Source organism: Bacillus benzoevorans, from assembly GCF_014207535.1.
Taxonomy (GTDB): Bacteria; Bacillota; Bacilli; order Bacillales; family Cytobacillaceae; genus Bacillus_BD; species Bacillus_BD benzoevorans.
This window is the reverse complement of the sequence record NZ_JACHGK010000009.1, coordinates 57,672-173,014: the sequence shown is the minus strand read 5'-3', so window position 1 is coordinate 173,014 and position 115,343 is coordinate 57,672. Positions and strand designations below refer to the sequence as shown.

The following is a 115,343-nucleotide window of genomic DNA, read 5'->3' as shown; positions in this document are numbered from 1 at the left end:
TGAGGCGGAACGTGCTGGAGTGGAGACCGCGAATCATCTGCTGAAAGATCATCCATTAGAAGAACTGGAAACAAAGTATCAGCAGTTAAAAAAAGATGAAGCATGGAGTTGTGCCGGTCTTCATAAGGCTATTTTGCGTGAAGGCGGCGAACCCAGTATGAAAGTGGGGGCATTTGTTAATAAAGTAAGGGCACTGGAAACACTGAAGGAAAAACTAGTGCTCCTCAACAAAGGGCAGGCATGGGTCGCCCGCAAAATTGACGAAGCCATCGCATACGGTACCCAACCTGAGACCGAAAATTTCTTAAAAGAAATGAAAGACAAACACCACACGAATATCGGTGAAATGGATAAATATTTATTGCAACATTGAGTAATTTTGAAAGACAGGGGATAACCTGAGTAGGCAAAAAAACAGTGCCTGATTAGGTGTGGCATATCCCCTGGACTTCATACTATTTTCGCGGACATGTTTTACACCGTTTATTCGAGCCTTCCAGTGCATAGGAAAAACAACAGGTTGTTCTAACGCGGACATTCTGTTCGTTCCGCCCGTTATGATAGAATAGATGAATTGGATTCTCTTGCTCGTATCCAAAAATATTTCCTGGCACCTCGGAAATAAGATAAGCAAAATCTTCCTTCGCCCGTTTTCGAATACATTCGTCCTCTAGTTCTGGCAGTACAGTTTCATATAACCAGAACACATAAATGGCGATATTTTCCCACAGAACAGATTTCGGCACCTTTGCTGCTGATACATGCTCAATTAATCCGAAAGCACTCTCAGCAAAAAACTCCTTCAGTGCTTTTTCCCTCCATTTCTTTCTGTTTTCCGAAGCCATTTCAAATTTCAGAGAATGAAATAGAAATTTTGGCAGCCACAGGTCTTCAGTATCATTTGTTTGGATACTTATGTTATTGAAGGAAACAGGTAATTTTTTATTCCATACTGTCATTCCATATAAATAGATGACGGTCAAAAAAGCATATCTTTTAAAGAAAATGGATGCTGTTACCTTTAAACCAGGAGACCCGATTCGGGAGCCGGCATTCTCCAAATACCTCAGAAAAATCTCCTCATCTAATAACCTGTCTAATCGAATGGAAAGCGCAGATGACGTTTCCTCTGTTGTGAAGCGGAATGCTTTTAATTGCTCTATTTCGGCGCTGTTCAGAATATCAGCCATGGAGCAAACCTGCCTGTTTCATAATTCGCCTGCCCTTTCCATAAGGAATACACAAGGGGGTCCCGAAAAGGGGATCGAAAGTAATTTCGCATTCCATGTCAAAAACCTTTTTAACCAAATTAGAGTTGATTTCATATTCAGGCTTCCCTTGGGCAAAAATTTTCCCATCCTTAATCGCGACGATATGATGCGCATAGCGGCAGGCTAAGTTCAAGTCATGCAGCACCATGACAATCGTTCTGCTTTCCTTTTCATTCAGTTCAAAAAGGAGATCGAGAATCTCAATTTGATGGGTCATATCGAGATAGGTCGTTGGTTCATCAAGCAGAATAATCTCTGTATCTTGAGCTAAGGTCATGGCAATCCAGGCGCGCTGCCGCTGTCCGCCGGATAAGGAATCGACAGGACGATCCTTTAAATTTTCAATCCCTGTCGCGGCTAAAGCTTGGTCCACTTTTCTCTCATCCTCTTCAGACCACTGTTTGAGCCAAGTTTGGTAAGGATAACGCCCCTGCTTCACGAGCTGCAATACTGTAAGACCTTCGGGGGCTGTGGGGGATTGAGGCAGAATCGCCATTTGTCTCGCCACCTCTTTGGTTTGCATTTTCGCAATCGCTTTTCCTTCCAATAAAACAGCCCCGGTTTTCGGCTTTAATAACCGGGCAATGGAGCGGAGCAGGGTGGACTTTCCACAGCCATTGCCTCCGATAAAAACAGTTATTTCACCTTTTGGAATACTGAGATCCAGCTCATCAATAATGATGGCATCTCCATAGGCAAGGGTTAATTTCTCCGTTTCAATTGCTTGCACCATACTGCTTTCACTCCCTTTGGAAAAATTTACATAAAAAAGCCGCTCAAACGAACTTGCCCGTCCTACAGGTTTTCTATGAATTTCTTGTTTTAAACAGCAAGTAGATAAAATAAGGGGCTCCTATTCCTGCTGTGAATACACCAGCCGGGATTTCTAATGGAGAAAATAAGGTTCTGCCAATCAAATCGGCGATCATCACAAGGATTCCGCCAATAAGGGCAGAAACCGGCAGCAGTGCCCCAAAAGAAGAACCGACCAATCTTCTCGCCATATGCGGGGCCATTAAGCCGACGAATCCAATTCCCCCGGCAAAGGCTGTCGCGCTGCCGATTAACGCTGTACTGATCATCAACAAGGTAAAACGCTGGCGCTGAACTTGACCTCCAACTCCGGTCGCGATCTCATCACCGAGTTCCTGCGCATTCATTTTTCGAGCCATGACGAATGATGCTGCCACGAGAATGGCTGTCCAAGGGAGCAAAATACTCACATTAGCCCACGTAGAGCCGTGTACAGTTCCAGTAATCCAAATATTTGCCTGGCTGGCACGGTAAATCGGGCCTAAAATCATCATCAGCGTCGTGAGTGCCTGCATGAGGGCGGATATTCCAATCCCGATTAAGACAAGCCGAATCGGAGACACACCATTTTTCCATGCTAAAAAGTAAACGAGCATCGCGATAACCCCGGCTCCGGCAAATGCCGCTAGAGGCATCCATTCAATACTGACCGTTAAAGCGTTATTTTCATCGCTGAAAAAGGCTAAAAATCCAACAACAGCCACCGCTGCTCCACCTGTAATGCCAAGAATATCAGGTGATGCCAGCGGATTGCGGATCATTCCCTGCAGAATTCCGCCCGCGACGGCGAGCGAGATCCCGGTCATCAGCGCCGTGATAATTCGCGGCAAACGAAAGGACGTAACCACGAGCTGCTCCATCTCTGTTCCGCCGCCGAAAAATACCTGTAGAACAGAAAGAGGGCTTATTTTCATATCACCCATTCCGGTGCTTAGAATAAAAACAACAGCAGCAGCCAGTGTCATCATGAGCAAAACCTTTGCTGCGCGGGTATCTATTAGAAAGGAAACTTTCCCTTTGAACCAGCGAATGCTTTTGTATGGACTCATTTTGCATGAAACCCCCTTCTTGCGATGTAAATAAAGAATGGAGTTCCAATGATGGCGGTCATCACGCCGACCGGAACCTCCTGCGGCATAATCACATACCGGGCCAAAATATCTGCTGCCAGCAGCAGAATACCGCCAAGCAGACCAGAGAAAGGAATCACCCAGCGATGATCAATCCCGACAATCGAACGTGTCACGTGCGGGATGACAATGCCGATAAACCCAATCGGTCCGGCAATGGCCACCGAAGCTCCTGATAAAAGAATAATCACGATCGCTGCTCCGATTTTTAAGAAACCGGTATGAAGTCCTAATCCTTTCGCTACATCTTCTCCCATTGACAGAACATTCAATTTAGAAGCGAGGAACAATGCGCCCATCCAGCCAATCAACAAATAGGGGAGCGCAGACGTTAAGATTTCAAGCTTTCGTCCCTGAACAGATCCCGCCAACCAGAACAAAACCTGTTCCAAAGCTGCTTCGTCGATCACAAGAAACCCTTGCGTAAAGGAAGAAAACATTGCCGCTATCGCCGCACCGGCTAACGTAAGCTTAATCGGCGTCAAGCCTTCTCTGCCAAATGAGCCAATCCCGTAGACTCCAAAAGCCGCAGCAGCAGCCCCTAAAAAAGCCACCCATGCAATCGCTTGCAGGTTCCCCATTGAGAAAAAGGTCACGGCGATCACAACGGCAAAGCCGGCGCCAGCATTAACGCCAAAAATGTCCGGTGAAGCAAGAGCATTCTTCGTCAACGTTTGCATGATGACACCGGCAATGGCCAAACTGCTTCCAACAGACGCAGCAATCAATGCCCTGGGCAGCCGGACGGTTTCGATCACCAGATGTTCATTTGACCCATTATTGTTTTGAAAAGCATCCCAAACCATTGCCCAGCTTGTATCTGTATAACCGTAGACAATGCTGGCGCACATTAAGATTAATAATATGAAAATTGTGACAATAAGTCCGATAAACCTCTGAGCGTTTTTCTTAAAAAGCATATGTAATAACCTTCCTAAATTTTTATAAAGGCATTGTTAAAGACAAGCCGTTAACAACGCCTTAGGAAAAAAATAACATGGCAAGAATAGTGTAGTGAAAGACTAGTATTCTGTCAATGACTTTGATAATCATTTTCAATTAAATTTTTCTTTATATTCTAAATAAGGGAGGAGGAGCGACCTCATTATTTATCATATACATTGGCTTTAAAATAAGGCGGGGACTGACTTTAAGTCATTCTCCCGGCGTAAAATTGAAACAAAGGGAACGGTTAATGTAAACGAGTTAATTGAAAATAAATATCAATTAGTCGTTGACAATCTATGAATCTGCCTTTACGATAGAGCACAAGTGAAAATGATTATCAATAATAATTGCTGGAGGAACACAATGAAAGCCTTACGATCTTTTCTATCTATTTTTTCAATCATGCTGATCTTTATTTTAGCTGCATGCGGTGGAAACAGTGAGCAGACCGCCGATGCTGATAAGAAAGAGGACAGCCCAAAAACGGAAGACACCAGTTATACCGTTGAACATGCAATGGGTTCAACAACATTAGAAAAGACTCCTGAAAGAGTCGTGATTTTAACAAATGAAGGGACGGAAGCCCTGTTAGCCCTTGGTGTAAAGCCCGTTGGAGCGGTTCAATCATGGACTGGAGACCCTTGGTATGAACACATTGCGAAAGACATGAAAGATGCTCAAGTTGTTGGGCTAGAAAGTGAAGTCAATGTCGAAGCGGTCGCTGCGCTGCATCCAGACTTAATTATCGGGAATAAAATGCGACAGGAAGCGATTTATGAGCAGTTAAGCGCGATTGCTCCAACTGTTTTTGCTGAAGACCTGCGCGGAAACTGGAAAACTAACTTTGAACTATATGCAAAATCAGTGAACAAAGAGGAAAAAGGGAAAGAAGTCATAGCAGCATATGATGCCCGGATTGCTGAGCTTAAGGAAAAGCTTGGGGACAAGCTGAATATGAAGGTTTCTATGGTTCGCTTTATGGCGGGAGATGTTCGTATTTATCAAAAGGACTCTTTCAGCGGTGTGATTTTAGACCAGCTGGGCTTTGCCAGACCGGAAAGTCAGAATGTTGACGAGTTTGCCATTAAAGGAGCAACAAAAGAACAAATGCCTTTAATGGATGGAGACATCCTCTTCTACTTTACATATGAAACAGGGGATGGAGCGGCTTCTGAACTGGAAAAAGAATGGCTCGAGGATCCATTATTTAAGAATCTAGAAGTGGCGAAAAAAGGAGAAGTACACAAAGTTGATGACGTCATTTGGAATACAGCCGGCGGCGTTAAAGCGGCGAATTTAATGTTAGATGATATTGAAAATACATTTCTAAAATAGGGAATAAAATAGTTGCGATTTCATCTGGTATCCTGGATAGAGAGAGTCGATTCCATAGCAGGGAATTGACTCTTTTGTCACTTCTCGACAGAAGAATTGTTCCCCTCAAGGGAGGAACAGGTCCAAGAAATGGACGAATGTTGAGTGATTAATAATTGGCATGTTCTTCACTCAGCATAAATAATATGTAAGGTAAATTATATCCAGCGACGAATCATCACCTAACTTTTGCCTGACAAGCAAGGCGAAATCCACTTTGAATTAAGTGATGCAGCTTCTTCTCCTCAAGGTGATTGGCTGGTTGGAGATAACTGATCCCATTTACTAGTACCACTTTACATTTACCACATGTGCCTTTTTTACACTTATAATCTAGAGATAAATTTTTCTCAATGGCTGCATTTAAAATAGATTGTCCTGTTTTTACTTCTATTTGAAAGTAACGTTGATTTTGTTTCATTTCAATAATTTTGCCTGGTTCGTTGACAGTCGAACTTCCTATATTAACTGTTTGCTCGATGGAATCAGCGTGCTTCATATGGTCATATTTCAAGGAACCTATGGTTAATTTTTTGCCCAATTGTGCATCTCTCCTAAAGAAATTTAAATTTTTAAAATATTTATCCAAGTAACCTATTGACCTATCTATAGAGTGCCTAATATAATGATAGTAATGATAATCATTATCATTATAAATGTATCCTTCAAACTAAAAAGGAGCTGACAACATGGTTTATCAAATCAACGGTTTAAAGGATATTCATAAATTACTGGTGAATGAAAGAAAAATCGGTGGTGTGATTGAAGTAAATACTTTGCGCCTTCGGACCGGGGAAATCTATCCAAACGCAGTTATTACTCATATCGATTCACTCGGATCTTCCATCTATTCCATTGGATTTATGACAGAAAACCATCAGAACATCATTATTCATATTGATGAGCTGAGTTTCCTCCAAGAAGCCAAATATAAAAAAATCTGCGAATTAAATAATCAAGCCTATAAAACCAGTAAAACAAAGGCAAAAATAAAATACTTAAAGAGATTATTTGATTTAAATAAAGACAGTATGAATCCCATTTTCCTTGAAGAAGCAAGCATGATTATTGAAGATATCGGACTGCCTGCTGCCCAAAAGGAAATAAACATGAGCATCATTGATTCGGAAAATCCAATCTATTCCATTGCGTAGATCAAAACAGCAGAAAGAGGACATTCTGCTGTTTTAATCTGGCAACGAATTACTCAGAGAAATCTTCTAATGTGCATATAGCTGTTGGCCGCTTAATTCTCGGAACAATAGCTTCGTATACGCGGAAATAATAATTCATATTATCTTGATCTAAAAACACTGTGTCAAAGTCGCTTGCTATCGCCAGGTCAATGTTTTGTTTTCCTGCATCTAAGACAACTCCTGTGCCGCTTTTTATCATTGGAGATTGAAAAACTCCCGCTGTCATCAATTCCCGAATATGTTCAATCTCCAGTACATGAGTTCCTTGATGAACACGGTGTACGAGTGCATACAATTCAGGAGATAAAACAAGAGCATACGGACCGGTATGACCCATTCTTAGCAGCTTATTTCTTGCCTCAACGACATCACTAAAAGCGTTTCCAGATTCCATCCAATCACTGCGGATGTGGGATAATTTCCCTTTTACATTCATAATTCCTTGGATGTTGAATTCCTTTGAACCATTAAAAATCAAGTCATCCTCCAACAGTGCGCACTGCTGTGCCGCGTTTGCTGAAGCAGAGAAATCTATCGGACTGCCAAGCGTTTTTGCCTGCTGAATATCCCGCCAATATAAAATAAAATCCTTATATAACATGGGAATCGTAAGCGTGACTCTGCTTGAAGGAACAGACAGCTTCGTATCCTCGCCATGAAAGCTGACGGCTCCTCGTTCAGTCGTCTCATAGATATCATTGGTTACCGCTTGAACACCTTCCCCAAGAGGACCATAAATGTCAATAAATCTTCGTCCGACAAGCTGCTTTTTTATACTCTCAAATACGGTTTGATCGAGTTCCTGCCATTCCTCTTTTGTTAAAGATGACTCCAGAAATTGAGCGGATTTATCCATCATATTACATCCCCCTTTAACTTTGTTTCAAACTGCCAACTGTTAATGTTTTTTTCTTACTTGGTATTGCTTGAGGTGTTCCGGATATATTCCCATTTGCATAGGCTTCAATTTTTACATCAGAATCATTTCCTTCCTTTTCATCGGTCGGAATAGACGTATTAAATTGAGAACCACCTTGAAATTCTAGATTTAATTTTTCCAAGATGACTTTCATTTGTTGATAATCATTATAAGTAAACTGTCTTAAAGGATGGATTTTTCCTTCCAATTCCGTTTCTTTGAATTGGAAGAGAAATAAATCTAGGTGTTCTAAAAAATTATGTAAACCAAACTTCTCCAAACTTATATCTTGTAAGAGGTGTACCAACTCAGGCTGATTGCCGGAGAGATTTAGTCCATTCTTAAGCATCGCTTGAATCTTTGGCATTAAAATACTTAAACGATCCGAACGGTGTTCTTCTTCTTCATAAATATGATGCCAAAATAGACGCTCGTGGTCATCTTTCGCGTTTTCAATAATTGGTGTAAGGATTGCCATAAACTCCACTAATGCACTTTTCGTTCGGTTAAAGATAGAATCCATTTCTGTAAAAGTTGACTCCATTCCAATCCCTCCCCCTTAATGATTCGACTACACAATTTTACCCATTTATTGGGGTTCTAAACCTATTTTAGCATTAAAAGATTTGACTTAACAGAAGAACGTCTTGAATATTTAGACTATTCCGTCAAATTTTATCAGAAGAATAATCTTAAGGTTTCTTTATAGAAAAAGTCGTCTGCATGCGTTGATAGTGGACTCACATGGCTTTTTGCACTCACAGCAAAACCAGGGAGCAAGCCCCCTGGTTTTGCTTATCGGATGGATTTTTCATCAGGATCCGTTTTTCAAATTTTTCAGTACCAGCGGCATTTCCTTATCCTTCTTGCCTTTCTTTTGTTCCTTCGGTTTGACAGTGCCGCCTCTAAATCGGGCATTGTCCATCCCATCGATTATGTTCGTCATTGCTGGGACACCTCCTTATTATAATCCCGCCCAAGAAGATTCAGAATCATTTCCCTTTTGCGCTGTCGTCGTGCTGTCTGTTTCCTGAGAAGATTCAACGGACTCAAGTCCATAGCCGGTTGAACTGATTTCCAGTGTTTCCTGTTCCGTCTTTTTTCCAAGTTTGCGTACACCCTGCTCATTGTTCATTCGATTATTTTCCTCCATTCGTGCAGTCTGCTTGCTCTTATAGGATGTTCCTTTTTTATAAATGAAATTCCTTTAACTTTATTAATTAGACTATGATTGTGTTGGGACAACTTTGAGCGGATATATTTCTTATATGGCTGGAAGGCAGCTGCCGGATTTGGAACTGGTAGGTCGATTGGTGAAGGATTTCACTATTCCTGTCATTGCTGAAGGCGGTATTTCGACTCCGGAAGAACTGAAAAGTGACTTTTAAAGTATAATATCTCTTGCAGGAGTTCTTGGGGCTGCATCTCTTCATTGACGAGAAGATAATTTTGTCAAATGATTTCAGCAGAAGTATGTCTTTTATATGACTATGGTAAGGAGTACAGCCAGGATGGAACAAGCTACTGTTTTAATTAATGGAAATATATATGAAGAAGGCGGGATGATTCCTAATGGCTTTATTCAAATTGGGGATATGACAATCCTAAAAATAGGAAGTATGGCCGACTATCATCAGCATCCCTATGATCATGTGATTGATTTGCAGGGAAAAACAGTTATCCCCGGGTTTATTGATGTTCACATTCATGGGGCAGCAGGTGCGGATGCAATGGATGGAGAAATCTCTGCGCTGCAAACGATGGTTGAAGTTCTGCCGCAAGAAGGGACAACGAGTTTCTTAGCAACGACCATGACGCAATCGGATGAAAAAATATCAAAGGCTTTAACAAATGCAGCTCAATTTATCGGACATCACCAAAGATTAGGGCAAGCTGAGATTCTGGGGATTCACCTTGAGGGGCCGTTTCTGAATCCAAAGATGGCCGGTGCGCAGCCGCTTGAATATATTATTCCTCCTGACCGGGAATTATTTTTAAAATGGCAGAGTTTGGCACAGGGAATGATCAAGCAGGTGACGATTGCTCCGGAGCAGGAGGGTGGACTAGCGTTTGCTCGTTTTCTAAAAGAACAGGGAATTGTTGTATCCATTGGGCATTCTGCTGCAACATTTACTGAAGTGAAACAGGCGGTAAAAGCCGGTGCTACGCAGGTGACGCATTTGTTTAATCAGATGAAAGGGCTGCATCATCGCCAGCCGGGGGTGGTCGGCGCTGCATTGCTCCTTGATGAACTTTATGCAGAATTAATTGTTGATGGCATTCATGTTTGCCCGGAAATGGTACAGTTGGCCTATCAGAATAAAAAAGAGAAATTGATTTTGATGACGGACTCGATGCGGGCAAAATGCCTGCAAAACGGCGAATATGATTTAGGCGGACAAAAGGTATTTGTCCAGGATGGGACAGCTGTCCTGGAGAATGGGGCGTTAGCCGGCAGTGTTTTAAAGCTGAGTGATGCGGTAAAAAATGTTCTGGATTACTGTAACGGAAGCAGTCTTGCAGATATCATCAGGATGGCTGCCGCGAACCCGGCAAAGCAGTTAAATCTCTATGAGCGCAAGGGAAGTATACGTCCAGGCAAGGATGCTGATTTAGTCGTTTTGGATGAAAATTATGATGTCTCCATGACATTTTGCCGAGGAGAATTAGCTTATCATAAAGAAGGTGCAGTTTGAAATGGGAATCATCAGTGCAAGTAATTATGATGAAATGAGCGATGCGATGAAGGTAATGAAGGTCAAAAACTATGAGGAACTAAGTAAAACGGCAGCAGAAATCATGATTAATAAAATCAACCTATCCTCTTCTCTTACTCTAGGGCTCGCAACAGGAAGTACACCGGAAGGATTATATCGTTATTTAGTTCAGGACCATAAAAGCCGTCATACAAGCTACGAGCATGTGACAACCTTTAATCTTGATGAATATGCCGGTCTGAATCGTGACAATGAAAACAGCTATTATTATTATATGAATCATCATTTATTTAACCATATTAATATCAGTCCGGAAAATGTTCATCTTCCTAATGGAAATACAGTGAACCTAGAGGAAGAGTGCAGCCGCTATGAATCATTCATTGAACAAAATGGCGGTATTGATTTACAAGTATTAGGAATCGGCAGTAATGGTCATATTGGCTTTAATGAACCCGGTACGCCCTTTCAAGCAAAAACTCATATCGTGGAGCTTGATGATACAACAAGAAAAGCGAACTCCCGATTTTTTCATACAATCAACGAAGTACCTACTCATGCTGTTACGATGGGGATCGCTACCATTATGAAAAGCAGAGAAATCCTTTTATTAATATCCGGGAAAAGTAAAGCAGAAGCTTTTAAACGGTTAATCGAAGGCGGTATAAGTGAACAATTTCCAGCTTCGATTTTAAAACAACATCCGCAGGTTACGATCATTGTTGATCGTGACGCCTATGACTGTTGAAGTAGTTTAGCCAGGGCGCGATTAGAATATGGCGAAGCTGCAGCGGAATAGGGGATTCATTTCACTACAAAGAACAGGGAGTTGTACAATATGGCAGAACTGAAACTCGAGCATATTTACAAAATTTATGATAATAAAGTAACAGCCGTTGAAGACTTCAACCTTGAAATTAAAGATAAAGAATTTATTGTTTTTGTCGGTCCTTCCGGATGTGGAAAATCAACAACATTGCGGATGATTGCCGGACTGGAGGAGATTTCTAAAGGGGACTTAATTATTGATGGAAAAAGGGTCAATGATATGTCTCCAAAAGACCGTGATATCGCAATGGTTTTCCAAAACTATGCGCTTTATCCGCACATGTCTGTTTACGACAATATGGCGTTTGGTTTGAAAATCAGAAAAATTTCAAAAGATGGAATTGACCAGCGAGTTCGAGAAGCAGCCAAGATCCTTGACCTGGAAAAGTATTTAGATCGGAAGCCAAAGGCTCTTTCCGGCGGTCAGCGCCAGCGTGTCGCCTTAGGACGGGCAATTGTCCGTGATGCCAAAGTGTTTTTAATGGACGAGCCCCTTTCCAACCTCGATGCGAAACTTCGCGTGCAAATGCGTTCAGAAATTATTAAACTGCATCAGCGGCTGGATACAACAACGATTTATGTAACGCATGATCAGACAGAAGCGATGACGATGGCCACCCGTCTCGTCGTTATGAAGGACGGGGTGATCCAGCAGGTAGGGGCGCCTAAAGAGGTCTATGGAAACCCGGAAAATGTATTTGTTGGTGGTTTTATTGGTTCGCCGGCGATGAATTTTATCCATGGAACCTTGGCGGACGGTCAATTTAAAGTAGGAAATGTAACACTTGCTATTGCAAAAGAAAAAATGGATGTGCTTCGGAATCAAGGTTATGTCGGGAAAACGGTCATTCTTGGTATTCGTCCTGAAGATATTATTGCCGATCCAGCCTTCATTGAAAATGCCAAAGGTGCATCATTCCATACAACGATTGATGTCTCCGAATTAACCGGTGCAGAAATGATGCTTTATTCCTCTGTAGAAGGCTTTAATTTTGTCGCAAGAGTTGAATCTAGTATCGATATTCAAAATGGCCAATCGATTCAGCTTGCTTTTAATATGAATAAAGCTCATTTCTTCGATGCAGAAACTGAAAAAAGAATTCGTTAACAGAAGCAAGGGGTCTTGCTTCTTTTTTTGCCCGGAAATTTTCACATGAATAAGCGTAATCCCTTTCGTCCTAAACATCTGCCGGCTCCTTCATGTATAATGAGAGGGACTGAGGAAACAGAGGGACGGTTCTCCTGTTTCGTTTTCGAAAACAATCGGCAAAATTCAGGCCAATCCTGTGACTTGTCGAGGGGAGGATGGTTTGATGGTGTGGAAGAGGTTAATGGTGTTTGCTGTGGTATTGGTTGCCGCGCTTTTCGTCGTACAGTTTATGATGAGTGGCGAGGATTCAGAGGAAACCAGACCATCGCCGATGAAACCGGCAGTGGATGATGAGCAGCCAGTGAATCCAAAGGAGCAGACGACAGAGGTGGATGCCGTTGCAAAAACTCTGGCTGAAATGAGTCTTGAGGAAAAGATTGGGCAGATGCTGTTTGCGGGCATTTCCGGCACCGAGATGTCGGACAGTACGAACCGCTTAATTAACAGCTATCACGTTGGCGGGCTTATTTTTTATAAAAATAACATTGCTTCAACTTCCCAGATTGTCACTCTGCAAAATGAGATTCGCGCAGCCAATGCTGGCGGCAGATTGCCGCTCTTGCTCGGTGTTGACCAGGAAGGCGGCCGTATTTCCAGGCTGCCGAATGAGGTGACGAACCTGCCAACGAGTCTAGCGATAGGCAATGTGAATAATCCTGCCTATGCTTTTGAAATTGGCACGCTGCTTGGAAAAGAAGTAAAGGCATTCGGCTTCAATCTTGATTTCGCTCCGGTGCTCGATGTGAACAGCAACCCGAATAATCCGGTCATTGGCGACCGTTCCTTTGGCAAACATCCCGAAATGGTCAGTACTCTTGGGGTGGAAACGATGAAAGGGATTGAGTCCGAGAATGTGATTCCAGTTGTGAAGCATTTTCCAGGTCATGGTGATACTTCAGTCGATTCGCATTTGGAGCTTCCGACTGTGAATAAGTCGCTGGCTGAGCTGGAGGAGCTTGAATTAATCCCATTTGCCGCTGCTGTGGAGAACGGGGCCGATGTCGTGATGGCGGCACATATCCTGCTGCCAAAGATTGATCCAACCTACCCGTCCTCGATGTCAAAGGTGATTTTGACGGATATGCTGAGAGAGCAGCTTGGTTTCAATGGGGTGATCATCACAGATGATATGACAATGGGGGCCATTGCCGACAACTACAGCATTGCCCAGGCGGCAGTACAATCGGTCAAAGCAGGCAGTGATATTATTTTAGTGGCACACGGCGAAAACAATATCCAAGCAGCGGCAGCGGCTATAAAAGCAGCGATAGAAAACGGTGAAATGAAAGAAGAGCGAATCGATGAGAGCGTCGCAAGAATCATCCGTTTGAAGCAAAAATACAACCTGGACGATGCAAAGGTGTCGAACGTCAACACTGCACAGCTGAACGAAGAAATATCCGAAGTGCTCAATCAATACAACTGACAAAAGCAAAAAAAGCTATCGCGCCCCCAAATGGGGCATGATAGCTTTTTTTTCATCCTAAAGCGGTACAAATGCGATAAAACCCGTGGCGTCACTGTGACTTTTCGAGCTCCCGGGATTTGCCGTTTTGCTGTGTCTTCTCGTTTTGCGCTGATTTATCTTCGTTTTGACTGCCGCTGTCCCAAGCGTTAAAGGTGTACGGAATTCCGGTCATTTTAGCGGTGAGTTCATCGTAGGAAACGAGATCCTGTTTGGACAGCTCCTTTAAGGAGCGTTTTCCCATTGCCCGCAAACCCAGTTTCATTTCTTCGACGCTTGCCGTTAAGAACTTTTCTGCCGATTGGGCACCGTCTTCCATGTTAAACAGGTCCTTAAGCTTCCCGTTATACCAAACCGTTTGCGTCGGCGGTTCAAATGGGACGGCTTTTAACGACTGCGTATGAGTCAGGGCAAACAGCATCGCGGAGCCGATATTCACCGCGTCAGCTCCCAGTGCCAGCACCTTTAAAAAATGCCCCGGAACCAACAGCCCGCCAGAGACAATCAGACTGATTTGTTCCCTAAGCTTTCTTTTTTCCAAATGATTAACGGTGCGAACGACGGCATGCAAGGTCGGGATGCCAAAGTCGTCCGCTAAAATAGGCGGCGCCTCCTTCATTGCCGCCTGTCCGCCGTCAATAGAGATAAAATCAACTCCGAGTTCAATTAAGCGGTCGATGTCCTCCTCAATTTTCCCTCCAGCTCCCATTTTGGCGCCAATCGGTACCCCGCCGGTAATTTTGCGCAGCTCAATAACCAGCTCTTTTAAATCTTCAAATGTCTGATTCTCAAAAAACTGCTCATAGATGACAGCATTCTCGTTTTCCTCCAGACCCATCAGCTCACGGGCCCGTCCTTGCAAGTCCTTTGGCGGGATTACTTTGCCCATCCCGCACACCGCACCCTGCCCCAATTTGATTTCAATCATGTCCGCACGTTTAATTTCCTGCTCCTGCTTGGACCATTCCGTTCGGGAAAACTGTAAAATATACTTTCCGGCTGCTTTTAATTCCTCCGGTAAAATGCCGCCTTCCCCGGAATTTATTGCTGTCCCGACATTTTTCGTTGCCTGCGCCAAAGACATCCGCGCCTGCTCGCTAAGTCCGACACCATAGCCCATTCCGCTGACAATCAAGGGAATATCAATCTGCATCGGCTTCTTCGCTTTCGGACCGATTGTGACCGCCATATCGACAGGTTCATCGCCTGCCACGGGAAAAGGAGATGTCTGTGCCGGAATAAACGTAATCGGGTCTAAATGGGGCCACTTTTTCGAGGAGCCAAGCGGACGGTACAGAACGGTTCCGATTTGCGCCCGCAGACTGTTTTCCAGCATATTTTGTATCCCCACATGACGGAGCCCCGGCATTAACTCCATAATATTTTCCTGATAGTTATCTGTTAAAATAATTTTTCCAAACTTCATCACGATCTTTTTCATGATCGAACGCCAACCGATTACGATGGACAGGGCCATGACAACGATGATTAAAAGCATGGCTAAATTCAAAAAGAGTAAAATGGTCTGCATATTTTGCTTCCTCCGCCAATAGGCTGCGGGAGACGACCCGCTTTTATAAAAGTATAAATTATTCATAGTATTTCCTTACTTATCTTGTTCCATTTTCAGCGAAAGCATTCACTCTGCAATCGGTCATCTTAAAGAAATCAGGGAAAAAAGCGTCACTAAGCGATGATGCGGCCAGAGCCGAGAGACCTGCCTGAAAATGGGATGTTGATTGGGACAGGGTGGCAGGGAAACGCGAGAAGGTTGTCCGAATAAGGGTGCTTGTATGTCGATAGCACTTTTCACAAATGGAAGCTACTGGATCCGTACAAAGGCTCATAGTAACTTCCGTTTTTTTGTGTAATTGCTGCGAAGATTATGAAAATTTTCTATAAAGTATCGAAGGGGATCGTTATGTTAAAATAGCATTGTGAATAGACGTAGCTGCATTTTTCAGAATGAGTCACGACAAAAGCACCGCTATCATGAACACGAGCAGCTCAAGGATAATAGAAAGAAAGGGTTGAAGGTCATGGCGAAAATTTTTATTTCGGGTGAAATCCCGGAAATCGGTTATGAACTTCTTTCCGGACATCAATTCGATGTATACAGGGGAGAAACGCTTATCACAGAAGAGGAACTGATTGCAGGTGTCAGGGATGTAGATGCCTTACTTTGCCCGCTTTCCACAAAGGTGACAAGAAAAGTCATCGAGTCGGCACCGAATCTGCAGATCATTGCCAACTTTGGCGCGGGTTTTGATAATATCGATATTGCCGCAGCAAAGGAAAAGGGGATTCCGGTAACCAATACACCAGGGGTTTCCACGGAAGCCACTGCAGAGCTGGCACTAGGTTTGATGTTAGCGATCATGAGACGAATTCCAGAAGGAGACCTTCTCTGCCGCACGAAAGGATTTAACGGCTGGGCACCGCTTTTCTTTTTAGGGAGGGAATTAACAAATAAGAAACTTGGCATCGTCGGCTTTGGCCATATTGGACAGGCTGTTGCCAAACGAGCTAAGGCATTCGGGATGGACATTTACTATACAGGCCGCGGTAAAAAATCAGCTGCTATCGAAGCGCAATATGATGCACAGTATTTAGAATTTGCTGAACTCATCCGCACTTGCGATGTGATCTCGGTTCATTCTGCTTTCAACAAAGACACACATCATCTTTTTACAAAAGAAACCTTCGCAGCAATGAAAGAAGATGCCTTCTTCCTTAACTTATCAAGAGGACCTGTGGTGAAAGAGGCTGATTTGGCATTGGCACTGCAGGCTGGGGACATTGCCGGTGCTGCGATTGATGTTTACGAATTTGAACCGAAAATCACAGAAGAACTGAAAGTGCTGGATAATGTGGTGATCACGCCGCATATCGGCAACGCCACAGTAGAGGCTAGAAATGAAATGGCCAAGCTTTCCGTGCAAAATATTTTACGTGTGCTTGAGCATGAAAGAGCGTTAACGCCAGTTTATTAATGATGAGATATAAGTCTGTGAAAAAAGAAAGCTGATGATCAGACGAAACAAAGGGGACAGTACTGTCCCCTTTGTTTTGCATGCATATATGAGCGGTTCCGGTCAGAGTTGCCGATATCTAGTCGGAAGTCGCCGATAAAAATAAAAGTCGCCGATATTTCTTTCGCATAGTCTAAATCAGCTTGTATGAAACTAACGCAGGACGCCCGCCGTTATAGTAAACGACTTCGACCTTTTTGCCTGAGAGATCGGCATAATTTTGCCCGGTGCCATAGGCTACCTGCAGGATGAGGGCTCCTTTTTCTGTCTCAAATTCTACGGTGAAATTATCTGCTGCCCCGACAACCGTAGCGGTGGTTTTGACTAAGCTGTTTGATTTAATCACCAATTTCTGTCCGATATAAACCATGTCGCTGGTCATATTATTATACAGTTTGATATCCGAAGTAGAGAGATTAAATCGCTGCGATATTCCCCATAAGGTGTCTCCAGCAGCAACTGTATAAACCGATGCGGCTGCACTGCCGGTACCAGTTGCAGGCGCTTCTTTCACCGGAGCCGGCGCTTTTGTCCCCGAGATGACCAACTTCTGCCCAACGCGAATCAAGTCGGAAGAAAGACCGTTCTCCTGTTTGATTTGCTCGACCGAAGAGCCGTACTTATTCGCCAGCAGGGATAAGCTGTCACCAGGCTGAACAATATATGCTCCGGTTTGGTCCGCTCCGGTCTTAGGAGCTTCTTTCACTGGAGCCGGAGCCGGCGCTTTTGCCCCCGAGATGACCAACTTCTGCCCAACGCGAATCAAATCGGAAGAAAGACCGTTCTCCTGTTTGATTTGCTCGACCGAAGAGCCGTACTTATTCGCCAGCAGGGATAAGCTGTCACCAGGCTGAACAATATATGCGGCGGTTTGGTCCGCTCCGGACTTAGGAGCTTCTTTCACTGGAGCCGGCGCCGGCGCTTTTGTCCCCGAGATGACCAACTTCTGTCCAACGCGAATCAAGTCGGAAGAAAGACCGTTCTCCTGTTTGATTTGCTCGACCGAAGAGCCGTACTTATTCGCCAGCAGGGATAAACTGTCACCAGGCTGAACAATATGTGTAGCGGTTTGGCTTGCTCCGGACTGCGCTGGAGCTTTAGGCTGCTGTACTTGGTTCGGCGGAGTTTTTGCCGGAAACGGTACTTCCAGCCGCTGACCAGCATAAATCATGTCAGACGTCATTCCATTCGCGTTTTGCATTTGCTCAACGCTCACGTTGTACTTTTTCGCTAACGCATACAACGTGTCTCCTTTTTGAACCGTGTAAACGTCATTACAATCGCAAGCCAAGCTCTTGCTTGTATGAGCACTCAGCATGATTCCTGCAGCTGCCGTACCGGCAACCGCATATTTTTGAATCTTTCTTTTTCGCGCGGTTAATTTTTTCTCTTTTTCCAACCAAATTCTTTCACTGCGTGTAAGCATAATATTTTCCACTTTTAATCCCCTTCTCTCTTTTTGGTCCCGCCTTAACGGGCAGTAAGTCCCGTATCTAAATATTCTGAAAAAAAGGAAAGTTAGGTAGGGGATCAACTGCCCGTAAAGGTCCGAAATAAGGAATCACAGACTAAGAGCGCCACATCCTGTGGCAACGTCTGTGTGACCCGCATCCTGCGGGCCGCAACTAACCATCAGTGAAACCCACACTGATGGAAGTTTCACCTTATACGATCGAGGACGAAATAAGTGCGGCATGAAGACTAGGCCTGCAAAAGATCGGATCCTGACCCTCTCTTTTTGACAGACGGTTCCACTGTTGTTCTACATATTTCCCCAATATAGTAATAACTTTACAGAAATACCAATTTAATAGTAATAAACTATTGCCTATGAAACATGGTCATAAGGAATGAATAATTATGGAAAAATTAGCAGGAAATTAGTTGTGCGGAAGCGTGATAATAGTCCTACTTCTGTTGAAAAAGGGGTGCTGCAGCACTGAATAGTATTCGGAGGATAGAAATACGGAGGAAGATATATTTTTAAAAAAATCAAAAGATTTTGATAATTATACATGATATAATAAAATTAAGCGATACTGATGACCAAAGAGCGCAAAAAAAGGAATGAAGGGGCTTACAAAAGCTGATTGACTTCCTTTCCAGAACGTAAATCGATCGCATACGTTCTCTAACAGTGCCTTTCTAAAATAGGATCGTCTAAAATATTGAGAGGAAGGAGATTGACAATGGTAAAGGAATTAAAGGCAATTCAAGATGTATATCCGGAGGATGTCGCCTGGTGTTATGGCTGCGGCCGTTTAAATGACAGCGGCCACCATTTTCGCACAAGCTGGGACGGTGAGCGCACAGTCACCCTATTTAACCCAAAACCGGAGCATACCGCTGTACCCGGATTTGTATACGGAGGATTAATCGCATCGTTAGTCGACTGTCATGGAACGGGATCTGCATCGTTGTATCTGCACAAGAAGAACGGACACGAAATCGGAGATGGATCCGAGCCGCAGCGCTTCGTCACGGCTACTTTAAAGGTTGATTTTCTCAAACCAACCCCACAGGGAGCCGAGTTAAGGGCCATAGGAACCGTGCATGAAATCCACCCAAAACGATTCAGAGTGGAAACGGCCGTGTACGCGGGTGACACACAGGTTGCAAGCGGAGAAGTCATTGCGGTTGTCATGCCGGATTCGTTTGGCAGTAAATAATTCTATGATTCAACACCATAATAAAAATAGAATTGTCTTAAAAATGCATTTATTATAGTAGAATTGTATGATAAAATACCTATAGTTTGCTTGTGTTATAGGTAAAAAGAATTATACGGAATGAGGACCGGGAGCATTTTCATGAGAATAGGGGTAACTGATTAGTCAGATGAGAGGAGTGGAATGAAAGCGCTGTCTAAATATCTGTACGGGAAAGCAACAAGAGACCTATTTGAATGTAGGTGGTAGTTAGATGAATAATCATTTTCATATTGTGATTTTTCCGGAAACACGAGGAAAAAAGGGGTACCCCAAAATATGTATGTTTGTCAGGCGTGGATTCAACGGTTATATTGTCAGAGGTTTTTGCGAGGACTATAGCTGCTGGGAATTCCATGCTGAAAGGGATACGGCCATAAACCGCATACTGTTGAAAATTTATAAAAATCTCCGGGAAAAGAAGTGAAAGCAAAAGAAAGAGCAAAGCTGTAGAAGTCTAAAAAAACAAAATGTATGTACCTTAAAATGGCGAATGAGAGGCGTTAGGACTATCCCATCCTTACCGTAGTTCTAACGCCAGGGATGGGGAAGAGCCCTGCCACAAAGGTCAGCTTTATAAAGGAAAGCCTGGATGACACAGATGCCACCCGCCTTATTTTGCCACATAAGAGGCTAAAGCTTTTTGCACGTCGAAAATACTATTATCCTTTTTAAATTGCTTGACGAATGGGTCAGGCGCACCGGAAATCCAAATATTCAACTCGGCATCCAGATCAAATGTACCGGCAGTTTCCACACTAAAATGGGTGATACTCTTGTACGGAATGGAATGATATTCCATCTTTTTACCAGAAACCCCTTGTTTGTCTATTAAAATTAATCTGGTATTGGTAAATACCATTAAATCCCTAATTAACTTATAGGCCTTTTCCACTTTTTCATTTTCGGTAATAATCTTCTCTAAATCCTTTTCAACAGAACTGATTTCCACTTCCGAAACATTTCCCATCAAACCATCAAATAATCCCATCCTGTCGACCTCCTCTACATAATGATTATGGTATATATTTTATCATGAAACTGCGCAATTATGTGAATGGACAACGCTGTAGAGGAGCTTTCTTATGATTTCGACTGCAGCTTTTTAAATTTGTTGATGATCTATAGAAAAAGAGACCTGTCTTTCGGCTAAAGTTAACCGACATTCATCTCCAACCTACTAACTAGACTATCCCCTGCTCGTTGATTGAGGATGAAGTCTTCTGTCGGGAAATGATAAAAAACACTTAATTTTTTATGGGAATTGACGATTAATTAAGTATCACTTGCATACATATATTTATTTTTCAAAAGTAAAAGAAAGGGAACGGTTATAAGAAAGAATGTAATAGGGGGCTTTTAAGTGAGAAAAAAATTATTATTGTTGCTAAGTATGCTTCTAGTTTTAAGTATGGTTTTAATGGCATGCAGCGGAAGTAGAGGTGAAGTTGGCAAAGATGCTGATAGTAAAAATTCTGAGCCAAAGCAAGAGCTTAATATTAACATTAACACTGAACCGCCTAGCTTACATCCAGGGCTGGCGGAGGATTCTACTTCTGGAACAGTGCTTCGCCAGGTTTTTGAAGGCTTATCAAGGATTAACTTAAAGGGTAAACCAGAACTGGCTGCAGCAGAAAATGTCATAATTTCCGAAGATCAAAAAACCTATACATTTACACTTCGTGATGCGAAATGGACAAATGGTGATCCTGTAACGGCAATGGATTTTGAATATGCCTGGAAATGGGCATTAGATCCTGCGAATCATTCTGCCTATGCCTACCAGCTTTATTATTTAGAAGGTGGACAAGCGTTTAACGAAGGTACCGGCACTGCTGATGCAGTAGGAGTTAAAGCCATTGATGATAAAACATTAGAAGTGAAGCTTGCGAAGCCAACCCCATTTTTCCTAGAGTTAACGGCTTTCTATACCTACCTGCCAGTTAATAGCAAAATTGCTAAGGCAAATCCAGATTGGGCTAATGAAGCAGGTGGCCATTATACAACGAATGGTCCTTTCAAAATGACAGAATGGTCTCACAGCGATAAAATCGTCTTGGAAAAGAATGCGGATTATTGGGATGCGGAAGAAGTCAAATTAGAAAAAATAACGATGATCATGGTAAATGATGCAAACACTGAACTTTCAATGTTTGAAAATGGTGAATTAGACTGGGCAGGAATGCCAACTGGCAGTCTGCCGCTTGATGCTATTCCAGCTCTTAAGGATGCAGGTACTCTGAATACCAAAGCGATTGCAGCAATTTATCATTACGATTTTAATACTACGGCAGAGCCATTCAATAATGCGAATATACGGAAAGCTTTTGCTTTAGCCATTAACCGTCAGGAAATCATTGATAATATTACACAAGGCGGGGAAGTACCAGCGATGGCACTTGTACCTCCAACGATGTTCCCTGAAAATGAAAAAGGTCATTTCAAAGATAATGATGTGAAAAAAGCGAAAGAATATTTACAAAAAGGTTTAGAGGAACTGGGATATAAAGATGTTTCAGAGCTCCCTGCTATCAATTTATCATTCAATACACATGAAGGTCATCAAAAAATTGCACAGGCCTTGCAGGATATGTGGAAGAAAAACCTGGGTGTTGATGTAACACTGGATAATCAGGAATGGCAGGTTTTCTTAGATAATGTCCAGCAAAGAAATTTCAATATAGCTCGTACGGGCTGGCAGGGCGATTTTAATGATGCGATCAACTTTCTTGAAGTATATTATTCAGCAAATGCAGGCAACAACGCTTCCGGTTGGGAAAGCAAAGAATTCCAGGATCTTCTCGATCAATCGGAAAAAGAACAGGATTCTAAAAAACGTCAGCAAATCTTAATGCAGGCTGAAGCAGTGATTGTGAACGAAATGCCGTTTATTCCACTTTATTTCTATACAAATAATTGGGTACAGGATGAAAACCTGCGGAATGTTGCTGTATCAGGCCTTGGTGATGTCCAATTTAAATGGGCATATTTTGAGTGATTTTTTCTACCTCGAAAAAGCTAATAAATTTTTAAATGAAAGGTATATGGGGTTTGTCCCGTATACCTTTTTTCTGAAAGGATCATAATTGGGGGTGTTATTGGGTGATTAGATATATTGGAAAGCGGCTGCTGTATATGCTTCTTTCCTTATGGCTAATTATGACAGCTACTTTTTTCCTAATGCGTTTGGCTCCGGGCAACCCTTTCACATCGGAGAAAAAACTGCCTCCAGAAATTGAAGCCAATCTGAATGCTTTTTATGGATTGGATCAGCCTTGGTATGTTCAATATTGGGATTTTATAGTGAGAATGGCAACTTGGGATTTCGGCCCGTCTTTTAAATATAAAAGCCAAACCGTTAACGATTTAATCAATACTGGATTCCCTGTTTCATTCGTGTTAGGAGTTGAAGCCATTCTAATTGCATTGGCTGTCGGGGTGTTATTGGGCGTTATTGCAGCTTTAAATCATCATAAGTGGCCGGATTTCAGTGCTATGATTGCCGCAGTATTTGGAATTTCGATGCCGTCATTTATTTTAGCTGCGTTATTGCAATATTTCTTTGCAATAAAAATGGGGATATTTCCTGTCGCTTTGTGGGAATCCCCTATGCATACCGTATTACCGGCACTGGCACTTGCAGCTTTTCCAATGGCCAACATTGCCCGTCTTACCCGCTCTTCCATGCTGGAGGTAATGTCAAATGATTATATTAAGACAGCAAAGTCAAAGGGGCTAAGCAGAGGGTTTATTATCATAAAACACGCTATTCGCAATGCAATGCTTCCTGTCATTTCCTTTTTGGGACCGCTGTCAGCAGGAATCATAACCGGAAGCTTTGTCATTGAACAGATTTTTGGCATTCCTGGTTTAGGCTCACATTTCGTTACAAGTATTCAAAACCGCGATTATACCGTAATTATGGGGATTACCGCGTTTTACAGTATGATCCTGTTATTATGTATTCTCCTTGTCGATATTGCGTATGGACTGATAGATCCCCGCATTAAAATGTCTGGCGGTAAGAAAGGAGAGTAGATCATGGAAACAAAGGATTTGTTTAAAGTTGTCGGAACGAAAAGTCCCGAAGTTGAAAAAATTGCAAATCCAAGTCTTTCTTTTCGGAAGAATGTTTTGCACCAATTTCGAAAGAATAAGCTGGCAATGGCCGGTGTCGGGATCCTTGTATTATTAATTTTCATGGCGATTTTTGGGTCATGTATGACTGGATATGATTATAGAACAAATGACCTGGCGAATAAAAATCAAGAGCCATCTGCTGAACACTGGTTTGGAACGGATGACCTCGGACGTGATGTGTTTACCCGTACATGGGAAGGTGCACGGATCTCCATCTTTATCGGTGTGGCAGCTGCAGTGATTGATTTAACAATCGGGGTTTTATGGGGCGGTCTTGCTGGTTACAAAGGGGGTCGTGTTGATGAACTTTTAATGCGTACAGCCGATATTTTGTATGGAATCCCGTATCTATTGCTGGTGATCCTCTTGATGGTTGTTCTTGGTCAAAGTGTTGGGGCTATGATTTTGGCCATGACGTTAACAGGATGGGTTAATATGGCACGGATTGTTCGTGGACAGACTCTGTTATTAAAGAATCAGGAATACGTGCTTGCTGCCCGGACATTAGGTGCTTCCACTGCCAGGATTATGAGCAGGCATGTAATACCTAATGCAATGGACCCTATATTGGTTACCATGACCTTGACAATACCATCAGCGATTTTTACTGAAGCATTCTTAAGCTTTCTTGGGCTTGGTTTAACCCCTCCTTTAGCAAGCTGGGGTACTATGGCATCAGAAGGACTGCCTGCATTAAAATATTATCCCTGGCGCTTATTTTTCCCAGCTGCATTCATTTGTCTAACCATTTTTTCGTTTAACGTTATTGGTGATGGATTAAGGGATGCACTGGATCCTAAGCTGCGTAAATAGGAGCAAAAAATGAAAAAATTACTAGAAGTCAAAGATTTACATGTCTCATTCCAAACATATGGGGGAGATGTGCAAGCTGTGCGTGGTGTTTCCTTTGACCTGTATACGGGGGAAACATTGGCAATTGTCGGTGAATCAGGATCAGGCAAAAGTGTTACAGCCCAATCATTATTAAAATTAATTTCAATACCTCCCGGAAGAATTACAAAGGGGCAAATCCTGTTTGGTGGAAATGATATTGTGGCGAAAACAGAGAAACAAATGGAAAGCATTCGCGGCAAAGAGATCAGTATGATATTCCAAGACCCGATGACTTCATTGAATCCCACCATGAAGGTTGGTAAACAAATAACAGAAGTATTAATCAAGCATCAAAATTTCTCTAAAACAGCCGCAAAGGAACGGGCAGTTGAACTATTGATGCAGGTAGGGATTTCTATGCCGGAAAAAAGGATCAATCAATATCCTCATGAGTTTTCCGGGGGGATGAGACAGAGGGTGATGATTGCGATAGCATTAGCAGCAAATCCAAAATTATTGATTGCTGATGAACCGACCACAGCATTAGATGTGACGATTCAGGCACAGATTTTAGAGCTTTTGAAGGTACTGCAGGCTAAAATGAATACCTCGATCATTTTTATTACCCATGATTTTGGGGTGGTTGCTAAAATAGCTGATCGTGTAGCGGTTATGTATGCAGGACAAATCATCGAAACTGGAACCGTGGATGAAATTTTCTATGACCCACGCCACCCATATACATGGGGACTGCTTGCATCAACACCTCGCTTAGATATTGATGAAAAGGCAGATTTAGCAGCTATTCCAGGTGCTCCCCCGGATTTAATCAATCCGCCAAAAGGGGATGTATTTGCAGCGAGAAATGAATATGCATTAGCAATCGATTTTGAAGAAGAGCCGCCGATCTATCAGCTATCTGAAACCCATTTTGTCAGAACATGGCTTCTCCATCCGAATGCACCCAAGGTAGACCCGCCTGAGTCTGTTAAAAAAAGAATGCGTTCATTATCCTCTACATTTGAAGAACCTGTCTTAGTAGAAAGATGAAGGGAAAATGGCTGAGAAATTACTTGAAATAAAGAATTTAAAGCAATATTTTAATGCAGGCAGATCAAACATGGTGAAAGCTGTCGACGGCGTTTCATTTGATATTTATAGAGGCGAAACCTTGGGACTTGTAGGTGAATCTGGCTGTGGAAAATCTACGATTGCCCGTACCCTTATCCGCCTGTACAAAGCCACTGACGGACAGGTGCTGTTTAATGGGGAAGATGTTCATGGCAAAAAAACAAAGGCAGATTTAAAGAAGTTTAATCGCAAAATGCAAATGATTTTCCAGGATCCATATGCTTCTTTAAATCCTCGTATGACGATAGCAGATAGTATAGCTGAGGGCATCGATATCCACGGTTTAGCGGGAAGCAAACAGGAACGGATGGAACAGGTATGTGAACTGCTTGAAACAGTTGGATTAAATAAGGAGTATGCAAACCGTTATCCGCATGAATTTTCAGGCGGTCAAAGGCAGCGGATCGGGATTGCTCGTGCCCTTGCAGTAAAACCTGATTTTATTATCGCAGATGAACCCATATCTGCTCTTGATGTTTCCATCCAGGCACAAGTTGTGAACCTGCTGAAAAAACTCCAGCGTGAAAGAGGATTGACGTTTCTTTTTATAGCCCATGATCTATCGATGATTAAATATATTAGTGACCGGATTGGCGTTATGTATTTCGGTAAGCTGGTAGAGCTTGCCGCTGCAGAAGATCTTTATGCAAATCCAATGCATCCATACACACAGTCATTATTATCGGCTGTTCCATTGCCTGATCCCGAAACAGAGAGAATGCGTAAACGAATTGTCTTTGATCCTGCTGTGCGTCATTACGCTGAGCATGAAAAGCTAGAGCTGCGTGAAGTCAAACCAAACCACCTGGTCTATTGCTCAGAAAAGGAATATGAAAAATTAAAAGCAAAGTATACCAGAAAACAGAATGACTCTTTAGAACACGAATAATGCGAAACTTCCCAAGAGTTGTTATTAAAGAATATTATTAGCTTTATCAAAAATATATTGAAAAATAAGGACTTCAGATATAGTATAAAAGTAATAGATTGATAAAGGCAAACTTACTGAAAGGTGAGGACGCAAAGCCGCGAGTCTAAGGTTGAAGTACTATGATAGTCGGGCCGCCAAAAGGATCGGGTACTATGAAGGTCAAAACATGTATTTTTCAGCCTTTGAATTGTCCACACCCTATTTGGTGTGGCTTTTTTTTATACCTGCATAAATAACCAAATGCAAACCGGAGAAGCAGTAGAGGTATATAGATCAAAAATTGATTATGCAATAGAGTATCTGTCCCTTTCTAGTGAAACTGATTCTTTTATAAAAATTTTTCCTTTTCATGCAGGTCCTAGGCATATACAAGAGATTTGATTAAAAATAGCGAAAACATATTGGAGTTATAAATTATAAGAAGGTGTGAATTTTTATGGATTTACTAATTTCGAAGGAAGTAGAAGGAACCGCGGTACTATTTAAAATTAAAGGAATATTAGATATCTCAACTTCTAATATAGTAGATAAGTATCTTGAAGAGCTTGAAAATATTACGCAGCTAATTTTTGATTTTAGCGAACTATCGTTTATTGACTCCACGGGAATAGGTTCCATTATAAATGCCATTTACTTATCGGCAGAAAAAAACTTCTCTTTTCAACTTCAGGGAATAGATGAATTAACTGACCAGTTATTTGAGACAGTTGGCCTATATCAAATTTTAGATTCAATCCAAAAGGAGGCCATGTGATGTTTTATGACAATATGGCTTTTCATTTTGATAACTCTGATAATGAAAAGATACTAGATAAAACGCTGCAGCGAGAAATTAATTTAGCAAGAAATATTCAATGTAAATTACTAAATGGTAAAATTCCTAAATTTGAAGGAGGAGAGGTATTAGGTGCAACCGTTCCGGCAAGGTTAATTGGCGGAGATTATTATGATTTTTATCCACTGGTAGATGGAAAGATCAGAATTGTCATTGGAGATGTTATGGGGAAAGGAATCCCAGCTGCCATGCTTATGATTTTGACAAGAGGAGCTTTTCGGAGTGCAGCAGAGAGTACTCGTAGTCCAGGAGAAACTTTAACAGCCATTAACCAGGCCATTTATGAAGATTTGAGGACTTTAAAGTCATTTGTTACTCTTTTTTGTGCCGATTGGGATCCAAAAACAAGTATTTTAACATATGCCAATGCAGGTCATAACATTCCTTTATTTATAAAGGGAAAAAGTACTTTAGTTGAAGAACTTCCAAAGGTAAAAGGGATTATGGTAGGAGGTCTTCCTAATCAAGTATACAGAGAGGGGGCTGTCCGTCTGGAAGAAAAGGATATGATCTTTTTTTATACTGATGGAATCATCGAGGCCCAAAATCAAGAAAAAGAGCAATTTAAATTAGAACGGTTAATACAAACTTTGCTGGAAAATAAGGATTTAGAAGTAGGGGAAATTGAGAAAAGTGTTTTGGCTTCAATCAATTTGTTTACGGAGGGGGTACCCCAAAAAGATGATATTACTATGGTCCTCCTAAAGATAAGTAAACAGAAGGCTGATATTTCAAGCCTGAACTCTCCCGTACTAAGTTAGGAGGTTTGCACAGTGAAGAGCATCATTTCAAAAGGAAAAAATATTGATGAGGCCATTCATGCAGGACTGGAAATACTAAATGCTTCAAAGGAAATGGTTAATGTTGAAGTAATGCAGCATGAAACAAAGGGATTTTTAGGTATTGGTTCAAAAATGGCCATTGTAAAAATAACCAAGCCGAGTGTTTCCTCTCCATTGGATAAAGTTATTAATAATTTCATCGTTGAAATGGATGTGCTTTCTGAAGGGAAGGAAGAGGATCCGGATACGGTAAATTCCATAAATCTAATCAATGAACAGATGGAAAGGATTGACAATGATGAGCTTGAAGGTAAAGTGTGGATAAGCAATGGAAAACTTTACTGCCGAACCTCGCTGGAACGCTATCCAACCGTAACCATTCACCCCAATATTAAACTATATAAAAATAATGTTCTCGTAAAGGAAAAAACTACGATTATTTCCGAACAAAATACATATGAAATGGAAATCGAAAATGAGGTAAAAGAGACAAAATGGAGGGTCTCTATAGATAAACATAAACTCAAAGTTCATTTATCTATAGAACCAGGTTATAAAATAGTTCGTTCTATACCTGACATGGATGCTGTACATCATCTTGAACTAAAGGCTATAGAGAAAAAAGAGATTGTTAATACTCTTAATTATTATAAAGTATTACAAAAGCTTACGGCACTTGAAATCAAATATGGTTTGAACCGTTCGGAAATTTTAAAAGCATTAGAAACTTCGGAACCTGGTACTTTTGAAATTGCTGCAGGAATGATACCGACAAAGGGTAAAGATGGATGGGTTGAACTAAAGGTTGAAAGTGAAATGCAGGAAGGTCCAAAGGAAAAGGAAGATGGGAGTATAGACTTTCGTGAATACAGAACGATACCGAATGTAGAAAGAGGGATGGTAATTGGGATTTTACATCCACCTATACCTGGTCAACCGGGATGTACCGTATGTAACGAGATTCTCCCTGCAAAACCGGTATTTCCTGTTACCCTTCGAGCTGGGAAAGGAACAACTTTAATTGATCATAAAATTATCGCAAAAGATTTTGGACGTCCACTTATTGAAAAAAGGGGGCGGCTTGTCCAAGTTAAAGTGATTCCAAAGTTAACATGTAAAGACAATGTCAATTTAGCATCTGGAAATATCCACTTTTCAGGGGATGTTGAGGTAATGGGTGAGGTTGAAAAAAATATGATTGTTGAGGCAGAAGGGAACATAATTATTAAAAAAACAGTAACTAATGCATTTTTGACTTCTTTTTCGGGCGGGGTTATTTCTTACGGGAATATTATTGGTTCGGAAATATCAGTTGGTAAAAATAACATGCTTATAACAGAACTAGGTCATCTTTTGGGGAACATTCATCAAAATGTTGAAAAAATGATTGCTGTTATTAAGCAGCTGACAAATTCACAAGCCTTTAAAACGAATGATTTTTCTAGAGGTGGATTACAGCCGCTCATTCGTATTTTATTAGAAAAGAAATTTATAAATTTCCCGCCTTTAGTAAAAAAATATGTAGAAGTCGTAAATAGGGGAGAAAAGTTTTTAGATGATGATAATTGGAAAGTGATTGGAGTATCGTTATCCCAAGTTTTTTTATCTTTAACGAATGAAGTGGCTTCCATTGATGGGATTTCGCATATTTCTCAACAAATGAAGGAGTTAGTTGATTTTAGTGTTACACCTGTTGAACCGGACTCTTTTATTACGATTCCAAGTGTATTGAATAGTAAATTATATTGCAGCGGAAATGTCTTGGTAATAGGAAAGGGATGCATTAATTCAAAGATACATGCCGGCGGATTGTTAAAGATTAGCGGAGTTTTGCGTGGTGGAGAGGTTTACGGAAGATTAGGGGTTGATATAAATGAATCGGGTGCTGAAAGCGGTACATTAACCATTATAGCGGTACCAAGTGATCAAACCATTCGGATTAAAAAGGTGATGGAAGGAACAACGATTAAAATAGGGAATATCAAATATACGTTTAAAGAAACAAGAAGGAATATAGTGGCTCGTCTGAATGCAAATGATAGAATGGTGTTTGAGTAAATGCAGGGGGCAAAGATATGGTTAAATTTATATTGAATTCAAACAAGGAACACCTAGATATTAATCTAATCGGAGACTTGGATATTGATAGTACGGAAGTGATAGAAGAGGAGTTAATTCCTGCAACAGGCAGCTATAAAACCATTAATCTGATCTTTACAGAGGTTCCTTTTGTGGATTCTTCTGGTATGGGTCTTCTTATTAATTTAGTGAAATTATTAAATGAAAAGGAACAGGAATTAACGATTTCTAATGTAAGGGAAGAAGTCATGGAGGTTTTCGAGTTATTGCAGCTTCCAGAAATACTTGGAGAAAAGGTGTTTGTATAGCTCGGAGAAGTCACCCCGAATGACCTGTAAAAATAATAGGTAAAAAGTATTGAATCATTTTACCTATTGTAGTATAATTAAAATATCAAGTTACTATAATAAAATTTATCTTATCGATAAAGGCAAACCTATTTAAAGGTAGGGACGCAAAGCCACGGGTCTAAGGCATTTTTGCTAAGGCAGCCGGGTTACCGAAAAAGACGGAATACATATTTAATCCGCCTTTTTGAGGGCGGATTTTTTTGTATGGAAAATAGGTAAATAGTCCTATATTCCGTTAACCCCGGCGTAGTGAGTTAAATAAGTAATTACACTTATTTAAATAATTATTTTTATTAATTTAAAGGAGGTGAAAATTATGAGCACTCGTGTAAAAAGAATCTTAACAATCTGCGCTGTTGTTGCTGCAACCTTCGGACCAATCATTGGCAGACCTTGGTGGTAATGAAATTTTAGAAGGCTTAGTAGATCCAAAGGATCATCTGAGTCTTCTTTCTTCTAGATTAATTTTTAAAGGAGGTGATTGAAATGAAATATAGCCTGCTAATTGCCCTCATTCTTACACTCATTCAAAAAAAAAATCCCCTCACTTTCATCAAAAATATAGAATTTCAATGGCCACTCGTTATTTTGATTAGCTTTGGGGTGCAAATCGCTCTTGCATTTGCGACCATTCAATCGAAGGAAAAATTTGAACTGATTCTTATTTTGACATTTGTCGGAATTACGATTGGACTTTGGAAGAACAGACATATCGCAGGAGTGAAATGGATTTTGGCCGGTGCATTGTTAAATTTTGCAGCCCTCCTTCTCCATGGTGGTTTAATGCCTGTCTCTGAAAGTGCCCTTCTCCAAACGGGGCAAGAGGTAGATTCATTTGATACAGATTCTCGGCATCAGTTAATGGATTCATCTTCACCATATTGGATTTTGGGAGACTGGATACCAGTTATCAGATATGTATTAAGCCCCGGTGATTTATTGGTGGGAATCGGGATTATTCTGCTGATTATGAACAATTCCTCAAAATGGGAATTGAAGGTGAAAGTTAAATGAAATTTATTAATTGGTATACGATTAGTTTAGTCATCATAGCCTGTTTGGCCTTTTTTTACTCTTGTATTGCCATTGATCTTTCCGACATTACTATTTTTATCGTTATGATCGTGATTGTTATTGTTTTGGAAATTATCCCCATAAGGCTGCCCAGTGGCGATCAATATGCCGCCGGAAGCATTGGGTTCTTGTTTTTACTCATACATAGTGGTTTTCCTTATGCTGTCTTAGCGATCTATTGTGCTACATTAGCATATTATGTGAAAAGTTTAAGAAGGGGTAAAATTCCTCCGATACGTCTTTTTGTAACGATTGGAATGTATGTGTTATCGGTATTTGCTGCGCTTATAGTATGGAAATTTTCAAATGAGTTGAATGTGTTTTTGGGGGTTACACTAGCTGCTCTTGTTTTTGAAGTAGTTAATTTTGTGATCCTGGAAGGACTCGGGGCTACTGTTTTTAATAAAAAAATGTTTACGAATATTAAGCCAAAATTAGTTGAAGTGGTGATAACAGCTTTCATCAGTACCATTGTTATTAGCCGATTGATCATCATTAAAACTGATTTAGACTTAATTGTTTCTATGATTTATACATTATTTTTCTTATTAATTCTCATTTATTTTTCTTTTGAATTTACAAAGCAGCTTTCCCTTCGTAAATCAACATCAAGTGCCTTTATCCAAGTTCTTGAAGGACGTATCGCACCAAATCTTGCTGGACATGGAAATCGGGTCGGAATCATCTGTGATACCATTCTTGAGGATATAGGCTATCCAAAGAAAAAACGCAATGATTTGGTCCAGGCTGCTGTCATTCATGATATCGGAAAGGCTTTAATTCCATCTTATATTTTTCGAAAAAGAGGGAATTTAACACTGTCTGAGGAACGGGAATATAAAAGCCATCCTGAAAAAGCAGTTGAATTTGTAAAAGTGATGTTTCCGAAGGAGACTTTTTCTGATTGGATTCTTTATCATCATGAGCGATGGGATGGAAAGGGATTTCCAAAAGGCCTAAAAGAAGAGGAAATACCATTAGAATCTCGTATTATAGCCTTAGCTAATGAATTAGATCATATTATTTCCCGGCAGAAAGACCCTGAAACGATTTTAAAAATAGTTAAAGAGAGATCAGGAACCTTGTTGGATCCAAAATTAGTAGCAAAAGTTAACCTCCAACATATTGAAATGATGATTGAAGATATTCAATCTTTACTATATCCTGAGGAATTGCCACAAGAAAATCAAATGACTGAGAGCCAATCCTCATTTAATAACCCGTATTCCAATCTGGGAGATTCGTTCTTCATTCAAATGAAGTATGGAGAAGTCGTATCGACGAAGGTTGAACTTCCTGATGAATTTCTCCAATCGTTGTCGAATGCGGCTATAGAACGACAGGAACTAGTACATGAAACGTTCATGGACAATAATGTCAGCCTGGACCTTTATGTTGAACCGCTTCAAAATGGAGAAGTATCTATATTTGCTCATGACATTGCTCCTTATCTTGATTACAGGAAAAAACTGGAACAAAGCATTTTAGAGTCCTATATCGGGATAATCCAAACATTATCGAATGGCAAAATCAAACTGCATTCAATTAAATCTAATTTAGTCAATCAATTGGGTGAAATAATAAGTGATATTGATATTAATAAAAATGCAGATGTTCCTAAAAGTCGGGATTTAATTAAAGAGATATTGGCACAAAACCCAACTGAAATAGAATCCATGAGGGTACAGCTGGCGGTGACAGAAGCCGCGACGAATACTCTGAAGCATGCAACGGGTGGGAATTTATCTGTATATCGGATAAATGATAGGTTGCAATTTTTGATTTCAGATAAAGGATCTGGTATCCCGCTTCACGAAATTCCAAAAACGATCCTTGTCTCTGGTTATTCCAGTAAGCGTTCATTAGGACAGGGATTTAAAATGATATCCTCTTTCTCTGATGGAGCACAAATTTATACTTCTCAAAAAGGAACGTGCATTCTTATTGAATATAAACTAAGAAAATAACGTACTGGCAAATAGGGGAGCATTGATTATATGTAGAAAAATAAAGGAGTATGTCTAATGATTGCATTAATAAACGACAAATTTAATTATGTAAAAGACAAAATTCCAGATGGTATGGTCTTTTATAAGGAAGATATGTCTTTTGATGGAGATATTATTGCGGTTTTATCAAAGGAAAGGCATGGAAATTCCATTGCAAGAAAAGTTGTCTTAGATGTATTCCACCTTTCAACCGGGAAAAGAATCTATCATCGTTTTATTAATGTTGATCGAAATATTGAAAATTATAACTTATCGGTTTCACCCAACGGGAGATATATAGCTTGTATTGTAGATAAGCATTTAATTGTATTTGACTGTAGTGTAAACAAAAAAGTAATGGAGAAATTAAGTGGACCTTATGAAGACACCACTATGTTTCGTGTAATGGACAATGGCCATTTAATAATGGTAATAAACGCGATGTTTGTTGCACTAATGGATCCATTCCAACAGAAAGAAGAAATGACCCTTGTACATATAACAAGGTTGTCTGAAGTAAACGTAGAATCAAATAATAACATTCGGAACATAAATATAATAGATTTAATCTATTCATTAGATGGGAAAACTATAGCGATTTTATGTGGGTATAAAGGCTATGATCGAGGATTTGAAAAATCAGAATCGGAAATATTTTTATATAACACGAAAATAGGCAGGACAGGGGAATTAACTAAAGAAAATGATATTGTTAAAAAACAAGAGAAAAAAGAAAATAAGGTATTAAATGATATTATAGATTGGTCTTATGAGGAAGGGATACCGATTAGATCCTTAAATGATCAATTTTGTAAGTCCTTCTGTTTTATTCCTGAATCAAATCTTGGGCTTGCTTGGTATCATGGTGAGTATTATTCCGATTTGATTACTTATAACTTATTAGATGGCAGTGTCGTATCAGGAAAATCTCTGCCTTATATAAATGTTGGATATGGAAGAGTCTTTAAGTTTGTAAAAATGTTAACTGCTACTGAATCAAGTGTGTTCTTTAGAGGGTACAGCAAGGCTTCTACTTATAACCCTTATAATAATATAAAAGATAATGAGTATCAAAATCATATTATTGAGATTAACTTAACTAGCGGTAAAGAGATTGGAAGGAAAGACTTTGACTACAGTATATATGCTAATCTAGCAAAGAATTGCAAAAAAATTATATCTATAAATAATTCTCTGAACGAAATTAGTTTTAAGGAGTTTGAATAAATAAGATTGGGTTGCATTAGATGCTCAATAATGAAGGGGGCAGAACATTTGCGAACAATTGAAATCAAACAAAAGGGCGCAATTCTGGATCAAGAACCAAAGGGCGATACATATTAGGCCTAATATGTATCGCCCTTTGTTAAAACTCATCATCACCGCCAAAGAAATCGCCTAAATCAAAGCCATCATCTTCGCCTTGTTCCGCTGCATCCAATCCCAAATCTTCTGCAGCCCCTTCGAGCAATTCATCCCCAATTAAATCATCCATCAGCTCGCCAATCAGCACGCCGCCAAGAATTCCCATTGCCATCCCGCCGACCATCCCGCCAATGCCGCTGCCATGATGCCCATGGCTGTGATGAGGACGGTAGGAAGTGAAGGATAAGGGGTGCGCATAGGCATGGGGATGATTAACCGCTTCGGCAATAGACTCCTTAAGCAGCTCCGTAACTTGAGATTCGCTGTCTAATAATGATTGTTCAATAAAGAATTCTCGTTTTGCTTCAATTTCATGTAAACCATTCCTGCAGTCGACCTCCATCCAAACACGGACCCCGGACCCTTCATGCGCTAAGCGTAATTCTACTTCATTCACTTGCCCTGCAAAAAGCTGTGTTGGAAAGAAGGAAAATTCCTGGCCGTATTGGTCCACTTTCCCGGAGGTATGCTTTTCTCTGAAGCCTAAGTTCCCTAAAGCATTAAAAATCATTTGTACTTCGTTTGGTACATCAAGCGTGAAATAGTCAATATCGGTACGGTCTACACCGCCGTCAATATCCAGCTGGGTATCAAAGTAATAAGAAATTGCGCCTCTTGAAACCGGCAGATTAGATGGAATTTGATATGTAAACGGAATAACCTTTTGTTCTTTTGGCATGATCACAAAAGCGCCGCTTAATGGAATCGTTTCTACATCACGCACAGCAGACCCTTGTTTTGCTCTAATGCTCAGCATCAAACGGACAGCAAGCGAATTTACCTTTTGTTCTACTTCACCGCCCAGTATGTGAACCTCTCCTTCAAGCAAATCACCCGCTAAATACGGACGATTCGCAAAGCGTAAATCAACAGCTGCAGCCCCTTTGCCAAACCGTGCTAAAAACTTCTTAAACATCAACATCTCTCCCTTAGTCTTTGTCACCATGATTCAAATCATCTCATAAATATGACGAAAAAATAAACGTATTAATACCCATTATCAATTAACTAATACGGAAATAGTTAAAGAAAGTTTCACCAAAATAAAAAATTCTGGACGTCTTAGTGGACGACCGGAAATGTGTCAAATTCAAAATCACCTTTTTCATTTTAGTAGAAAAACAATCCTTCATTAAAAATAATTATGTACCATATTGGGTATAAGAGAAAGCGGAAGGTTCGAAAAAATTCGACAAACAGCTGCGGTTACCCCGAATTTTGTCGACAATAAAGTGTCCCGGATCGCGTTAGACCGGGAATAAATAGGATTTTTTTCCCTTCTAAATAGGGGGATTTATTTTTATTATTATGTTTGTTGGATAATTTTTTACAGATTGAATGGAAGCGGGTGATATTTATTGAAAAGGGTTACTTTAGCCATTTTACTTTTGGTTTCCGTTTTGCTGACCGCAGCTTGTTCTTCCTCCACATCCGTAAATAAGAATCAAAAAGAAGAGAAGGCCGCATTAAGAGATGTTGAAATTAGGCTGAAAAATGTGGAATATATGCTTCCATCTGAAATGGATAAATATGTCGGGCAGCTTGTCTTAAAAATAGATGTTTCGATCAAAAATAATAGAAAAGAAATGATCCATTTTGGCAGCAATGATTTTGAACTGCTGCAGGGAAATACGGAAGCCAGAAGAGCCCTGCCCACTCATATCGTTGAAGTGATTGAGCAAACGAGTCTGGACGCCGGAAAAAGAATAGAAGGCAGCTTATTCTACTATGTTAATAAAGGAGAACCGATTAAACTAGTCTTCACATCCGATCTCAACAAAGACGGGCTCCAGGAAACAAAAGGCTTTATCCTCAAAAACGTCCCTGTAACGCCGCAAATTCTATCGAATGTAAAAACCCCCATCCAATATGGAAGGGGGTAAGTCCCATTAGGCGGAAAAGTCCTTATTGGAACCAATGACATGGTCGACTTTAATTTGTGTGATTAGATTGATCACATAAAGAATCACGCCAACGGCTACAAGAAGTGAGCCGATGATTGTAACAGGGATTAAGGCATTATTTTGCGTTACCAGCTGGATAAATAACGAACCCTGAAAAACAGGTAGACCGATATTATGGAGCCAGAAGTGGGTTTTGGCTAATTTTGTGGCCGCGGCTTTTGGAAAAAGAACATAGATAATGCCGAAGATAGCCATTGAGACCCAGCCTAATAGATTTAAATGTACATGAATAGGGGTTAAAGAAAAATTATGAATAATTCCCATCAAAATACCTAGTAATACAGCGATTAAAAAGTAAACCCCTGCAATTTTGATAAAACGTACTCCCATAAAAGTCCCTTCCTTCGTGATAAAATTTGGATAACATAGAATATTTTACCTAATATATATTAAACTACTGTAATCATAGTGTAAATAGTTTTAAATCTTTTTTCTCGACAAACTAGTAAAAAAGTAATGAATAAAATGACGATCATTTGATAAAAGGGAAGGATAACTTTTGTGTCTTCGCAGCTATTAAAAAAATCCAAAGCACAACGGTCCAGCCTCTCACACCATTTTCCCGCCTCCACATATTCTGTTAATGATAGGCAATACCCCATTAACAGAGGAGGAAAAGCTATGGGCATTGAGCTGACGGCTCTTCATCTCATATATGTACTGTTTATTATTCTGATCATCGGATTCATGGTCTTCAAGAGAGACACGACTCTGATTTGTATAGTTGGCATTTTTGCCATTGCTATGACCGCAACAGGCTCCTTAACCGATTCAATCATCAGCATTTTCAACGGCTTTGTCTACGCCATCACGGAACTGCTGCCCACGATTCTCGTCATTTCCATCATTGTTGCCATGAGCAAAACCCTCACATCGACCGGCATCAATGATGTCATGATTTCACCGGTGGCACGCTTCATCCGTACACCCGCATTAGCTTACTGGATTATCGGGATTGTCATGATGCTGATGTCCTTTTTCTTTTGGCCATCGCCCGCGGTTGCGCTAATCGGTGCTGTCCTTCTGCCGGTCGCAATTCGCGTTGGGTTACCGGCTCTTGCCGTTGCCATGGCGATGAATCTGTTTGGTCACGGCATTGCTTTATCCGGTGACTTCATCATCCAGGCCGCACCCAAGCTGACTGCAGATGCCGCCGGACTTCCCGTGCAGGACGTCATCGGCGCCAGCATCCCGCTCGTCATTGTCATGGGCGTCGTCACGACCATCAGTGCTTTTATTTTGATAAAAAAAGACATGAAGTCGGGACGCTTGAAATTAGATACGGCCCAGAAAACGCCTGAGCACCAGGAAGAAACGGTGCCATTGAAACTGCTCACAGTGGGGCAAAAGCGGCTTTTTGCCATTCTCGTTCCTGTTTTGTTTGCCCTCGATGTAGCAGCGATGGTTCACCTTAAATTGACTGGGGGCAGTGCGACGGCGTTGGTTGGGGGAACCTCGATCTTCATCCTTTTGCTTATTACCCTTTTTAGTCATAAAAATAAAGCCCTCGAGCAAACAACAAGCTATTTAATAGAAGGTTTTCAGTTCGGCTTCAAAGTGTTCGGTCCCGTCATTCCCATCGCCGCGTTCTTCTACCTCGGTGATGCCGGTTTTCATACGATTGTCGGCGACTTCCTGCCAAAAGCATCAAACGGCATTGTCAATGACCTCGGCGTTGCCCTCGCTTCAGCCGTGCCGCTGAGCAAGGAAATTGCCGCCGTCACCTTAACGGCTGTCGGTGCGATCACCGGCCTGGACGGCTCCGGATTTTCTGGGATTTCGCTTGCCGGTTCGATCGCCCATTTATTTGCCACAGCCATTGGCTCCGGCGCCGCCACACTGACGGCATTGGGGCAGATTACTGCGATTTGGGTAGGAGGAGGAACCCTTGTCCCATGGGCACTCATCCCGGCTGCCGCCATCTGTAACGTCGACCCATTCGAACTCGCACGCCGCAATCTTATTCCCGTTCTCATCGGTCTCGCTGCTACTACGATCCTGGCGATATTCCTGATCTAATGAAACTAAAAAAGCTGCCAATCTACTGTAGACCGGCAGCTTTTTCCTAGTTAGCTATTACTTTGGCAGTTTCTCCACCTTAAAAGTGCCCATATTAATGCGATATCGGCCACTTTTCTAATTATATCGGCCAGTTTGGGGTAGATATCGGCCACTTTTCCAATTATATCGGCCAGTTTGAGGCGGATATCGGCCACTTTCAATTTATCGGTCAGTTCGAGACCAATATCGGTCACTTTCACTCAGATATCGGCCTTTCAATAATTTCCGATAACAACCCGCCGGTATCATCTTACCAATGGAGCAAAATACAAAAAGCACGGGATGCATCCCGTGCCTGTACTGCCTTATAGACTTGCCTCAGGCAATTTAATATCAATCTCAAATCCAAGGTCCTTCAGCATTTGATGGTCAGCTGAACTGTCCTGTCCTTCGGTTGTTAAGTAATCGCCAAGGAAGAGGGAGTTCGCCGGATAAAGCCCTAACGGCTGCAGGCTGCGCAGATTCACTTCGCGTCCGCCGGAGATGCGGATTTCCTTCGTCGGATTCACGTAGCGCATCAGTGCCAGCACCTTTAAGCAATAACGCGGTTCCAATTCCGCTGTTTTTTCCAATGGAGTTCCGTCAATCGCATTCAAGAAATTAACCGGAATCGAGTCAGCATCCAATGCTTTCAAACTGAAGGCCATATCGACAATATCCTTCTCTGTTTCGCGCATTCCGATAATCACGCCGGAACATGGAGAAATGCCGGCCTCTTTCGCCGTCATCACTGTATTCACACGGTCTGCATACGTATGGGACGTCGTGATTTGTTCATAATGGTTTGCTGATGTGTTAATATTGTGGTTATAACGGTCAACGCCAGCTTCCTTCAAGCGGGCAGCCTGCTCCGGTTTCAAAATTCCAAGACAGGCGCAAAGGGTTAAAGGATAATCTTGTTTAATCTCTTTAACGGCCTCAATCACCGTATCAATTTCCTTATCGCTCGGACCGCGTCCGCTGGCAACGATACAGTATGTACCAACCTTACTGTCATAAGCCTGCTTCGCACCGGCAACGATCGAGTCTTTGTCGACCATGCGGTATTTTTCAATCGGCGCATTAGAAATGCTTGACTGTGAACAGTAGCCGCAATTTTCCGGACACATTCCGGATTTCGCATTAATAATCTTATTTAACTTCACTTTATTGCCAAAATAATGATGGCGGATGATGTAAGAGCCATGTAAGAGCTCAAGCAATTCTTCATCCGGAGAGTTTAAAATCTCCACTGCCTCCTGATTAGATAATTCCTTCCCATCCAACACCTCTAAAGCTAGTTCCTTCCAGTTCCCCATTGAAAAATACTCCCCTTTCCTTATTTCGTATCTAAGTGTAAATGTTTAAACTGGCCTTTTGTTAAAACGGTTGTCCGTAAGCGATACGCCATGAATCCAGCCACGACGGCTAAAATAATATCCTTCGGCAGCGGAGCAACCATCCACAGCCATGCCATCCCATATGTAAACCCTTCAGGGGCATCCGCCCAAAAACGGTAAGCATAATACATCCAGTTCGTCCCTAAGAAATAATTAATCACGGTTCCAACCAGAGCCGCTAAAACATAAATGCCAACCTTCTTGCTCTTTGCTGTCATTTTGCCCACAACATAGGCTACTAGAATATAAGATAAAATGAATCCAAAAGTTGGTTTCAAAAGAGCCCCAACACCGCCGGTAAACTGAGCAAAAACCGGAATTCCGACAAGACCCATAAACGCATACACCGTTATAGCCAAAGCCCCCAAACGGCCCCCAAGCACCATTCCTGCTAAAATCGCAAAAAATGTCTGCAGCGTAATGGGAACACCGCCAACTACAAGCCCCGGAATTAATGTCGTAATATTCGCCCCAATCGCCATCAACACGACAAACATACTAGCCAAAGTCAACTCAATTGGCCTCAATTTTCCAGCCATAGTTTTCCACCTCTCAATAATTTCCTTAATATAAAGATTATTTTATAAATAAAGACCTGTCAACTAATTTTTGTTAAGGGTTAACAAAGAAACGCGGGGATGGTTCTTGCGTTCCCCCAATATTTCCCATTTAGGGCTCTGTGTTCATGCCGTCAGAAAAGTGGTGAATGTTGGCACCATTTGATATAGTACAAACAGACAAAGAAGAAATCAGCGGGAGTTCGGGTAACACACATACACAACTTCCCGCTTCAAACTAAATAAAAGAGGTTACAAAATGGAACAAGCAACATTTCACGATTTTCACATAAGCGCAGAAATTCTTCAGGCACTCACAGGTCTGGGATACGAAACCCCAACCAAAGTTCAGACTGAGGTTATCCCCTTAGCCTTACAGAATCAAGATCTGCTCGTCAAATCACAGACAGGGAGCGGGAAGACCGCAGCCTATGCGATCCCGATCTGCGAACTCATCGAGTGGGAAGAGAACAAACCGCAATGCCTCGTCCTGACACCAACTCGCGAACTGGCCGCACAGGTGAAAGAGGACTTTACCAATATCGGCCGCTTTAAACGGATCAAAGCCGCAAGCGTGTATGGCAAGCAGCCATTCAACAAACAAAAACTGGAATTAAAGCAAAAGACCCATGTTGTCGTCGGCACACCGGGCCGCGTTCTCGATCATATTGAAAAAGGGACTCTATCTCTCGAAAAGCTGAAATACCTTATCATCGATGAAGCCGATGAAATGTTTAACATGGGGTTCATCGACCAGGTCGAGGACATAATCAGAAACCTCCCGGTAGAGCGAATGACCGCTGTCTTCTCCGCGACCTTTCCCGAAGATGTAAAAAAACTCGCCGAGCAATACATGAAAGAGCCTGTTGAAATCGAGATGGAAGCACAGCAAATTACGGCCAACAAAATTGAACACAGCATGATTGGAGTCAAGGAGGAGGGTAAATTCGACCTGCTCAAAGACCTCACCATCGTTGAGAATCCCGACAGCTGCATCATCTTTTGCCGCACCCAGGAACGGGTCGATGATTTGATGGACAGCCTCGACCGCCTCGGCTACCCCGTTGACAAAATCCACGGCGGCATGTACCAGGAGGACCGTTTTGATGTCATGGATGATTTTAAAAGGGGCGTCTTCCGCTATTTAGCCGCGACCGACGTAGCAGCAAGAGGCATCGATATTGAGGCTGTCTCTCTGGTGATTCAATACGATATACCAATGGAAAAAGAAAGCTATGTCCACCGCATCGGCAGAACCGGTCGTGCCGGCAGGACCGGACGCGCTGTCACGTTCATGACCCCTGCCGAGAAAAGATATTTTGCCGACATTGAACAATATATCGGCTATAAAATCCCAATACAAAAAGCCCCTTCCAAAGAAGAGATTGAAAAGAGGAGGGCGGATTTCCAAGAAAAAATCAACGCCCAGCCTGAGCTGAAAGAAGATAAGAGTGCCAAATTAAACGAAAACATCATGAAGCTCTACTTCAACGGCGGCAAGAAAAAGAAGATCCGCGCTGTCGATTTCGTCGGCACAATCGCGAAAATCGACGGCGTCACAGCGGATGATATTGGCATCATCACGATCCAGGAAAACTCATCTTATGTCGAAATCTTAAACGGCAAAGGTCCCATCGTCCTTCAAGAGATGAAACACACTACCGTAAAAGGAAAACAGCTCAAAGTGCATAAGGCCAGATAACAGGCTGAACGGGAAGAGGGGACAGGTCCACTGCCCCTCAAAAAAAGCCATTTTATAACTATTAAAATGGTTTTTTTCTTATTTACTCGTAAAATATGAGCGTACAGAGTCTATATGCGTGACTATATTCACTGTTATAAAGGTACTATATTATATTATCTCAAAATAATGAACTTTTCTGAAAAAACCTTGAGGGATTAAAGCGTTTTCATTAGAATGAAATTACAAGATCTTGTGAAAAAATAAACAATTTATAAAACATATACTTTTTCAAAAAAGAGCGCACTTAAAAGTATTGAGCCTTTTTCATTATGATGGAAAAAGTTAATATCCTTTTAAAACCAAGAAGCCCCATTTACCTGGTTGTTTTAAGGATAAGACAGCTGTCTGTAAGGATGACTCTATTAAATTCAGGAAAGATTTGTCAAGTCGGAAGGATCGGAAGGACTGATGTAATGGGACTACTGATAAAAAATGGAACAATCATTTCCGCGGTTGATGAATTCGTTGGAGACATTCTAGTCGAAGATGAAAAAATTAAAGAAGTAGGAGTCAATTTATCCGAAGAAGGTCATCAAGTTGTAGATGCTGCCGGAAAATATGTTTTTCCAGGCGGCGTGGATGAACATGTTCACATGGGACCTTTTAACTCTTATTCCTTCGAAACATCGCATGCTGCAGTAGTAGGGGGAACAACAACCATTGTTGACTTTGCTCCTCAATTTAAAGGTATGGGACTTATCGAATCGAAAGATAAACATAATCAAGAAAGAGCTGAAGGAGTTTCTACGGCAGATTATTCATTCCACTCAATGGTCATGGATACTGACGATAAATTAATTGCAGAAATTCCCCATATGGCTGAAAATGGCCTAGCTGCCGTTAAATTTTTTATGGCTTATAACGGTACAGCGTATCATGCAGATGATGAATTGACTTTTAAAGCGATGCAAGTAGCTAGAGATCATGGAATTACTGTTATGCTGCACTGTGAAAATGGCGAACTGATTATTGAATTGGAAAAACAATTAGCCAAAGAAGGCAAAACATTACCAATCAACTGGTCCTATTCAAGACCGCCATTAGTTGAAGACGAAGCAACAAGAAGAGGGATTTACTTAGCCGAGCTGGCTGATTGCCCTGCATTTATTGTTCACGTTACAACTGAAGGGGCAATGAACCATATTAAAGAGGCGCAGGAACGCGGACTATCAGTGTACGGTGAAACATGTACTCACTATTTAATATTAGATGAGTCATACTTAAATACGCCAGATATTGAAGGGGCTAAATTTGTCTGTGCACCGGCATTAAGACCTAAACCTCATCAAGAGGCTTTATGGAAAGCCGTTCGCGAAAACGATCTAATTGCTGTGTCATCTGATCATGCTGCTTACATAGGCGGTTTTGCAGCTAAATCTCAATTTAAATTCCCTAATATTCCACCTGGTGCACCTGGTATGCAAGACCGTCTTGCTATGCTTTGGTCACAAGGTGTTGAAAAAGGCAGAATCTCCCGGCAAAGATTTGTTGAGCTGGCTGCTACAAATCCGGCAAAATTGGCCGGTTTATATCCACAAAAAGGGGTCATTTCACCAGGCGCTGATGCTGATATCGTTATTTTTGACCCTGAATACCGCGGAATCATTACTCATAAGGACAGTTACGAAGGTACTGATTATTCAACTTTCGAAGGGTTTGAAAGAATCGGTATTGCCGACAAAGTTTACTTAAGAGGTAAATTAATGGCGGAACGCGGAAAATTAGTAGGCGAAAAAGGAAATGGTCAATACATTAAAGCGAAACCATACGGATTGGCCTATCAAAATTTTAAAAAAGAAGCGAAAGAAGAGGTTCAAAAAGAAGTAAAAGAATTAGTACATCAATAATCTTTGAAAATAATAACATATTCTAAAGGAGAGAATGATAATGACTAATGCTTTTTACAAAGATAATAATGGGAATTATGCATTTGATACAACCGTACTAGAACAAGCTTTTAAAGAAGCTCGTAAAATTTATAAAGAACGTGGATTTATGCGTGAAATGGGTAAAGGGATTGCTCCGGCTATTACAACAGTTGATATGGCGAAAGCTTGGATGAGCGAAGGACATCCATTTACATGTGAAAAATCAGAAGAAGTTTGCGCCAACGCGCTGAGAGTTTTAGAAGCTGCACGTAAAAATGGTATTCCAATCTTCCATACGACAACTGGTTACGTGGGAGACAGACAATGGGATTTACCACGCTGGGATGAAAAAATTCCTATGAGTGCCTTAGATATTAATACACACTGGCTGGAAATTGACCCTAAGTTAAAACCACAGCCAGAAGAACCGGTTATCCATAAAAAATATGCATCTAACTTCTTCGGTACTCACTTAGCTCAAACATTAACCTACTTGGGAGTAGATACAGTAATCGTTATGGGTGCAACAGCATGTGCTTGTGTACGCCATACTGTAATGGATTCAACAGGATATGGATTTAAGACAATTATTCCAGAAGGAACCATTGGTGACCGTGTACCAGGTGTGGTTGAATGGAACATGTTTGATATGGAAGCTAAATTTGCCGACGTATTAACTGTTGACGAAGTTGTTGAATACCTATTAAGTATCGACAACAGTGTTTATAAAAAACCTGAAAGAAAATTAGATAAAGAACTGGTAACGAATTAATTACTCGAAACACGGGGACGGTTCTACCGTTTCCCTAATATCTTCCATCTTACTTAGACTCTGTAGAGAGACATCTCTGCAGAGTCTTTTCTCGTTCTTCAGAACATAGGTATTAACTAACGTAAAGGTCATGAAACTGTTAGATTCATTTCCGTAAAACAGCTCAAAGTCCACAAAGGACGATAAATTATTCGATAGAATTCGGGGCATCACAGTGCTGCCCCGAATTTTGTGCTGCCCTTAAAATTAATTAGACGCTCTAGGGCTGCTTGCAAAACCGGCTTTTTTATGTGCTCCATCACAAAATGGTTTATTGCTGGACTGACCGCAGCGGCAGAGAAATATTTTTTCCTTTTTCGTGTAATCATTACCAGCAGAATCGCTTAACTGAATGTCGCCAGTCACTACTAGCGGACCATTGTCTAATATTTTAATTTGATTGGCCAAGAAAATCCCTCCCAAAGCTTTTTTGTCCTCCAACTAAATGTATGGCGAATATTCCGCGAATATGTCATTAACCAAGTTTCACAATAATAAACTTGGTAAATATACTGTAGTAATCATAAAGCATGGGGGTTGTGCCATTGAAGCAAAATTTCGATCATCAATCAGAAACCCGCAAGGCCATTCTAATGGCGATAAAACAAACCGGTTCCGAAACGATTGCCAGTTTAGCAGCAAAATTAAAAATATCGGGCGAGGGAGTCAGGCTGTCACTCATGCAGCTTGAAAGAGATGGATTGATTGAACGACAGATAAAAAGAAGCAGCCCTGGGGGAGGCCGGCCAGCAATTAAAGTTTACTTAACTTCAAAAGGAGAAACGCTTTTTCCAAAGCAGTACGATGCCCTCACGATAGAAATCATCGATACCGTGACCCATCAACTCGGAAAGGATGCGTTGAAAAAAATTCTAATCATGATGGCTGAAACCCGAGTAAGAGAATGGGAAGGGAAATTAAGTGGACTTAGTTTGGCTGAGCGAGTCTCCTCTTTAAAGGACCTATATGGAACAGATGATCCATTCATGGATGTGGAATATGCAGGCGAAACGATCCGTCTTATTGAACGAAATTGTCCATTTTATGATGTGGCACTAGAAAGACCTGTACTTTGCAATGTGACTTTATCGACGTTAACTAGATTACTTGGATTTCGCGTTGTGAGGGAGAAAAGTTTTCAAAATGGAGATGGATGCTGTGTTTTTCGAGTCAAAACAGACGAACCAGTAGACAGGAACCTGGATCCATTTTTAGTAGAAGAGGAGAATATTTAAATATTAACAACTAAGAGGGGTGCCAATATGTCTACTGATAATCATTTGTTACTCACGACAAAGTTCCCAAACATTTTCACACAGCATGTAACTGATGCTAAGCAAAAACTATCTCAAGCAAATATTTTCATGGCTGCTATTAAGGAATTGGTTGAATTATGCGGTGATGATCCGAATCGTGATGGATTACAAGAAACTCCTTATCGCGTTCTGAAGGCATTTCTGGAATATACGGAGGGGTACCAAGAGGAGCCGAAAAGTCATTTATTAAAAACGTTCGATGTCAGTCATCAAGAACTTATTTTAGTAAAAAATATCGAGTTTCACTCATTATGTGAGCATCATTTTGCACCGTTCTATGGTGTAGCACACGTTGGGTATATTCCAAATTTAAAAATAACAGGTCTTTCTAAAATAGCAAGATTAGTAGATGGCTATGCAAAAAGATTTCAAGTCCAGGAAAGACTAACCTCTCAAATTACCGAAGCTATAGAGGAAATTCTCGCACCACAAGGGACAATGGTGATCATTGAGGCCACACATATGTGCATGTGTGGAAGAGGAATTAAAAAAACAGGTGCTTCTACGACAACCTCTTCTGTTCGAGGAATATTTGCCCATCAATCTGATGCCCGCGCGGAGTTCTTATCTCTATTACACAAAGATTGAGCCAACCACTATTGACGAAAAGAGGTGTCAAATGAGACATGCCATGATAACAGCAGGAACGAAGGGTCTGGGAAAAAAGACGGCAGAAAAGTTCTTGCAAAAGGGATGTTCCGTTACTGTCAACTATCGAAATGATATCAAGCGTGTCACTGAGTTACAAGAAGAGTGGAAGGGATATCAAGAACGTTTACAGTTTGTGCAGGGAGATATGACCAAAAAAGAGGATATTGTTCGCTTGTTTGAAGAGGTGATGACCCGGTTCGGACGGATTGATCATTTGGTTTGTAACGCAGGACCCTTTATTTTTGCAAGAAAAAAGCTGACCGAATACAGCGATCATGAATGGAAGGAAATAATAGACGGAAACTTAACGGCAGTCTATCATCTTGCTAAATTATCCATTCCGGTCATGAGGCTGCAAAATTTTGGCAGAATCATCACTTATGGCTTTCAGGATGCAGAATCGGCCCCGGGGTGGATTTATCGTTCGGCATTTAGTGCAGCAAAAGTGGGTCTTGTGGCATTAACCAAAACCATTGCCCTGGAGGAAGCGGAACACGGCATTACAGCCAATATGATTTGTCCAGGAGATATAGCTGGAGAAATGAAAGAAGCTGATATCGAGTTTTCGAGGCAAACCAGTGACAAGCGGACACCTATCGGCCGCTCCGGAACAGGTGAAGATATTGCCAGGCTCATTTCATTTTTGTGCGAGGACCATTCAGATATGATCACAGGCAGCGTCATTTCAATAACTGGAGGAATTGATGTTGTGAATCGATATAGAAAATGACCAAAGAATGAATAATTGCACCAAAATCGGGATGAATGGCACCAAAAATTTTTTTATTAAACCAAAAATGCAATAATTGCACCAAATCCTGCAATTATTGCACAAATGAGAATGAGTACAATGAATTATTTTTATCAAAATAAAGAATCTCCCCATCCTGATGCACAGAAATGGAACTTGCACCCCATCGAAACTTGGAGGGTAGGGGAAGCTTGCAATAGAAGCGCAAGAACCATCTCCATGCACCAAAATGGAGAAGCGGGGGAGTCGTTCTGAGACTCCCCAGTTTAATCTAGAACTCTATGAAGGCTTAACATGCAGGGTAAAACCCACCTTGCCTAGTCCTTAACCTTCAATTCCTTCACGGTCTGTCAAAAATTACACCAACACAGGGGCAAATTCAGACTTAACCTCTTGATATCCGTTATTTGTTTCAAGTGGTTGCTGTTTTTCTAAATCAAAGCGTTCCATAATTGGCAGGTCATTGACAGAGAATAGATACGTATTTTGAGACGCACAATGCTCATACCAAGCCCAGTTCGGAATCACGAAGTAATCACCCTTCGTCCAGTCAAAGCGCACGCCGTTAATAATCGAATAGCCCGAACCTTCTTTCACATGGTAAATCGAAGAATGCGTATGGCGCTGTGCTTTTGTATGGAAGCCGTCAGGCAGGAATTGCATCCATGCCGCCATTGTCGGGTTAGCCGTCTGTCCGTTCGATGGGTTAATGTACTCTACACCGAAAGCGTTATATGGGTCAGCATCAAAAGCACGAAGACCCTGCAACGCATCTACAGTACGCTGCCATTTGAAGTTCGCCAGCGGAGCAATCGCTGAATAACGGTCAGACAGCGGACGAACCATACCGCCCTGGTAGCGCAGTTCAGAATAATTATCCGGCACGGAAGGAGCCTCTAGCTGTTCAGGGTAATGGTCAAAGAATGTGCCGGCGATGGAATAAACGGTCGGGATATCCAAGGCATCCATCCACACCATCGGCTCATCGCCTAAATGCTCATGACCATGCCACAAACCTTTTGGCGTAATCAAAAAATCACCTTCTTCAATAAAGACACGCTGACCTTGGACAATGGTGTAAGCACCCTGACCGTCCGTCACAAAGCGAAGCGCATTTTGTGAGTGGCGGTGTGACGGTGCCTTTTCACCCGGAAGCAATAATTGCGCAGCCGCATATACGGTTTGTGTCGTAGAAGCCCAGCCCCAAGGCTCACGGTAAGTTAAGCCGGGATTTTGAAAATAAATTGCCCGGCGCTCACCGCCGCGTTCCGGTGTGAAAATTTCAGCCGCTTCCATTAATTTTTTCTTAATCAGCTCGCCTTTCCACAGATAGGCCTGTGCCTGCGGCTCCGGAGTCTGCTTCATTAAATCCGGAATCGCTTCCCAAAGCGGTCCTAAATGATACTGCTGAATATCCCGCGTAAAGTCCTTTACAATTTGACTCTTCATAAATTCATTTGTTTCTCCCATTACAAACACCCCATTAATAATAAAAAATTTTAAAAGTACTTTGGAAATACGAATGATATTTATCTCGTGCTGTGAAGTTTATAGATTAGAAGAGAATACGCTTTCAGTGGAAAGCAGTGAAGAGGGACAATCCCCGTCTAGGGAAGAGGGGAATCGTCCTCCCCATCATAAATGGGAATTTCCCCTCCATACGGACAAATGTCCATTTTCGGTGCCAGGCACCAATTTAATTTACCTTTGCTAATTTATCTAAATTGCGTTGAATTTGCTTTAAGTGTCCGGCAACATGTTCATCTATAAAATGACCGATAATAAAGGAAACTTGCTTATTTCCGAACTTAGCAAAATTGCGGTGCGGTGATTCAATGTGCAGCTGTTCTTCGCTAAATTCACTCAGTTCAGCCCGGACATAACCGATTAAGGCTTCAACGCCGGCAATCGTTTCGCTGACAGACAATGCATCCGGATTGGCGACAGCCGCGAGACGGTTTGGCTCCTGTAATCCGCGTCCCCATTCTGAGCCCGGTTTTTCAATCACTCTTTTTGCCTCATGAATCCAGTAAGGAGTGGCTTCTTTCACATGAGATAAAATTTGTAAAATAGACCATTCTGCTTCAGACGGTTTCCAGCGAATCGTTTCCTCTGAAAGCACGTTGCATTGCTGGACAATTTGCGTCAATGTGTGCTGAATAGATGCTGAATATTCCTGAACTCTTTTTTCACTCATACGCTGGCACCTACCTTAACAGCTGCTACTTTATTTTCAAGTGCGCCGATTTTATCGATTTCAATGCGGACAACATCCCCGTCTTTTAACCAAACTTGCGGATTACGGGCCACTCCTACGCCTCCTGGTGTACCAGTCAAAATAACATCCCCAGGCTCTAACGTCATTAAGGTAGATAAGAATGAAACTAATTTTTGTGTCGTAAATACTTGGTTTGCTGTATTTGTCCGCTGGCGTTCTTCACCATTTACCGTTAACACCATTTCTAATCCGCTTGGATCCGTTAGTTCATCGGAAGTCACTAACCATGGACCCATTGGCGCACTGCCTTCCACTGTTTTCCCTTGCAGCCATTGCAGGGTGCGGCGCTGAATATCACGGTAAGTCACATCGTTTACGATCGTGTAGCCGGCAACATAATCCAAAGCTTCTTCTTCGGAAACATTGCGGGCCTGTTTGCCAATCACGAAGGTAAACTCAGCTTCGTAATCCAGCTGCTCGGAAATAGGGAAGAATGGAATATCGTCCTGTGGTCCGATAATCGTATTCGCATATTTAGCAAAAATAACTGGGTGCTCCGGAATTTCCCGGCCCATTTCCAAAATATGTTCGCGGTAGTTGTGACCGACGCAAATCATTTTTCCCGGTGCCGGTACCGGCGCTTCCACTTTTACTTCGTCATAAGCATAGATTAGCTTGTGTTTGAAGGAGCCTTCATTTTCCAGGGCATAGGCAATCGCTTCTTTTGCCAGTTCAATGCTTTCTTTTCCACCTTGCAAAAATGCTGTCATTTCAGCTGGTACAAAAGCTTCTGCGATTTGTTCATAGCGGTATTTACCTTGTGCTTGCAGCTGGGCCTGATAAGCATAATTTAAATCAACAACTTGATTGCTTTCTGTTAAAAGAGCACCTGCACGTGAAAATCCATTTTGACTGTATGTGATTAATTTCATAATTTGCAACTTCCCCTCTTTCTTTGTTTCCAATTAGTGTACTTAAGTTACTAATATGATAAACTAATATTCAGATAATTGTCAATAATAAAACTTCTGAAAATATCATCTGCTGAGAAAAATCAGGTATAAGGGGATTTCTTGAATCTTTTTTATTGAAAAATTGCTATACTTTTTAATAAGAGGAAAAGCCTAAGATTAGACTTTCCCGTGTATTCTTTGTTAAGGTTAATCTCAAAATGGACAAACGAGGTAATAGACGGCATTTATTTTTCAAAAAGCTCTGTTAAACTTGATTGTTGATTTCCGTTCCAGGCACTTCGCTTTCCTGCGGGCGACCGACGAGCCTCCTCGACACTTCGTGTCTGCGGGGTCTCGTCTGTCTCGCTTCTCCCGCGGGAGTCTTCGTGCCTTCCGCTCCAATCAACAAGGGACATAAAAATCAACATTGACCTTTAACACAGCCTTTCAAAAAGAAGAGATGTGAGGAGAATAGAGATGGAAGTAGTAAAAAGCAACTCGATGATTCAATCCTTGCAAATCGGGATTGGGATTCTTGAGATTATCGCAGAACAGAACAGACCGTTGAAATTTACGGAAATACAGGAACTGACCGGTATTTCGAAAAGTAATCTATATAAATATATCAATACCTTTGTGCAATCGCAGATCCTCCACCGTGATAGCGAGACCGGATCTTATTTGTTTGGAAGCAAACTAATCAAGTTTGGATTGGTGGCGGCGGATCAGGAGAATGTGCTCGGACGCATTACGCCATACTTGGAAATGCTGAGCAAAAAATCGAATTGTTCGGTAACGTATTCGATCTGGACGGAAAACGGCCCGATGGTGATCAAGCTGTATAACAGTAATGGCGGGTTTAATATCGGGGTTCAGGTCGGTACCATTTTACCGCCTGGCTCTTCGGCAGGAAAAATATTCCTCACCTTTAAGGAGCAGCCCTTAATCAGCGAATGGAAGGAACAGGAATTAGAGGGGATGCCGCTGGAGCAGCGCGAGGCGTTTGAACAAGAGCTGCGAACGATTCGTCAAAGTGAAATCGCCTTTGCGGCAGAACCAATCGTACAGTCCGTTTCATCCGTCTCTTTCCCGGTATTCAACCATCAAAAGCAGTTGATTAGTGCCGTAGCCGTTGTCGGCTTCAATGGTCAAATCCCAAAAACAGAAGACGAACCCTTGAGTCAATATATCAAAGAAATCAGCAAACAAATATCATCCTTCTAAAAAGTGAAGCACATGGATACCTAAACAGGGTTCCGTGCTTCACTTTTTTTATGCAGCAAAACTCACTATGGACGAGATGATTTTTTGAGCTAGAAACCTCAATAAATAGTACAAGCATTTTATTAAATAATGAATATCTATAATTAAGGTTTATTTATGTGAAAAGGAGAAAGTTAAATGAACAGATACCAGGTGCCTGATAGGCATAATGTAAATTGGAATCTTCCTAAATGGTTTTGTTGTGCGAATAAGATTGATAGGAAGCGATGTAAGTGCATAGAAATAGATTGCTGCTGCAGGGTGAAAGTGGAATGCTGTTGCGAAGGAAAAGCAGATTGCTGCTGCAGGCACAAAGAACATTGTGGCTGCAGTCATAAAGAAAATTGCTGCTGTAAATGCAAAGAACATGGCTGTTGTAAGAGTAAAGAACATTGTTGCTGTAGGAATGAAGCAGATTGCTGCTGCCGGCATAGGGAATGCTGCTGTGATCGGAAAGAACATGGCTGTTGTAAATGCAAAGAACATGGCAGTTGCAAATGCAAAGAACATGGCAGTTGTAAATGCAAAGAACATGGCAGTTGCAAATGCAAAGAACATGGCAGTTGCAAATGCAAAGAACATGGCAGTTGTAAATGCAAAGAACATGGCTGCTGCAGGGGCGGAGAAAATGATTGACAAATATTGAAATCATTCATAATAATGCAAAGAGGGCAGGGAGCGGATATCTCCCCTGAACGAAGCATGTATGGAAGCCCTGCCTACTTCGAACGTTCTTCGCAAAAGAAAAGTCAAAGTGATACCCCGAATTTAATTCCAGTTATTGGGGATGATGATAACGAGGAGGGAATGTATGGAACTTGATGGTAATATACTGAAAGACAAGGCCCGAAAGGCAATGAGTAAGTTGAAAGCGAATCTGAAGGAATTCTACTATCATAAGGCCGAAATTCCATCTGCTTCGGTCCAGCAGATGGCTGAGTTCATTCAGCAGCACCCTGACACACAGGTCAGCACGAAAAGCCTCTTGGGCAATACTTATCGCTTCTTCAATCTAAAAATAAACGACGATTATTTTTACTTAGAAACCAATAATAACCGAATTTTACAGCTGGACGGTTTTGCAAACGGAAAGGAATTTGTGTCGTATCGATCCTATCGCGATTCTAATGATTTGCATACACAAATAAAATTGACTTAAAGATAGGAAATAGAAAATTCGCGATCGCAAAAGGTCGGGGCGCCGCTATGACGTCCCGATTTTTGGTGATGCCCAATTTACATGTCCTTCATAAGCGGTATGAAGGACAAAACCGCGCACCAGATCGAAAAAAAGGTCCTTCATAACCCCGGAAATAGCGCTGCAACGCAAAAAACACGAGCACTGCCCGATAAACGGCTGCAGCGCTCGTGCCTAAAAAATATTCTAACCATCGTTAATAAAGCAGGAAGGTTCTCTTGCTCCGAAAAAGGGTTTGGGAAAAGGGGAATGTCTTAACGGATGGGCAAAAGAACCTTCCAGCACCATCAAAATACGGTACAATACATATCAGAGATATGCGGGCAAGACAGAGAGGGAGCGGCTCGAACGAATAAACCGTCCCAGCATCTTACTATCTGCCTAATTGAGCCCTTCCATCCTGCGTCATGTTTTCCGGTGACCATGCCGGTTCCCAGACTAAATGAACATCGGCATTTTGAATCCCTTCCACTTCCTCAAGGCGGGTTTTTACACCGCTGACAATGCTGTCATGAAGCGGGCATCCCGGTGTCGTAAGCGTCATCGTCACCGAAACCGCGCCTTCCTCAGGAAAATCGATATTATAAACTAATCCTAAATCAACCACATTAATATTCAGCTCAGGGTCGTAAACATCCTTCAATGCTTCCAATACTTTCTCTTTTAAATCCATAATTCAAACCTCCTATTTTCGCACAACTTTTCCGATTGAAAAACAAAAGACAACACACGCAACGGCAAAGATCAGCTGGCCCGGGAAATAGACTATCTTGCTTCCGCTAAAAAGACCAACCGCAACACCAATGATGCCAAGCACCAATGCTGAAAAAATCGGGATCGCCGCTTTATCGTTGATCATATCCTTCAGCGTCGGAACATTTTGTTTACCCATTTCCTTGCTGTATTTCGCCGTCCACCAGAGGAACGGAACAATTTTATACAAATAACCAATGATACTGAAAGCAATCCAAATCACGATATAAAGGAACAATAACGGGCCGGCCACTTGGTTAAAATAACCAAACAACGCTGCAATAAATGCCGCTAAATGAATCAATCCGCCGCTGATAATCGCAACAAGGGCAAACATAAAGGAAATGTCGAGCTTCTTCTTGAATCTTTTTTTAATAATGAGCGAAATGTGGTAAGCGAACACGGCAAATCCGGCAAATAGCAAAAATAGTGCCGCAGTCAATAATCCGCTCGATTCAATGAAAAAGGAGACGATTGCCGCGATTAACCCGGCGGCATAAAGAGGATAAACGTACTTCGCCGGAGCCATCGTATAGCCGTGCGACAAAGAAAACATCGGCACCATTTTATAGGAAAAACCGAAAATCAAGAGCGTAAACCAACCGGTGGTACCGAGCAGCACATGGCTTTTAATAATCGCCATATACGTATTCCCATCCATGCCGTATCTCATTCCGGCCAGCATCGTGATGCCGAGAGTGATCGTCGAAAGCAGACAAATCAGTCCTGTTCCGACGTAAAGTGTTAAAATATTCGGCTTCGCCTGTTTCCTTAAGGTCAAGAACATTTGCAAAAGAAACATCAGAATGCCGGTCATGGTCATAATTCCGGGAATCAGCGCACTCCCTGTGTCGTAAAACAACGTATGGGCAAACCAAAAGACTCCCACTGCCGTCACGCCAAATTGAATGAAACCGAATTTTTCACTCCAAATCGGTGTCAGAAAAGCAACAGGCACGAGCTGGTACATCGCCCCCATCGCCACCATCAGCGCCCAGCCCAAAATGAATAAATGAGCCGCTGCCCAAATCCCAGGCACCCGAAAGATGCCATCCGCCATATAATGCCCTTGCAGCAAAAGCAAAGCCTGCGACCCAACTAAGGCCACCATGCTCGTAAAAATAAACGCAAACGGCAACTTAATATTCGTCTCATTGCCAGTCTGTGAAGGATTCAAATACTTCACCTCCCGAAACAGGGGGAAAACAAAGGGACGGTTCTCACGTTTCCCTAATTCCTTCCAGTCCCCTAAATCATTTCGTAATCTCAATCAAGAAACTGCCATCATCCTGCGGTGTGGTAACATGCTTGTACCCTTTTTCCTCCAGCTGTTCATAAAGAAACATCGGGCGGCGGTCATTAATAATTGAAAGGGTTTCACCTTCAGGCAGCTCCTCCAAAGCAGCCAGTGTCCGCATCATCGGTTCCGGCGGTTCCAGTCCGCGGTTATCCAACTTCATTATCTGTCACCACTCTTCGTAAAAGTGACCTTGAAGTGCTTGCTCTCCAGCTCTTCGATTTCATGCTCAAATCCTTTTCCCTTCAACACATTCAGCAGTGGAGTCGGTTTAAACGGGGCATGTAAAACAAAAACATCGCCTTGTTTCAAATCGCTTACCACACCCATGATTTTATGAAACGGATCTTCCTTTTTCGCTAAATCCTCGCGAACATCCAGCTCTACAGTAGTATTTCCCATTTATTATCTCTCCTTATCAAAAAGTTCATTATTTATTCATGTTCTCAATTAGAACCAATTTCTTATCTTTTCTAGTATTACTCTAACATCTTAAAATTATTGAATCTGTGACGCTGATCATATTTCCGAAAAATATTTGATTATCATTCTCACTAATTCGACACACCACTGTGAACTCTGGGAATTTGTCGAATAAAAGTTGCTGACAAAGACAGTTTGGAAGGAGCAGATGGGTTGATTTATTACCGGATGAAAAGGCAGGTTCTACAAGGGTATACAAAATTAATAGAAGAAAACGAAGCGGGTTCATTCCCGGATAGGGAAGCGTCTTGTATAGGAGTTGGGTGCAGCAGTCAATTTGAGCTGATGCGGAGGAGCAAATGGTGCGGTGTGAAAAAGAAATAGGCAAAAAATCTAAATTTCATGCAACAAGTAACGCATGACTGAATATTATAAAAAGCGAAAAGGTGAGCCACTATGAACGGGTAACTCACCTTTACTTTCATTATTTAATTAGAGTTTCTTTGGTGAGTACCAAGGGTTAAGAGGGGAGATCAACAACATCAAAAGGAACTACTTTAAAAAAATAGGATTGTGGTTTTTCAGCTTCTAATTTATCAAGTTCAGAAAATAATTTCTTATACTCTACAATGGATAATTCTCCGTAGATATAACATTTTTGGATATAATCAAGAACTTCATTGACATCTGACGGCTTACGATTCTTCTCAACTTCGAAACGGTGAATGGAGTTTTCCAGCATCATAATTTAAATCTCCTCACTTTTTTTGAATTTTATATTTTTTTTGATTTTTGAATGTATTAAGATTACTTCCTTCTGAAAAGAAGTATAGCATAGGATTTTCATTGGAACTAATTTCTGAAAATTTAAACTAACGACATTTTTCTCCATGATTTGTTATATAGGACGCTAAATCCCAAAAAATTGGGACCGATATCCAGCAAAATGAAGAAAATCACCCGTAATTTGTCGATAAGTTTTTTAAAAAAAGTCATCAAAAACAGAACGGTCTGTCAAAAATTAGGAATGAATAATATTGTGTATTAGTACAATTATTATCTGCTTAAAGTATAAAACATTCTGTTTCAGTCTTAAATAGGAAATGGGTGGGAACAATGATGATAAGGCTTATCCTGCTTTGTGCCGATAAAGCTGCTGTCGTTTAGACAACCCGCAATAATGAACTTAATTTCATTACCTTTTGTACGGCAGTCTGTTCTAAAACAGCTGTATATAAGCTCAAAAGTCACCCGGCTTTTACAAGGAATACGTTTATGGGCAAATGTCCTCAGCCCGGTATTTGAAACACGGCAGCCTGCTCTCTATCCCTGGGCAGGCAGGTCACCCAACAACTTTTACATACAAAAAAGCAGAGGCTCATTATTTCCTCTGCTTTTTTAGCGTGGCAGAAATTTACCCATTTTTAATAGCTGTTCGAATTCCTGAGTGGGGACAGGCTTGCTGTACAAATAACCCTGAATCTCATCCACATGGATTTCTTTCAAGAGCCGCAGCTGCTCAATGTTTTCTACCCCTTCCGCAACGGTGCGGATATTCAGTTTTTTTGCCAGTTGAATAATCGAAGCGACAATTTCAGAACTGACCGATTCAAGCGGAATTCCTTCTATAAAAGAACTATCGATTTTTAACGTGTTTGTTTTAAGGTTTTTTAAATAACTAAGTGAGGCATATCCTGTGCCGAAATCATCAATGGCCGTTTTAACCCCCATTAATTTTAGATTATCGATTTTGCCGGATACCATCGCTTCATCCTTCATCAAAGCCGTTTCCGTAATCTCAATTTCCAAATACTGCGGCTCCAGACCTGTCTGCTTTAGTACACGGGCCACTTCTTGAATCATCTCGGAATGTAAAAATTGGATCATCGAATAATTGACGGAAACGATAACCGGGGATAACCCGGCATCCTGCCACTTTTTATTTTGCCTGCAGGCTTGATACAGCACCCATTCCCCGATCTGGCCAATCAGTCCTTCCTCCTCAGCAAGAGGAATGAATTCCAGCGGAGATACAACGCCGAATTTCGGATGATTCCACCTGATTAAAGCCTCGGCACCAATGATTTTGTCGAGCCTCGGATCAATCCTTGGCTGGAAAAATAAGAAGAATTCTTCTTCCTTCAGCGCCCTTCGTAAATCATTTTTGAGCACCCATTTCTTTTCCAAGCTGTTGAGCATGTGGTTTGAATGCAAGAGATAGCCATTTTTTACCGCCGCCTTTGTTTGGTGCATCGCAAAGGAGGCATTTTTGATCAGGCATGTAAACCCTTTACAGCCATCCGGGTATATGCACATGCCGATATTCACATTGAGAAATAATTCATACCCATCGATGGCGAATGGCTGGCTGAATAAATGAATAATGCTTTTCGCGCCATTCACCAAATCCTCTTCCGCTATCTTGGGGAGGATGACCGCAAATTCGTTGCCATCAATACGGAATAAAGTCCCCTCAGGATGGACGAATTGGTTTAAGCGAATCGCCGCCCTTTGCAGCAGCTGGTCCCCCATTTCCGTTCCTAACGAGTCATTCACAAATTTGAGACCGTGTAAATCGATAATCATTAATGAAACCGTGCTCATTTTTTTCTGTGCTTCCGCTACTTCCATCTCTAATTGGGACTCGAATAATCTTCGGTTCGGAAGCTTTGTGAGAAAATCATAGTAGGCCATCTCGTAGTACTTTTCTTCTAATATCTTTCTGTCAGTCACATCCTGGCGGATCCCAATATATTGGTAAGGAATGCCATCCTTATTCAAAAGCGGCACAATCGTTGCGCTGCCCCACCAAATAGAACCGTCCTTTGCTTTATTACACGTTTCATTGCGCCAGATTTTCCCGCTGGTAATCGTTTGCCAAAGCTCCTCGAAATACTCCTTCGGATGCCGTCCTGATTTGACGATACGGTGATTGTTCCCCAGCAATTCCTCACGGCTGTACTTTGACACCTCACAAAATCGGTCGTTCACGTAAATAATATTTCCATCAGCATCCGTAGCCGTTACCGCCGCGGTATTCTCAAGCGCATAGGCCAATTTCTCCAATTTTGCTATTTGACTTGATTGTGATAAAGACCTCTCTGGTTTATCTAACAACGCTATGAATATACTTGAGTCATCCCGTACTTCATAGGAAAAGAGATGTAAAGAGAGCGCGCTTTGGTCCTTCCTTTTTCCTGTCAAAACAGCCTCTTTTTCTCCATTTTCAGGTCCTTTTTTTAAAAAAAGAACATCCTCTTCAGCAAACAAATCCCCTATTGTTTTGGACTGTAGTTCATCCCAGCTATAGCCCAGCATGTTCAGGAAATTTGAGTTTGCCAGCAATGTCTTTCCTTCTGGAGCAAACAAATAGATTCCTATTTGCAGTTCATCCATGAGAGAATAGTAAAACTCATTTCTCATCATTTCACTAAGTTGAAATGCATCCTGTTCCAAGTGAATTGCCTCCTGTTTAACAAATAAACCTCTCCATCGCAAGTCTAATATCCATTCACATCCCTAACCTTAATTTTGTTTCATCCAAGATTACAATCGAAAACCATCTCAACAGGATTGCGCTTTAGTTCTAAAGAACTTCGTATGAATGTCCTAGTCCAAACGGCTTTTTCTATTTTTATTAAATGCTGGTTCTTTCTATAAATATACTAGAACAGCCATATAGGAGTTTTGAATTTGTGTGTGTCTATTTTCCTAACTGAATCATCGCTAAATAATAATAGAACAAAAGTCATGTATATTTTGATTATACTAAAATATTTAGAAAAATGTAACCTGTTTGGCTCATAAATTTGGAATCACAAGAATAATTTCCTAACTAATAATAAGTCTTATAGCACTTCTGTCGTTCTTTTGGTCCCGCATTTTCACATCCGCATAGATTTTTCACAGTGTAATTGCTACAATCAGAAAGACAGGGAGAAACGCGGGGACGGTTCTCCTGTTTCTTTTTCAGACAAAGAAATGAGATACATCTATATATAGCGATTAGTAAGGAGAGAATTAGATGTCCATATTAGTTACAGGGGGAGCAGGCTATATCGGAAGCCATACCTGCGTCGAGCTGTTGAATGCCGGGTATGATGTGGTTGTAGCTGATAATCTATCAAATAGTAAGTACGAATCATTATCACGTGTCATGGAAATCACAGGGAAAACCCTGAAGTTTTATGAGGCAGATATTCTTGATAAGCAGGAGCTGGAAAAAATATTTGCCGAAAATTCCATTGAAGCCGTGATTCATTTTGCCGGATTGAAGGCAGTAGGGGAGTCGGTACGGCTGCCGCTTTACTATTACCATAATAATCTTACCGGAACCATTATCCTCTGTGAGGTTATGAACAAGTTTCGGGTGAAAAAATTGGTCTTCAGTTCATCCGCAACCGTTTATGGAGTGCCGGAAAAGATGCCGATTTCCGAGGATTTCCCTCTCGGTGCTACCAATCCGTATGGACGCAGTAAGCTGATGATTGAGGAGATGCTGCGTGATCTATATGTTTCGGATGCGGAGTGGAGCATTTCCTTGCTGCGTTATTTCAATCCCATCGGGGCTCATGAAAGCGGGCGGATTGGTGAGGATCCGAATGGAATTCCCAATAATCTTATGCCGTATATCACTCAAGTTGCTGTTGGCAAGCTGAAAGAACTGAGCGTCTTTGGCAGCGACTATCCTACACCGGACGGCACCGGGGTGCGCGATTACATTCATGTCGTCGATTTAGCCAAGGGTCATCTGAAAGCTTTAGAAAAAATCGTCTCCACAACCGGCATTGATGCCTATAACCTTGGTACAGGAACCGGCTGCAGCGTGCTCGAAACGGTCGCAGCATTTGAAAAAGCCTCAGGTAAAAAAGTTCCTTATCAGATCAGCGAACGCAGACCGGGAGACGTTGCCAGCTGCTATGCCGACCCGGCAAAAGCGAAAAATGAACTAGGCTGGACCGCCGAAAAAGGCATAGAAGAAATGTGCCGCGACTCCTGGCGCTGGCAGAAGAACAATCCAAACGGCTACGAGTAAACAAGGGGACGATTCTCTCGTTTCCATGATATTTCCCAATTTTGGAAAGCAGGGGGGATGCCTCTCTTGTTTACCTAATATTTCCTAAAAGAGAAAGACCGCCTTCCTATTCGATGCACATAAAAAAGTGATGCAGGCATTCAACTCCTGCATCACTTTTTCTTTATTTGGAATTTCTCTTGTTTAATATTTGTCCACCTTCCCGGCATAATCATCAAGCCTGAACAATTCTTCCACAGGAACATTGAATAACCGTGCCATTTTAAGGGCTAAATTTAGAGATGGATTAATATGTCTCCCGGATTCAATTTGGCTGATGGTACGCAAGTTGACATCGATAGCTTGGGCCAAATCCTTTTGTGATAGGCCATGACCGATGCGAAACTCCCTTACTCGATTATATAATTTCAAGTTGCAGTCCTTCCTTTCCCTCGTTCAGATATCCTTATACTCATTTTAAACGGAAAAAATATTATGTAAAAGAAGAATGTAATGAACCCGTAGTAAATAAAAAGGTTATTTCCGATTTTTCCCGATATTATCTATATAAAATGGAAATGCCGGCTAAAAAATGAAACTGGCCGATATAATAGGAAAAGTGGCCGATATATTACCCGAACTGACCGATATTTTTAAAAAAGCGGCCGATATATGACGCGAAGTGGTCGATATCATCAATCAGCCTCCGTTTTCTCCGCGAAAGGCACCCTCACAAGGATCCGTTCCGTGAATCATTTCCGCGCTTTTTGGCAATAGTAGTGAAGTGATATTAACGCTTGCAGCATAATATCTACAAAAATGAATTCCAAAAAGTGAAAGGTGGAAACACAGATGTCAGAAATGCAATTCTTAGACGATGGTCCAATTTTAGCAAAAGGCATGACTTTACTTGATGGTGCAGGAAACAAAATGGAAGCAAAAGAAGAGGCTTACCTCTGCCGCTGTGGTCTTTCGGACAATAAACCGTACTGTAATGGTGCCCACAAAGGGAAATTCGACAGCGATGTAAGAGCATAAGTAAAAAGGGCGGTTCTCTAGGTGCATCAGCACGGGGAACCGCCCTTTCATTTTTCAAAAACAGCACCCCTATTCAAACTAAGCCCCGCAGATCAATGCATCTCACTTTGTTGCAAAACTTTTCCAGTGTATAATTATAATAGGCTTACTGTGAATTTAAGTAGAAGAGGGTGTAAAGGAATGAGACTAGTAAATTTTAAAACTGAAGAGGGAATTCGTTTAGGAATTCAAACAGCAGCAGGCATTATCGATGTGGAAAAAGCAGCCCATACATATTCACTTAATGTTCCAACGACCATTGAGGACTCTATTGCCCGCGGGGAAGAGGGACTTTCCCAGCTGGCTCAGTTAGCGCAAAAAGACGCAGCTGTCATCCCAGAAGGAGAGATAACCTTTGCCCCATGTGTACTGAATCCGGAAAAAATCATCTGCGTCGGTTTAAACTACGCCGACCACGCCGCTGAATCGAACATGGACATCCCTGAATATCCTGTCCTTTTCAGCAAATTCAACAATGCTTTAGCAGCGCATAAGCAAATCATCCCGCTTCCTAAAACAGCGACAAACTTTGACTATGAAGCAGAATTAGTGATTGTGATCGGGAAAGAGGCGAAGGATGTTTCCAAGGAAGAGGCCCTTGATTATGTTTTCGGCTACACAGTGGGTAACGACTTATCCGCGCGTGACCTGCAATTCCGCACACCGCAATGGCTGCTCGGAAAAACGCCTGATCACTTTGGTCCAATCGGCCCGGCGCTCGTAACAGCAGACGAAGTCGATCCTGGGAACCTTGATATTTCTTTGAAGGTCAATGGAGAAGTGAAGCAGTCAGCAAATACATCGCAAATGATTTTCGACTGCGCCACCATTGTCAGCTACTTATCGCAGCACGTGACATTGAAACCAGGCGACTTAATCTTCTCTGGCACACCAGAAGGCGTCGTCCTCGGTTATCCGGAAGACCAGCGCCAATGGCTCAAATCCGGAGACGAAATCGAAGTATACATTGAAAACGTCGGCACTTTAGTGAATATTTTAGATTAATTTTTGAAAAAAAGGTCCTGTGAACGGGGCCTTTTTTTAGAAAAAATGCGGTTAGAATACAAATCGCTCTAACCTGACCGGAATTGCACCTAACTAAAGTGTAACCGCAGCAAATTTTCAATAATTGCACCATAACAGGAGAGAATTGCACCAAAAATAGAATAATTGCACCAGATCCCTTGGTTATTGCACAAATTAGAATAATGACAATCAACCAAGTCAAGCATGGACTCTTCCAAAACAAAAAAGGCCCCATGAAAATTCATGAGCCTCATTTATTAATGAAAGATGATACCGATAATCTGATCGGTTGTCATACCGCTTTCAATTTCAAAAATACCAGGGCGCAAGTTTCCGGAAAGACCGCGTCTTTCAACTTCCTGCGAGAATTCGAGAGCACTTGGAATAATCTTGGCCGTTTCCAACGTTCTGCCGACGTCGATACTCGTCATCCCTGAAGATACATTGACAACTGTTTTGTAAACCACTTTTTGTTCCGCAGCAGGTGCTGCTGGTTCCGTTTTTTCTTTCGTATTTGCTTTTTTCGCATTAGCTGCTTCTTTAGCTGCCTTTTCAGCATCAGCCTTTGCTGAAGCCACAACATCTTCCTGTTGCTGCCACTCTTTTTCTGTATGAATCACATAACCTTTTTCAGCTAATTCCGTTTTCATATCTTCTTCGGACATTTTTTTCACAGTCGTACCGTCACCTGAGCCACCGGAAAGATAGACAATCCCGAGGATTCCAGCGGCAACAATGAGTCCGCCTGCAAAACTTCTTAAAACAGCAGGTGTTATCATGAAACCACCTCGCCCCTTTCATTCTTTTTCACAAATGGAGCAGTCAGACGTTCAATTTCTTCCTTTGATAATTGCTTTTTAGAAGCGATCGTTTCAATGGAATAACCGCGTCTTTGCAAGTTCAGTAATTCACGAAGAAGGCTGCGTTCAGCGCTGGAGACTGAAATTCCAGCTTCAAGGGCCGTGATTTCACCATCAATCTCGACATTACGAAGTTGTTGTTGAAGCTGATGTATTTCATCCTTAAAAGTATAGGTCATTTGGTCTATTTGTTGTTCTATTGTTTTCTCATTCTGATTGTTTTTAACAAATGACACAACTAACAATGCAATAGCAAGAAGAAGCAATATGACTATCGTCCATCCCATTAAAAAAATCCTCCCTAACTTGAATCTTTTTTCTCACCATCATATTATACATGGATTGCTATCAGAATTCGATTGAAAACCAGAAAATACCTCAATAGTCATAGATATTCGATAAAAAATGAGTAGGTAGTTGGTGTCGAAAATTGACGATATTTTCCTATTTTATTTTACCAATGAAGGAAATCTGTGAAGCTAGTTTTTTCTGCGCGCGAAAAAGATGGAATTGATTAAATTCCACCTTTTTCGAGGGCTTTATGAAAAATTAATTTGGGGTACGTGGATATTATTGAATCCCTTTATCATTTAAATATGGACCATATTGCTTGTCAGTATTTGGAATATGTCCATATAACCAATCACGTACGTATGCAGTGATTTCTGGAGTGATTTCAGCTTCACCAGCTTTGAATTTGCCAACGATATCGCTAACAGCAGCAACTAAATCGTCATGCATTTTTTTGTGTGCTTCGTATTGAGGATATTCAGTTTCTACAAAATATTTTTCTTCAGTTGCAAAGTGGTCTACAACATATGCTACTAATGCGTCAAGGTTTTGATCAATAACTGCTCTGTCCCCAGAAAGTGATTCATCTAAAACGTTTACCAATCTAAAAATCTCTTGGTGTTGCTCATCTGCTGCAGATACGTTTGTTACATATTTTTCTTCCCAAGTCATTAATGCCATTTTCGAAAAACCTCCCATAATTTGTAAAAATTCCTTTGAACAATTTCATTTTATCATAAATAAAAACGCTTACAATTCGAAATTGCGTAAATAATTGAACATTTTGTGACAATTAAATCTTAAATAATAACATCTATCACTTAGAACGTCAATAAATAAGTTAACTAACATGAGAATATTTTTTAATATGGAAAAATGTTACAGTTTGGGTTTGGTTTTTCGCAGGAAATTCAAGGAAATTTCTATATATGAATTTTGCTGGGAGTGAAAGGAGGTAGTGCTTACTAATGCCCAAACACTGAGGCTGCATATGAAGGACAAAATTTGAAGAGAATCGCAAACAATGTCCTTCATCAGACATATAAGAAACATAATTCCGCCATTCTCACCAAGAATGGTCCGTTGGAAACAACATCCTTACATAAAAATGAAAACGGTTTAAATTGCCAAAGCCCCGATAGAACAGTGTTTTAGTCACATGTCACAGAATAGCCATGATTTCTCCTATTGACGATTGCTGCTTCTCCTTTTACAATGATAATGAAAATGATTCTCAATCGCACATTAACTTATCAACAAACATAACTAATGAAACCAATCAAGCAAAGTACGGTCCAATATCCAACTTGATCCAACTATCAATCCAAGTGAATAATAAGGAGATGACAGCATGTCCTATCAAATTAACGGTCTGAAAGATATCCATAAAATCTTAATGAACAACAGAAGAATCAATGGTGTAGTAGAAGTGGAAACACTTCGCCTTCGCACTGGGGAGGTTTATCACAATGCCGTTATCACAAATATCGACTTGATTGGATCCTCCATTTATTCCATTGGATTTATGACGGAGGATCAAGAAAACCTCATCATCAATATCAGTGAACTTGGCATGCTTCACGAAGCAAAACACAAAAAAATCCGCGAACTCAACAACCAAAGCTACAAAAAAATCAAAACAGAAGAGAAGCTTAAATTTTTACAACGCCTGTACCAAGTCAACGAAGGCAGCCGCAATCCGATTTTTGTGGAGGAGGCAGCTGCAATCATTGAAGATATTGGCCAGGAAGCAGCCGCAAAAGCAGTGGACACAAGCATTATTTTTCCAAAAGGCAGGGTTTATTCCATTGCCTAAAAGAAAGTGACGTCATTCATAAAAAGGTCCTCCCGCGGTTAGTGCTGCCGGCCCCGGTCCTTTTTTTTGCAGACAACATCAAACTAAGTGCCATGCCTCTCATAAAAAAAGGCTGACGCACGATCCGAGTCAGCCTGCTTGCTTATTCATGATGATCTTCCAGCGTACAAATCGCCGTCGGGCGCTTAATCCGCGGCACAATCGCCTCGTAGACGCGGAAGAAATAATTCATATTATCCTGATCCAAGAAGACTGTGTCGAAATCACTCGCTACCGCCAAATCCAGATTCTGCTTTCCGGCATCAACCACAGCACCGGTTCCGCCCTTAATCATTGGCGACTGGAACACACCCGCCGTCATTAACTCACGGATATGCTCAATTTCCAGCACATGCGTCCCCTGATGAACCCGATGCACCAACGCATATAGTTCAGGTGATAACACAAGGGCATAAGGACCGGTGTGACCCATCCGAAGCAGCTTATTCCGCGCCTCCACCACATCGCTGAAGGCATTCCCGGACTCCATCCAGTCGCTGCGGATATGAGTCAGTTTGCCCTTCACATTCATCAGACCCGGAATATGGAACTCCTTCGAACCGTTGAAAATCAAGTCATCCTCAAGCAGGGCACACTGCTGCGCCGCATTCGCCGAAGCCGAGAAATCAATCGGGCTTCCGAGCAGCTTGGCTTGCTGGATATCCCGCCAATACAGAATAAAATCCTTATAAAGCAGCGGAATCGTCAGCGTCACCCGCCGCGTCGGCACCGACAGCTCCGAATCCTCGCCGTGGAAATTAATCGCCCCGCGCTCTGTTGTCTCATAAATGTCATTCGTTACTGACTGAATTCCCTCGCCAAGAGGTCCATAAATATCAATAAACCGCCGGCCCACCAGCTGTTTCTTCGTACTCTCAAATACCGTCTTCTCAAGCTCCTGCCACTCATCCCTCGTCAACGAAGCCTCAGGAAACTGCATCACCTTATCCATTCATAACCACTTCCTTTTTTTATGTAAAAGCTTTGTTAAATCTTGTTGTTGATTCATAAACCGCCTTATGTGCATGGGTTCACTAAAGTTCCTTGTGCCAAGGAAAAGTCGTTCACGCCATACACATAAGGCTATTATCAACACTGAACTTTAACTGAGCCTATGTAAAAATAATTCCAATTTGGAAAATGAAGAAACACCCTGTGTTTACTCACTTCTTTCTATATTAATAACCGAATCTTTTGATGACTTGAACGTCCTTGGGTGTCTATCCATTATTGAGGGAAACGCAAGAACCATCCCCGTGTTTCACCCGTGTTTCAAACTTCCAACCGTCAGACCTTTTTTGGGGCGGGAAGTCGAGACGTGCTGCTGTGCTGGCTCATCTCCACCCGAATAGGCATCAATTTTAACTGCACCATGCCCGTCCTTTTCGTCCGTTGGAATGGCAGTTTGTAGTGGTGCTGCGCCGTGGAATGACCCGTTTAATGCGTTCAAAATCTCTTTCATCATCTGATAATCCGTAAAAGTAAAGTCGCGCAGCTCCTGGACCTTTGCTTCAAATTCCGTGCCCTTAAATTGAAAAAGGGATAAATCTAAATGTTCGAGAAAATTATGTAAGCCAAACTTCTCAAGGCTGATATCCTGCAGCAGGTGAACGAACTCAAGCTGATTATCGGGGACTTCGCCGCCAGTGTTTAAAATCGATTGAATCTTCGGCATCAGAATCGCCAATCGATCAGAGCGGTGCTCCTCTTCTTCGTAAATATGGTGCCAGTAAAGGCGCTCATGGTCATCCGTTGAAGTCTCCATAATCGGTGTAATCATCCCCATAAATTCGCCCAAAGCATCCTTTGTGCGCTTAAAAATCTCATCCATCTCAGAAAAACTCGTTTTCACCCAATTTCCCTCCCTTTACTACATACATTTCTTCCCATTTTTTAAAAACAATAAACCCGTTAATAAAGGAAAGGCAGGAAAAATTCCACTATTTAGGGAAATGCAAGAACCGTCCTCATGTTTCCTGAGCGCACAAAAAAAGCCAATCCTTTAGGATTCGCTCTGATTAGGAAAACGTATTAAAATGATCCATTCATAATAAATAGGCTCATTCAGCTGTATACGGCGGTATAGACATGGTTAATTAAATAGTCTTTTTCTCGGACGATTTCCGTACTTGATATAGAGGGCGCCTTCGCTCGATTTGAACAGTCTGATACCGATTAATTTTAATGGCGTTCCAATCTCTTTCATTGCAATTAATGGCATAGTTCATCTCTCCAATGCTTAATAGTATAATTAATTCCAATTATACCTCAAAAGAGAACATTTTACTAATGTGTGTTCTTTGGGTAGAACGAATCAATGGTATCCATTTATTAGGATTTTAAAATCCATCTAAATAATGATAAACTAATCTATGGACACATTTAATTCGTATATTTTGATATATTAATATAATATTTGGAGGGGAATTATGAAATTAAAAGGGATGATCATCGGCGGAACCGCCTTGGTTCTGCTTATTTCAGCTTCCGGGTACTTTTTTTATGAAATGAATAAAACCGATAACGGAGCATCGGTTGCCCGCGTGCAACAGCCTGAAGCGGACAAAGAACGAGAGGAAAAGGGCGATAACCGCGATAGCAACATGGAAAACAGTGATCAGAAAAACGCTGCGGATACGGAAGGGCAGGCAGACACAACGGGCGTTCAAAATCCGGAAACTCCGGTCGATAATATAAATGAAGAAACTGGGACGACTGGAGAAAATAGTGCACCAACGGCGCCGGAAACTTCCGGCAATATAGGGGAAACGCCGGCAGCCGCACCGAATAACAAGCAAACCGGAGGACTTTACTTTGCCACCAGGGAAGAAGCCGTTGCATTCGGGTTCAGCCGCTTCACCCAAGAAGAAATCGATCTATACAACCGTGCTTCCGCAAAGGGTCTAACCCCGGAACAACAGGAACTGGCGATCCAAATGGCCTATTCACGCTTTACGGCAGAAGAAATTGCTGCAATTGAAGAAGCGCTGAACCGGTAGTTTGTCCCCGGTAATCTGCTTGATGAAAGCGCGGATAGCTGCAGAAAAACTATTTTATAAAAATAAAAGCACCGATTATCTTTGTAGAAAAACAGGCGTCCTATATTTTTCCTTATTATGACAGGGGAAAGGTATAATAGTTACTATAGTCATATCATTTGTTAATAAAAAAAGTTAAAAAGACTCAGGTGTGTGAAAAACCGTCTCAGCTAGTTTTTTCCCAAATTGAGATAGGTGCCCATCTATACAAGAAAAAGGGGGGCGTTTTTGCTATTATTCTATTGAAATAAAGGTAGGATTATCTTAAACTAACCTTTGGGATTAACGCAATCATGATGAGAAAGTTTTTTACATATAGGGCTGTTCTTCAGGTTCCGGCAGTTTGGGGTACTAGACTGTGGGAGGGGAGCGTCGTTCTCTATTAAGGTGACGCAAGATTGAAGAGACAGTCCATATTTTATTCCTCTAGTCACAAAGAAGGCTAGGAACAACATGCAGGGGAGAAAAATTATTAGGAGGATATAATGGAAGAGGAAACAATAAGTTTAAGAGAATTATTTGCTGTATTAAAGAAGAGGTTTGCTTTAATCGTCATTGTCACTCTTTTAGCAACGATCGTAAGCGGGGTAGTGAGCTATACTGTCTTAAAGCCCGTTTATAAGGCATCGACACAAATTCTTGTCAGCCAGGCAGCAGCAGGTTCCATCGCATCATTAGCAGGAATATCACTAGATACAGATGCTAAATTTATTGAAACATACAACGTCATCTTGAAAAGCCCGTATATTTTGGATCAAGTTATTAAAGAATTAGATTTGGATACTTCAGCACAAGGTCTGAACGGCAGTGTCAGCGTCACGCAGGAAGGGAAATCACAGGTAGTCAGCATCGCGGTAGAAAATCATGACCCGGCTGAAGCCGTGATTATCGCGAACGAAATTGCACAAGTTTTTAAAGAAGAAATCTCTAAGCTAATGAGAATCGATAATATTCATATTTTATCTCCGGCTGAATTACCGGAAAATCCAGCACCAATCAAACCGCAGCCAATGTTAAATATGGCGATTGCCTTTGTGGTCGGTTTAATGGCCTCTGTCGGAGTGGCATTCTTACTGGAATACTTAGATAACACGATTAAATCTGAGCAGGACATCGAAAAATTGCTTGGACTGCCTGTACTTGGTGCCGTTAGTAACATTACCGCAGCAGATGAACAGAGATCATCTTCCCATACAAATATAGGCAATCTGAAGAAACGAGGTGATAAAGTTGAGGCTTAAGAAAAACGCGAAAAACATCGTGAGACAAAATAGAAGTCTTATCACATCAAGCAACCCTCGTTCACCGATTTCAGAGCAATACAAAACAATCCGGACGAACATTCAATTTTCTTCAGACCTGGGCATCCGTACGATTGTTGTTACCTCGTCGGGACCAGGAGAAGGAAAATCGACTACAGTGGCCAATTTAGCGGTTGTTTTTGCCCAGCAGGGAAAGAAGACGCTGCTGATTGATTGTGACATGCGTAAACCAACGGTACATTATACCTTTCATGTTGAAAACCAGCGCGGTCTGACAAGCATTCTGACAAAACGCAATGAATTGCAGCAATGCATCCAGGAAACGGAATTGGAGAATCTATCCGTTTTGCCTACAGGACCGATTCCGCCAAACCCGGCAGAGCTGCTTGGTTCACAAGCTATGAAGGACATGCTGGACAAGGCTTTGGAAAGCTTCGATATGATTTTAATCGATACGCCGCCGGTTCTTGCTGTTACGGACGCGCAAATTCTTGCTAATCAATGTGACGGGACGATCCTGGTGATCAAAAGCGGAGAAACCCCTATCGAAGCAGCTGTCAAATCAAAGGAGCTGCTCCTCGCCGCTAACGGCAAATTGCTGGGCACCGTTTTGAACCATAAGAAAATTCAAGATAGTCACTATTACTACTACTACGGAAGAGAGTAATCTTTTCGCAGAAAACTCAAGTAAAAAACCTCTACCTTAAAACGCCGGGTGGAGGTTTTTTGTTAAATAGAAACGCACTAAAACTGTGACAACTCGCTGATTACCTGTGTCATCCGCTCCTGCTTCTTCGCGGTATACTCATTTTTAAACGGTACTGCATCGTTTACATCGTAACCGTATTTTTCTAAATCAAGCTGAAACTGCTTATAATAAGCATCAAAGGTTTTATCTGCATTCGTTTCAAGAAGTTCCGCAAATTCCTGGTATTTAGCGATTAATTCATCCTTTGAATATTTCTTGCTGACAAAGTCGGCTTTTGCTTGTACGACTATTTGATCCACTTTACTGCTTTCCTGAACCTCCAGCTGTGTAAAAACCTCCTGATAGGCCGCTTTAATCTCTTCTAAAGAAGTCCCGGGAAGCGCAGTAGTACCGCCTTGGGCTTCAACTGCAGCATCCCCGCTGTTTGCAGTTGCGGTGGTTTCTGTGCCGTCATTACTAGATTGTGTTCCAGTGCCGGCGCCTGAATCACTTCCCTGGTTGCCGGAGGAATCTGCACTTCCGGAGACATCCGCGGTTCCAATATTATTCACTGGTGCATGACCAGTCAAATTCGGGTCAGTCTTTTTTACTACTTCAATTTTTTCCTTTGCTTTTGCTGATGTCACTTCTATCTTATTATTCCAATGAACAAGGCTAAAAGTAATGGCTGCCGCCGTTAAGATAACAGCACCTAAAATGGTTAGATTCTTTTTCATAATCGCTCCTCATTTGAAAATAGTATATAAAAATAATGATAAACTACCATATTTTAAAGAGATACCCGCTTTATTCATTATATAAGATTTATAGCAGAAAAATAAAGGACAGGAATTTTTTTGTAAATAAAATCAATTGAAAAACTGCTACTTTTGATATAGTATTAATTTATCAGACGAATGATATTTTCATATATTTTCTATTTTTGGCAATTCGGAAAAACAGAACAATAAATTTAGAGGTGAGGAAATGAAAAAATATCCATTTAGTAAGAAGGCCATAACAGCTATCCTGGCTGCTACGGTTGCGTTTTCCCCAGTAGTTAGTATAGGGGGAGTTTTTGAGCCTAGTACAGTTGAGGCAGCAACAGCTAATGATGCGTTAACTCGGATGCAAACAATTTATAGTCAATTCAGTACTCCTGAAAAAGTAATCTTTAATAAAGCTGCCATTGCATTAAAAGATGAAACAAAATTTACCACTGATGATTGGAGAGATGTATTAACAGCTGAAGTGGCCAATAATTTTAATGCAAAATTAGTTGCAACTGCAAATAATGCAGATACTACAACAAATTACAGTACTGTATCTGCTGAAAGTATTGCAGCTGCAATTGCAACTCTATCTTATGATGCAAGTTCGTCAAATTTAGCTACAATGCTGTCAGACTTTAAAACCTCTCCTCAAGGTGAAGCATTGGAATATATTGTAGGACCAGGAACAACTGATTTAGTATTACAGTTTCTAGCTGATTCTGAAAAGAAACTTTGGGATAAAGGGTTTGCTTCTATTTATACTACTTTAAAAAATGGTGGAACGATTGAAACCATTACTAAACAAGTTAGAGATGAATTAATTAGTGAAAACCCTACGTATGCTACTCTTAATTCAACGTTATACTCTGAATTAGGTACTAATTTAGATGGTATAATTGAAATGAAAAACCGAATTAATGAAAAGCTTGTTTCAAAAACAATTATTACAGAATCAGAGTTATCAACTTTGCGAGACGCGTTTATTTTAGCTGCATTTCTAGCTGGAAATCCTAATGGCGGAGGCGGCGGAGGCGGCGGTGTAGTACCACCTGCACCAACTGAAAATCCAGCCCTAGGCGAAGTTACACTTCCACAAGACGCAACTGAAACAGTAAAACAAGGCAGCACTGTCGTGACCCAAGTCCCTGCAGCAAAAGTGGCTGAGATTGTTACCCAAATCACAGCTGAAAAAGCGGTTATTCCGTTAACTCTTGGTGCACCGGCTGCTGGCGAAACAGCTAAAGCAGAGCTTCCTGCAACGTTATTTACTCAAGCAGCGGAAAAGAACGCAAATGCAGCGGTTAATGTAAAAACAGAAGAAGCAAGCTATCAACTTCCTGTTAGTGAAATCAATGTAGCTTCATTAGCAAATGAACTTGGTGTTGCGGCCTCTGATGTTAAAATTGAAATCTCTGTCAATGTAGTTCCACAAGCAGAAGTAAAAGCTGATTTAGATAACAACAAACTGAACGCCGTTTCAGACGTTATTGAATTTACAGTGAAAGCTGTTTCTGGTGATAAAGAAGTTTCCGTTTCTAAATTCTCAACTTACGTAAAACGTACAATCACTGGAACTAAAACGTTTAATCCTGCTCGCACAGCAGTGGTTAAATTAGTCAATGGAAAATTCCAAGGCGCTCCAGCTACGTTTAATGGAAAAGAAGCGACTATTTACAAAAAAGATAACTCTAAATATGTTATCGTTGAAAACGACAAAACATTCACTGATGTCGACAATGGCAAGAACTTTGCTGAAGCATCTATCGAAAAATTAGCTTCAAAATATATCATTTTCGGTAAATCAGATACTGAGTATGCAAATAGCTTAGCGATCACTCGTGGTGAGTTTGCTGCGTTAATTTCTCGTGCACTTGGCTTAACTGCACAAAATCCAACTCAATTAAAATTCACTGATACACCAAATACAAAAGCTGTTAACCAAAACGGCGAAATCAATGCAGTCGCTGAAGCAGGTATTGTCTCTGGATACGCTGGTAATATCTTCAAACCAGACCAGCCAATCAACCGTGCAGAAGCAGCGATCATGCTTTCTAAAGCTTTAGATTATGTTAAAGTTGCAAGCTCAGAATATACTACAAGCAAAAAGCTTGCTGACTTCAAAGACGATGCTGTAATCGGTACAACAAGCCGTCAATATGTTGAAAAAGTATACCAAGCCGGTCTTATGAGCGGATTTAGCGATAAATCATTCGGTCCTGACAAATCAATGCAGCGTGACCAAATGGCTGTCGTTCTTGATAAACTTCTTCAAGCAGCTAAATTAATCGACTAATTACAAAAGGAGCTGTCCATTTTGGGACAACTCCTTTTTAATTTCTTTTCAAATTAGTCATAAGCCTGATTTACCCGGCAATCCAACTTGCTTCACCAGCCGAAAAATTGGTTCCCGGCCCTTAAATTGAAAGATATCGGCAACTCTTCTGATATATCGTCCACTTCGAACAATATATCGGCAACTTCGGATACAATGCTTCAGGCTCTAAAACCGTCTCTAAAACTCCGACAACTCACTAATCACATGCGACTGCCGTTCTGCCTTTTTCTGCTGATACTCATTCCGAAAACTCACCGCTTCATTGGGATCATGACCGTTCTTTTGTAAATCAGCCTCCAACTGCTGGTAAATGGCATTAAAGGATTGATCCGCCTGGTCTTCAAGAGAAAGGGCGATTTCCTGATATTTAACCAGTAAATCCTCTTTCAAATACTTACCACTGACATAGTCAGCTTTTGCCTGCACGACGATTTGATCGATTTTGCTGCCTTCCCAAACCTCTAGATCAGAAAAAGCCGCACGATAAGCCGACTTAATGTCTGCTAATGCCGTACCGGGTTGGTTCGGTGCGGCAACGGGGGAGGAAGGACTCTCTCCGCTGCCATTTTTTGTACCGGGATTTCCCGATTTTCCCTGGCCCAGCATCCCGTCATCGGCCGTATTCGAATCAGATCCACCCGCTTGAGCGTTTGTTGATGTCCCTGCGTCACCGCTGCCGAGCGGAGCATCACCGGTTAAATCCGGGTCTGACTTTTTCACTATTTCAATCTTTTCCTTAGCAGATTCAGAGGTTGTTTCTATTTTCTCATTCCAGCTTACGATGCCGAACGTTAGGAACACAATAGCAGCAAGCGCCCCTCCAATGAGCAAATACATTTTCTTCATAAGATCCCTCTTTTCCGATAATATTTGGGTATAATTGGCAAATTATTAGTCTGTAAAATAATTTCTGATTGATTTGATTATACAAAAATGGCCAAAAAAAGAAAGGTTTTGCCCAAATTGCAGGACTTATTACCTTTGCTCCTGCTTCAAATACACTAAATCTACTTTTTGTGTTCTCAATAAAGGATGACTATGTACCCTTTAAAAAACACTAGGATTTAAGATAGTATGTATTTAGCATGTAAACTTACATATTTTCACATATCTATTTTACTTTAGATGTGTCAGAAAAAAGAAATATAAGAGGTGAAACCAGTGAAAAGATATCCTTTTAGTAAAAAAGCAGTACAAGCCATTTTGGCAGCAGCGATAGCCTTCGCACCAGCGGCCGGCCTTAGCGCTGTTCAAGCAGAAGCAGCTGGAACAGAAAATTCGGTGACTGCAGCCGCCTATAATGCCAATGATTTAGCTGCAAAGTTAAACCCGATTTACGCCGAACTAAAAAAACAAGAGAATGCAGCATTTCTGCAAAAAATTAAAGATGCCCAAACAGAAATAGGAAAATTGGATTGGAATACATACGCAGATAGAATCGTGACTGCAAATGATCAAGCAAAAGTAACCGCTATGGCCACTTTGCTTAAGGCGGCGGCTAATATGGCAGCCAGTACATCCCCTGACGAGTTGCAAACGAACTTAACACAATTAAGTAACACAAGTTCAACTATTGCAGCACAGTTTGGAAAAAATGTATCGGCTCAAGAAATTCAGGAATTAATCATCGGTACAGCGATTGAATTCTATAACCGCTTGAAGACTCTTAACCCAAATGCAACAGAGGCTGAAATCAATACGGCTTTAGAAAATGCTGTCACAGCAGTTATTATTAGCAGTATCCAAAATAATCAGGATCTGGCAACTGTATTTCTAAAAAATATAAGTATAGATGAAGTCAAAAAGGCAGTGTCAGAGATTATAGCGAAGGTAGACCCAAAAGGTGAAGTGAGAAAGGCATTTTTACATGCAGTGAAGAAGGTTGAAAACGGCACTCCTGGTGGCGGAGGCGGCGGAGGAACCGATCCAGATCCAGGGCAGCCGCAGCCAATCCCGTATCCACCAGGTCCTGGCGAAGCCAAAGTACCGGCTGATGCAGCTGTCATTGAAAAAATAACTTCCAACGGTCAAACACAATTTGTAACAAAGGTACAGGCTAATAAGGTAGATGAAATTGTCGGACTGATCTCCGGTTCGAACAACGTTATTGTGCTGCCATTACCGCAAGCGGCAGAAGGCGAAATCAACAAAGCCTTGATCCCGGGAGCGTTTTTTACAAAAGCACAAGCGAAGGATCCAAATGCCATTCTATATGTAAAAACAGCAGAAGCTGGTTATAAACTTCCTGTCAATGCCATCAATATTGCTGACTTGGCGCAAAAACTTGGCGTTGCCGCTGATGCGGTCTCAATCGAAATCACAGTGAATATCGTTGACGCGAATCAAGTACAAGGCGCGATTGCGAAAAATAAATTAAATCCGGTTTCCAAGGTGATTGAATTCACTGTAAGAGCAGTTGCTGGTGATAAAGCAATCGAAATATCTAAATTCTCAACATACGTAAAACGGACAATCGTTGGCCATAAAAACTTCAATCCTGACAGAACAGCTGCCCTTCGTTTAGAAGGTGAGAAATACCAAAGCACTCCAGCTGTATTTGCCGGAAATGAAGGAACGATTTTCAAAAGGGATAACTCGAAATACGTGATCGTAGAAAACGATAAAACATTCACCGATATCGACAATGGCAGAAACTTTGCTGAATACTATATCGAAAAATTAGCTTCAAAATATATCATTTTCGGAAAATCTGAAACAAGCTATGCTCCAAGCGATGCGATTACGCGCGGTGAGTTTGCTGCTTTAATTTCACGTTCATTCGGTTTAACCGCACAAAATCCAACTGCATTGAAATTCCCGGATACACCGAATACGAAGGCGGTTAACCAAAACGGTGAAATTAACGCTGCCGCCGAAGCGGGGATCATCAATGGGTATGGGGATGGAAACTTCCGTCCGGACAAGCCGATCAACCGTGCTGAAGCAGCGATCATGATTGCCAAAGCGATGGAATATGTAAATGTTGCAGACTCCAAGTATGATAAAACGAAAAAGCTTGCGTCATTCAAAGATGATGCTGCTATCGGAGCATCAAGCCGTGCAAGTGTCGAAAAAGTCTACCAAGCTGGCATCATCAGCGGGTTTGCCAATGGCGAATTCGGACCAGACAAATCGATGCAGCGTGACCAAATGGCGGTCGTATTAGAAAAAGTTCTAAAAGCCGCAGAATTAATCAACTAAAGGAAAAATGAAAAACGGGGCATCAGTCACAGCGATGCCCCGTTTTTTTGCACTCATTACAATCATGATCACAAAACCGGAAGGGCTGGCATAAATGACGCTGCCATCTTTCATTCCTCCGGATACCGTTTCTTAAAGCCTTCATTTTTTTGCTTTGCAAACATGGTTTCTTGTTTGTTTCGACCGGTAGTTTGTAAGCGCACGTTAATGTCGAGCGATTTAATTGTGCCTTTTTCCAGCGGAATAAGCCCATTCTTTTCTACCTTTTTCCATGCTTGATTTTTTTGGCGGTAAGCAACTGTCGACAATTCAAAAAGATCAATATTCTTCTTCTGTCCATAATCATATGCCGTAAGAATCTCCTTTTTAATCGTTTTGGCCACTTCTTTTTCAATTTCTTCCCTTTTCATGTTAAACTTCGTCATTTGCAGCGTGCCTTTTACCTTCAATCTAATATTAAAACGAATTTTTCCATTCTCTACAACAGGCTGTACCTTTATCTTTTTGTTATAGACAACGACGGACATATGTTGGTTATGATGATCACCAGGGGAAAAAACGACTAGGTCACGGATAAAATCCTGTTCCACCCCGCGTGCTCCCTGGAAGGATTTTTCAGGAATGATGTCCTGAAGTGTATTATGATGAACAATTGCTACCTCTTCCATTAACAAATCCTTCTCGTTCCCACTTTTATTCGCCCATTGCTTCGTTATTTTCACCACCGGCAGCACAACCTGGTGACCTGGTTCATCGGTATGGATAATCAATTCTCTTAAATCGATCGGTTCAATCAGGGAGGATTGCTTATAATTATCAATCGGGTCGCTTAATTTTGAAAAAGCTAAAGGAATATTATCAAGAGGTTCAATCAGCATCACCTCTTGAAGCGGGTCCTGTGTGACAAAAAAATAAGTCCGGTATCTTGTTTCCCTGAACCGGTCAAGGAGGTCGGCGACATCCTTCACTGCGCCTTTGGTAACGGCCTCCTTAGTAAGGATCACATAGGAAAGATGGCCCAAAAAAGCTCTCCTGTCAATGGTATGATATAAATTGAAAACGGCCTCCTCCATCGTCCTGCCTGTGGCACGGCCGACCTCTGATTGCTCTACAGAACCTGGCCCGCCGCCGCTTTCTACCTTTGCCAGTCCCTGCAAATTAATGATTTGCATAAAGACTTCTACATCACCGTTTTCTTTATAATCTACCCCGATTCCATTTATGTACAGCAGCCGCTCCGGTTCATTATGATCCCAGCATCCTGAAAGGAAAAGACAGGAAATAATCAATGATAAAATGGTTCTTTTTTTCATAGAAGATTACTCCTTTTTCCGTGTCATGTCCTTTGAAATGATTGGATTTATTCTGGAAGTATCCAGCTTGTTTGGAATCCGGATAATAGACTTCAATACATATTTGATATTCAAGTTTGCTGTAATTCCGAAAAGTGGTACACCTAAGACCCGGACATTACTTACGGCAATGATCAGAAAATGCAGCATAAATAAAAAGCCAAAAAGCCCCAAAACAGAGGAGAGAAAAATAGCCGCTATGCGCACTAAACTAATCGCACCGACCAGGGAATGATTGACAAGGGTGAAGGTGGCAATGGAAGAACCGGCAATAATCACGAGCATCGCTGGGCTGGTCAGGCCGGCCCGAATCGCCGCATCGCCAATAATCAGTGCCCCTAATACACTCAGCGTGCCGCCGGCAGCAGAGGGCATGCGCAATCCCGCTTCCTTAAATAATTCAAATAATAGGAGCATAATGAGGGCTTCTAAAGCTGTCGGCAATGGGATGCCGCGCCTGGATTCAACGACAGTTGCCAGCAGAATCAGCGGCAAATGATCTTGGTGATAGGTTGTGACAGCCACCCAAAAACCCGGTAATAAGGTAGCGATAAAAACCCCTATGACCCGCATGAATCTTTCGAATGAATTGAAGGCGCTGATATTTTCCGAATCTTCCGCTGTCTTAAGCAAAAAGAAGGCATTGATTGGCAAAATCATGGCATAGGAGACGCCATCAATCAAAATAATAATCCGCCCATTTAATAAACCTTGCACGGAAAAATCAGGCCTGCCTGAGTAATGATGGCGCGGGAAAAAGGGCGAAGATTTTTCAATCAGTTCCATAAATTGATTACCGGAATAAATCCCGTCTACGTCAATGGCATTAATTCTCTCTGTCAATTTCTCGACCATTTTAGGGTTGGCGGTATCGTGGATATATAGCAGTGCCACCTCCGTTAAAGAGCGTCTTCCAACTTGGAACTTTTTTACACAAAGAGAATTCGTGCGCAGCCGTTTGCGAATTAATGCCGTATTGACGGAAATGTCCTCAATAAAATTATCCCTCGGTCCTTTAATCGTAATTTCTGTTGCTGTGTCTTCCGGCGTGCGCTGCGGCCGATGGGAAATATTTGTAGAAAATAGGTATTGAGCTTCGTGAAAAAAGATTAACAATTTTCCGCAGTAAATATCGGCATACATTGTTTCCTCAGACTCCACTTCCTCTAATTGCGGCAGGTGGAGAGACTGAGCAATATTCTCTTTTGTTATTCGATCCCCATTATATGTTTCGAAAAATAAATGCAGACGGTCAACTACTAAATGATTTAATAAATCCAGATCCACCATTCCCTGACAACCGACAAACGTGACTTTAACCGGGGACTCTGGACAATAACTAGCGGTATTGAAAAAAACATCTTCTGCTTCTTTAAAAATGTCCCGCAGATCCTCTGCATTCACAATAAATAGTTTTTTCTTCTTCACAGTAAGTTTCTGGCAGGCATCTTCATTCGCTTTGGACGGGAGTATTTTCCTTCGCTTGAACATAAGCATGTCTCCTTTTCTTTCGATTTTTTATAAAGGCAAAAAGACTAAGCAGGAGAGACAGCCCTAAAAAATACCAAAAGTTAATCGGCATCGTGTAGTCCCGAATGACATTGTGGATCGTAATATCGCTAATCGGGATTAAATTGATGGCAATGGCGGCAAGCGCATAGAAGAAGAGGACGAATCTTTTCCGCCGCTGCTTTTTGATTCCCAATACTTCGATGGAGAGATATAACAAAAGGGCGACACGGATATAGGCACCGGAAATCCATTGGTATATCACGAGAAAATCAACATGCTCAATAAATCTCCCGATCGACACCAAGCGCCATTCCTCATAAGCGGGGAACCTGGTGCGGGCCGCTTCGAGCGGACCAAATTCAATGATGGCCCCGATTAACGGACCTGCCGTCAAATAGGAAAGGAGGATTAAGTTAATGACGATGGCTTTATAGGAAAGTTTATTGTGAATTTTGTGCTGCAAAAACAGCAGTGCGATCACCTCAATATGCCCGGATAAAGGATAAAGCATGCCATTGTACACAGGATCCAGACCATGTTCGAGAAACGGAAGCAACAAGCTGAAATCCTTTTGCGGGATGTTGGCAAATGCCACGAAATAACCAAACACAAGAATGGCTGAAAGCACTAATGTATTGACAATTGCCATCGTCTGTAAGCTGGTTAAGACAAGAAATACACAAAGCAGGACAAATAAGGAAACAGTGAGAAAGGAAGGGGTAATCGGTAAATAGGTCACCCTCGTCCAGGCCACCATTTCTTTAATAGTTTCAGCTGTTAAAACGAGATAAACAAGGCTTGTCGGAATCACGAAAATCCATTTTACGGCTTTGCCGAAATGCTCCCCCAGCCAGTCAAACACATTATCCGGCTGTGTAGCCTTATGGACATACATGAGCAAGAGACCCCATAAAGTCACGACTGCTAGGGCAAAAAGAATAGAGAGCCACGCATCCCGTTTAGCCGCCGTCAAAAGATGCGGAATCACCGTCACATGATTTTTCAGCCCAACTGCCGTTATGATCAGCAAAGAAATCTGCACAATCGATATCGAATCATACTTCTTCATGCCCGCCATCCTCCTTCACCAGCACAACAAACGTAATAAGTAATTTTTATCCTCCCCTGTAGGAAAGTAAATTATTCCAATAAATTCTGGACGGTACAGTGACCCCTTGAAACTTTTTGAAGTATGTTGAATAAGTTCACGGGCGAATTTGATTCCAGACTTGTTTGTGCTAAAACAATATTATATACTAGTATGCAAGTTTAAAAATATCAAGCCTCTGGAGGAATATACATTGATTATTGATAGATTAGCGAATGCGAAAATGTACTATGGTCTGCATCCAAGATTGCAAAAGGGACTTCAATTTTTAGAGGAGACCGATTTAGCTGCGATGAAGCCGGGAAAGTATGAAATTGAAGGGGACAAGGTATTCGTCCTGATCCAGGAATATGAAACAAAACAGGAAGAAGAGGGACGCTACGAATCCCATTATCAATATACCGATATCCAATGTATGGTCCAAGGTGAGGAACAAATGGGCTATACCAACATCGGCAATGTGAAGCTTGCTGAAGAAATTAAGGAAAATGATATCATGTTCTATGAAGGATCAGGAGATCTTGTCCTCGTCCAAGCGGGAAGCTTTGCCATCTTCCAACCGCAGGATGCCCACATGCCGGCCATTTGCTGTGGCCAGCCAAAATTCATCAAAAAGGCTTTGGTTAAGGCACTTTGTGATTAAAAAAAGAAGCTGTCTCTTTTAGAATGGGAGACAGCTTCTTTTTTAGCTAAGAATGGTCACATAGAAAAGCAGTTTTTTCATTTTATCGTCTACTTTGCAAAAATATCGTCGACTTTACCGATTATATCGTCAACCTTCAGCTTTTCATCTCATTTTATTAGGTGCCCATCGGAGATATCGGCCACTTTTCAGCAGATATCGGCCAGTTCGGGTAATATATCGGCCACTTTCATGCATATATCGGCCAGTTCGACCAACATATCGGCCACTTTCAAAATATCAATACGAAGAAGGAAAAATGCTAAGCAGAAATGCTGCTTTAATGGCAAAAAATAAAAAAACTGCCGGCAAGTTTTTTTCCCTGCAGGCAGCTAAAATATATTGGAAGGTGGTATTTCGCAATTTTAATTAAAACGGCTCATTGAATCGAGCTGATTAGACAAGATGGTTCATTCACTATGAAACAAGTCCGCGACATTGTTGCTGAAATACTTGATATAAATAAATATACTCGTCCAATTCTTGGCTAAGAAGGACTGTCTTTTCACTAGATAGGCCTTCGCTCAAGCCTTCATTGATTAATCGGTCCCGAAGTAACTGTATATAATTTAATAAGGATGTCATGATTAAAAGTTTATCTTCTAATGTAAGTTGTTTCATAGTTACCACCTCTATGAAAGTATAGTATATTTTATTATATTATTACCATTTTACAGATAATTCATTCGTTTGTCTGTGACTAAAGATACACATTTTTAAGTTCTTGTAAAAAAGTTAATGAAATTGTAATACTATAATTGCAAGCAGGTTAAAAACATACTAACCCTTGATTGTATAACTGCATCCATTAAATAGCTACTTTTACCAATTTATTTACAATTTATTAATAAATCAGACTGTTGAATAATACCACATCTGTTAGAAGTCTAGCAAGAGGGGGATTATTCATATAGAACCAATTTTTTGAATTTTTTTAAATTAGGCTCTGTTAAACTTGATTGTTGATTTCCGTTCCAGGCACGCACGGTTCTGCGGGCGACAGACGAGCCTCCTCGACACTTCGTGTCTGCGGGGTCTCGTCTGTTGCGCTTCTCCCGCGGGAGTCTTCGTGCCTTCCACTCCAATCAACAAGGGACAATAAATCAACATTGACCTTTAACACAGCCTTAAATTAAGAAAAAAAAAGCCTTTCATTAAAAGCCTCAAACGAAAGCACCTGCACAAAAAAAGCGAAGCCTCACAGCCCCGCCGCGCTACAAAATCATTTCCTTCAGCACTTCCCTGTCGATCATCAAATATCCCTTTTCATCAAAAGCAACACAGCCCTTTTTCTTTAAATCATTCACCGTTCTGCTGAAAGTTTCCCTGGAGGTTCCGATCATGCTCGCCAGCTCCCGGTTTGTCAGGTGAGTTGTAATTTTATAAATATCATGATGCTTAACACCGTTTGTCTTGCACAGCCGCAGCAGCAGCATGACAACCCGTTCATACGTATCATGAAGAATCTGCTCCTCCAAGCGGTTCTGCAAATCGACGATCAGCTCGCCCAGAACCTTAAACAATTTTATGCACAAGGCTGGATTGGAAAGAAGGACTTTTTCAAAATCACTAATTGGAATGACGATTAACTCCGCGTCCTCCAATACCTCTGCAGTTGCCGGGCAGACTTGACCTTTCTGAAAAAATCCGGCATGCGGGAACATCGCCCCGGCATCCAGAATCGAAACGATCTGTTCGCGCCCTGAACCATCACCTTTATAAATCTTTACTTTTCCTGACTGGATAAAAAACAGCCTGTCAAGGGGGTCTCCCTGCATAAAGACATACATTTTCTCTTTGTAAAAGCGGGTTTGCGCTATTTCATCGATACGAAAGATTTCTTCATCTTCTAATTCGTTAAAAATAGAAACAGTCTTCAGCTCTTGTTCGATAGTTGCCATTCTCATTGACCCCTCCTCAAAATAACCTTTCTGATTATAGTGTATACTTTGCCACTTCCTAATCTCAGTGACCTTAATCATAGTGAAGGAAATTTCATATTCTCATTGTCAAGTGATAAATATCACACGTGTAAAGTGATGTAGTTAACAATGTTTCGATAGCATTTAGGTTAGTATTGATTTTGACAAAAGAGAAAGGATGGGGTGAGATGGTCAATACAAAGTCAAACCGCAACGGACTATTAAAATCAATTCTTATCATTACACTAATTGCCAGCTTTACTGTGCTGCTCACAGGGGGCTATTGGATCTTCAAGGAACAGGCTCCAAGGCCGCTTGAAGTGACAACTAAGGCAGGAGAGGTTCTTTTTACAAAAGAAACCATCATGGGCGGTCAGGCCGTATTCCAGAAATATGGTTTAATGGATTACGGTACCGTTCTTGGACATGGTTCCTACATGGGACCGGATTATACAGCAGAAGCGTTAAAGATTTACACAGAGGGTATGCAGGACTTTAAAGCCAATGAAAAATATGGCAAGTCCTTCGCAGATATTTCGAGTGATGAACAAACGGTGATTCGTGATTTGGTCAAAAAAGAAATGCGCGAAAACCGTTATGACCCTGCATCAGATACAATGGTGCTGACAGATGCGCAAAGCTATGGTTATGAAAAAGTAGGAGAGTATTATCATAAGGTTTTCACAGAAGGGGACGGCTGGGGATTAAAGCCTGAACTGATTAAAGAAGAGCATATGCCTGCTGAAGGCAGAGCATACGTTGCCAGCGGCGACCAAATTAAGCAGATTTCCGATTTCTTTTTCTGGACTGCATGGCTTTCCAGCACAGAGCGGATTGGCGATGATATTACCTATACAAACAACTGGCCGTACTATGAAGATGCCGGAAATGAGATGTCCTTCACAGCCATCATCTGGAGCGGCGCCAGTGTTACGATTCTGATTCTTTTCATTGGTATCATTTTGTATTTCTTCAACCGCTACCGTTTAGGAATGGAGGAGGCCTATAAAGAAGGTCAATTCCCGCGGATTGATTTAAATAAACTGCCTGTTACATTGTCACAGGTCAAAACAGGGAAGTATTTCTTCGTCGTCGTGGCGCTGTTCTTCGTGCAGTCGATGTTCGGGGCGCTTTTAGCCCACTACTATATTGAGCCGGACAGCTTCTTCGGCATCAAATGGATTCATGATATCCTGCCATTCAATATTTCAAAAGGATATCACTTACAGTTAGCGATTTTCTGGATTGCCACTGCTTGGCTCGGAATGGGGATCTTCGTGGCACCGCTTGTCGGCGGACGCGAGCCGAAACGCCAAGGGTTGTTAGTAGACATTTTATTCTGGGCATTAGTCGTTCTTGTTGCCGGCAGTATGATCGGGGAATGGCTCGGTGCTAACGGATATTTAGGCAACAACTGGTTCTTACTAGGCCACAACGGCTGGGAATATATCGAACTTGGACGTATCTGGCAGATTATCCTTGCTGTCGGCATGCTGATTTGGCTGTTCATCGTCTACCGCGGATTGAAGAGTGGTCTGAAGGCGGAAACAGACAAGGGCGGATTAATTCACTTGCTGTTCTATTCAGCCATTGCTGTACCATTGTTCTATATTTTTGCTTTCTTTATCAACCCGGACACAAGCTTTACCTTCGCTGATTACTGGCGCTGGTGGATCATTCACCTTTGGGTAGAAGCTGTTTTCGAAGTATTTGCCGTAGTAGTCATTGGATTCTTAATGGTGCAAATGGGATTAGTAACAAAGAAATCAACAGTCAGAGCGCTGTACTTCCAATTAATTTTACTATTGGGCAGCGGCGTCATCGGTATTGGGCACCACTATTATTACAATGGTTCAGCCGAAGCTTGGATTGCCCTCGGTGCAGTCTTCTCAGCACTTGAAGTTGTTCCGTTAACGCTGTTAATTTTAGAAGCATATGAGCAGTACAAGATGATGAAAGCCGGCGGGGGAGGCTTCCCATACAAAGGCACATTCTGGTTCTTAATTTCTGTCGGCATCTGGAACTTAGTTGGCGCAGGGGTCCTAGGTTTCTTGATCAACTTGCCAGCTGTCAGCTTCCTGGAACACGGACAATTCCTAACACCGACACACGGTCACGCTTCGATGATGGGTGTTTACGGAATGTTCGCCATTGCCTTATTGCTGTACTGCTTAAGAAATATCGTCAAGCCGGAAAAATGGAACGACAAATGGATAAAAATCAGCTGCATCCTATTAAACGTCGGTCTTGCCGGAATGGTCTTCGCCTCCCTGCTTCCAGTCGGAATTAAGCAGATGAAGGCAGCTTATGACCACGGATACGCTGTATCCCGTTCAGCAGAATTCCTGCAAAATGACGTCGTACAGACTATCTTAACGTACCGCGCCATTCCAGATACCATCTTCTTAATCGGAGTTGTCATCTTACTGGTATTCTGTTTGAAAGCCATGTTCAATTTACGCAAAGTTACTCATAAAGCAGGAGAGATTCTTCCAGTGAAGGATTTAACCAAGGACGAGGAGTAAGTTTGCAGGAGAACCCAGCCGCTGAGGCTGGGTTTTTCACGTTCATTGCGTTTTTTTTAAGGGCAAAAGCTTTATTGAATGAAAAGCTGTGCTGTACTTTCGGCGGCAAACCGCCGTTTCGGGCTGGATTGAATAAAAAGCATTGCTGAATAACAGCTATAAGAACCAAAATTAATGAAAAAAGCCGAATTTAGTGAAGCATCTACACCCACTGAAAACGGATATCGGCCACTTTTTCGGATATATCGGCCAGTTTGGGCAATATATCGGCCACTTTTCCCATTATATCGGCCAGTTCGGATAATATATCGGCCACTTTCCTCCAGAGGATCTGCTTTCTATAAAAATACTATTTCATTTTGAGGCAGCACATATACTCTTCCTTTATTTTCGCCCATACTTTGAAGCTCCATATTCCGCAGTAGCTTTTTACATATACTCTCTGACGGACACCGCAAAAAGTCCTGCATCTCTCGATTAGTAATGGTCGGGCCAATAAGAAGCTCATAATCCTTTAAAGAAAGTACGTGGGCATCCTTATTTATGTGCTGGCAATAGGGGCAAGTCCACTTTCCATAGTCCCGCTTCATGGGCAGTCTGCCACAGTTTGGACAGTAAACTCCCTTCAGCAGTTCGCTCTGGGATATTTGCAGCTTTTCCAGAATAGGGTAATCAGGCGTTGTATGCTGCTTGATCAGCTGCTGTCCTAATTTCCTGCGTTCCTTTTCCGTTAAAAAGGGCTTGGTTAATTTCTCTTCAAATTCTTTTATTTTAAAGGGAAGGTACTCGTGATGAATCACATTTTGATGAAGGTCTCGATTTTCGGAGGCAGTTTGGATGATCGTATAGGAATTGCTTACCACAACAAGTGAGAGGATAGGCGCAGCCGGCAGTTTGTTTTTTATGAGCCATTTATTAAATTGCTCTTCATGATATCTTTTTTGAAGCAAAGGGTCGGAATACGCTTTTTCTTCTCCATCTACGGTCTGTATCAGTTGGTTGAACCGGACGTCAAAGTACAACTTCCCAGCCATATATTTTGCGTCAATCAGCAGAATGAACATTTCGGAAAGTAAAATGCTGTCTATTTGAAAAAAATGACCGTCCACCTGAAGCCGGACATCGTGTAAAATGGAGTATTTTTTCTCAGGCAGGAAACTCAGAGGATAATCGAGCGCACATTCACCTTTATATCCGGCCAGTCCTTTTCTAATATTTTCCTGAATGAGCGGCATTTTCGGATGGTCAGCAGGAATTCGGTGTTCGAGGGCCTGGTACTGCAGCAGTGTACGGGGAATTGTTCGAGGTTTAATAATCATTTTATCGCTCCCATTTAATTTTTCACTATTAATGATACGAAAATTTTTATAAAAAGCCAATTTAATTATTACTTTCGGTCTATAAAATCGAAAATTAATGGTGTGCTTTACACCCGCTGAAAACGGATATCGGCCACTTTTTTGAATATATCGGCCAGTATGGGCAATATATCGGCCACTTTTCCCGTTATATCGGCCAGTTCGGACAATATATCGACCACTTCGACCCAAATGGCGTATTTTTCATTCCGCCCCGCAAATAAAGCAATTTTGTCACTTTTCCCACGGGTACCATCTACCCATAATGATATAATTAAATTAACATAATAGTTTGAATCTAAAAAAAGACCAGAAGTGCTGCATCACATCCTGTACCATCACATCAAATGAAATCAACTACACCTATGAAAACCTCGCTGAACCATACGCCTACATCAATACACTCAAAGAACAAGGCTTCACAGTTGAACCAGACGAAGTCGTATCCTCCGGCAAAATAATGTACACAGGCAAAAACAGCAGTGGAGATAGCATTCTTTTCACCGAGTCGAGCATAACCTTTACTAAAGCGGCTGAATAAAACGGGAGGGGGGACAGGTCCATTGCTCCACAAGGCATCAAAAATAGAGGGGAGTGTTCAAAATGATCTGTACAAAATGCGGAAAGTCATTAGCGGACGAGGCAAAGTTTTGTGACAATTGCGGCACACCAACAGGCACTTCGTGGAACGACCATGATACGTACAAGCAAAGCGACGATGAGGAAAACAAAATCGTTTGTATCCTGGCCTATTTAGGAATTCTTTTCTTTATTCCATTGGTCGCTTCACCGGAATCCCAAGCCGGACGCTTCCACGCGAATCAAGGGCTGGTACTGTTAATCTTTTCTGTGGCGGGGCAACTCATTCTTTCCATCCTATCAGCAGTTTTGTGGTTTATTGCCTGGCTCTTCGGCATTATTGCTGCTCTATGGGGCATCGCCATGTTCGTCCTCATGATCCTCGGCATGCTTAACGCAGCCCAAGGTGAAAGAAAGCCCCTGCAATTTATCGGCGACATCAAGATCATTAAGTAAAAGTGAATAGACGGTTACAGCAGCCGGGGCAGGACCTCGGCTTTTTTGTATCAACGGAAGCAAAACTGGTCCGGTGAGAATGGGGGCTGGATAAGTAGTCCGAACCTGGGTCTCATGCGGACAAGCTGTTCGAACCTGCATCTACTTCAGACAGAAAGCAAGCCCACGCACTTCCCCTGTACACACAAACAAAAAAGCCGGGGTTACCCTCACACCCCGGCTTTAGGCGTCATCAGCCCAAGCTGCTCCTTCAATTCGTTCTGCACCCGTACCTGCTCTTTCTTATCAACAAGTAAATAAAACGTCTCATCAATCTTTTCGCCTGTTCCCGTCATATCGATCTGCGTCACATTGCCCGCGGCATCCTTATAATTGCTCTGGATGTCCACCATCTCATCAAAGGTCAAATTGGTTTTCACATTTTTCCCCAGGGCGGCGAAGATTTGCTTATAGTTTCCCAGCGAAGATAGACTGGCACCATTTTTAATAATCCCCTGAATAATCATCCGCTGGCGCAGCTGCCGGCCGAAGTCCCCGCGAGGATCCTCATATCGCATCCGCGAAAAGGCCAGCGCCTCATCGCCATTCAATGTGATTTCACTCTTAGGAAAATCATGACCCTCATAGCTGAATGCATAGTCATTTGCAACCGTTACGCCGCCGACAGAATCGACAATGTCTTTAAACCCTTCCATATTAATCTGGATATAATAATCAATCGGGATATCTAGGAAGTTCTCCACTGTGTTTATCGACATTTCAATGCCGCCATAGGCATAAGCATGATTAATTTTATCTTCTGTCCCGCGCCCGATCAGTTCTGTGCGGGTATCACGCGGGATGCTGACCATTTTAATCGAATTCGTATTTGGATTCACACCCAGTACAATGATCGTATCGGATCTCCCTTTATCACCGGCGCGTTCATCCACGCCCAACAGCAGCACGGAGAACGGATCCTGCTGCTCCAGGACAATCTCTTCCACCCGTTTTTCCGACTTCACACGTTGAATCGGCTGATGCATCGTCTTCACAGCAGTCGTCATCGAATGATACACCGAATAGGCATAGGCTCCTCCGCCCGCAGCCATTAATACGAAAACAATCCCCAAGACCCTCCAAAAGGCTCTCTGTCTCTTTTTTCTGTATTTTTCCTTCCTCATGCAGCATCACTTCTTCCAAAAATAAACATTTTTTTCACCATTATAGTGGATAGTAAGAAATAGATCTATCGAAAAGACGACAAGCCGGCATAAAAAGTTGCAATAGTTAAAGTATTTCCCAAATCCACATGAACATGCCCAGGGTCTGACCGCACCCTCCAAAGCGTAAAAGCAGGACGTGAACTCTTGTCCGGAAAAGTTAACCCGTAATTAACATTTCACCCCGAAATTCGAGTGCGTTCACTATAAATTTGGGCTATAATGTAATGGTTGTTTAACTTCAAGAATTTGATTAACAACAATTGGACTTAGCGAGGAGATTGACCATGAACATAACAATAACTGGAACTGGATATGTGGGTCTTGTGACAGGCGTTTGCCTATCTGACGTTGGACACCAAATCATCTGTTTAGATATAAACCAGGAGAAAATCTCACTATTACAGCAAGGAATCTCTCCCATATATGAGCCAGGTCTTGATGAACTTATTCAAAAAAATCTTCGCGAAAACCGCCTCACCTTTACCACTGATGTAAAAGAGGCCTATTCACAAGCGGATTGTATATTTATAGCGGTAGGGACACCTCAGAGTGAAGATGGCTCCGCCGATTTATCCTATATTGAGCAGGTAGCCCTGGAAATGGCAAAAACCATCACAAAAGACATCATCGTTGTCACCAAAAGTACCGTGCCGGTAGGAACCAATGAATGGGTCGGCCGCATTATTCGGGAACACGCCGCCCCCGGTATCCAGATCAAGGTCGTTTCCAATCCTGAATTCCTGCGTGAAGGCTCGGCTATTTATGATACCTTCCATGGAGATCGCATCGTCATCGGTTCGGATGACAAGGCGGCAGGGGAGACGATCGCAAACATTTACGAGCCATTTCAACTGCCGATTGTACATACTGACCTGCGCAGCGCAGAAATGATTAAATACGCATCGAATTCTTTCCTTGCTCTCAAAATCAGCTTCATTAACGAAATTGCTAACCTCTGTGAGCGTGTTGGGGGCAATATCGAATACGTAGCGGAGGGAGTCGGACTTGATAAACGGATCGGAAGCAAGTTCCTTCAGGCAGGAATCGGCTTCGGCGGCTCATGTTTTCCGAAGGATATCAATGCCCTGAACCATCTGGCCAACGATTACGATTATGATTTTAAAATATTAAAATCAGTCATCGATGTGAACAAAATCCAACAAAGCCGTTTATTTGAAAAAGCAAAGCAGCACTTCGGTTCCTTAGCGGGAAAAAGAGTCGCTGTGCTCGGTCTTACGTTTAAGCCGAATACCGACGATATCCGCGCCGCCGCTTCATTAAAGCTGATTCAGGAATTACTGCTGGAAGACGCTGTTATAACGGCCTATGATCCAATTGGCATGCCGAATGTGCAGAAAATCTACGGTGACAAAATACAGTACGCGGAATCTGCTGAGCAAGCGCTGAACAATGCTGAAGCAGCATTTATTTTAACTGAATGGGATGAAATCAAGAACCTCCCATTGGAAAAATTCAAGACGGCAATGGTGGAGCCAATCATTTTTGACGGGCGCAATTGTTTTTCACTTAATGATGTTAAAAAGTTTGGAATTAAGTATTATTCCATTGGCCGGCCGATTATTGAATAAGTTGCTATAAAGTAGAAAAAATAATTGAGATAATTATGTTTGAATGGTAAGATATAGATGTAAGAGAGATATACTCCTTTTTAACTTATATTAAATATTCTAGGTTGGTAGCCCGGGGAAAAAGCACTCATCACGTCGATAAGTGCTTTTCTTTTTTTAGCGGGAAACAGGACCTCAAATTCAGGGGCGTCATTGTGACGCCCCTGAATTATTGTAAAAAAATGATACCTGGATGAAAGTTGCCGATATATCGTCTGGGACAGGGGGACAGGTTCACTGTCCCTTTTCCGGCACAAACTCGCCGATATATCAAAAGAAAACGAACAGCGTGCTGTAAAAAAAGACCCACGACATGTCGTGAGCCTTAACTTCTTATCAAGCACCCTTTGGTGGATAAGCCTTCCACTTGCTTAAATCGATTTTCTCCTTCTTCAGCAGAGATTGCGGGAAAATAAACGTCCAAGGCTTGCTCGTATTCGCTTTAACCTCGAAATTATCTAAGATAAACCCGCCCTCTGCGACACACTCGCCTGATGCATCTTCAATTATTAATGGAATCTGTTCCAGCTTCACATTCTTATCGCTGCCATTGCGGATCAGCAGGGTCGTATGCAGGGAGCCGTCCTTATCAAGTCTTGCCTGGATGCCCATGAAATTCACTTCACCCGGCTTTGGCGGTGTCATTTTCTTGACGAGCTCAGCCAGTTTTTCTTTATCGGTATCAGCCAGGCTCTTTTCCCAGCTCTCCTCCAAATCAAGGGCATGCGGACCTTTTTCCTTTTTCAATTCAAATGCCAGCTTCCAATCGGTTTGCGGAATCTCCTCAACCTTGACGAACTGTTTCTCAAATGTAAACAGCCATGGGAGGCTGCTTTCAGCAGGCAGTTCCCCGAAAACGGATAAATTAAAGGTTTTACGCGCAAGTACCTGCTCATCAGGTCCAAGCAGCAGCAACGGCACAGGCTCATTGAACATAATCGCTTTAGGCAGACTGTTGCGGATAAATGCTTTCACCACTACTGAATCGTCTTCATCCTTCTCCACTTCAATACCGGAAAGTGAAATTTGATTTTCTTTTAACAAAGGCAGTTCATTATTTAAAAATTGATAATAATACCGCTCCTCTTGACCGACATTAATACCTGGAGGGAAGTGGAGCTTTGTTTTTACTTCACGCCCTGTTGACTCAACCTCTTCTCCGAGGAGTTCCTTGGAATCAACTGTATGGTCCTCGCCGTCTTTAGCGATTTTATTTTTGTCACGCTTGAAAAATCCTAGCATAATCATGTCTCCTCTCATTGATAAATTTGCGCGGGACAGGGGGACAGGTTCTCTGTCCCTTTGGACGAGAAACCTGTCTCTTTGTCCTTTTATTGACCAGTCAAGGCTTGGATGATCGCAGCTGTCTGCCTGCTGACATCGCGTTCCAGTGTGTAGAACATGTCTGTAAACAGCTCCAGGCCTTCGCGGGAATACTGGCGCATTGGATCCTCCTGGCCGTAGCTGCGTAACCCGATGCCTTCCTTTAAGCGTTCCATGTTGTCGAGATGGTTGAGCCAATGATGGTCTAAGACAGACAGCAAATACCTTTGCATCGAACCGATAAACTGCGGATTGTCCTGATATTGGTCCAGCTGCACGAGGTATTCTGCTAATTGTCCGTTCACGGTTTCAGCAATCCTGTCCTTCTCACTCATATCTGTAATCACAGCAAGGTCTGCATGAGGAATGACCTCTAATAAATGCTGCACAAGAAGCGGGAGATTCCATTTCTCGGTGATTTCCTCCTCATTGCAGACAAGGTCGATTTCGCTTTTTACATACGATTCCAGCGATGATTTGACTAACTCATAAAGATCGCGGCTTTCTAGAATCCGTGTCCGCAGATCATAAATCGTTCCGCGCTGCAGATTCAAGACATCATCCAGCTTAATGTTATATTCACGGATAGAGAAGTTCGCTCCCTCACAAATGCGCTGCGTCCGGTTGAAGAACTCATAAATATGATCATTCAATACCCGGCCGTCGCTGTCCGTTTTTAATTTCTTGACGATTTTTTCCCGTTCCTGCGCAGCATAACGCCGGATGAGATCATCCTCCACCGAAATAAAGAACTCCGTGCAGCCTGGATCTCCTTGACGCCCTGAGCGGCCCTTTAATTGGTTATCAATCCTGCGTGATTCATGCCGTTCGGTTCCGATTACGTACAAACCGCCAAGTTCGGCGACACCGTCCCCCAGCATAATATCCGTTCCGCGTCCAGCCATATTGGTGGCAACAGTAATCCGTCCTTTCTGCCCAGCGAGACTGATTAATTGAACCTCCTGCTCAACGGTTTTCGCATTTAGAACCTCAGCTTTAAGACCTGCATTCTCCAAGTACTCAGCAACCTTTTCTGACTGGCGGATAGACGTCGTTCCAATCAGGATTGGCTGTCCTTTGTCATGCAATTCCTTTGCCTTTTTTGCTACCGCGGTGTACTTATGGTCAATGGTGTCATAGACACGGTCCGGCATATCTTTCCTGGCAATGGGCCTGTTCGTCGGGATTTGAATCACATCCATGCCGTAAATCTGCTGGAATTCCTTTTCCTCCGTTTTCGCTGTACCTGTCATACCGGAAAGGGTAGGGTAGAGGCGGAAATAGTTTTGAATCGTGATCGACGCCTGTGTTTTATTTTCCTCCGTTACCTCGAGTCCTTCCTTCGCTTCAATCGCCTGGTGCAGCCCGTTGCTTAAAGAACGGCCCTCCATCGTCCGGCCGGTAAAGCTGTCGACAAGCAGGACCTTGCCTTCTTTGACAATATAGTCGACATCACGGGTAAACATCATCCGCGCCCGCAATGCCTGAATCACATAATGATAAAGGGTCTGATGCTCAAGATCGTATAGGTTATCAATGCCAAACCCCTCTTCAATCTTGGCAATTCCCTCCTCCGTATAGTTGACGGTATTCGTTTCAATATCATGAATAAAATCCTCATCCTGAACCAAGGATTTAATCACGCGGGCACACAAATAGCTCAGTTCATTGCTGACCCCTGTTTTTCCGGCGATGATCAGCGGTGTTTTCGCTTCATCGACTAATACGCTGTCCACTTCATCGATAATTGCATAATGATAAGGTCTCTGCACCCGCTGATTCGGATCATAAACCATATGATCACGCAGATGATCAAAACCGAATTCATTTCCCACTCCGTATGTAATATCTGCCTGATAGGCCGCCTGTTTCTCATGAGGCTCCATCATCGGTACGTTCAACCCAACCGTTAAACCAAGAAATTCATGAATCCCGCCAATTAGTTCGCGGTCCCGGCTGGCAAGGTAGTCATTCACCGTAATGACGTGAACGCCTTTTCCCTCAAGGGCGCGCAAATAACTTGGCAGGGAAGCTACGAGTGTTTTCCCTTCGCCGGTCGGCATTTCTGCAATACTTCCTTCTGTTAAAACCATCCCGCCAATTAGCTGCACATCGAAATGGCGCATTCCGACCACCCGTTTCGCTGCCTCACGGACAACAGCAAAGGCTTCATTCTGGATATCAAACACGGTTTTCCCATTCTCTAGCTGCTCTTTAAAATAAACCGTCTTCGCGCGCAATTCTTCATCCGTCAGCTTTTCAATGATCGGCTCAAGTTCATTGATTTGCTTGACCCTTTTATAGAAGGAACTAAGTTTTTTATCTTGTTTATCGCCAATAAGCTTTTTCAAAAACCCTTGCATACGCTTCTCACCTCGTAAAATCAATCCTGTTTCCTTGCAATAGTATAGCATTAAATGAGGGGACCTGACCACGTCCACAGCTGAAGCAGTGGGGTTCTTTTTCGCAAACATCCCACTTACATACTTTCAAGAGAAAGATGCAGAGGCGAGACTTGGGCGAACAACTCTTGAGAGAAAAACAGTCTTTCAAGAGGGCAAGGTCTGTGCCAACTACGCCGTCCTTTCGGCGATACTTTTTGCCTTTTTAGGCTTATCCTTCGGATGTTTAGTTTCTTGTCTTCTCTCCTCCGTCAGATGATGTTTATACCAAACAGGCTGTTTATAAATAATCGATTCCATCAGTTTTACCTCCATCGGGTAGAGTTTCCTGGCAATATTTTGAGCCCCATTTACATCTCGATGGATTTCTGTTTTGTGAACAGAACATACAAAATTTCGCCCATTAGCTTGGTGTCTCCCACCGCAAAATGGACAATCTTGAGAAGTATAACTTTCCTCTGTTTCTTCTACTTTAATTCCTCTCAACTTAGCTTTATAAATTAACCTTTCTTTAATTTTCCCCTGGTTCCAAAGTGACAATTGTTGTCTTCTTACTTTATTGTTCTTCTTTTTCTTTTTCTCATCCTTCTTTGTGTTCTTTTCAATGCCTGACACATTGCCAATCACGAAGTGAGTGACTTTCTCTTCTTCTAAAAATAAGACTGCCTCTTTTGTTGTTTTGTGTTCCAACTCTTCGAGTTGGTTTTTGCTTTTTTGACGAATACGTCCCCTAGCTTTATTATATTTTCTCCATTGACGCGAACCCTTTTTACAACGAGACATCAATTTACTCAATTCGGCTAATGTTTTAGCTCGGAATTGAGAGATACTTCTCATGGAACGACCTGAAATCAATAAAGATTTATCTTCTGTCGCAACTGAAACAGCATGGATTTCGCCTAAGTCACCACCAGCTGCTTTAAATTCATAGGAGGATTTATCTTTTTCAGAAACTTCTACTGAATAGGTGAACCAATAAGAACCATTTCTCCAAACGACCTCTGCATAGTTACATTTCGTTAAATCTTCAGTTGTTAAATTCGGAATTAGAATATATCCATTTTTCTTCGGGAACTTTTCATTCCAACCCCTCTTTTTCTTTTTAGCCAATAAATCAACCAAAGGAGAACCGTACTCCGCCTTTTTGACCTTGATGATTTCATCTGATATTTCCATAGATGCCTTTTTCAACGGAATGCAATAATAGTACTTTTTTCTCCACGGATATTTAGCTTTTTTATCTGTTAGACGTAGTTTTCGGATGGTCTCCCGATTGGCTGCATATTTATCCGCAATCGCTTGGACGGTTTGAGAATGAAGGTTATATGTTTGTTTTCGTACTGCTTGAATCTCTGTTTTGCTGAGCCATTTTTTAGTGGTGAAATAATAGGAGTTCGCTTCTCGAACAATATCATTCCAAACAGAAGTAGCTTCTCTTTGCATTATTCTTAATTCGTTGTATAAGTTTATTTCATAAGGTATTTGAAAAGAATGGGTGACGAACATCTCGCACCTCCTTTCATACTTTTATACTGTTCTTTGATTATAACAGAATGTATGTTCCTATTACAATGGCATTTTTTCAATAATAAAAAAATCAAATCATTAACGCGTCTGAAGACACGCCTGATTTGACCCCACTATCATCCCACAGCTGAAGCAGTGGGCTTTCTCATTCGGGAAGTTATGTAAAAACAACAAGAAATAAATCGAATTGGAAGGAATAAACTTTATTAGGAAAATATACCAATTTGGTGAATATGTCGATTCAGTTCATTTCCTTTCATATTATATAAATAAAAGGCCTATTATATTTATCACGGTATGAAATGGCATAAGCCTCTTTTAATATAGAAACCTCTGCCAATTTCCAATCTGTGACAATTTATCCAAATATTTTTTACAAAGCAGTGATAATATGTGGCTGTTTTATTAAAAACTAGTTCTTTATTAGGAACAGTATTGATCAGTATTTGTCAAATTTCGATCAAATTACGACAAAATAACTACTTGAACGATAGTGTTTTCCTATTCGGTGTCGAGAACAAAATATTGATATATCAATCTTTATACCTTATAATGAGGTTGTAGTTGATAGAGTCATCTTAGTCTGGTGTTCTTAATCAGGAACATCCTGCATAAATTAAGAATGGCGCATTCATTTTACTTAGTATGTTCTTAATTAAGAACAATATGCAAGAACCAGATGATATTGTTTCACTTACATAATTCAAAATGATTTTCAAGTGGCAAAACAGGTGAAAGTACGTCTGTTTGTATATTATTCCGATTGGAATGGTCGTGTAAGGGCTCTGCCACACACGCTATTTAAGGAACCATTATATTTGCTGATCATCATTTACAATGTAGTAGTTTGTGAAATAATATCCAAATACTTCCATGCCTTGGAAATACAATGAAATCCACCAGTTGACACAAATGAATGGATTAAATTGTAAAAATCAAGCAAATTGTAAAAGATATGTAAAATTGTTAGATGTTACAAAATATAGGATTATATAGTTTACAGAATGTTGACAATATTCTGTAAAAATTCTATACTATGTCTCGTTGGCAAGCTAGATTACGAGTTTAATTTTGCAAAAATTGTAACTTGTAAAATAGCTTTGACTATATAAATAACTTTTTTTATAAAAAAAGGGAGGAAATCTCAATGGCTTACCAACCAAAATCTTATCGCAAATTTTTAGTAGGTGCCGTATCAACAGCAGTTGTAGCATCATCTTTCGCAGGTGTTGCCGGCGCAGCAAGCTACTCAGATGTAAACTCTAAATACCAAGAAGCAGTAGACTTCGTAGTATCTAAAGGAATCAAAGGTACTTCAGCTACAACATTCGGAACTTATGAAAATATCAAACGTGTAGACGCAGCAGTATTTGTTGCCGCTGTATTAGGTCTTAACACTACTTCTGCTCCAGATGCAGGATTCACTGATGTTCCACAACGTGCTAAAGGTGCGGTAAATGCCCTTAAAGCAGCTGGAATCACTAGCGGTAAAACTGCTACTACATTCGGTGCTCAAGATTTTATCACTCGTGGCGAACTTGCTGTTTGGATTCAAAAAGGATTCAAACTTGAAGCTGGTACTCAATCATTAGCATTTAATGATGTTGCATCAAAATATCAAGAAGCTGTTTCTGCTCTAGTAAGCAACGGAGTTACAAGCGGAACTTCTGCAACAACATTCGGCACATATGACAATGCAAAACGCGGTGACTTTGCAATTTTCTTACAAAGAGCTGAAGCTGCAAGCAAAAAAGTTCCACCAATCGAAAAACCATCTGCATTAACTATCACAGGCGACAGCCAAGGTAACAAGCTTACAAATGGTAAATCTAAACTTTACACTGTTAAATTTACTAACCCAGTTTCAGGTAAAGCAATCGAAGGTGCTACATTAAACGTTACATTTGAAGAAAACGTTGGAACTGACTTCGGTCCAGAAAGAAATGCAACAGTAACAAACGCTGAAGGTCATGCAGTTACTCCTTACCAAGCCAATGATGGCCAAGAAAGAGAAGTAGAAATCGTTACTGATAAAAATGGTGTAGCAACATTTGAAGTAACTGGTTCTAACACATCTGTTACTCCAATCGTATTCTTAGACGGAAGTTATCAAGAATGGGATACTAAAGGTGGAAACCCACAAATCCCTAACACTCAAGATAACCGTTTTGACAAAAACACTGAATTATATGCAAAAGCAGCAACTGTTACATTCGGTGTAACTGAATATGCAATCGCTGTTGAAGGACAAAGAACGAACTACGCTGCTATTTCTCAAGATTTAAGAAGAGGCGGCTTCCAACACAATGGTCGTGAATATGTAATTACTGTTAAGAAACCTGATGGTACTGCATATGCTGGTGGTCTAGTAAATGTTGGTATTTATCAATTGCTAGATGGTAAATTAGGAAATGAACCAACTGCTGCTTACTTATATAGAACTATTAATAAAGTAGACAGAAACCTTGAAGACACAGCAGCACCTAGATTAAATCAAACCCAAGGTGTTGTAAAATTAGATAACAACGGTCAAGCAAAAGTTTGGTTAGCGAGCACAGCTGTTAATGATAACGCTGAACCAATTGTATGGGTTGACCAAAACACTGGAACAAACTGGCAGGGTGGAACATATGAAGCTGGTGAACCAGTATCTGATAACACTAAAGTAGATCCAACAAACTTCCAAAATGTTCGCGTTGATAACCTAGAATTAGGTGCGCTATTAGAAATTGAAGAAAATCTTGTTGATGGTTTCCAAGATTTCAAACTTACACTTCTTAACCAAAGTGGAAAGCCATTCCAACCTGAACGTGCGATTGATGCGAATGTAACTTTCACAATTGAAAATACAGGTACACATGCTATTCTAATTGATACTGACCATGTTTCTAGCCAACATATCACAAATACAAGAAATGTTGATTTAAGTTCAACTGAACATATTATTATTAATGTAGGTGGCTCTTTAACAATCTCTGGACATATCAATGATGTTAACGATGCGTTGTTCAGTGCTCAAGCTCCATTCGGAACTACAAGCCTTAACGTAAAAACTTCAGCAGTTATCGATGATGGTGTTGGATATGAAAGCCAATCTGTAACTGTAAAAGCTGAGCTTAATAACACAAAAATCGGCTTTAGCTATGCAGCTGATGTAGAAGCAGATGCTGTTGATACAGACAATGCTAATGGTAATGAAACAGTTGTATTAACATTTGATAAAGCAGTTACTGGCGCAGAAGCTGGCGACTTCAAAATCGGAACTACTAAAGCGACTTCTGTAACTGTAGATGGAAGAAAAGTAATTGTTAAATTCCCTGATTCAATCGTTGGTGCTACTGGAGCAATCACTTATGATCCAAATGGTGCAGGTGGTTCTGTACTAGTTGATGAATTTGGTAATAAAGTTATTGGATTCACTGAAAACTATTAATAAAAACATAGGGACGGTTCTAGTGTTTCCCTAATGTTTACCAATTGAAGAGACCATAAGCTTTGCTTTGGTCTCTTCAATCTTTATTTTAAAAAATCCTGAGATCTTTTTAAAACGAGCTTCTATACATAAGGAAGCATGTTTAGAGAAAACTATTTTTATATAGTCAAAACTTTTTTGAAATGCGTTATTGATTCAGAAGTTGATAATTGTAAATGTCTATAGACCTCCATAATCTAATAATCAAAATAATACTCCTCTCATATTTTATCCATCAAATAGTCCTGTTATCCTATTATACCATCCTGAAAATACCAAAATTTATATACAAAATAACTGAATAGTACAAATATATTGAAAAATAAACGCTATTTAATTATAATTTTTATGCTGGATAAGTTATGTAAATCTAACTCAATTAATAATAAAGTACGAATAACATAGACAAGTAGATATACAGGAGGTTTTTTTCATGCCGCACCAACCAAACCTACATCGTAAATATGCAGCCGGAGCAGTGTCAGCTGCGTTGGTCGGTTTATCTTTTACAGCAACAGTGAATGCTTCCGGTTTTTTGGACCTAGATGGAAATGCTCATAAAGAAGCAATTTTAGCTTTGGCCGATCAAGGAATTATTGCCGGCTACTCAGACGGCACGTTCAGACCGTTTAACCGCATTACTCGCGGCGATGCTGCTGTGATTGTTGCCAGAACACTCGGTCTGTTGGATGGAAAAAATATTCCTTCCACTACTTTTACTGATTTACATACGGTAAACGCATCTACACAGGAAGCGATCGCGAAATTAGCGGGTCGCGGGATCGTCAGCGGCTTTACCTCGGAATCCTTCCGTCCGCTTGATACCATTACCCGTGCGCAAATGGCCAAATATATTGTTGCTGCATTTGGACTTCCGTTAACAGATGCGGAAACTGACTTTCCCGATGTAAATCCGAATTCCGGATTAGCAGTTTACGTTGCGGCGCTGGCAAATGCGGGGATCACAGTGGGGAAAAATGATGGTACATTTGGCTTCCATGATCCACTATTTCGCGGCGACTTCGCAGCGATGATCTATCGGGCACTGACAATGGATAGCCCAGGTACTCAACCAATTACGATTAAAGGTGACGATAGAGGAAATAATTTAAGAAACGGCGAAGCAAAAACATTTACCGTAACGCTGATTAACCCTGTTTCCAACAAACCGATTGAAGGTGCCGAGTTAAATGTTACCTTTGCAGAAAATGTAGGAACCGATTTTTCTGCAAAAAGAAATGTCATCGTGACAAATGGCTATGGTAATTCAAATATTCCTTATCAATCGGATGACGGTCAAAAAGCAGAAGTGAAAATCAAAACGGATAAAAACGGGAAAGCTGTTTTTACCATTACAGGTTCGAATGCCACCGTAACGCCAATTGTTTTTTTAGACGGAAGCAATCAGACCTGGGATACAAAAGGCGGGATCATCATTAAAACGCAGGATGGCCGCTTTGATGAAAAATACGAATTCCACGCGAAAGCAGAACCCGTCACATTCAGCACTACGCCATACAATATCAGCATTACCGGTCAAAGAACAAACTATGCCGCGATCGCGGAAACCGATGAAAACGGAAATATTATCGAACATAATGGCCGCGAATATAAGATTTACGTAACAAAACCGGATGGAACCGCGTTTGCTGGTGGGACTGTCAATGTTGGGATTTATCAGTTGCTTGATGGTGTCCTCGGAAATGAACCGACCGGCAGTTATTTTCCAGAATTCATAGATGAAAATGGTCGTTATCTCAAGCAGGGACAGGTGAAACTCGATGCAAAAGGAGAGGCGGTCATTACTCTGGCCAGTACGGATGTCAACGATTCCGCAGAACCGATTGTTTGGATCGATCAGAATTATGCCAATAATGCACAGCCGGGTACATTGGAAAACGGTGAACCGATGTCCGATCAGACGAAAGTGGAACCGACGAACTTTCAGCCTTCCCGCATCGATAATGGATCCCTTGGTGCGAAGTTAACAGTAATAGAGGATGACTCTAATGCTGTAAAAAAATTCAATATGCTCTTGCTCAACCAAAGCGGAAAGCCTTTCATGCCGGGAAAAGAAGTAAAAGCAAAAGTGACTTTTGAAGTGGTGAATACCGGAACACACCGGATCGAGATTAACACATCACTGTTTCATAACTTACAACTGAAGAATGCAGTAGACGCAACAAAAGAGTCGGATACTGTAGCGATCGAAGTAGGTGGTCGTGTCACGATTTCTGGTGAAACACTTTCCAACACAATCACATTATCCGCCAACGCAGTAGACGGTGTTTCATCTGTTAAAGTAACTGGTTCGGCCGTACTGGATGCCAATGTTGGAAATGAAAGTAATTCTGTCTATGTTTACACAAATGATGTCGAAGTCAATCTCCCATATCATTACGATGCCGAAGTCACGGCAATTAAGGTAGATACAAATGGCAATGGAAAGCCCGATCAAATTGAACTGACTTTTACAAAAGAGGTATACAATATCGAGCCCGGCGATTTTCGAATCGGCATTGTCCCGGCATCCCAGTCAACAAAGTATGGAAAAAAACTTATTCTTAAATTTAATGAAGAAGCATTAGCAGGAGATACGGTGCTTAAATATGATCCATATTACTCCGGAGCTGAGGTATTAACAGATGAATTTGGCAATAAAGTTTTGCCGTTTACCTTTGTTTTTCCAATACAGCCTGAAGAAGTAGAGGAACCGGCAGAAGAACCTATTGCGGAGCCGGAGGGAAATTCACCGAATCCCGCCACAGAAGTTTCTGCTTTAGTGTCGGATGAAAATAAAATGGATGAACCGGCAGTTGCCCCTTCTGTTCAACAATCTGAAACTGAAAGCGATGTTCCAGAGGAAATTCCAATCGAGGTGCAGCTTAGTAACGAAACAAATTCATCGGAATTACAAGAATCCAATAATCTGGTGAATATTGAGATTGGCCTGAATGAACAGAGCTCTGAAACATTAAATTAAATTTTTTTCGAAAAAAGCTAAACATCTATTAAAAAGAACCGATTACATATAATGTGTGATTGGTTCTTTTTATATTTATGGCTTCATTATTTCAATTTAATTCCGGAAATCATATATCTGATGGATTAAAGATAAACGGGGTTGGAATATAAGGCAATTTAGTGAACGCTTTGTTAATTAAGTATAAAAGGATTGATCAACTTAAAAGTTCCTAATAAGGATATAATCTGAGAGTTATACTCAGGAACTGTATGCAATGATTATTGGTACTAGGAAGATGGTATTGATATTATTTAAATAAAACTCTAGTTTCTGCAGTATATATATAGAAGGAAAAATTCCTTCTATATAATAATGAAAGGAAAAATATTATATTAAAATTATAATGTTTTTAGTTGTTAAAACCGTTTATACAATGGTATTGACAGAAATGTACATGAAAAATATACCTTTTTGGCTTTATAATAGAATTTTATAGCGAATTTTGTCATAAATAGCTAGCTACTAGAATGAAAATTTACAAGTAATTGGAAGTCCTGTCATTTCCGTAAAGCATTGACATTATTCTATTAAAATTCTATACTAGTATTTGTTAACGGGCTTATTTAGGAGATTGAAAGATAACAACAGAATAGCACTCTCCAAATAGCTATATTTTCATATTACTTTTTACACATTAAAGGGAGGAAATATCTCAATGGCTTACCAACCAAAATCTTATCGCAAATTTTTAGTAGGTGCTGTATCAACAGCAGTTGTAGCATCTTCTTTCGCAGGCGTTGCTGGCGCAGCTGCAAACTTCACTGATGTGAATGCTAACTATAAAGAAGCAGTAGACTTCTTAGTTTCAAAAGGAATCAATGGTACAAGTGCTACAACTTTTGGAACATATGATCAAATCACTCGTCTTGATGCAGCAATCTTTGTTGCAAAAGCTTTAGAGCTTGATGTTGACAATGCTGCTGATGCTGGATTCAAAGATGTACCAGCTAACAGAGCCAAATATGTAAATGCCCTTAAAGCAGCTAAAATTACTGCTGGTAAATCAACTGATTCTTTTGGTGCCTATGACCTAATCACTCGTGGAGAATTAGCAAAATGGTTAGTAACTGGATTCGGACTTAAAGGTTCTGCTGATATCTCTGCTTTCAACGACGTTCCAGCTAACTATGCTGACGCTGTTAAAACTCTAGTTTCTAACAAAATTACAAGTGGTACTTCAGCTACAACATTTGGAACATATGACAACGCAAAACGCGGTGACTTTGCTGTATTCGTTAAAAAATCAGCTGATGTTCCTAAAGAAGAAGTAGTGGTAGGGGAACTAACTGTACAGAGTGCAAGTGTGATTAATTCTAAACAACTTGAGATCAAATTCAGTAAACCAGTGGATAAATCCACAGTTGTTGCTACTGGTGATGTTGTTGGAACTTCAGATATCAGTATAACTCCTATAGATAATGCAGCATCAATTAGTTTAAGTACAGCGAAATCTAAATTAAGCGATGATGGGAAAACATTAACAATTACTGCTGCTGGATCAGAATATTTCGATAAAAATTATACTCTAGTTGTAGGAGAAGGTATTACAACAGAAACAGGCGAAGAGTTAACAAAATATACAACTACTGTTGAAGCAAAGGATACTACAAGACCAGCTTTAGTAAAGACATCTTATTCTCATAACGGTACTAATCCAGTTGCTGTCCTTGAATTTTCCGAGCCGATTGATATGACAAATGCAACATTTGAATATGAAAGAGCAGATGGTGAAGATTTAGATTCTTCAACTACCTTTAATCAACAAGTAGTAAGTTCAGATGTAGATAACAAAAAGATTGAAATTGAACTTAATGCAGTTCAAGCTGTAGACCAAAATAAAGATATTAAGGTAAAAGTTGTCGGTGTAGCAGATTATAAACAAAACGTAATCACACCTAATCCATCACAAACAACAATTAAATATAACACTACAGATGTAAAAGGACCAGAAGTTCAAACTGTAACTGTTAAAAATAATACTACGCTAGAAGTTAAATTTAATGAGCCTTTAAGCACTGTATTCACTGGAAATGAATTCACACTAAATGGAACTGCATCAAATGCTATAACTAAAGATGAAGATGATGATACTTTATATAAAATTGAATGGTCAAGCGCATTTGCTAATGGTCCACAAACATTAGTAATACCGTCTGTTAATGATATTTGGAGCCAATCAACAGCATCAAAAAATAAATTAGTAAATGTATCAATCGATACAACAGCTCCAGCTTTACAAAACAGTAAAGTAGAAAAAATAAATGGAGTGGAATTCTTAGTATTAACTTATAGTGAAAATGTTGAACCTCAAACTGGTGTTGCTATTGATGGTACCTATGTTAAAAATAACGTAACTTATACTACATCAGCAACGAGCCAAACGATTACAACTTCATCTACAAATTTCGTTAAACACAATGCTGTAGATAATAAGTCAAAACAATTAAAACTTAAATTAACTGACCTTACAGAAGATGGAGTTTCTTACAAATTAACTTTACCTTTAGGTCTTGTTAAAGATGTAAATGGAAATAATGCTCCAAAAGTTGATGTTACATTTACAAGAGGAGAAAACTCTTCAACTGGTAAACCTGAATTAGATACTACAGTAGATTCAGATAACGGAATTAAACAAGATACTAGTAATAATAATAAATTAGAGGTATATTTCAAGAATGCTGTTGATGCTACTACTGCTTTAAATAAAGCAAACTACTCTATTGATGGTGCTTCTATTGATAATGTAACTCTTACTCAAAATAATAGTTCAGGTGCAGTTGTTGTAGTTGAATTTGTTAAAGACTCATTAAAAAATAGTGGGTTAACGCAAATAACAGTAAGTGGAGTTAAGGGCCAAACTGGAGTACAAATGGATGCAGTAACCACTGCAGAAACACTTGTAGAGAACGTGCGTCCTACAGTTACCAAAGCAGAGCTAACTGGTGCTAATGAAGTAACACTAACATTTAGCGAGGCAATGGATGGGGCAACTATTGATACGGGTGATGGAGATGAATTCGATATCTTCTTAGGTAATGTAAAATACACTGCAGGAACAGTTAAAGCTGCTGCAGGATCTGACAATAAAAAAGTAGTTATTACATTAGGAACTGGACTAACTGCTTCAGATCTACAACAAACTATCACAGTGAAAGAAGCTAGCGCATTTGAAATTAAAGATTTAAATGGCAACAAGGCTAACTTTGCTTCAAGTACTGTTACTATCAACTAAGTTTTAATAAGGATTGGTGCCTTTCACTATCCTATATATGACGAGTGATTGTTCTTGACAATTAATGATAGGTGCCTGTCACTTGTCGAACGATTGTTCTTGACAAAGAAGAAAACCTGTGGAGAGTATTATCCGCAGGTTTTTTTGTGCGTTGTATACCCAGTAAACTGTTAATTGCTAGTTGGCGGAAGTTTGTAAGATATAATGATAGAAAAACGAGTGCCAGCGTATAATGGTAAATAAGTCAAGGAAGTAATTGATTTAAAAAAGACCGACTTAAAGCAGAACCCATATTTCTATTTTTGGGGATGAGTCCAACTATCACAGAATTTATTATAGAGCTCCTCTAGAACGTGAAGGGATCTTGCGTTTTCATCCAGCAGAGGATACAGCCTAGTGAATATAAACTTAGTTTTCACGTATTATTCGTACTTGCAGGACAAGATCCATAAAGCTGACACACGAGGTCTAGAGCCTAATGATAGGTGCCTGTCACTTGTCGAACGATTGTTCTTGACAAATAAAAAAGCCCTGTAGAGAGAAATCTCTGCAGGGCTTTTCCTTCTTCTTTTTATTGAAGTTTCAGTTAAAATAACTGTAGGGTCTATTAGTTTAGGGCGCACTGTCACTTGTTGAACGACTGTTCTTTACAATACAGATACAGAAGTTCGTGGATAGGTGGACTGCCCGCCAAGTAGAAATCGGAAATAATAAAAATAATTTAAGAGGCTTTAGACCTATATATCAATGGGCTAAAGCCGTTTAGTTGTTTAATAGTAGATCATGACTACAGAATTGTACATACTCATTCAAACAAGACAAAGTCCTTCGGAAGTATCATACCTATGTTAAAAGAAGATCGGGTGCCAGGCACCATCCAGAGAATTGGAAATGACTTTTTATGAATGGTGCCTGTCACTTGTCGAACGATTGTTCTTGACAAAGAAAAAAACCTGTGGAGAGTATTCTTAACGGGTTTACTTGTGAGGTGCAAAACAGTGATTCACAAGCAAAATAACACCGCATTTCACATTATATTGACATAAGAAATCACACAATAATTCACATAAAAAATGGCTTGGGTTTGGGTGCCTGTCACTTGTCGAACGATTGTTCTTGACAATACAGAAGTTCCGTGGGGAAGATGAACTGTCTTTGTTAAATAGAAAGTGGAAATAATTATAAGGATTTAAGCGGCTTTAGCCCTATATATCATTGGGATAAAGCCGCTTAGTTGTTTTTGTAATCGATCAGGATTATAGAATTGTATTTACTTATATACCACAAGTGCTTCGGAAGTACCATACCTATGTAAATAATATTTTTCCCATTTGGGGTTCCTCATACAGATTCCAACGGTCCATTATCCATACAGCTTCCAACTTATGACACACTTTGAATCCGATTTTTATACTAATTACTTTTTAGTGGTCTATACCTGTCCCAGTGTCCCTGTTAAAAGTCATTTATATTTTTCTACTCCCTTCAACAGATTCCGTTACGTTTTTTTTGTCCATTTTTTCTTATTACTAGATATCAAATTACCCGGATGTTCGGCATCTTCAGTATTAATATCAAAATCACCGGAAATGTGAACCAGCTCTTTTAGATTTCCTATGACAAAGAACGAACCTACTATGACGATGATTGTCCCAATAATGAAATGGAGGCTGACTGGTGTTTTGAATATGACTAGGCTGATGGCGAGTGCCCAAGCGGCATATGTATTATTAAGGGCTGTCCCTCTTGCCGTCCCGATTAAATGGATCGCTCTGTAGTATAATACGTAATTGGCCGCTCCAAGAAAAGCGGCTATAAGGAATAGCCAAACTACGTCAGATTTTACGACTTGAAAGCTTAATGAGTATCCATGAATCATTGGCATGACGAATATCGTATAGGTTAGCGCAGAAGCCGTTTGTCTTATCGTAACGGCCATCTCAGGATCAGCATCATCATCCTTTAATCCCCAAGCGCAGATTACTCCCTCTAGTCCCCATCCAATGGCTGAGCCTAAAGCAAGCAATACTCCTAGGATAAAATAGGAATTGGAAACTCCGGAAGATGGAATATAACTTAATATTATGACCCCGGCGATACTTAAAACAATACCAAGCCAAGCTCTAGGACCTATTCTTTCTTTTAAAAATATGAAAGCAAGCAGGGCCCCAATTGCGGGAAATAATGAACTAATACTGGCTGTAAAAGTTGCACCTATATAATGGATACCAAGTAAGTAGCACGTCATTCCAATGGGGCCGCCGAATAGCGCAGCTAGTACGATAATCCATCCGTTTCTGGTTCTCATATATTTTAGTACTTCAATCATCTTGCCTTTCACAGACATCCATAGAATCATCCAAAGAGAGGAAAATAAGTCATGGATGAAGGAGCTTACAAATGGGGCTAATATCATGGCTGCCGCTGAATCGACAAATGGTGCTTTCGCTAAAATGACCCCAATGATGACTGTATTAACTCCCCAGGCGATCGATGAGGAAACTCCTGCTGCAACCCCTTTTCCAGCCTCTGAATGATTTGTTGCATGCAAATTAAATCTGCCCCTTTTCTATTTTTCATATACTTGCCACAAACTGTATTAAATAGATTTATTTTCAATTTTCATGTGATTTGAATACTAATTGTGTAGATTGGGTGATTACTTAGAATATCCATTTAACTATGTATAGGTACAGGTACTCCATATTGACTAGGTAAAAGTAATTAAAGGGAATCAGATAATCAAGTCTACAATATGTCACTTTGGCACATCGGTCAATATTAATTTATAAAATATGGGGGCGATTCCGCTGTTTATCTAGTATATCCTAATCATGGGGATGTATTAATCCACAAGGCTCTGTGGGGATAAATCCCTACAAGTTTTTTTCAAAAATGGATTGCATTCCCCACACTAGAAAATCCACATTTCCCCACTTTAACAAGTCTATCTAAAATTTATAAATTAGCTGATTTAAGTAGCAAATAATCACCCCGCATGACCGAACCAATCGCTGTTATTTCTGTCACTCCGCTTCACATAAACTACACAAAAAAGATATGAAAACTAGTGTATAGTGAAGTGAAAAATGAATTTGACACCAAAGATAAACGAGATGAGGGTGGATAATGAAATTACAGGATAGTGAAATAAAAGTGAACAAAAATGCAGTACTGTTAGAAAGCCGAAAAATTAAAAACTTCGTGTTCCAGAACCGTTATGCTTGTGCACCATTTGATATTACGAAGGCTTCCAAGAATGGACTGATTACAGAAGAATTATTGTCCATATACAAACAGCGTACAGGACCTTCGCTCATTGTAGCGGAACAAGCAGCCATTTCACCGGCCGGCCAGTATAGAGAGAATCTGATTTTTGTCGACCGTGATGAATGCATCGAGGGATTGTCTAAACTTGCAGAGGTGATTCACAGTAACAACCAGATAGCGGTATTACAAATCAATCATGCGGGAAGTTCTGCAGATACTTCTTTAACAGGGATAGAAGCAGTTGCTCCTTCAGCTGTCATGAATCCTGTTGTGAAGCGTTCTATCCCAAGAGCCTTAACGATACCTGAAATTCAGCAAATGAGAGAGGCTTTCGTCCAGGCTGCATTACGTGTGAAGAATGCCGGCTTTGATGGAGTAGAAATTCACAACTGTCATGGATTTTTATTGACTCAATTTCTATCCCCTCTTACCAATACGAGAACAGATGAATACGGGGGGAGCTTGGAGAATCGCAGCCGTCTTCTTTTGGAGATAGTGGGAGATGTACGTAAAGCGGTGGGTGAAGATTTTCTTCTTTTAGTCCGCCTAGGTGTAGATGATCTCTTACCGGGAGGAACCACTTTGGAAGAAGGATGCATCATAGCTGAAAAATTAGAAGAAGCTGGCATTGATATTCTCGATATATCCACCGGTCTTATGCCTCCAATGAGTTTACCGGGTCCTGCCATGTTAAGAAGCAGGCTGCGTGAGGTTAAAAGGCATGTCAAGATTCCGGTTATTGGTGCAGGTGAATTAGAGGATATCGAAATCGCGGCGGACATGGTTGGAAAAGGAGAAGTAGATTTTATCGCCCTCGGCAGAACAATTATGAACCAGCCTAATTATGTAGAAGGGCTATTAGAAAAAATATCATTGGCTTAATCCAGCCATAAAGTGTGTTCGAAACATGGGGGCGTGTTTCGCGTTTCCCTGATATGAACACGGGGACAGGTCGCTGCGATGTTCAAAGGTAATAAAAGGAGCAAACAAATTTCATCTTATAAAGTTTAGATGCCAAAGGACACTTTATTAAGCAAAAAAATGGCTAACGAATTACGTATATATTTAGACAGCCATAAGAATGGAACGACCTTTCCATTGCCGTGAATTGGGTTTGTTTGGACTTTATGAAATGATTACACTTCTTAGTTCTGGGTGCCTGTCTCTGAAGAAACATGGGTACACGTATCCGGATCCCTAATAATTTCTAATTTGATAGGCTCTGAGGAGGGGTGAAACAGGTCTTGGTTAGTTGCTTGTCGTCGTTTGTCAACGGAATAATACATAGAGAATACCAAACTTACATAGCGGGAAGAATGGTCCTTTCGAAATGTTTTATCAGTTAGGACTAGGTGAACGCTCTGGATATGGGCTAGAAAGTATTCATAAAACTTGGAAACTAGAGCATTGGAGAAAACCAGCACTTGAAGAAGAGTTTAAACCTGAGAGGACAACACTAACTTTATTAACCACGTCTTTACTTCCAGATGACGTAGTAAATTTTATGAAATTTAAATTGAGGGACCGTTTTCGTCTATTATCCCCTGATGAGGTCTTGACTTTAGTTACAGCTTATCAAGAAAAAAGTGTCTCAAATGCTCGTATACAACAACTGATCAATAAGCACTCTCAAGATATAATAAAATTATTGTCTAATTTGGTGCAAGAAGGATTATTGGTACCTCAAGGATATGGTAGAGGGACAAAATATGTATTATCGGAAACCTTTGCAATCTCAGATGGAGGCTTTCGTCTTGACCTATTAAATGAGGAGAATACGGATGAGTCTTCCGGTGAAGTAATTTTTACTAAAGCCTTTCCTAATAATGAAAGAAATGAAAACCTCAGTGAAGAGAATATCGAAAATAATGGGGTATCACTTGAAAAATTAGTAGTGATTGCAAAACCAGCGAGAGAAAACACTAGATTACAACCAACTGAAATGAAAAAACTAATTTTATCTCTTTGTAACGAACAATTCCTATCATTAAGTGAATTAACCCACATCTTAAAACGTGAAAAAAGTGGAGTTCGAAGATATGTAAGAGAACTAGTTGAAGAAGAAAAGTTAAAACTTCGATATCCTAAAGTGCCGAGCCATAAAAAACAAGCTTATAAAAGTGTAGATAAAGGTTAATGTAATCAGAAAAACGCCCGTGGGATTATTTATATCTCACGGGAATTTTAGTTAATATTGAAAGGGAAAATGTCAATGAAGGTTCCTTTAGGCAAAAATTATTCCTAGGGAACAGAAGCAAAAATGCATAGGAATAGAGTTATACCTAGGGGACAGAAGCAAAAATGCATAGGAATAGAGTTATACCTAGGGAACAGAAGCAAAAATGCATAGGAATAGAGTTATACCTAGGGAACAGAAGCAAAAATGCATAAGAATAGAGTTATACCTAGGGGACAGAAGCAAAAATGCATAGTAATAGAGTTATACCTAGGGAACAGAAGCAAAAATGCATAGGAATAGAGTTATACCTAGGGAACAGAAGCAAAAATGCATAGGAATAGAGTTATTCCTAGGTGGCAGCATCAGCTGTGCTTTTACCCGGTATAATTTATCATCCCTTCAAAGGTATATCCTATGTTGGGATATCCTTTATACGGAAATAGGTGATTAATACGATTAATGGGTTTTAATAAATTTCCTTAAAAAACGATAGTACCAAATCGTTAATGACTGAATCAGCAAATAAACTGGAAAAGAATAAACAGACCTCCATTCCTTGAATGTAAATACACCGAACCAAACGGTAATCCGTTCATATACCACACTCAGAATGGACAAAGCCACTATATAAAGAAAAAGCTTCACCCCTTTAATGACGAATTTTTCATAGATGTAAAGAAAGAGATAAGCAAATGGCCCATATAGAAGATAGTAAAGGATATCAAAAAGATCGTAGTTAGCACTATCCATCACATCATATAAATCCAATGGCGGACCTGATAATACATGATCTGTTATTCTCGCTATGGTGGCAGAAAATAAAACAATCAGTATCATCATGCTCACTGGCATGTTTCTTTTTAGCAAAAAGAATATCGGATAAGTTGCTACAATGGATAGAATGACAAACCATTCATTTACGTTTAATTCTTTCGGGATTGGAAGTGGATTCATAATAGGATTCTTTCCTTTTTAAGCAATAATCTAAAAAAATGCTGGACCAATAATGTAATTGCAAATAGTGAAATCCAAGCCGTTCCTAAAATCATATGATTCCACTCATGATATTGATATACACCGTATAATCGTAATAGATAATCGCCGCTGTATAAGAGAATGAGAAAACAGCCTAAAAGGACCCCATATCTAAAGAAATTGCGTGCTGCTCCCCTCCATAAGCCGATAAACCATAAGATTGTCAATGGAACATATACGAGTCCATTTAGACGAAATGCCACTACATCCTGTACTCTTTGACTAAGTTCCCATAATCCAAGGTTCACATAAACAATAGACACAAAACTCGTATAACCAAAAACTAAAAGAAAAAATATCAATAACTGTTCAAAAGGATGCAAAAATCTCTTCGTGGTAAAAAAAGCAATGATCACCAACATCGTCAGGCAGGATGCAATCGTAAGCGACAATTGAAAAACCCCCGTTCAAACTCAATCCCTCTTACTTTTTCTCAGTTCCGATAATTTATGTAAACACAGGGGCAGTTCTTGCGTTTCCCTAATAACTTCCAAATGGAAAGCCCGTAAGTTTCGAAAAGTGTTTCTAAATCAACTTCATAAAATAAAAAAATACGTTTTGGATAAAAAATCCCAATTCATAGTATCGTCTCTTTTCCTGATTCAAACAATAATACAATACTCACTAAAGAAAGGATGTTACAACATGAAGGTAATAGAATTTTTAAAAAGAAGATGGAAATATGTATTGACAGCTATTATCGCTTTTATAATTGGAGCAGCAGCAGGTCCTTCACAAGAACAATTAGATAGTGCAAATAGTAAAGTTGAGGATTTGAGTAAACAACTTTCAACGAAAAATGATACTGTCGCAAGTTTAAAATCTAAAAACAAAGACCTAAAAGCTAAAGTAGATGAAGCCGCTCCATGGTTTGCAATGAAAGAAGAAGAGCGTAAACAGCAAGAAGCGGAAGCTAAAGCTGCAGAAGAAAAACGTTTAGCTGAGGAGAAGGCGAAGGCAGAAGCTGAGGCAGCAGCTAAAGCGGCGGCTGAAGCTGAAGCAAAAAGAGTAGCAGAAGAAGAAGCCAAGAAAGGCTATGATACAGGAATCACGTATGATCAATTAGCAAGAACCCCTGAAGACTTTATGGGTCAAAAAGTTAAATTTCGCGGCAAAGTCGTTCAAGTTATGGAAGGTGATGATTCAACTCAAATAAGATTGGCTGTTAATAGTGATTACGACACCATTCTTTTTGCAGAATTTGATAAATCTATTGTTACATCCAGAGTATTAGAAGATGATGTGATTACGATTATGGGAGTATCAGCTGGTTTAATCTCATACCAATCGACAATGGGAGGAAAAATATCCATTCCTGGTATCTCTGTTGATAAAATAGAATAACGAAACGCGGGGACGGTTCTTGCGTTTCCCTAATATCTACCAAATAGAAAGCCCTGTGGAGAGAAATCTCTGCAGGGCTTTGTTATAATTCACCGGCTCACATTCACGACCTTTTTTCTTCATGATATTTTCTTAACTGGATGGTGCTGAGCACCAAAATTTGATAAAATCCGGATAGGCTATAGTTGTTTTGGAATTAAAGTATTTATGAGTAAGATGATGTATGATTGTCTGGAATATTTGCTAAAATTAAAGTAGTTTTATAGGAATAATATTTATTATGATTAATTGTTAAAGTAAGTGCCTGTGGAGAAAAGGAAGCTTCGAAAGCAGTAATGTGGAATAAACGAGTAACAGGTACCACCTTAATTCTGGACGGTATCGAACACTTATTGGAGGAAATATACATGTATGAAAATATTAAATTAACCGATTTAGTGCAAATTTCCATGGCAGCGGG

The 115,343-nt window shown here is 41.0% G+C and carries 102 protein-coding genes, 1 pseudogene and 2 riboswitches (2 of these 105 cut by a window edge); of the genes and pseudogenes, 53 read left to right on the top strand and 50 right to left on the bottom strand.

Features of this window, described 5'->3' with window-relative positions; genetic code table 11:
* Positions 1–373 carry the 3' portion of a DUF6306 domain-containing protein gene (locus tag HNR53_RS13690; RefSeq protein ID WP_184526919.1) on the top strand. Its footprint begins 44 nt before the window's first position, so 373 of the gene's 417 nt are visible here — the last part of the coding sequence; its start codon lies beyond the left edge, outside the window; the stop codon is at positions 371–373.
* A gap of 82 nt (positions 374–455) precedes the next feature.
* On the opposite strand, the gene HNR53_RS13685 is transcribed toward HNR53_RS13690, so the two are convergent.
* The 4 genes from HNR53_RS13685 to HNR53_RS13670 all read right to left on the bottom strand — a co-directional run bounded on the left by HNR53_RS13685 (position 456) and on the right by HNR53_RS13670 (position 4,134).
* Positions 456–1,190: a (2Fe-2S)-binding protein gene (locus tag HNR53_RS13685; RefSeq protein WP_184526969.1), complete on the bottom strand. Its 735-nt coding sequence runs from the start codon at positions 1,188–1,190 to the stop codon at positions 456–458.
* Positions 1,183–2,004, bottom strand: coding sequence for an ABC transporter ATP-binding protein (locus tag HNR53_RS13680; protein WP_184526917.1), 822 nt, complete (start codon positions 2,002–2,004; stop codon positions 1,183–1,185). Before HNR53_RS13680 ends, HNR53_RS13685 begins: the two co-directional genes overlap by 8 nt.
* A gap of 73 nt (positions 2,005–2,077) precedes the next feature.
* Positions 2,078–3,133 carry a FecCD family ABC transporter permease gene (locus tag HNR53_RS13675; RefSeq protein ID WP_184526915.1) on the bottom strand — a complete coding sequence of 352 codons (1,056 nt, stop codon included), beginning with the start codon at positions 3,131–3,133 and terminating at the stop codon, positions 2,078–2,080.
* Positions 3,130–4,134 carry a FecCD family ABC transporter permease gene (locus HNR53_RS13670; RefSeq protein ID WP_184526913.1) on the bottom strand — a complete coding sequence of 335 codons (1,005 nt, stop codon included), beginning with the start codon at positions 4,132–4,134 and terminating at the stop codon, positions 3,130–3,132. Before HNR53_RS13670 ends, HNR53_RS13675 begins: the two co-directional genes overlap by 4 nt.
* A 391-nt stretch (positions 4,135–4,525) precedes the next feature.
* Here HNR53_RS13670 and HNR53_RS13665 point away from each other — a divergent pair, with 391 nt between their 5' ends.
* The gene (locus HNR53_RS13665; protein ID WP_184526911.1) at positions 4,526–5,497 is read left to right on the top strand and encodes an ABC transporter substrate-binding protein; all 972 of its coding nucleotides are present in this window, start codon (positions 4,526–4,528) and stop codon (positions 5,495–5,497) included.
* Positions 5,498–5,714: 217 nt separating this feature from the next.
* Here HNR53_RS13665 and HNR53_RS13660 read toward each other — a convergent pair whose 3' ends face one another.
* Complete coding sequence (locus HNR53_RS13660) at positions 5,715–6,077, bottom strand: 2Fe-2S iron-sulfur cluster-binding protein (protein WP_184526909.1); 363 nt, start codon at positions 6,075–6,077, stop codon at positions 5,715–5,717.
* Positions 6,078–6,225: 148 nt separating this feature from the next.
* On the opposite strand from HNR53_RS13660, the gene HNR53_RS13655 reads away from it, so the two are divergent.
* Positions 6,226–6,690 (top strand): hypothetical protein, encoded by a 465-nt coding sequence (locus tag HNR53_RS13655; RefSeq protein ID WP_184526907.1) that lies wholly within the window; start codon positions 6,226–6,228, stop codon positions 6,688–6,690.
* Positions 6,691–6,739: 49 nt separating this feature from the next.
* Here the strand turns inward: HNR53_RS13655 and HNR53_RS13650 are convergent, their stop codons facing one another.
* The 4 genes from HNR53_RS13650 to HNR53_RS13640 all read right to left on the bottom strand — a co-directional run bounded on the left by HNR53_RS13650 (position 6,740) and on the right by HNR53_RS13640 (position 8,786).
* Entirely contained in the window at positions 6,740–7,588 is an 849-nt protein-coding gene (locus HNR53_RS13650) for a family 1 encapsulin nanocompartment shell protein (protein ID WP_184526967.1), read from the bottom strand.
* 16 nt (positions 7,589–7,604) lie between these two features.
* Complete coding sequence (locus HNR53_RS13645) at positions 7,605–8,195, bottom strand: IMEF encapsulin system ferritin-like cargo protein (RefSeq protein WP_184526905.1); 591 nt, start codon at positions 8,193–8,195, stop codon at positions 7,605–7,607.
* A gap of 270 nt (positions 8,196–8,465) precedes the next feature.
* Positions 8,466–8,597 (bottom strand): hypothetical protein, encoded by a 132-nt coding sequence (locus HNR53_RS23440; protein ID WP_281391836.1) that lies wholly within the window; start codon positions 8,595–8,597, stop codon positions 8,466–8,468.
* An 18-nt stretch (positions 8,598–8,615) separates the two neighbouring features.
* A complete protein-coding gene (locus tag HNR53_RS13640; RefSeq protein WP_184526902.1) occupies positions 8,616–8,786 on the bottom strand; it encodes a hypothetical protein in 171 nt (56 codons plus the stop codon).
* A 103-nt stretch (positions 8,787–8,889) separates the two neighbouring features.
* Here HNR53_RS13640 and HNR53_RS13635 point away from each other — a divergent pair.
* From HNR53_RS13635 to nagZ, 5 genes and pseudogenes are all read left to right on the top strand, one after another.
* A pseudogene (locus tag HNR53_RS13635) lies at positions 8,890–9,039 on the top strand (N-acetylmannosamine-6-phosphate 2-epimerase); the annotation flags it as partial.
* 123 nt (positions 9,040–9,162) lie between these two features.
* Positions 9,163–10,347, top strand: coding sequence for an N-acetylglucosamine-6-phosphate deacetylase (nagA, locus tag HNR53_RS13630; RefSeq protein WP_184526900.1), 1,185 nt, complete (start codon positions 9,163–9,165; stop codon positions 10,345–10,347).
* 46 nt (positions 10,348–10,393) lie between these two features.
* On the top strand, positions 10,394–11,116 hold the full coding sequence (nagB, locus tag HNR53_RS13625) for a glucosamine-6-phosphate deaminase (RefSeq protein WP_184526962.1): 723 nt from the start codon (positions 10,394–10,396) through the stop codon (positions 11,114–11,116).
* A 90-nt stretch (positions 11,117–11,206) separates the two neighbouring features.
* Complete coding sequence (locus tag HNR53_RS13620) at positions 11,207–12,304, top strand: ABC transporter ATP-binding protein (protein ID WP_184526898.1); 1,098 nt, start codon at positions 11,207–11,209, stop codon at positions 12,302–12,304.
* A 205-nt stretch (positions 12,305–12,509) separates the two neighbouring features.
* Positions 12,510–13,772, top strand: coding sequence for a beta-N-acetylhexosaminidase (gene nagZ, locus HNR53_RS13615; RefSeq protein ID WP_184526896.1), 1,263 nt, complete (start codon positions 12,510–12,512; stop codon positions 13,770–13,772).
* A gap of 91 nt (positions 13,773–13,863) precedes the next feature.
* On the opposite strand, the gene HNR53_RS13610 is transcribed toward nagZ, so the two are convergent.
* A complete protein-coding gene (locus tag HNR53_RS13610) occupies positions 13,864–15,342 on the bottom strand; it encodes an FMN-binding glutamate synthase family protein (RefSeq protein WP_184526894.1) in 1,479 nt (492 codons plus the stop codon).
* Positions 15,343–15,850: 508 nt separating this feature from the next.
* Here HNR53_RS13610 and HNR53_RS13605 point away from each other — a divergent pair.
* On the top strand, positions 15,851–16,804 hold the full coding sequence (locus HNR53_RS13605) for an NAD(P)-dependent oxidoreductase (protein ID WP_184526892.1): 954 nt from the start codon (positions 15,851–15,853) through the stop codon (positions 16,802–16,804).
* Between the two features lie 172 nt (positions 16,805–16,976).
* On the opposite strand, the gene HNR53_RS13600 is transcribed toward HNR53_RS13605, so the two are convergent.
* The gene (locus tag HNR53_RS13600) at positions 16,977–18,281 is read right to left on the bottom strand and encodes a LysM peptidoglycan-binding domain-containing protein (RefSeq protein WP_184526890.1); all 1,305 of its coding nucleotides are present in this window, start codon (positions 18,279–18,281) and stop codon (positions 16,977–16,979) included.
* 751 nt (positions 18,282–19,032) lie between these two features.
* On the opposite strand from HNR53_RS13600, the gene HNR53_RS13595 reads away from it, so the two are divergent.
* On the top strand, positions 19,033–19,512 hold the full coding sequence (locus tag HNR53_RS13595) for a PaaI family thioesterase (protein ID WP_184526888.1): 480 nt from the start codon (positions 19,033–19,035) through the stop codon (positions 19,510–19,512).
* 652 nt (positions 19,513–20,164) lie between these two features.
* Here the strand turns inward: HNR53_RS13595 and HNR53_RS13590 are convergent.
* Entirely contained in the window at positions 20,165–20,542 is a 378-nt protein-coding gene (locus tag HNR53_RS13590) for a PH domain-containing protein (RefSeq protein WP_184526886.1), read from the bottom strand.
* Positions 20,543–20,914: 372 nt separating this feature from the next.
* Here HNR53_RS13590 and HNR53_RS13585 point away from each other — a divergent pair, with 372 nt between their 5' ends.
* The 12 genes from HNR53_RS13585 (at position 20,915) to HNR53_RS13530 (ending at position 34,922) form a co-directional block, all read left to right on the top strand.
* The gene (locus HNR53_RS13585) at positions 20,915–22,549 is read left to right on the top strand and encodes a peptide ABC transporter substrate-binding protein (protein WP_343065331.1); all 1,635 of its coding nucleotides are present in this window, start codon (positions 20,915–20,917) and stop codon (positions 22,547–22,549) included.
* Between the two features lie 104 nt (positions 22,550–22,653).
* Complete coding sequence (locus tag HNR53_RS13580; protein WP_184526884.1) at positions 22,654–23,589, top strand: ABC transporter permease subunit; 936 nt, start codon at positions 22,654–22,656, stop codon at positions 23,587–23,589.
* A gap of 3 nt (positions 23,590–23,592) precedes the next feature.
* On the top strand, positions 23,593–24,504 hold the full coding sequence (locus HNR53_RS13575; protein ID WP_184526882.1) for an ABC transporter permease: 912 nt from the start codon (positions 23,593–23,595) through the stop codon (positions 24,502–24,504).
* A 9-nt stretch (positions 24,505–24,513) separates the two neighbouring features.
* Positions 24,514–25,575 (top strand): ABC transporter ATP-binding protein, encoded by a 1,062-nt coding sequence (locus tag HNR53_RS13570; protein WP_184526880.1) that lies wholly within the window; start codon positions 24,514–24,516, stop codon positions 25,573–25,575.
* Between the two features lie 7 nt (positions 25,576–25,582).
* Positions 25,583–26,545, top strand: coding sequence for an ABC transporter ATP-binding protein (locus tag HNR53_RS13565; RefSeq protein WP_184526878.1), 963 nt, complete (start codon positions 25,583–25,585; stop codon positions 26,543–26,545).
* A 96-nt stretch (positions 26,546–26,641) separates the two neighbouring features.
* Positions 26,642–26,726, top strand: a riboswitch (cyclic di-GMP riboswitch).
* 297 nt (positions 26,727–27,023) lie between these two features.
* Positions 27,024–27,341 (top strand): STAS domain-containing protein, encoded by a 318-nt coding sequence (locus HNR53_RS13560; RefSeq protein WP_184526876.1) that lies wholly within the window; start codon positions 27,024–27,026, stop codon positions 27,339–27,341.
* Entirely contained in the window at positions 27,341–28,183 is an 843-nt protein-coding gene (locus tag HNR53_RS13555) for a PP2C family protein-serine/threonine phosphatase (RefSeq protein WP_184526873.1), read from the top strand. The genes HNR53_RS13560 and HNR53_RS13555 overlap by 1 nt, the downstream gene beginning before the upstream one ends.
* A gap of 12 nt (positions 28,184–28,195) precedes the next feature.
* Positions 28,196–30,262, top strand: coding sequence for a flagellar assembly protein A (locus HNR53_RS13550; protein WP_184526871.1), 2,067 nt, complete (start codon positions 28,196–28,198; stop codon positions 30,260–30,262).
* Positions 30,263–30,279: 17 nt separating this feature from the next.
* Positions 30,280–30,591, top strand: coding sequence for an STAS domain-containing protein (locus tag HNR53_RS13545; RefSeq protein WP_184526869.1), 312 nt, complete (start codon positions 30,280–30,282; stop codon positions 30,589–30,591).
* Between the two features lie 111 nt (positions 30,592–30,702).
* Positions 30,703–30,787, top strand: a riboswitch (cyclic di-GMP riboswitch).
* A gap of 332 nt (positions 30,788–31,119) precedes the next feature.
* Positions 31,120–31,647, top strand: coding sequence for a DUF5317 family protein (locus tag HNR53_RS13540; RefSeq protein ID WP_184526867.1), 528 nt, complete (start codon positions 31,120–31,122; stop codon positions 31,645–31,647).
* Positions 31,644–33,674, top strand: coding sequence for an HD domain-containing phosphohydrolase (locus tag HNR53_RS13535; RefSeq protein ID WP_184526865.1), 2,031 nt, complete (start codon positions 31,644–31,646; stop codon positions 33,672–33,674). Before HNR53_RS13540 ends, HNR53_RS13535 begins: the two co-directional genes overlap by 4 nt.
* A 57-nt stretch (positions 33,675–33,731) precedes the next feature.
* The gene (locus HNR53_RS13530) at positions 33,732–34,922 is read left to right on the top strand and encodes a hypothetical protein (RefSeq protein ID WP_184526863.1); all 1,191 of its coding nucleotides are present in this window, start codon (positions 33,732–33,734) and stop codon (positions 34,920–34,922) included.
* A gap of 139 nt (positions 34,923–35,061) precedes the next feature.
* On the opposite strand, the gene HNR53_RS13525 is transcribed toward HNR53_RS13530, so the two are convergent.
* Complete coding sequence (locus tag HNR53_RS13525; RefSeq protein ID WP_184526861.1) at positions 35,062–36,036, bottom strand: sporulation protein; 975 nt, start codon at positions 36,034–36,036, stop codon at positions 35,062–35,064.
* A gap of 442 nt (positions 36,037–36,478) precedes the next feature.
* Between HNR53_RS13525 and HNR53_RS13520 the strand changes: the two genes are divergently transcribed.
* Positions 36,479–37,003 carry a DUF4352 domain-containing protein gene (locus tag HNR53_RS13520; protein ID WP_184526858.1) on the top strand — a complete coding sequence of 175 codons (525 nt, stop codon included), beginning with the start codon at positions 36,479–36,481 and terminating at the stop codon, positions 37,001–37,003.
* A 6-nt stretch (positions 37,004–37,009) separates the two neighbouring features.
* Here the strand turns inward: HNR53_RS13520 and HNR53_RS13515 are convergent, their stop codons facing one another.
* On the bottom strand, positions 37,010–37,414 hold the full coding sequence (locus HNR53_RS13515) for a heme-copper oxidase family protein (RefSeq protein WP_184526856.1): 405 nt from the start codon (positions 37,412–37,414) through the stop codon (positions 37,010–37,012).
* A gap of 291 nt (positions 37,415–37,705) precedes the next feature.
* On the opposite strand from HNR53_RS13515, the gene HNR53_RS13510 reads away from it, so the two are divergent.
* On the top strand, positions 37,706–39,103 hold the full coding sequence (locus HNR53_RS13510) for a hypothetical protein (protein ID WP_184526854.1): 1,398 nt from the start codon (positions 37,706–37,708) through the stop codon (positions 39,101–39,103).
* A gap of 50 nt (positions 39,104–39,153) precedes the next feature.
* Here the strand turns inward: HNR53_RS13510 and HNR53_RS13505 are convergent, their stop codons facing one another.
* From HNR53_RS13505 to HNR53_RS13495, 3 genes are all read right to left on the bottom strand, one after another.
* Positions 39,154–39,345 carry a hypothetical protein gene (locus HNR53_RS13505; protein WP_184526852.1) on the bottom strand — a complete coding sequence of 64 codons (192 nt, stop codon included), beginning with the start codon at positions 39,343–39,345 and terminating at the stop codon, positions 39,154–39,156.
* 105 nt (positions 39,346–39,450) lie between these two features.
* On the bottom strand, positions 39,451–40,443 hold the full coding sequence (bioB, locus tag HNR53_RS13500) for a biotin synthase BioB (protein ID WP_184526850.1): 993 nt from the start codon (positions 40,441–40,443) through the stop codon (positions 39,451–39,453).
* Between the two features lie 20 nt (positions 40,444–40,463).
* Positions 40,464–41,063 (bottom strand): biotin transporter BioY, encoded by a 600-nt coding sequence (locus HNR53_RS13495; RefSeq protein WP_184526848.1) that lies wholly within the window; start codon positions 41,061–41,063, stop codon positions 40,464–40,466.
* Between the two features lie 277 nt (positions 41,064–41,340).
* Between HNR53_RS13495 and HNR53_RS13490 the strand changes: the two genes are divergently transcribed.
* From HNR53_RS13490 to HNR53_RS13480, 3 genes are all read left to right on the top strand, one after another.
* On the top strand, positions 41,341–42,783 hold the full coding sequence (locus HNR53_RS13490) for a DEAD/DEAH box helicase (protein WP_184526846.1): 1,443 nt from the start codon (positions 41,341–41,343) through the stop codon (positions 42,781–42,783).
* Positions 42,784–43,238: 455 nt separating this feature from the next.
* Positions 43,239–44,672 (top strand): dihydropyrimidinase, encoded by a 1,434-nt coding sequence (gene hydA / locus HNR53_RS13485; protein WP_184526844.1) that lies wholly within the window; start codon positions 43,239–43,241, stop codon positions 44,670–44,672.
* Positions 44,673–44,712: 40 nt separating this feature from the next.
* Positions 44,713–45,465 (top strand): isochorismatase family protein, encoded by a 753-nt coding sequence (locus tag HNR53_RS13480; protein WP_184526841.1) that lies wholly within the window; start codon positions 44,713–44,715, stop codon positions 45,463–45,465.
* Between the two features lie 246 nt (positions 45,466–45,711).
* Here HNR53_RS13480 and HNR53_RS13475 read toward each other — a convergent pair whose 3' ends face one another.
* On the bottom strand, positions 45,712–45,912 hold the full coding sequence (locus HNR53_RS13475; RefSeq protein ID WP_184526839.1) for a CDGSH iron-sulfur domain-containing protein: 201 nt from the start codon (positions 45,910–45,912) through the stop codon (positions 45,712–45,714).
* 137 nt (positions 45,913–46,049) lie between these two features.
* On the opposite strand from HNR53_RS13475, the gene HNR53_RS13470 reads away from it, so the two are divergent.
* From HNR53_RS13470 to HNR53_RS13460, 3 genes are read left to right on the top strand one after another with little or no spacing between them, the layout of a single operon-like run.
* Positions 46,050–46,739 (top strand): helix-turn-helix transcriptional regulator, encoded by a 690-nt coding sequence (locus HNR53_RS13470; RefSeq protein WP_184526837.1) that lies wholly within the window; start codon positions 46,050–46,052, stop codon positions 46,737–46,739.
* Between the two features lie 27 nt (positions 46,740–46,766).
* On the top strand, positions 46,767–47,408 hold the full coding sequence (gene folE / locus HNR53_RS13465) for a GTP cyclohydrolase I FolE (RefSeq protein WP_184526835.1): 642 nt from the start codon (positions 46,767–46,769) through the stop codon (positions 47,406–47,408).
* A 31-nt stretch (positions 47,409–47,439) separates the two neighbouring features.
* A complete protein-coding gene (locus HNR53_RS13460; protein WP_184526833.1) occupies positions 47,440–48,201 on the top strand; it encodes an SDR family oxidoreductase in 762 nt (253 codons plus the stop codon).
* Between the two features lie 378 nt (positions 48,202–48,579).
* On the opposite strand, the gene HNR53_RS13455 is transcribed toward HNR53_RS13460, so the two are convergent.
* The 3 genes from HNR53_RS13455 to HNR53_RS13445 form a co-directional block, all read right to left on the bottom strand.
* Positions 48,580–49,692, bottom strand: coding sequence for a cupin domain-containing protein (locus HNR53_RS13455; RefSeq protein WP_184526831.1), 1,113 nt, complete (start codon positions 49,690–49,692; stop codon positions 48,580–48,582).
* A gap of 226 nt (positions 49,693–49,918) precedes the next feature.
* Positions 49,919–50,419, bottom strand: coding sequence for a DinB family protein (locus tag HNR53_RS13450; protein WP_184526829.1), 501 nt, complete (start codon positions 50,417–50,419; stop codon positions 49,919–49,921).
* Positions 50,416–51,372, bottom strand: coding sequence for a fumarylacetoacetate hydrolase family protein (locus HNR53_RS13445; protein ID WP_184526827.1), 957 nt, complete (start codon positions 51,370–51,372; stop codon positions 50,416–50,418). The genes HNR53_RS13450 and HNR53_RS13445 overlap by 4 nt, the downstream gene beginning before the upstream one ends.
* Before the next feature lie 498 nt (positions 51,373–51,870).
* Between HNR53_RS13445 and HNR53_RS13440 the strand changes: the two genes are divergently transcribed.
* The 3 genes from HNR53_RS13440 to HNR53_RS13430 all read left to right on the top strand — a co-directional run bounded on the left by HNR53_RS13440 (position 51,871) and on the right by HNR53_RS13430 (position 53,815).
* On the top strand, positions 51,871–52,617 hold the full coding sequence (locus HNR53_RS13440; RefSeq protein WP_184526825.1) for an IclR family transcriptional regulator: 747 nt from the start codon (positions 51,871–51,873) through the stop codon (positions 52,615–52,617).
* Positions 52,618–52,978: 361 nt separating this feature from the next.
* Positions 52,979–53,302 carry a hypothetical protein gene (locus tag HNR53_RS13435; protein WP_184526823.1) on the top strand — a complete coding sequence of 108 codons (324 nt, stop codon included), beginning with the start codon at positions 52,979–52,981 and terminating at the stop codon, positions 53,300–53,302.
* Positions 53,303–53,467: 165 nt separating this feature from the next.
* Positions 53,468–53,815 (top strand): hypothetical protein, encoded by a 348-nt coding sequence (locus HNR53_RS13430; protein ID WP_184526821.1) that lies wholly within the window; start codon positions 53,468–53,470, stop codon positions 53,813–53,815.
* A gap of 412 nt (positions 53,816–54,227) precedes the next feature.
* Here the strand turns inward: HNR53_RS13430 and HNR53_RS13425 are convergent, their stop codons facing one another.
* From HNR53_RS13425 to HNR53_RS13400, 6 genes are all read right to left on the bottom strand, one after another.
* Positions 54,228–54,527, bottom strand: a complete 300-nt coding sequence (locus HNR53_RS13425) for a metal-sulfur cluster assembly factor (protein ID WP_184526819.1) — start codon at positions 54,525–54,527, stop codon at positions 54,228–54,230.
* Between the two features lie 12 nt (positions 54,528–54,539).
* Entirely contained in the window at positions 54,540–55,793 is a 1,254-nt protein-coding gene (locus tag HNR53_RS13420) for a hypothetical protein (protein WP_343065335.1), read from the bottom strand.
* Positions 55,794–55,860: 67 nt separating this feature from the next.
* The gene (locus tag HNR53_RS13415) at positions 55,861–56,067 is read right to left on the bottom strand and encodes a DUF2249 domain-containing protein (protein WP_184526815.1); all 207 of its coding nucleotides are present in this window, start codon (positions 56,065–56,067) and stop codon (positions 55,861–55,863) included.
* On the bottom strand, positions 56,067–56,306 hold the full coding sequence (locus tag HNR53_RS13410) for a DUF2249 domain-containing protein (RefSeq protein ID WP_184526813.1): 240 nt from the start codon (positions 56,304–56,306) through the stop codon (positions 56,067–56,069). Before HNR53_RS13410 ends, HNR53_RS13415 begins: the two co-directional genes overlap by 1 nt.
* 541 nt (positions 56,307–56,847) lie before the next feature.
* Positions 56,848–57,072 carry a YppF family protein gene (yppF, locus tag HNR53_RS13405; RefSeq protein ID WP_184526811.1) on the bottom strand — a complete coding sequence of 75 codons (225 nt, stop codon included), beginning with the start codon at positions 57,070–57,072 and terminating at the stop codon, positions 56,848–56,850.
* A 653-nt stretch (positions 57,073–57,725) separates the two neighbouring features.
* Positions 57,726–59,783, bottom strand: a complete 2,058-nt coding sequence (locus HNR53_RS13400; protein WP_184526810.1) for a sensor domain-containing protein — start codon at positions 59,781–59,783, stop codon at positions 57,726–57,728.
* A 568-nt stretch (positions 59,784–60,351) separates the two neighbouring features.
* Here HNR53_RS13400 and galE point away from each other — a divergent pair.
* The gene (gene galE, locus HNR53_RS13395) at positions 60,352–61,362 is read left to right on the top strand and encodes a UDP-glucose 4-epimerase GalE (protein WP_184526808.1); all 1,011 of its coding nucleotides are present in this window, start codon (positions 60,352–60,354) and stop codon (positions 61,360–61,362) included.
* A gap of 183 nt (positions 61,363–61,545) precedes the next feature.
* Here galE and HNR53_RS13390 read toward each other — a convergent pair whose 3' ends face one another.
* On the bottom strand, positions 61,546–61,773 hold the full coding sequence (locus HNR53_RS13390) for a helix-turn-helix transcriptional regulator (RefSeq protein WP_184526805.1): 228 nt from the start codon (positions 61,771–61,773) through the stop codon (positions 61,546–61,548).
* Positions 61,774–62,193: 420 nt separating this feature from the next.
* Between HNR53_RS13390 and HNR53_RS13385 the strand changes: the two genes are divergently transcribed.
* Positions 62,194–62,379, top strand: coding sequence for a CDGSH iron-sulfur domain-containing protein (locus HNR53_RS13385; protein ID WP_184526803.1), 186 nt, complete (start codon positions 62,194–62,196; stop codon positions 62,377–62,379).
* A 180-nt stretch (positions 62,380–62,559) separates the two neighbouring features.
* Positions 62,560–63,423, top strand: coding sequence for a fumarylacetoacetate hydrolase family protein (locus HNR53_RS13380; RefSeq protein ID WP_184526801.1), 864 nt, complete (start codon positions 62,560–62,562; stop codon positions 63,421–63,423).
* A 278-nt stretch (positions 63,424–63,701) separates the two neighbouring features.
* Here HNR53_RS13380 and HNR53_RS13375 read toward each other — a convergent pair whose 3' ends face one another.
* The 3 genes from HNR53_RS13375 to HNR53_RS13365 form a co-directional block, all read right to left on the bottom strand.
* Complete coding sequence (locus HNR53_RS13375; RefSeq protein WP_221452329.1) at positions 63,702–64,223, bottom strand: endolytic transglycosylase MltG; 522 nt, start codon at positions 64,221–64,223, stop codon at positions 63,702–63,704.
* The gene (locus tag HNR53_RS13370; protein WP_184526799.1) at positions 64,220–64,591 is read right to left on the bottom strand and encodes a hypothetical protein; all 372 of its coding nucleotides are present in this window, start codon (positions 64,589–64,591) and stop codon (positions 64,220–64,222) included. Before HNR53_RS13370 ends, HNR53_RS13375 begins: the two co-directional genes overlap by 4 nt.
* Positions 64,592–64,874: 283 nt before the next feature.
* Positions 64,875–65,276: a bacteriohemerythrin gene (locus tag HNR53_RS13365; RefSeq protein WP_184526798.1), complete on the bottom strand. Its 402-nt coding sequence runs from the start codon at positions 65,274–65,276 to the stop codon at positions 64,875–64,877.
* Between the two features lie 670 nt (positions 65,277–65,946).
* On the opposite strand from HNR53_RS13365, the gene HNR53_RS13360 reads away from it, so the two are divergent.
* Positions 65,947–66,411 (top strand): hypothetical protein, encoded by a 465-nt coding sequence (locus HNR53_RS13360; protein ID WP_184526796.1) that lies wholly within the window; start codon positions 65,947–65,949, stop codon positions 66,409–66,411.
* 142 nt (positions 66,412–66,553) lie between these two features.
* Here HNR53_RS13360 and HNR53_RS13355 read toward each other — a convergent pair whose 3' ends face one another.
* From HNR53_RS13355 to HNR53_RS23430, 3 genes are all read right to left on the bottom strand, one after another.
* Positions 66,554–67,402, bottom strand: a complete 849-nt coding sequence (locus HNR53_RS13355) for a family 1 encapsulin nanocompartment shell protein (RefSeq protein ID WP_184526794.1) — start codon at positions 67,400–67,402, stop codon at positions 66,554–66,556.
* 309 nt (positions 67,403–67,711) lie between these two features.
* The gene (locus HNR53_RS13350; protein WP_184526792.1) at positions 67,712–68,302 is read right to left on the bottom strand and encodes an IMEF encapsulin system ferritin-like cargo protein; all 591 of its coding nucleotides are present in this window, start codon (positions 68,300–68,302) and stop codon (positions 67,712–67,714) included.
* Positions 68,303–68,542: 240 nt separating this feature from the next.
* Positions 68,543–68,671 (bottom strand): hypothetical protein, encoded by a 129-nt coding sequence (locus HNR53_RS23430; RefSeq protein WP_281391835.1) that lies wholly within the window; start codon positions 68,669–68,671, stop codon positions 68,543–68,545.
* Between the two features lie 208 nt (positions 68,672–68,879).
* On the opposite strand from HNR53_RS23430, the gene HNR53_RS13345 reads away from it, so the two are divergent.
* The 3 genes from HNR53_RS13345 to HNR53_RS13335 all read left to right on the top strand — a co-directional run bounded on the left by HNR53_RS13345 (position 68,880) and on the right by HNR53_RS13335 (position 71,417).
* A complete protein-coding gene (locus HNR53_RS13345) occupies positions 68,880–69,449 on the top strand; it encodes a hypothetical protein (RefSeq protein WP_184526790.1) in 570 nt (189 codons plus the stop codon).
* Positions 69,450–69,973: 524 nt separating this feature from the next.
* Positions 69,974–70,729: a YveK family protein gene (locus HNR53_RS13340; protein WP_184526788.1), complete on the top strand. Its 756-nt coding sequence runs from the start codon at positions 69,974–69,976 to the stop codon at positions 70,727–70,729.
* Positions 70,719–71,417, top strand: a complete 699-nt coding sequence (locus HNR53_RS13335; RefSeq protein ID WP_184526786.1) for a CpsD/CapB family tyrosine-protein kinase — start codon at positions 70,719–70,721, stop codon at positions 71,415–71,417. Before HNR53_RS13340 ends, HNR53_RS13335 begins: the two co-directional genes overlap by 11 nt.
* A 77-nt stretch (positions 71,418–71,494) precedes the next feature.
* Here the strand turns inward: HNR53_RS13335 and HNR53_RS13330 are convergent, their stop codons facing one another.
* On the bottom strand, positions 71,495–72,175 hold the full coding sequence (locus HNR53_RS13330) for a hypothetical protein (protein WP_184526784.1): 681 nt from the start codon (positions 72,173–72,175) through the stop codon (positions 71,495–71,497).
* A gap of 250 nt (positions 72,176–72,425) precedes the next feature.
* Between HNR53_RS13330 and HNR53_RS13325 the strand changes: the two genes are divergently transcribed.
* Positions 72,426–74,504 (top strand): S-layer homology domain-containing protein, encoded by a 2,079-nt coding sequence (locus HNR53_RS13325; protein WP_184526782.1) that lies wholly within the window; start codon positions 72,426–72,428, stop codon positions 74,502–74,504.
* Positions 74,505–74,723: 219 nt separating this feature from the next.
* On the opposite strand, the gene HNR53_RS13320 is transcribed toward HNR53_RS13325, so the two are convergent.
* The gene (locus tag HNR53_RS13320; RefSeq protein ID WP_184526780.1) at positions 74,724–75,392 is read right to left on the bottom strand and encodes a hypothetical protein; all 669 of its coding nucleotides are present in this window, start codon (positions 75,390–75,392) and stop codon (positions 74,724–74,726) included.
* A gap of 315 nt (positions 75,393–75,707) precedes the next feature.
* Here HNR53_RS13320 and HNR53_RS13315 point away from each other — a divergent pair, with 315 nt between their 5' ends.
* The gene (locus HNR53_RS13315) at positions 75,708–77,747 is read left to right on the top strand and encodes an S-layer homology domain-containing protein (protein ID WP_184526778.1); all 2,040 of its coding nucleotides are present in this window, start codon (positions 75,708–75,710) and stop codon (positions 77,745–77,747) included.
* Here HNR53_RS13315 and HNR53_RS23425 read toward each other — a convergent pair.
* The 4 genes from HNR53_RS23425 to HNR53_RS13300 are packed head-to-tail and all read right to left on the bottom strand — an operon-like array spanning position 77,736 to position 81,680.
* A complete protein-coding gene (locus tag HNR53_RS23425) occupies positions 77,736–77,861 on the bottom strand; it encodes a hypothetical protein (protein ID WP_281391834.1) in 126 nt (41 codons plus the stop codon). The two genes, HNR53_RS13315 and HNR53_RS23425, sit on opposite strands and share 12 nt — an antisense overlap.
* Positions 77,858–79,060: a Ger(x)C family spore germination protein gene (locus HNR53_RS13310; protein WP_184526776.1), complete on the bottom strand. Its 1,203-nt coding sequence runs from the start codon at positions 79,058–79,060 to the stop codon at positions 77,858–77,860. The genes HNR53_RS23425 and HNR53_RS13310 overlap by 4 nt, the downstream gene beginning before the upstream one ends.
* A gap of 6 nt (positions 79,061–79,066) precedes the next feature.
* Positions 79,067–80,590 (bottom strand): spore germination protein, encoded by a 1,524-nt coding sequence (locus HNR53_RS13305; protein WP_184526774.1) that lies wholly within the window; start codon positions 80,588–80,590, stop codon positions 79,067–79,069.
* Positions 80,550–81,680, bottom strand: coding sequence for a GerAB/ArcD/ProY family transporter (locus HNR53_RS13300; protein WP_184526771.1), 1,131 nt, complete (start codon positions 81,678–81,680; stop codon positions 80,550–80,552). Before HNR53_RS13300 ends, HNR53_RS13305 begins: the two co-directional genes overlap by 41 nt.
* A 232-nt stretch (positions 81,681–81,912) precedes the next feature.
* On the opposite strand from HNR53_RS13300, the gene HNR53_RS13295 reads away from it, so the two are divergent.
* Positions 81,913–82,362 carry a NanQ anomerase/TabA/YiaL family protein gene (locus tag HNR53_RS13295; RefSeq protein ID WP_184526769.1) on the top strand — a complete coding sequence of 150 codons (450 nt, stop codon included), beginning with the start codon at positions 81,913–81,915 and terminating at the stop codon, positions 82,360–82,362.
* Positions 82,363–82,818: 456 nt separating this feature from the next.
* Here HNR53_RS13295 and HNR53_RS13290 read toward each other — a convergent pair whose 3' ends face one another.
* Together HNR53_RS13290 and HNR53_RS13285 are read right to left on the bottom strand one after the other, a co-directional pair.
* Complete coding sequence (locus HNR53_RS13290) at positions 82,819–83,022, bottom strand: aspartyl-phosphate phosphatase Spo0E family protein (protein WP_184526767.1); 204 nt, start codon at positions 83,020–83,022, stop codon at positions 82,819–82,821.
* Between the two features lie 593 nt (positions 83,023–83,615).
* Positions 83,616–84,308, bottom strand: coding sequence for a Crp/Fnr family transcriptional regulator (locus tag HNR53_RS13285; RefSeq protein ID WP_184526765.1), 693 nt, complete (start codon positions 84,306–84,308; stop codon positions 83,616–83,618).
* 203 nt (positions 84,309–84,511) lie between these two features.
* On the opposite strand from HNR53_RS13285, the gene HNR53_RS13280 reads away from it, so the two are divergent.
* Positions 84,512–86,848: a nitric-oxide reductase large subunit gene (locus HNR53_RS13280; RefSeq protein ID WP_184526763.1), complete on the top strand. Its 2,337-nt coding sequence runs from the start codon at positions 84,512–84,514 to the stop codon at positions 86,846–86,848.
* Between the two features lie 338 nt (positions 86,849–87,186).
* Here the strand turns inward: HNR53_RS13280 and HNR53_RS13275 are convergent, their stop codons facing one another.
* Positions 87,187–88,167, bottom strand: a complete 981-nt coding sequence (locus HNR53_RS13275; RefSeq protein WP_184526760.1) for a nuclease-related domain-containing protein — start codon at positions 88,165–88,167, stop codon at positions 87,187–87,189.
* Positions 88,168–88,809: 642 nt separating this feature from the next.
* Here HNR53_RS13275 and HNR53_RS13270 point away from each other — a divergent pair.
* Entirely contained in the window at positions 88,810–89,241 is a 432-nt protein-coding gene (locus HNR53_RS13270) for a zinc-ribbon domain-containing protein (RefSeq protein WP_184526758.1), read from the top strand.
* Between the two features lie 209 nt (positions 89,242–89,450).
* On the opposite strand, the gene tagU is transcribed toward HNR53_RS13270, so the two are convergent.
* Positions 89,451–90,404 carry a polyisoprenyl-teichoic acid--peptidoglycan teichoic acid transferase TagU gene (tagU, locus tag HNR53_RS13265; RefSeq protein WP_184526756.1) on the bottom strand — a complete coding sequence of 318 codons (954 nt, stop codon included), beginning with the start codon at positions 90,402–90,404 and terminating at the stop codon, positions 89,451–89,453.
* 326 nt (positions 90,405–90,730) lie between these two features.
* Here tagU and HNR53_RS13260 point away from each other — a divergent pair, with 326 nt between their 5' ends.
* Positions 90,731–92,035 carry a UDP-glucose dehydrogenase family protein gene (locus HNR53_RS13260; RefSeq protein WP_184526754.1) on the top strand — a complete coding sequence of 435 codons (1,305 nt, stop codon included), beginning with the start codon at positions 90,731–90,733 and terminating at the stop codon, positions 92,033–92,035.
* Between the two features lie 375 nt (positions 92,036–92,410).
* On the opposite strand, the gene HNR53_RS13255 is transcribed toward HNR53_RS13260, so the two are convergent.
* The 3 genes from HNR53_RS13255 to HNR53_RS13245 all read right to left on the bottom strand — a co-directional run bounded on the left by HNR53_RS13255 (position 92,411) and on the right by HNR53_RS13245 (position 97,305).
* Entirely contained in the window at positions 92,411–93,316 is a 906-nt protein-coding gene (locus HNR53_RS13255; RefSeq protein ID WP_184526752.1) for an accessory Sec system S-layer assembly protein, read from the bottom strand.
* Positions 93,317–93,405: 89 nt separating this feature from the next.
* On the bottom strand, positions 93,406–95,760 hold the full coding sequence (gene secA2, locus HNR53_RS13250) for an accessory Sec system translocase SecA2 (protein WP_184526750.1): 2,355 nt from the start codon (positions 95,758–95,760) through the stop codon (positions 93,406–93,408).
* 210 nt (positions 95,761–95,970) lie between these two features.
* A complete protein-coding gene (locus tag HNR53_RS13245) occupies positions 95,971–97,305 on the bottom strand; it encodes an RNA-guided endonuclease InsQ/TnpB family protein (protein ID WP_184526748.1) in 1,335 nt (444 codons plus the stop codon).
* Between the two features lie 1,168 nt (positions 97,306–98,473).
* Here HNR53_RS13245 and HNR53_RS13240 point away from each other — a divergent pair.
* The 3 genes from HNR53_RS13240 to HNR53_RS13230 all read left to right on the top strand — a co-directional run bounded on the left by HNR53_RS13240 (position 98,474) and on the right by HNR53_RS13230 (position 107,055).
* The gene (locus HNR53_RS13240; protein WP_184526746.1) at positions 98,474–100,759 is read left to right on the top strand and encodes an S-layer homology domain-containing protein; all 2,286 of its coding nucleotides are present in this window, start codon (positions 98,474–98,476) and stop codon (positions 100,757–100,759) included.
* 472 nt (positions 100,760–101,231) lie between these two features.
* Positions 101,232–103,781 carry an S-layer homology domain-containing protein gene (locus HNR53_RS13235; protein WP_184526744.1) on the top strand — a complete coding sequence of 850 codons (2,550 nt, stop codon included), beginning with the start codon at positions 101,232–101,234 and terminating at the stop codon, positions 103,779–103,781.
* A gap of 697 nt (positions 103,782–104,478) precedes the next feature.
* On the top strand, positions 104,479–107,055 hold the full coding sequence (locus HNR53_RS13230) for an S-layer homology domain-containing protein (protein ID WP_184526742.1): 2,577 nt from the start codon (positions 104,479–104,481) through the stop codon (positions 107,053–107,055).
* Positions 107,056–108,553: 1,498 nt separating this feature from the next.
* On the opposite strand, the gene HNR53_RS13225 is transcribed toward HNR53_RS13230, so the two are convergent.
* Positions 108,554–109,606, bottom strand: coding sequence for a DMT family transporter (locus tag HNR53_RS13225; RefSeq protein WP_184526740.1), 1,053 nt, complete (start codon positions 109,604–109,606; stop codon positions 108,554–108,556).
* Between the two features lie 578 nt (positions 109,607–110,184).
* On the opposite strand from HNR53_RS13225, the gene HNR53_RS13220 reads away from it, so the two are divergent.
* Positions 110,185–111,207, top strand: a complete 1,023-nt coding sequence (locus HNR53_RS13220; RefSeq protein WP_184526738.1) for an NADH:flavin oxidoreductase — start codon at positions 110,185–110,187, stop codon at positions 111,205–111,207.
* A 448-nt stretch (positions 111,208–111,655) separates the two neighbouring features.
* On the top strand, positions 111,656–112,462 hold the full coding sequence (locus tag HNR53_RS13215; RefSeq protein ID WP_184526736.1) for a hypothetical protein: 807 nt from the start codon (positions 111,656–111,658) through the stop codon (positions 112,460–112,462).
* A gap of 498 nt (positions 112,463–112,960) precedes the next feature.
* On the opposite strand, the gene HNR53_RS13210 is transcribed toward HNR53_RS13215, so the two are convergent.
* Both HNR53_RS13210 and HNR53_RS13205 read right to left on the bottom strand, forming a co-directional pair.
* Positions 112,961–113,458 carry a hypothetical protein gene (locus tag HNR53_RS13210; RefSeq protein WP_184526734.1) on the bottom strand — a complete coding sequence of 166 codons (498 nt, stop codon included), beginning with the start codon at positions 113,456–113,458 and terminating at the stop codon, positions 112,961–112,963.
* Positions 113,455–113,931, bottom strand: a complete 477-nt coding sequence (locus HNR53_RS13205; protein ID WP_184526732.1) for a hypothetical protein — start codon at positions 113,929–113,931, stop codon at positions 113,455–113,457. Before HNR53_RS13205 ends, HNR53_RS13210 begins: the two co-directional genes overlap by 4 nt.
* Before the next feature lie 253 nt (positions 113,932–114,184).
* Between HNR53_RS13205 and HNR53_RS13200 the strand changes: the two genes are divergently transcribed.
* Positions 114,185–114,883 carry a toxin regulator gene (locus tag HNR53_RS13200; RefSeq protein WP_184526730.1) on the top strand — a complete coding sequence of 233 codons (699 nt, stop codon included), beginning with the start codon at positions 114,185–114,187 and terminating at the stop codon, positions 114,881–114,883.
* 407 nt (positions 114,884–115,290) lie between these two features.
* On the top strand, positions 115,291–115,343 hold the start of the coding sequence (gene cysQ, locus HNR53_RS13195) for a 3'(2'),5'-bisphosphate nucleotidase CysQ (protein WP_184526956.1). Its footprint extends 772 nt past the window's final position; 53 of the gene's 825 nt are visible here — the first part of the coding sequence; its start codon is at positions 115,291–115,293; the stop codon falls past the right edge of the window.

Excerpts from the sequence above, each read along its gene's own strand:
- HNR53_RS13560 (WP_184526876.1), top strand. The coding sequence starts at position 27,024 with ATGGATTTACTAATTTCGAAGGAAGTAGAAGGAACCGCGGTACTATTT.
- HNR53_RS13685 (WP_184526969.1), bottom strand. The coding sequence starts at position 1,190 with ATGGCTGATATTCTGAACAGCGCCGAAATAGAGCAATTAAAAGCATTC.
- HNR53_RS23430 (WP_281391835.1), bottom strand. The coding sequence starts at position 68,671 with ATGCCATTAATTGCAATGAAAGAGATTGGAACGCCATTAAAATTAATC.
- HNR53_RS13595 (WP_184526888.1), top strand. The coding sequence starts at position 19,033 with ATGGTAAAGGAATTAAAGGCAATTCAAGATGTATATCCGGAGGATGTC.
- tagU (WP_184526756.1), bottom strand. The coding sequence starts at position 90,404 with ATGAGGAAGGAAAAATACAGAAAAAAGAGACAGAGAGCCTTTTGGAGG.
- HNR53_RS13680 (WP_184526917.1), bottom strand. The coding sequence starts at position 2,004 with ATGGTGCAAGCAATTGAAACGGAGAAATTAACCCTTGCCTATGGAGAT.
- HNR53_RS13515 (WP_184526856.1), bottom strand. The coding sequence starts at position 37,414 with ATGGGAGTACGTTTTATCAAAATTGCAGGGGTTTACTTTTTAATCGCT.
- folE (WP_184526835.1), top strand. The coding sequence starts at position 46,767 with ATGTCTACTGATAATCATTTGTTACTCACGACAAAGTTCCCAAACATT.
- HNR53_RS13365 (WP_184526798.1), bottom strand. The coding sequence starts at position 65,276 with ATGGCATTAATGACTTGGGAAGAAAAATATGTAACAAACGTATCTGCA.
- HNR53_RS13310 (WP_184526776.1), bottom strand. The coding sequence starts at position 79,060 with ATGAAAAAAAGAACCATTTTATCATTGATTATTTCCTGTCTTTTCCTT.
- yppF (WP_184526811.1), bottom strand. The coding sequence starts at position 57,072 with ATGATGCTGGAAAACTCCATTCACCGTTTCGAAGTTGAGAAGAATCGT.
- HNR53_RS13370 (WP_184526799.1), bottom strand. The coding sequence starts at position 64,591 with ATGGGATGGACGATAGTCATATTGCTTCTTCTTGCTATTGCATTGTTA.
- HNR53_RS13235 (WP_184526744.1), top strand. The coding sequence starts at position 101,232 with ATGCCGCACCAACCAAACCTACATCGTAAATATGCAGCCGGAGCAGTG.
- HNR53_RS13380 (WP_184526801.1), top strand. The coding sequence starts at position 62,560 with ATGAGACTAGTAAATTTTAAAACTGAAGAGGGAATTCGTTTAGGAATT.
- HNR53_RS13430 (WP_184526821.1), top strand. The coding sequence starts at position 53,468 with ATGGAACTTGATGGTAATATACTGAAAGACAAGGCCCGAAAGGCAATG.
- nagA (WP_184526900.1), top strand. The coding sequence starts at position 9,163 with ATGGAACAAGCTACTGTTTTAATTAATGGAAATATATATGAAGAAGGC.
- HNR53_RS13415 (WP_184526815.1), bottom strand. The coding sequence starts at position 56,067 with ATGAAGTTGGATAACCGCGGACTGGAACCGCCGGAACCGATGATGCGG.
- secA2 (WP_184526750.1), bottom strand. The coding sequence starts at position 95,760 with ATGCAAGGGTTTTTGAAAAAGCTTATTGGCGATAAACAAGATAAAAAA.
- HNR53_RS13385 (WP_184526803.1), top strand. The coding sequence starts at position 62,194 with ATGTCAGAAATGCAATTCTTAGACGATGGTCCAATTTTAGCAAAAGGC.
- HNR53_RS13270 (WP_184526758.1), top strand. The coding sequence starts at position 88,810 with ATGATCTGTACAAAATGCGGAAAGTCATTAGCGGACGAGGCAAAGTTT.
- HNR53_RS13675 (WP_184526915.1), bottom strand. The coding sequence starts at position 3,133 with ATGAGTCCATACAAAAGCATTCGCTGGTTCAAAGGGAAAGTTTCCTTT.
- HNR53_RS13490 (WP_184526846.1), top strand. The coding sequence starts at position 41,341 with ATGGAACAAGCAACATTTCACGATTTTCACATAAGCGCAGAAATTCTT.
- HNR53_RS13255 (WP_184526752.1), bottom strand. The coding sequence starts at position 93,316 with ATGCTAGGATTTTTCAAGCGTGACAAAAATAAAATCGCTAAAGACGGC.
- HNR53_RS13375 (WP_221452329.1), bottom strand. The coding sequence starts at position 64,223 with ATGATAACACCTGCTGTTTTAAGAAGTTTTGCAGGCGGACTCATTGTT.
- HNR53_RS13670 (WP_184526913.1), bottom strand. The coding sequence starts at position 4,134 with ATGCTTTTTAAGAAAAACGCTCAGAGGTTTATCGGACTTATTGTCACA.
- HNR53_RS13300 (WP_184526771.1), bottom strand. The coding sequence starts at position 81,680 with ATGAAGAAGTATGATTCGATATCGATTGTGCAGATTTCTTTGCTGATC.
- HNR53_RS23425 (WP_281391834.1), bottom strand. The coding sequence starts at position 77,861 with ATGAAAGATGGCAGCGTCATTTATGCCAGCCCTTCCGGTTTTGTGATC.
- HNR53_RS13215 (WP_184526736.1), top strand. The coding sequence starts at position 111,656 with ATGTTTTATCAGTTAGGACTAGGTGAACGCTCTGGATATGGGCTAGAA.
- HNR53_RS13450 (WP_184526829.1), bottom strand. The coding sequence starts at position 50,419 with ATGAGTGAAAAAAGAGTTCAGGAATATTCAGCATCTATTCAGCACACA.
- HNR53_RS13305 (WP_184526774.1), bottom strand. The coding sequence starts at position 80,590 with ATGTTCAAGCGAAGGAAAATACTCCCGTCCAAAGCGAATGAAGATGCC.
- HNR53_RS13285 (WP_184526765.1), bottom strand. The coding sequence starts at position 84,308 with ATGAGAATGGCAACTATCGAACAAGAGCTGAAGACTGTTTCTATTTTT.
- nagB (WP_184526962.1), top strand. The coding sequence starts at position 10,394 with ATGAAGGTAATGAAGGTCAAAAACTATGAGGAACTAAGTAAAACGGCA.
- bioB (WP_184526850.1), bottom strand. The coding sequence starts at position 40,443 with ATGGGGAACTGGAAGGAACTAGCTTTAGAGGTGTTGGATGGGAAGGAA.
- HNR53_RS13320 (WP_184526780.1), bottom strand. The coding sequence starts at position 75,392 with ATGAAGAAAATGTATTTGCTCATTGGAGGGGCGCTTGCTGCTATTGTG.
- HNR53_RS13545 (WP_184526869.1), top strand. The coding sequence starts at position 30,280 with ATGGTTAAATTTATATTGAATTCAAACAAGGAACACCTAGATATTAAT.
- HNR53_RS13575 (WP_184526882.1), top strand. The coding sequence starts at position 23,593 with ATGGAAACAAAGGATTTGTTTAAAGTTGTCGGAACGAAAAGTCCCGAA.
- HNR53_RS13355 (WP_184526794.1), bottom strand. The coding sequence starts at position 67,402 with ATGGATAAGGTGATGCAGTTTCCTGAGGCTTCGTTGACGAGGGATGAG.
- HNR53_RS13460 (WP_184526833.1), top strand. The coding sequence starts at position 47,440 with ATGAGACATGCCATGATAACAGCAGGAACGAAGGGTCTGGGAAAAAAG.
- HNR53_RS13230 (WP_184526742.1), top strand. The coding sequence starts at position 104,479 with ATGGCTTACCAACCAAAATCTTATCGCAAATTTTTAGTAGGTGCTGTA.
- hydA (WP_184526844.1), top strand. The coding sequence starts at position 43,239 with ATGGGACTACTGATAAAAAATGGAACAATCATTTCCGCGGTTGATGAA.
- HNR53_RS13220 (WP_184526738.1), top strand. The coding sequence starts at position 110,185 with ATGAAATTACAGGATAGTGAAATAAAAGTGAACAAAAATGCAGTACTG.
- HNR53_RS13280 (WP_184526763.1), top strand. The coding sequence starts at position 84,512 with ATGGTCAATACAAAGTCAAACCGCAACGGACTATTAAAATCAATTCTT.
- HNR53_RS13210 (WP_184526734.1), bottom strand. The coding sequence starts at position 113,458 with ATGAATCCACTTCCAATCCCGAAAGAATTAAACGTAAATGAATGGTTT.
- HNR53_RS13665 (WP_184526911.1), top strand. The coding sequence starts at position 4,526 with ATGAAAGCCTTACGATCTTTTCTATCTATTTTTTCAATCATGCTGATC.
- HNR53_RS13495 (WP_184526848.1), bottom strand. The coding sequence starts at position 41,063 with ATGGCTGGAAAATTGAGGCCAATTGAGTTGACTTTGGCTAGTATGTTT.
- HNR53_RS13325 (WP_184526782.1), top strand. The coding sequence starts at position 72,426 with ATGAAAAAATATCCATTTAGTAAGAAGGCCATAACAGCTATCCTGGCT.
- HNR53_RS13480 (WP_184526841.1), top strand. The coding sequence starts at position 44,713 with ATGACTAATGCTTTTTACAAAGATAATAATGGGAATTATGCATTTGAT.
- HNR53_RS13200 (WP_184526730.1), top strand. The coding sequence starts at position 114,185 with ATGAAGGTAATAGAATTTTTAAAAAGAAGATGGAAATATGTATTGACA.
- HNR53_RS13330 (WP_184526784.1), bottom strand. The coding sequence starts at position 72,175 with ATGAAAAAGAATCTAACCATTTTAGGTGCTGTTATCTTAACGGCGGCA.
- HNR53_RS13565 (WP_184526878.1), top strand. The coding sequence starts at position 25,583 with ATGGCTGAGAAATTACTTGAAATAAAGAATTTAAAGCAATATTTTAAT.
- HNR53_RS13455 (WP_184526831.1), bottom strand. The coding sequence starts at position 49,692 with ATGGGAGAAACAAATGAATTTATGAAGAGTCAAATTGTAAAGGACTTT.
- HNR53_RS13605 (WP_184526892.1), top strand. The coding sequence starts at position 15,851 with ATGGCGAAAATTTTTATTTCGGGTGAAATCCCGGAAATCGGTTATGAA.
- HNR53_RS13410 (WP_184526813.1), bottom strand. The coding sequence starts at position 56,306 with ATGGGAAATACTACTGTAGAGCTGGATGTTCGCGAGGATTTAGCGAAA.
- HNR53_RS13345 (WP_184526790.1), top strand. The coding sequence starts at position 68,880 with ATGAAATTAAAAGGGATGATCATCGGCGGAACCGCCTTGGTTCTGCTT.
- HNR53_RS13290 (WP_184526767.1), bottom strand. The coding sequence starts at position 83,022 with ATGAAACAACTTACATTAGAAGATAAACTTTTAATCATGACATCCTTA.
- HNR53_RS23440 (WP_281391836.1), bottom strand. The coding sequence starts at position 8,597 with ATGACGAACATAATCGATGGGATGGACAATGCCCGATTTAGAGGCGGC.
- HNR53_RS13610 (WP_184526894.1), bottom strand. The coding sequence starts at position 15,342 with ATGCAGACCATTTTACTCTTTTTGAATTTAGCCATGCTTTTAATCATC.
- HNR53_RS13240 (WP_184526746.1), top strand. The coding sequence starts at position 98,474 with ATGGCTTACCAACCAAAATCTTATCGCAAATTTTTAGTAGGTGCCGTA.
- HNR53_RS13540 (WP_184526867.1), top strand. The coding sequence starts at position 31,120 with ATGAAATATAGCCTGCTAATTGCCCTCATTCTTACACTCATTCAAAAA.
- HNR53_RS13360 (WP_184526796.1), top strand. The coding sequence starts at position 65,947 with ATGTCCTATCAAATTAACGGTCTGAAAGATATCCATAAAATCTTAATG.
- HNR53_RS13570 (WP_184526880.1), top strand. The coding sequence starts at position 24,514 with ATGAAAAAATTACTAGAAGTCAAAGATTTACATGTCTCATTCCAAACA.
- HNR53_RS13555 (WP_184526873.1), top strand. The coding sequence starts at position 27,341 with ATGTTTTATGACAATATGGCTTTTCATTTTGATAACTCTGATAATGAA.
- HNR53_RS13260 (WP_184526754.1), top strand. The coding sequence starts at position 90,731 with ATGAACATAACAATAACTGGAACTGGATATGTGGGTCTTGTGACAGGC.
- HNR53_RS13650 (WP_184526967.1), bottom strand. The coding sequence starts at position 7,588 with ATGGATAAATCCGCTCAATTTCTGGAGTCATCTTTAACAAAAGAGGAA.
- nagZ (WP_184526896.1), top strand. The coding sequence starts at position 12,510 with ATGGTGTGGAAGAGGTTAATGGTGTTTGCTGTGGTATTGGTTGCCGCG.
- HNR53_RS13620 (WP_184526898.1), top strand. The coding sequence starts at position 11,207 with ATGGCAGAACTGAAACTCGAGCATATTTACAAAATTTATGATAATAAA.
- HNR53_RS13275 (WP_184526760.1), bottom strand. The coding sequence starts at position 88,167 with ATGATTATTAAACCTCGAACAATTCCCCGTACACTGCTGCAGTACCAG.
- HNR53_RS13440 (WP_184526825.1), top strand. The coding sequence starts at position 51,871 with ATGGAAGTAGTAAAAAGCAACTCGATGATTCAATCCTTGCAAATCGGG.
- HNR53_RS13445 (WP_184526827.1), bottom strand. The coding sequence starts at position 51,372 with ATGAAATTAATCACATACAGTCAAAATGGATTTTCACGTGCAGGTGCT.
- HNR53_RS13525 (WP_184526861.1), bottom strand. The coding sequence starts at position 36,036 with ATGTTTAAGAAGTTTTTAGCACGGTTTGGCAAAGGGGCTGCAGCTGTT.
- HNR53_RS13530 (WP_184526863.1), top strand. The coding sequence starts at position 33,732 with ATGATTGCATTAATAAACGACAAATTTAATTATGTAAAAGACAAAATT.
- HNR53_RS13340 (WP_184526788.1), top strand. The coding sequence starts at position 69,974 with ATGGAAGAGGAAACAATAAGTTTAAGAGAATTATTTGCTGTATTAAAG.
- HNR53_RS13245 (WP_184526748.1), bottom strand. The coding sequence starts at position 97,305 with ATGTTCGTCACCCATTCTTTTCAAATACCTTATGAAATAAACTTATAC.
- HNR53_RS13640 (WP_184526902.1), bottom strand. The coding sequence starts at position 8,786 with ATGAACAATGAGCAGGGTGTACGCAAACTTGGAAAAAAGACGGAACAG.
- HNR53_RS13535 (WP_184526865.1), top strand. The coding sequence starts at position 31,644 with ATGAAATTTATTAATTGGTATACGATTAGTTTAGTCATCATAGCCTGT.
- galE (WP_184526808.1), top strand. The coding sequence starts at position 60,352 with ATGTCCATATTAGTTACAGGGGGAGCAGGCTATATCGGAAGCCATACC.
- HNR53_RS13645 (WP_184526905.1), bottom strand. The coding sequence starts at position 8,195 with ATGGAGTCAACTTTTACAGAAATGGATTCTATCTTTAACCGAACGAAA.
- HNR53_RS13590 (WP_184526886.1), bottom strand. The coding sequence starts at position 20,542 with ATGGGATTATTTGATGGTTTGATGGGAAATGTTTCGGAAGTGGAAATC.
- HNR53_RS13425 (WP_184526819.1), bottom strand. The coding sequence starts at position 54,527 with ATGGATTTAAAAGAGAAAGTATTGGAAGCATTGAAGGATGTTTACGAC.
- HNR53_RS13510 (WP_184526854.1), top strand. The coding sequence starts at position 37,706 with ATGGGCATTGAGCTGACGGCTCTTCATCTCATATATGTACTGTTTATT.
- HNR53_RS13655 (WP_184526907.1), top strand. The coding sequence starts at position 6,226 with ATGGTTTATCAAATCAACGGTTTAAAGGATATTCATAAATTACTGGTG.